Origin of the sequence: Rhodopseudomonas palustris (assembly GCF_003226555.1) — a bacterium.
GTDB classification, from domain to species: domain Bacteria; phylum Pseudomonadota; class Alphaproteobacteria; order Rhizobiales; family Xanthobacteraceae; genus Rhodopseudomonas; species Rhodopseudomonas palustris_I.
In genome coordinates this window covers 109,018-206,610 of the sequence record NZ_QKQS01000001.1, presented here as the reverse complement: position 1 = coordinate 206,610, position 97,593 = coordinate 109,018, and the positions used below count along the sequence as shown (strand labels likewise).

The 97,593-nt window shown below is 65.5% G+C and carries 101 protein-coding genes, 1 tRNA gene and 1 other RNA gene (1 of these 103 only partly in view); 77 read left to right on the top strand and 26 right to left on the bottom strand.

All coding sequences use genetic code 11. The features are described from left to right. Positions 1-871, bottom strand: an 871-nt coding sequence (locus DNX69_RS01090; protein WP_165825155.1) for an ATP-dependent helicase, incomplete at its 3' end; no start/stop codon positions are given. A gap of 314 nt (positions 872-1,185) precedes the next feature. Here DNX69_RS01090 and DNX69_RS01085 point away from each other — a divergent pair. Next, a complete protein-coding gene (locus DNX69_RS01085) occupies positions 1,186-1,359 on the top strand; it encodes a DUF1328 domain-containing protein (protein ID WP_110784110.1) in 174 nt (57 codons plus the stop codon). On the opposite strand, the gene DNX69_RS01080 is transcribed toward DNX69_RS01085, so the two are convergent. Next, a complete protein-coding gene (locus tag DNX69_RS01080; RefSeq protein WP_110784109.1) occupies positions 1,356-1,883 on the bottom strand; it encodes a thioesterase family protein in 528 nt (175 codons plus the stop codon). The genes DNX69_RS01085 and DNX69_RS01080 overlap by 4 nt on opposite strands. Before the next feature lie 66 nt (positions 1,884-1,949). Between DNX69_RS01080 and DNX69_RS01075 the strand changes: the two genes are divergently transcribed. Beyond that, complete coding sequence (locus DNX69_RS01075; RefSeq protein ID WP_110784107.1) at positions 1,950-3,377, top strand: FAD-binding oxidoreductase; 1,428 nt, start codon at positions 1,950-1,952, stop codon at positions 3,375-3,377. 135 nt (positions 3,378-3,512) lie between these two features. Then, positions 3,513-7,346: an AsmA-like C-terminal region-containing protein gene (locus tag DNX69_RS01070; protein ID WP_110784106.1), complete on the top strand. Its 3,834-nt coding sequence runs from the start codon at positions 3,513-3,515 to the stop codon at positions 7,344-7,346. A 20-nt stretch (positions 7,347-7,366) separates the two neighbouring features. Here the strand turns inward: DNX69_RS01070 and DNX69_RS01065 are convergent, their stop codons facing one another. The 5 genes from DNX69_RS01065 to ssrA all read right to left on the bottom strand — a co-directional run bounded on the left by DNX69_RS01065 (position 7,367) and on the right by ssrA (position 10,769). After that, the gene (locus DNX69_RS01065) at positions 7,367-7,645 is read right to left on the bottom strand and encodes a ribbon-helix-helix domain-containing protein (RefSeq protein ID WP_110784104.1); all 279 of its coding nucleotides are present in this window, start codon (positions 7,643-7,645) and stop codon (positions 7,367-7,369) included. Continuing rightward, positions 7,642-7,830: a DUF4169 family protein gene (locus DNX69_RS01060; protein WP_110784147.1), complete on the bottom strand. Its 189-nt coding sequence runs from the start codon at positions 7,828-7,830 to the stop codon at positions 7,642-7,644. The genes DNX69_RS01065 and DNX69_RS01060 overlap by 4 nt, the downstream gene beginning before the upstream one ends. 264 nt (positions 7,831-8,094) lie before the next feature. Beyond that, positions 8,095-9,522 (bottom strand): class II fumarate hydratase, encoded by a 1,428-nt coding sequence (fumC, locus tag DNX69_RS01055; RefSeq protein ID WP_110784145.1) that lies wholly within the window; start codon positions 9,520-9,522, stop codon positions 8,095-8,097. A 112-nt stretch (positions 9,523-9,634) separates the two neighbouring features. Next, positions 9,635-10,171 (bottom strand): SspB family protein, encoded by a 537-nt coding sequence (locus tag DNX69_RS01050; RefSeq protein ID WP_110784103.1) that lies wholly within the window; start codon positions 10,169-10,171, stop codon positions 9,635-9,637. A 230-nt stretch (positions 10,172-10,401) separates the two neighbouring features. Beyond that, positions 10,402-10,769: a transfer-messenger RNA gene (gene ssrA / locus DNX69_RS01045) on the bottom strand. A gap of 141 nt (positions 10,770-10,910) precedes the next feature. Between ssrA and DNX69_RS01040 the strand changes: the two genes are divergently transcribed. The 19 genes from DNX69_RS01040 to DNX69_RS00950 all read left to right on the top strand — a co-directional run bounded on the left by DNX69_RS01040 (position 10,911) and on the right by DNX69_RS00950 (position 28,750). Then, the gene (locus tag DNX69_RS01040; protein ID WP_110784101.1) at positions 10,911-11,504 is read left to right on the top strand and encodes a chromate transporter; all 594 of its coding nucleotides are present in this window, start codon (positions 10,911-10,913) and stop codon (positions 11,502-11,504) included. After that, positions 11,501-12,031, top strand: a complete 531-nt coding sequence (locus DNX69_RS01035; protein WP_110784100.1) for a chromate transporter — start codon at positions 11,501-11,503, stop codon at positions 12,029-12,031. Before DNX69_RS01040 ends, DNX69_RS01035 begins: the two co-directional genes overlap by 4 nt. A 74-nt stretch (positions 12,032-12,105) precedes the next feature. Then, the gene (locus DNX69_RS01030) at positions 12,106-12,606 is read left to right on the top strand and encodes a tripartite tricarboxylate transporter TctB family protein (protein WP_110784098.1); all 501 of its coding nucleotides are present in this window, start codon (positions 12,106-12,108) and stop codon (positions 12,604-12,606) included. Positions 12,607-12,616: 10 nt separating this feature from the next. Then, the gene (locus tag DNX69_RS01025) at positions 12,617-14,131 is read left to right on the top strand and encodes a tripartite tricarboxylate transporter permease (RefSeq protein WP_165825154.1); all 1,515 of its coding nucleotides are present in this window, start codon (positions 12,617-12,619) and stop codon (positions 14,129-14,131) included. 106 nt (positions 14,132-14,237) lie between these two features. Further along, a complete protein-coding gene (locus DNX69_RS01020; protein WP_110784095.1) occupies positions 14,238-15,245 on the top strand; it encodes a tripartite tricarboxylate transporter substrate-binding protein in 1,008 nt (335 codons plus the stop codon). 172 nt (positions 15,246-15,417) lie between these two features. Then, positions 15,418-16,212, top strand: a complete 795-nt coding sequence (locus DNX69_RS01015; protein WP_110784094.1) for a thymidylate synthase — start codon at positions 15,418-15,420, stop codon at positions 16,210-16,212. Positions 16,213-16,215: 3 nt separating this feature from the next. Continuing rightward, a complete protein-coding gene (locus tag DNX69_RS01010; RefSeq protein WP_110784092.1) occupies positions 16,216-16,632 on the top strand; it encodes a HEPN domain-containing protein in 417 nt (138 codons plus the stop codon). Continuing rightward, positions 16,611-17,018 (top strand): hypothetical protein, encoded by a 408-nt coding sequence (locus DNX69_RS01005; RefSeq protein ID WP_133255956.1) that lies wholly within the window; start codon positions 16,611-16,613, stop codon positions 17,016-17,018. Before DNX69_RS01010 ends, DNX69_RS01005 begins: the two co-directional genes overlap by 22 nt. Before the next feature lie 11 nt (positions 17,019-17,029). Further along, positions 17,030-17,575 (top strand): dihydrofolate reductase, encoded by a 546-nt coding sequence (locus tag DNX69_RS01000; protein ID WP_207803097.1) that lies wholly within the window; start codon positions 17,030-17,032, stop codon positions 17,573-17,575. Positions 17,576-17,691: 116 nt separating this feature from the next. Next, a complete protein-coding gene (hflK, locus tag DNX69_RS00995; RefSeq protein WP_110784087.1) occupies positions 17,692-18,849 on the top strand; it encodes an FtsH protease activity modulator HflK in 1,158 nt (385 codons plus the stop codon). Then, complete coding sequence (hflC, locus tag DNX69_RS00990; RefSeq protein WP_110784085.1) at positions 18,846-19,790, top strand: protease modulator HflC; 945 nt, start codon at positions 18,846-18,848, stop codon at positions 19,788-19,790. The genes hflK and hflC overlap by 4 nt, the downstream gene beginning before the upstream one ends. A 227-nt stretch (positions 19,791-20,017) precedes the next feature. Beyond that, entirely contained in the window at positions 20,018-20,218 is a 201-nt protein-coding gene (locus DNX69_RS00985; protein WP_110784084.1) for a DUF2065 domain-containing protein, read from the top strand. Positions 20,219-20,431: 213 nt separating this feature from the next. Further along, positions 20,432-21,940: a Do family serine endopeptidase gene (locus DNX69_RS00980; protein WP_110784082.1), complete on the top strand. Its 1,509-nt coding sequence runs from the start codon at positions 20,432-20,434 to the stop codon at positions 21,938-21,940. Positions 21,941-21,946: 6 nt separating this feature from the next. Further along, positions 21,947-22,582: a class I SAM-dependent methyltransferase gene (locus DNX69_RS00975; RefSeq protein WP_110784081.1), complete on the top strand. Its 636-nt coding sequence runs from the start codon at positions 21,947-21,949 to the stop codon at positions 22,580-22,582. Positions 22,583-22,931: 349 nt separating this feature from the next. Then, positions 22,932-23,972 (top strand): TRAP transporter substrate-binding protein DctP, encoded by a 1,041-nt coding sequence (gene dctP / locus DNX69_RS00970; RefSeq protein ID WP_110784079.1) that lies wholly within the window; start codon positions 22,932-22,934, stop codon positions 23,970-23,972. Between the two features lie 114 nt (positions 23,973-24,086). Then, positions 24,087-24,629 carry a TRAP transporter small permease subunit gene (locus DNX69_RS00965; protein ID WP_110784077.1) on the top strand — a complete coding sequence of 181 codons (543 nt, stop codon included), beginning with the start codon at positions 24,087-24,089 and terminating at the stop codon, positions 24,627-24,629. Positions 24,630-24,643: 14 nt separating this feature from the next. Beyond that, positions 24,644-25,966 carry a TRAP transporter large permease gene (locus DNX69_RS00960; protein ID WP_110784144.1) on the top strand — a complete coding sequence of 441 codons (1,323 nt, stop codon included), beginning with the start codon at positions 24,644-24,646 and terminating at the stop codon, positions 25,964-25,966. A 272-nt stretch (positions 25,967-26,238) separates the two neighbouring features. Further along, the gene (locus tag DNX69_RS00955) at positions 26,239-27,450 is read left to right on the top strand and encodes an ABC transporter substrate-binding protein (protein WP_110784076.1); all 1,212 of its coding nucleotides are present in this window, start codon (positions 26,239-26,241) and stop codon (positions 27,448-27,450) included. 106 nt (positions 27,451-27,556) lie between these two features. Then, the gene (locus DNX69_RS00950; protein WP_110784142.1) at positions 27,557-28,750 is read left to right on the top strand and encodes a CaiB/BaiF CoA transferase family protein; all 1,194 of its coding nucleotides are present in this window, start codon (positions 27,557-27,559) and stop codon (positions 28,748-28,750) included. A gap of 70 nt (positions 28,751-28,820) precedes the next feature. Here DNX69_RS00950 and DNX69_RS00945 read toward each other — a convergent pair whose 3' ends face one another. From DNX69_RS00945 to DNX69_RS00935, 3 genes are all read right to left on the bottom strand, one after another. Then, on the bottom strand, positions 28,821-29,165 hold the full coding sequence (locus DNX69_RS00945; RefSeq protein WP_234826805.1) for a hypothetical protein: 345 nt from the start codon (positions 29,163-29,165) through the stop codon (positions 28,821-28,823). Continuing rightward, a complete protein-coding gene (locus tag DNX69_RS00940; RefSeq protein ID WP_110784074.1) occupies positions 29,159-29,836 on the bottom strand; it encodes a nucleotidyltransferase domain-containing protein in 678 nt (225 codons plus the stop codon). Before DNX69_RS00940 ends, DNX69_RS00945 begins: the two co-directional genes overlap by 7 nt. A 110-nt stretch (positions 29,837-29,946) precedes the next feature. Next, positions 29,947-30,020, bottom strand: a tRNA-Gln gene (locus tag DNX69_RS00935). Positions 30,021-30,297: 277 nt separating this feature from the next. Between DNX69_RS00935 and DNX69_RS00930 the strand changes: the two genes are divergently transcribed. Beyond that, positions 30,298-30,528 (top strand): AbrB/MazE/SpoVT family DNA-binding domain-containing protein, encoded by a 231-nt coding sequence (locus tag DNX69_RS00930; protein ID WP_110784139.1) that lies wholly within the window; start codon positions 30,298-30,300, stop codon positions 30,526-30,528. Beyond that, the gene (locus tag DNX69_RS00925; RefSeq protein ID WP_110784073.1) at positions 30,525-30,929 is read left to right on the top strand and encodes a PIN domain-containing protein; all 405 of its coding nucleotides are present in this window, start codon (positions 30,525-30,527) and stop codon (positions 30,927-30,929) included. Before DNX69_RS00930 ends, DNX69_RS00925 begins: the two co-directional genes overlap by 4 nt. A gap of 43 nt (positions 30,930-30,972) precedes the next feature. Here DNX69_RS00925 and DNX69_RS00920 read toward each other — a convergent pair whose 3' ends face one another. Both DNX69_RS00920 and DNX69_RS00915 read right to left on the bottom strand, forming a co-directional pair. Beyond that, entirely contained in the window at positions 30,973-34,107 is a 3,135-nt protein-coding gene (locus DNX69_RS00920; protein ID WP_110784071.1) for a multidrug efflux RND transporter permease subunit, read from the bottom strand. Positions 34,108-34,109: 2 nt separating this feature from the next. Continuing rightward, a complete protein-coding gene (locus DNX69_RS00915; protein ID WP_110784070.1) occupies positions 34,110-35,330 on the bottom strand; it encodes an efflux RND transporter periplasmic adaptor subunit in 1,221 nt (406 codons plus the stop codon). A gap of 330 nt (positions 35,331-35,660) precedes the next feature. Between DNX69_RS00915 and DNX69_RS00910 the strand changes: the two genes are divergently transcribed. From DNX69_RS00910 to DNX69_RS26750, 7 genes are all read left to right on the top strand, one after another. After that, positions 35,661-35,906: a hypothetical protein gene (locus DNX69_RS00910; protein ID WP_110784068.1), complete on the top strand. Its 246-nt coding sequence runs from the start codon at positions 35,661-35,663 to the stop codon at positions 35,904-35,906. A 269-nt stretch (positions 35,907-36,175) separates the two neighbouring features. Beyond that, on the top strand, positions 36,176-38,560 hold the full coding sequence (locus DNX69_RS00905) for a TonB-dependent receptor (protein ID WP_110784066.1): 2,385 nt from the start codon (positions 36,176-36,178) through the stop codon (positions 38,558-38,560). Between the two features lie 25 nt (positions 38,561-38,585). Then, on the top strand, positions 38,586-39,275 hold the full coding sequence (locus DNX69_RS00900) for a Fe2+-dependent dioxygenase (protein WP_110784065.1): 690 nt from the start codon (positions 38,586-38,588) through the stop codon (positions 39,273-39,275). Continuing rightward, positions 39,272-40,243 carry a tonB-system energizer ExbB gene (exbB, locus tag DNX69_RS00895; RefSeq protein ID WP_110784063.1) on the top strand — a complete coding sequence of 324 codons (972 nt, stop codon included), beginning with the start codon at positions 39,272-39,274 and terminating at the stop codon, positions 40,241-40,243. The genes DNX69_RS00900 and exbB overlap by 4 nt, the downstream gene beginning before the upstream one ends. Before the next feature lie 3 nt (positions 40,244-40,246). After that, positions 40,247-40,696: a TonB system transport protein ExbD gene (gene exbD / locus DNX69_RS00890; RefSeq protein WP_110784062.1), complete on the top strand. Its 450-nt coding sequence runs from the start codon at positions 40,247-40,249 to the stop codon at positions 40,694-40,696. Positions 40,697-40,798: 102 nt separating this feature from the next. Continuing rightward, positions 40,799-41,593 carry a TonB family protein gene (locus tag DNX69_RS00885; protein WP_110784060.1) on the top strand — a complete coding sequence of 265 codons (795 nt, stop codon included), beginning with the start codon at positions 40,799-40,801 and terminating at the stop codon, positions 41,591-41,593. Positions 41,594-41,736: 143 nt separating this feature from the next. Further along, a complete protein-coding gene (locus tag DNX69_RS26750) occupies positions 41,737-41,871 on the top strand; it encodes a hypothetical protein (RefSeq protein WP_283809314.1) in 135 nt (44 codons plus the stop codon). 222 nt (positions 41,872-42,093) lie between these two features. Here the strand turns inward: DNX69_RS26750 and DNX69_RS00880 are convergent, their stop codons facing one another. From DNX69_RS00880 to DNX69_RS00870, 3 genes are all read right to left on the bottom strand, one after another. Further along, complete coding sequence (locus DNX69_RS00880; RefSeq protein ID WP_110784059.1) at positions 42,094-42,843, bottom strand: SDR family NAD(P)-dependent oxidoreductase; 750 nt, start codon at positions 42,841-42,843, stop codon at positions 42,094-42,096. Positions 42,844-43,004: 161 nt separating this feature from the next. After that, positions 43,005-43,739, bottom strand: a complete 735-nt coding sequence (locus tag DNX69_RS00875) for an SDR family oxidoreductase (protein ID WP_110784057.1) — start codon at positions 43,737-43,739, stop codon at positions 43,005-43,007. Positions 43,740-43,908: 169 nt separating this feature from the next. Continuing rightward, positions 43,909-45,717, bottom strand: a complete 1,809-nt coding sequence (locus DNX69_RS00870; RefSeq protein ID WP_110784056.1) for an IlvD/Edd family dehydratase — start codon at positions 45,715-45,717, stop codon at positions 43,909-43,911. A 236-nt stretch (positions 45,718-45,953) separates the two neighbouring features. On the opposite strand from DNX69_RS00870, the gene DNX69_RS00865 reads away from it, so the two are divergent. The 7 genes from DNX69_RS00865 (at position 45,954) to DNX69_RS00835 (ending at position 54,526) form a co-directional block, all read left to right on the top strand. Next, positions 45,954-47,018 carry an ABC transporter ATP-binding protein gene (locus DNX69_RS00865; protein ID WP_110784054.1) on the top strand — a complete coding sequence of 355 codons (1,065 nt, stop codon included), beginning with the start codon at positions 45,954-45,956 and terminating at the stop codon, positions 47,016-47,018. A 76-nt stretch (positions 47,019-47,094) separates the two neighbouring features. After that, positions 47,095-48,420, top strand: coding sequence for an ABC transporter substrate-binding protein (locus DNX69_RS00860; protein WP_110784053.1), 1,326 nt, complete (start codon positions 47,095-47,097; stop codon positions 48,418-48,420). A gap of 231 nt (positions 48,421-48,651) precedes the next feature. After that, positions 48,652-49,599 (top strand): carbohydrate ABC transporter permease, encoded by a 948-nt coding sequence (locus DNX69_RS00855; protein ID WP_110784051.1) that lies wholly within the window; start codon positions 48,652-48,654, stop codon positions 49,597-49,599. Beyond that, positions 49,592-50,518 (top strand): carbohydrate ABC transporter permease, encoded by a 927-nt coding sequence (locus DNX69_RS00850; RefSeq protein WP_110784050.1) that lies wholly within the window; start codon positions 49,592-49,594, stop codon positions 50,516-50,518. The genes DNX69_RS00855 and DNX69_RS00850 overlap by 8 nt, the downstream gene beginning before the upstream one ends. Positions 50,519-50,691: 173 nt before the next feature. Next, positions 50,692-51,678, top strand: a complete 987-nt coding sequence (gene denD, locus DNX69_RS00845; protein WP_110784048.1) for a D-erythronate dehydrogenase — start codon at positions 50,692-50,694, stop codon at positions 51,676-51,678. A 132-nt stretch (positions 51,679-51,810) separates the two neighbouring features. Beyond that, positions 51,811-52,980, top strand: coding sequence for an acetyl-CoA acetyltransferase (locus DNX69_RS00840; RefSeq protein ID WP_110784047.1), 1,170 nt, complete (start codon positions 51,811-51,813; stop codon positions 52,978-52,980). A gap of 19 nt (positions 52,981-52,999) precedes the next feature. Further along, the gene (locus DNX69_RS00835) at positions 53,000-54,526 is read left to right on the top strand and encodes a class I adenylate-forming enzyme family protein (RefSeq protein ID WP_110784045.1); all 1,527 of its coding nucleotides are present in this window, start codon (positions 53,000-53,002) and stop codon (positions 54,524-54,526) included. A 193-nt stretch (positions 54,527-54,719) separates the two neighbouring features. Here the strand turns inward: DNX69_RS00835 and DNX69_RS00830 are convergent, their stop codons facing one another. Beyond that, entirely contained in the window at positions 54,720-55,604 is an 885-nt protein-coding gene (locus tag DNX69_RS00830; protein WP_110784044.1) for a MaoC family dehydratase, read from the bottom strand. Positions 55,605-55,810: 206 nt separating this feature from the next. Here DNX69_RS00830 and DNX69_RS00825 point away from each other — a divergent pair, with 206 nt between their 5' ends. The 3 genes from DNX69_RS00825 (at position 55,811) to DNX69_RS00815 (ending at position 58,883) form a co-directional block, all read left to right on the top strand. Beyond that, positions 55,811-57,013, top strand: a complete 1,203-nt coding sequence (locus tag DNX69_RS00825) for a CaiB/BaiF CoA transferase family protein (protein ID WP_110784042.1) — start codon at positions 55,811-55,813, stop codon at positions 57,011-57,013. 371 nt (positions 57,014-57,384) lie between these two features. Next, complete coding sequence (locus tag DNX69_RS00820) at positions 57,385-58,521, top strand: thiolase family protein (RefSeq protein ID WP_110784040.1); 1,137 nt, start codon at positions 57,385-57,387, stop codon at positions 58,519-58,521. After that, the gene (locus tag DNX69_RS00815; protein WP_110784039.1) at positions 58,518-58,883 is read left to right on the top strand and encodes a Zn-ribbon domain-containing OB-fold protein; all 366 of its coding nucleotides are present in this window, start codon (positions 58,518-58,520) and stop codon (positions 58,881-58,883) included. The genes DNX69_RS00820 and DNX69_RS00815 overlap by 4 nt, the downstream gene beginning before the upstream one ends. A gap of 49 nt (positions 58,884-58,932) precedes the next feature. Here the strand turns inward: DNX69_RS00815 and DNX69_RS00810 are convergent, their stop codons facing one another. From DNX69_RS00810 to DNX69_RS00795, 4 genes are all read right to left on the bottom strand, one after another. Then, complete coding sequence (locus tag DNX69_RS00810; protein ID WP_110784037.1) at positions 58,933-59,487, bottom strand: hypothetical protein; 555 nt, start codon at positions 59,485-59,487, stop codon at positions 58,933-58,935. 106 nt (positions 59,488-59,593) lie between these two features. Beyond that, the gene (locus DNX69_RS00805) at positions 59,594-61,660 is read right to left on the bottom strand and encodes a TRAP transporter permease (RefSeq protein WP_110784035.1); all 2,067 of its coding nucleotides are present in this window, start codon (positions 61,658-61,660) and stop codon (positions 59,594-59,596) included. A 26-nt stretch (positions 61,661-61,686) separates the two neighbouring features. After that, a complete protein-coding gene (locus tag DNX69_RS00800; RefSeq protein WP_110784033.1) occupies positions 61,687-62,847 on the bottom strand; it encodes a TAXI family TRAP transporter solute-binding subunit in 1,161 nt (386 codons plus the stop codon). 188 nt (positions 62,848-63,035) lie between these two features. Then, positions 63,036-63,257 (bottom strand): acetyl-CoA carboxylase biotin carboxyl carrier protein subunit, encoded by a 222-nt coding sequence (locus DNX69_RS00795; RefSeq protein WP_110784031.1) that lies wholly within the window; start codon positions 63,255-63,257, stop codon positions 63,036-63,038. Positions 63,258-63,525: 268 nt separating this feature from the next. Between DNX69_RS00795 and DNX69_RS00790 the strand changes: the two genes are divergently transcribed. Next, a complete protein-coding gene (locus tag DNX69_RS00790) occupies positions 63,526-64,488 on the top strand; it encodes an IclR family transcriptional regulator (protein ID WP_110784029.1) in 963 nt (320 codons plus the stop codon). Continuing rightward, a complete protein-coding gene (locus DNX69_RS00785; RefSeq protein ID WP_110784028.1) occupies positions 64,397-65,956 on the top strand; it encodes an acyl-CoA carboxylase subunit beta in 1,560 nt (519 codons plus the stop codon). Before DNX69_RS00790 ends, DNX69_RS00785 begins: the two co-directional genes overlap by 92 nt. Positions 65,957-66,025: 69 nt before the next feature. On the opposite strand, the gene DNX69_RS00780 is transcribed toward DNX69_RS00785, so the two are convergent. Continuing rightward, positions 66,026-66,493: a hypothetical protein gene (locus DNX69_RS00780; protein WP_133255955.1), complete on the bottom strand. Its 468-nt coding sequence runs from the start codon at positions 66,491-66,493 to the stop codon at positions 66,026-66,028. A gap of 95 nt (positions 66,494-66,588) precedes the next feature. Between DNX69_RS00780 and DNX69_RS00775 the strand changes: the two genes are divergently transcribed. Further along, on the top strand, positions 66,589-67,245 hold the full coding sequence (locus tag DNX69_RS00775; RefSeq protein ID WP_207803096.1) for an HAD family hydrolase: 657 nt from the start codon (positions 66,589-66,591) through the stop codon (positions 67,243-67,245). Positions 67,246-67,275: 30 nt separating this feature from the next. On the opposite strand, the gene DNX69_RS00770 is transcribed toward DNX69_RS00775, so the two are convergent. Together DNX69_RS00770 and DNX69_RS00765 are read right to left on the bottom strand one after the other, a co-directional pair. After that, positions 67,276-68,562: an MFS transporter gene (locus DNX69_RS00770; protein WP_110784023.1), complete on the bottom strand. Its 1,287-nt coding sequence runs from the start codon at positions 68,560-68,562 to the stop codon at positions 67,276-67,278. A 125-nt stretch (positions 68,563-68,687) separates the two neighbouring features. Next, complete coding sequence (locus DNX69_RS00765; protein ID WP_110784022.1) at positions 68,688-69,458, bottom strand: enoyl-CoA hydratase; 771 nt, start codon at positions 69,456-69,458, stop codon at positions 68,688-68,690. 142 nt (positions 69,459-69,600) lie between these two features. Here DNX69_RS00765 and DNX69_RS00760 point away from each other — a divergent pair, with 142 nt between their 5' ends. The 9 genes from DNX69_RS00760 (at position 69,601) to DNX69_RS00720 (ending at position 78,306) form a co-directional block, all read left to right on the top strand. Then, complete coding sequence (locus DNX69_RS00760; RefSeq protein WP_110784021.1) at positions 69,601-70,176, top strand: PaaI family thioesterase; 576 nt, start codon at positions 69,601-69,603, stop codon at positions 70,174-70,176. 73 nt (positions 70,177-70,249) lie between these two features. After that, positions 70,250-70,915: a TetR/AcrR family transcriptional regulator gene (locus tag DNX69_RS00755; RefSeq protein ID WP_110784019.1), complete on the top strand. Its 666-nt coding sequence runs from the start codon at positions 70,250-70,252 to the stop codon at positions 70,913-70,915. A gap of 160 nt (positions 70,916-71,075) precedes the next feature. Further along, positions 71,076-72,572, top strand: coding sequence for a CoA-acylating methylmalonate-semialdehyde dehydrogenase (locus DNX69_RS00750; protein WP_110784017.1), 1,497 nt, complete (start codon positions 71,076-71,078; stop codon positions 72,570-72,572). A gap of 60 nt (positions 72,573-72,632) precedes the next feature. Continuing rightward, the gene (locus DNX69_RS00745; RefSeq protein ID WP_110784015.1) at positions 72,633-72,860 is read left to right on the top strand and encodes a hypothetical protein; all 228 of its coding nucleotides are present in this window, start codon (positions 72,633-72,635) and stop codon (positions 72,858-72,860) included. Continuing rightward, complete coding sequence (locus tag DNX69_RS00740) at positions 72,857-73,285, top strand: type II toxin-antitoxin system VapC family toxin (protein ID WP_110784013.1); 429 nt, start codon at positions 72,857-72,859, stop codon at positions 73,283-73,285. The genes DNX69_RS00745 and DNX69_RS00740 overlap by 4 nt, the downstream gene beginning before the upstream one ends. Next, on the top strand, positions 73,285-74,430 hold the full coding sequence (locus tag DNX69_RS00735; protein ID WP_110784137.1) for an isobutyryl-CoA dehydrogenase: 1,146 nt from the start codon (positions 73,285-73,287) through the stop codon (positions 74,428-74,430). Before DNX69_RS00740 ends, DNX69_RS00735 begins: the two co-directional genes overlap by 1 nt. Continuing rightward, on the top strand, positions 74,427-75,500 hold the full coding sequence (locus tag DNX69_RS00730; RefSeq protein ID WP_110784012.1) for an enoyl-CoA hydratase/isomerase family protein: 1,074 nt from the start codon (positions 74,427-74,429) through the stop codon (positions 75,498-75,500). Before DNX69_RS00735 ends, DNX69_RS00730 begins: the two co-directional genes overlap by 4 nt. A 36-nt stretch (positions 75,501-75,536) precedes the next feature. Then, on the top strand, positions 75,537-76,424 hold the full coding sequence (mmsB, locus tag DNX69_RS00725) for a 3-hydroxyisobutyrate dehydrogenase (RefSeq protein ID WP_110784010.1): 888 nt from the start codon (positions 75,537-75,539) through the stop codon (positions 76,422-76,424). Positions 76,425-76,584: 160 nt separating this feature from the next. Next, on the top strand, positions 76,585-78,306 hold the full coding sequence (locus tag DNX69_RS00720; protein ID WP_110784009.1) for an AMP-binding protein: 1,722 nt from the start codon (positions 76,585-76,587) through the stop codon (positions 78,304-78,306). Between the two features lie 286 nt (positions 78,307-78,592). Here DNX69_RS00720 and DNX69_RS00715 read toward each other — a convergent pair whose 3' ends face one another. The 3 genes from DNX69_RS00715 to DNX69_RS00705 all read right to left on the bottom strand — a co-directional run bounded on the left by DNX69_RS00715 (position 78,593) and on the right by DNX69_RS00705 (position 82,277). After that, positions 78,593-79,483: a crotonase/enoyl-CoA hydratase family protein gene (locus DNX69_RS00715; protein WP_110784007.1), complete on the bottom strand. Its 891-nt coding sequence runs from the start codon at positions 79,481-79,483 to the stop codon at positions 78,593-78,595. Between the two features lie 201 nt (positions 79,484-79,684). Continuing rightward, complete coding sequence (locus DNX69_RS00710) at positions 79,685-81,100, bottom strand: amidase (RefSeq protein ID WP_110784006.1); 1,416 nt, start codon at positions 81,098-81,100, stop codon at positions 79,685-79,687. Then, positions 81,093-82,277 carry a M20 aminoacylase family protein gene (locus DNX69_RS00705; protein ID WP_110784005.1) on the bottom strand — a complete coding sequence of 395 codons (1,185 nt, stop codon included), beginning with the start codon at positions 82,275-82,277 and terminating at the stop codon, positions 81,093-81,095. The genes DNX69_RS00710 and DNX69_RS00705 overlap by 8 nt, the downstream gene beginning before the upstream one ends. 560 nt (positions 82,278-82,837) lie before the next feature. Here DNX69_RS00705 and DNX69_RS00700 point away from each other — a divergent pair. From DNX69_RS00700 to DNX69_RS00595, 24 genes are all read left to right on the top strand, one after another. Then, complete coding sequence (locus tag DNX69_RS00700; protein ID WP_133255954.1) at positions 82,838-83,203, top strand: hypothetical protein; 366 nt, start codon at positions 82,838-82,840, stop codon at positions 83,201-83,203. Further along, positions 83,203-83,907, top strand: a complete 705-nt coding sequence (locus DNX69_RS00695; protein ID WP_110784002.1) for a hypothetical protein — start codon at positions 83,203-83,205, stop codon at positions 83,905-83,907. The genes DNX69_RS00700 and DNX69_RS00695 overlap by 1 nt, the downstream gene beginning before the upstream one ends. Next, on the top strand, positions 83,904-86,351 hold the full coding sequence (locus DNX69_RS00690; protein ID WP_165825153.1) for a DNA-directed RNA polymerase: 2,448 nt from the start codon (positions 83,904-83,906) through the stop codon (positions 86,349-86,351). Before DNX69_RS00695 ends, DNX69_RS00690 begins: the two co-directional genes overlap by 4 nt. Before the next feature lie 72 nt (positions 86,352-86,423). Then, positions 86,424-86,597 (top strand): hypothetical protein, encoded by a 174-nt coding sequence (locus tag DNX69_RS26200; RefSeq protein ID WP_165825152.1) that lies wholly within the window; start codon positions 86,424-86,426, stop codon positions 86,595-86,597. Beyond that, positions 86,594-86,782 (top strand): hypothetical protein, encoded by a 189-nt coding sequence (locus tag DNX69_RS00685; RefSeq protein WP_110783999.1) that lies wholly within the window; start codon positions 86,594-86,596, stop codon positions 86,780-86,782. Before DNX69_RS26200 ends, DNX69_RS00685 begins: the two co-directional genes overlap by 4 nt. Beyond that, positions 86,779-86,910, top strand: coding sequence for a hypothetical protein (locus DNX69_RS26745; RefSeq protein ID WP_264052833.1), 132 nt, complete (start codon positions 86,779-86,781; stop codon positions 86,908-86,910). Before DNX69_RS00685 ends, DNX69_RS26745 begins: the two co-directional genes overlap by 4 nt. After that, the gene (locus DNX69_RS00680) at positions 86,904-87,167 is read left to right on the top strand and encodes a hypothetical protein (RefSeq protein ID WP_110783997.1); all 264 of its coding nucleotides are present in this window, start codon (positions 86,904-86,906) and stop codon (positions 87,165-87,167) included. Before DNX69_RS26745 ends, DNX69_RS00680 begins: the two co-directional genes overlap by 7 nt. Before the next feature lie 234 nt (positions 87,168-87,401). Beyond that, positions 87,402-88,160, top strand: coding sequence for a DUF2815 domain-containing protein (locus DNX69_RS00675; protein WP_110783996.1), 759 nt, complete (start codon positions 87,402-87,404; stop codon positions 88,158-88,160). Between the two features lie 10 nt (positions 88,161-88,170). Then, a complete protein-coding gene (locus DNX69_RS00670; RefSeq protein ID WP_207803095.1) occupies positions 88,171-88,593 on the top strand; it encodes an endodeoxyribonuclease in 423 nt (140 codons plus the stop codon). Between the two features lie 70 nt (positions 88,594-88,663). Beyond that, on the top strand, positions 88,664-89,089 hold the full coding sequence (locus DNX69_RS00665) for a hypothetical protein (protein WP_110783993.1): 426 nt from the start codon (positions 88,664-88,666) through the stop codon (positions 89,087-89,089). Between the two features lie 47 nt (positions 89,090-89,136). Continuing rightward, positions 89,137-89,400 carry a helix-turn-helix domain-containing protein gene (locus DNX69_RS00660; RefSeq protein ID WP_110783991.1) on the top strand — a complete coding sequence of 88 codons (264 nt, stop codon included), beginning with the start codon at positions 89,137-89,139 and terminating at the stop codon, positions 89,398-89,400. Between the two features lie 279 nt (positions 89,401-89,679). Then, positions 89,680-89,898, top strand: a complete 219-nt coding sequence (locus DNX69_RS00650; protein WP_133255952.1) for a hypothetical protein — start codon at positions 89,680-89,682, stop codon at positions 89,896-89,898. Next, complete coding sequence (locus DNX69_RS00645) at positions 89,891-91,555, top strand: DnaB-like helicase C-terminal domain-containing protein (RefSeq protein ID WP_207803094.1); 1,665 nt, start codon at positions 89,891-89,893, stop codon at positions 91,553-91,555. Before DNX69_RS00650 ends, DNX69_RS00645 begins: the two co-directional genes overlap by 8 nt. A gap of 165 nt (positions 91,556-91,720) precedes the next feature. Further along, positions 91,721-91,933 (top strand): hypothetical protein, encoded by a 213-nt coding sequence (locus DNX69_RS00640; RefSeq protein ID WP_110783986.1) that lies wholly within the window; start codon positions 91,721-91,723, stop codon positions 91,931-91,933. 74 nt (positions 91,934-92,007) lie between these two features. Then, on the top strand, positions 92,008-93,900 hold the full coding sequence (locus tag DNX69_RS00635) for a DNA polymerase (protein ID WP_133255951.1): 1,893 nt from the start codon (positions 92,008-92,010) through the stop codon (positions 93,898-93,900). 13 nt (positions 93,901-93,913) lie between these two features. Beyond that, positions 93,914-94,231 carry a GIY-YIG nuclease family protein gene (locus tag DNX69_RS00630; protein ID WP_165825151.1) on the top strand — a complete coding sequence of 106 codons (318 nt, stop codon included), beginning with the start codon at positions 93,914-93,916 and terminating at the stop codon, positions 94,229-94,231. A gap of 128 nt (positions 94,232-94,359) precedes the next feature. Further along, positions 94,360-95,160 (top strand): phage exonuclease, encoded by an 801-nt coding sequence (locus DNX69_RS00625; RefSeq protein ID WP_165825150.1) that lies wholly within the window; start codon positions 94,360-94,362, stop codon positions 95,158-95,160. A gap of 163 nt (positions 95,161-95,323) precedes the next feature. After that, the gene (locus DNX69_RS00620) at positions 95,324-95,848 is read left to right on the top strand and encodes an AAA family ATPase (protein WP_110783980.1); all 525 of its coding nucleotides are present in this window, start codon (positions 95,324-95,326) and stop codon (positions 95,846-95,848) included. Continuing rightward, complete coding sequence (locus DNX69_RS00615; protein ID WP_110783978.1) at positions 95,845-96,087, top strand: hypothetical protein; 243 nt, start codon at positions 95,845-95,847, stop codon at positions 96,085-96,087. Before DNX69_RS00620 ends, DNX69_RS00615 begins: the two co-directional genes overlap by 4 nt. Beyond that, complete coding sequence (locus DNX69_RS00610; RefSeq protein WP_110783977.1) at positions 96,084-96,665, top strand: hypothetical protein; 582 nt, start codon at positions 96,084-96,086, stop codon at positions 96,663-96,665. The genes DNX69_RS00615 and DNX69_RS00610 overlap by 4 nt, the downstream gene beginning before the upstream one ends. Before the next feature lie 99 nt (positions 96,666-96,764). Beyond that, a complete protein-coding gene (locus DNX69_RS00605) occupies positions 96,765-96,989 on the top strand; it encodes a hypothetical protein (protein ID WP_110783975.1) in 225 nt (74 codons plus the stop codon). A 34-nt stretch (positions 96,990-97,023) separates the two neighbouring features. Continuing rightward, a complete protein-coding gene (locus DNX69_RS26740; RefSeq protein ID WP_264052822.1) occupies positions 97,024-97,146 on the top strand; it encodes a hypothetical protein in 123 nt (40 codons plus the stop codon). A gap of 9 nt (positions 97,147-97,155) precedes the next feature. Further along, on the top strand, positions 97,156-97,401 hold the full coding sequence (locus tag DNX69_RS00600) for a hypothetical protein (RefSeq protein WP_110783973.1): 246 nt from the start codon (positions 97,156-97,158) through the stop codon (positions 97,399-97,401). Beyond that, positions 97,398-97,593, top strand: partial view of a portal protein gene (locus tag DNX69_RS00595; protein ID WP_110783972.1) — the beginning only. Its footprint extends 1,406 nt past the window's final position; the window shows 196 of its 1,602 coding nt (coding positions 1-196); the start codon lies at positions 97,398-97,400; its stop codon lies off the right edge, out of view. The genes DNX69_RS00600 and DNX69_RS00595 overlap by 4 nt, the downstream gene beginning before the upstream one ends.

Here is a 97,593-nt window from a genome sequence, read left to right as displayed (position 1 = left end):
CCTCACCCGGATCGCTGCGCGATCCGACCTCTCCCCGCGCGCGGGGAGAGGTTTGGCCCGGCGTCTGCGACAGCAGCCGCAGCCATAGATATTGCGCGACGTTCGTGTCCTGATACTCGTCGACCAGGATGAACTTGAAGCGGTTCTGATACTGCCGGAGCACGTCGGGGTGTTCGCGGAACAGGCGGATGTTTTCCAAAAGCAGGTCGCCGAAATCGGCGGCGTTGAGGATCTTCAGCCGCTCCTGATACTGCGCGTAGAGCTTGCCGCCGCGGCCGTTGCCGAACATTGCGGCTTCGCCGGCCGGCACCTGCGACGGCGTCAGGCCGCGGTTCTTCCAGCCGTCGATCAGTCCGGCCAGCATCCGTGCCGGCCAGCGCTTGTCGTCGATATTGTCGGCGGCGAGCAACTGCTTCAGCAGCCGGATCTGGTCGTCGGTGTCGAGCACCGTGAAGTTCGAAGTGAGCTGCACCAGCTCGGCGTGATAGCGCAGAATGCGACCGCCGATCGAATGGAAGGTGCCGAGCCACGGCATGCCTTCGACCGCCTGGCCGAGCATCTGACCGAGCCGCAGCTTCATCTCGCGCGCGGCCTTGTTGGTGAAGGTCACCGACAGGATCTCGGCGGGGCGGGCGCGGCCGGTGGAGAGGATGTGGGCGATCCGCGTGGTCAGCACCCGGGTCTTGCCGGTGCCGGCGCCGGCCAGCACCAGCACCGGGCCGTCCAGCGTCTCGACCGCGTCGCGCTGCTCCGGATTGAGCCCGGACAAATAGGCCGGGCCGGCCGCGGCGCGGGCGCGCGCGGCGATGCCGCCGGCGGCGGGCTGATAGCTGGAGACGTCGAGGGACGGGCGCTGAATCGGATCGGTCATGCGAATCGTTTTATCACCCGCAGCCGTGCTGCGGGGCTCGATGAAGAGCTTTCATAGCAGGATTACCCGCCGATATAGGCGCGCTCCGCCGCGATCGACAGGCCGAGCTGCGCAACTCGCCCAGCTGCGGCGCCACTGAAGGCGATTTCGTTCCCGTTTTTCGGGCAAAAATGGCCTCTCGGCCGAACGAAACCGGCCGGAACTTTCGTTCCCAGGTGGGATTGTTTCGACAAGCGGCGCGGCCGAAACCGGCAGCGCCTTCACTGAAAAGGGCAGCCCCTAACGGGTGCCTGAAGCGAAACGGAGGTCATCACATGTTGGGTTGGGTTGTGACGTTTCTCGTGGTTGCGCTGATCGCGGGTCTGCTCGGATTCGGCGGCATCGCCGGCGCGTCGATCGAAATCGCCAAGATCATCTTTTTCATCGCGATCGTCCTGTTCCTGGTCTCCGCGGTGATCAGCATCTTCCGCGGCCGTTCGCGGGTCTAGCCCGCCGGACGCTTCGAGGGCATCGCGATCCGTCGTCCGATGCCCTCGGGCTGCGGCAGCGTGCGATGAGCCTCAGCCATCCGTGCGATATTGGCGCGGATGTCGTCCGGAAACGGCGCCACTTTGCGGCTCGCCATGTCGACATGCATTGACATGTTTTCCGACGTCGCCGACAGCCAGCCTTCCTCGGCGTGGCGCAGTTCCTCGAACGTATGGATGCGCTTTTCGTCCGCCGCGACGATGTAGACCGCGACCCGCACCGGATCGCCGAGATGAATCTCGCGCAAGTAGCGGACGTGGGCCTCGGCCGTGAAAGTCGAACCGCCGCGTGTGTTCAGGTAATCGACCCCGATCCCAAGCTCGCTCCAAATCTGATCGATCGCACGGTCGAACAGCACGTTGTAATAGGCCATGTTGAGGTGGCCGTTATAGTCGATCCAGCCAGGCTCGATCTGCATCACCGACGACAGGAACGGTGCGGCCCCAGTGCCGGTTTCGGCGCTGCGATCTACTTCCAAAGTCAATCGTACCTCCCTTGACCCCTCCGGTATCCTTTGCCACGGTCGCCCCGTTCCGAAGGAGTTTTTGTCGTGGGCCTGACCATCACCAACACGCCGAAGCGCGCCGAGCCGCAGGCCGTGGCGAATGCCATTGAAGCGCTCGCAGCCCGGTTCGGCAACCGCCTCGTCACCTCGCTGGCGGTGCGGGAACAGCATGGCCACACCACGACCTGGCTGCCGAACCAGCCGCCGGACGGGGTGGTGATGGCGCAGGAGACCGCGGACATTCAAGATGTGGTGCGGATCTGTGCGCAGCACCGCGTGCCGGTGATCGCGTTCGGCACCGGGACCTCGCTGGAAGGCCACGTCAACGCCCCGGCCGGCGGCATCTGCATCGACCTGCGCGACATGAACAAGATTCTCACCGTGCATGCAGAGGATCTCGACTGCGTGATTCAGCCGGGCGTGACCCGCAAGGCGCTGAACGAGAATCTGCGCGACCAGGGGCTGTTCTTCCCGATCGATCCCGGCGCCGACGCTTCGATCGGCGGCATGGCGGCGACCCGCGCCTCCGGCACCAATGCGGTGCGCTACGGCACGATGCGTGACAACGTGCTGGCGCTGAAGGTGGTGCGCGGCGACGGCGAGATCATCACCACCGGCACCCGCGCCAAGAAATCCTCGGCCGGTTACGACCTGACGCATCTGTTCGTCGGCTCCGAAGGCACGCTCGGCATCATTTCCGAGCTGACGATCAAGCTGCGCGGCATTCCGGAGACGATCGCGGCGGCATCCTGCTCGTTCCCGTCGGTCAGCGACGCCTGTCAGGCGGTGATCCTGGCGATCCAGACCGGCATTCCGCTGGCCCGGATCGAGCTGATGAGCGAATCCCAGGTCAAGGCGGTGAATGCCTATTCCAAGCTGACGCTGCCGGAGACCCCGCTGCTGCTGCTCGAATTCCACGGCAGCGAGGTCGAGGTCGGCGAGCAGTCGAAGAATTTCGGCGCGATCGCCAAGGATTGCGGTGGCGGCGACTTCACCTGGACGACTCGCCCCGAGGACCGCAACAGACTGTGGCAGGCCCGGCACGACGCCTATTGGTCGGTGCGGGCGCTGCGCCAGGGGGACGGCGTCGGCGTCGTGGCCACCGACGTCTGCGTGCCGATCTCGCGGCTGGCCGATTGCGTCGGCGAAACCGAGGCCGATCTCAACCGGCTCGGACTGCTGGCGCCGATCGTCGGTCATGTCGGCGACGGCAACTTCCATTGCTCGCTGCTGTGCGACGTCAACGACGCCGAGGAACTGGCGCGGGCCGACGAGTTCATGCACCGGCTGGTCGAGCGGGCGCAGGCGATGGACGGCACCTGCACCGGCGAGCACGGCATCGGCCAGGGCAAGCAGAAATATCTGCAGGCCGAGCTTGGCCTCGAAGCGCTGCAGGCGATGGCCGCGATCAAGCAGGCGCTTGATCCGCAGAACATCTTCAATCCCGGCAAGATCCTGCCGCAAGGGATTTGAACCACAGGATTTTCCGGCGGCGTGAATCCGCCGCTTGAAGTGGTTGTGAGTTCGCCACAGTCTGGCGCTAGGCGTTGAAAACACAAGGGAACGACGCCGGCGAGGGGCGTCGCAACGCCCCCGAGGGGAAACCGCGTGCAGACGACGCTGCTCGGCCTGGCCATTGCGCTGATCCTGGCGCTGCTCGCCGCATTGGTCGGGCCGTACCTGATCGACTGGAATCAATTTCGCACGCCGTTTGAGGCGGAGGCGACGCGGCTGCTCGGCACCCAGGTGCGTGTCGCCGGGCCGCTCGATGCGCGGCTGCTGCCGACCCCGTCGCTGCGGCTGCAGAGCGTCAGCGTCGGCGGCGCCAATGACGCCGGCCGGGTCGGCGTCGCCAAGCTCGATGTCGAATTCAGCCTGGGTTCGCTGATGCGCGGCGAGCTGCGCGCCGACGAACTGTCGATCAACGGGCTGTCGCTCGATCTCGGGCTCGATCCGCAGGGCCGGCTCGATTGGCCGGCTGCCGGGCTGTCGAATCTGGCCGCGCTCACCGTCGATCGGCTCAACCTCACCGGCCGGATCGCGCTGCACGAGGCGGCGAGCCGCAGCAATCTCGAACTCAGCGACATCGCGTTTTCCGGTGAGCTGCGCGCCCAAGCGGCGGCGCTGCGCGGCGACGGCAATTTCCTGCTGAATGGCCGGCGCTATCCGTTCCGGCTGTCGACCGGACGCGCGGCGGACGGCGACGCGATCCGGCTGAAAGTCGGGATCAATCAGGGGGCGGGCGGGATCGTGGCCGATCTCGACGGCTTGCTCAGGCTCGACCGGCGCCGGCCGCGGTTCGACGGCAGCGCCGCGCTGGCGGCCGCGACGGGAGAGTCGCAGCGTGCGCCGTGGCGGCTCGCCGCCAAGCTCGAAGCCGATCCGGCCCTCGCCAGGTTCGATCAGGTCGAAATGTCCTGGGGGCCGGACGACCGCGCGCTGAAGCTCACCGGCAGCGGCGAAGCCAAGTTCGGCGCCACGCCGCGGCTCGATGCCAAGCTGTCGGCGCGGCAGCTGGATGCCGACCGGCTGCTGGCGAGGCCCGGCGATGCGCCGCCGCCACAGCCATGGGCAGGACGGCTGCGCGATCTGGCGGCGTCGTTGCCGCTGCCGCCATTGCCGACGCAGATTTCTCTCGAAGCCGATCAGATCATGATCGGCAATCGTCCGGTGACCGATCTCGCCGCCGAGCTGCGCGGCGATCATCAGGCTTGGCAGATCGAACGGCTGGAGCTGCGCGCCCCCGGCGGCACTCGGCTGGCGCTGCGCGGCGGCGCCGGCACTGTGGACGCAGGCATCACCGGGACGCTCGATCTGTCGGCCTCGGACCCCGATCTGCTTGCCGCCTGGCTGCAGGGCCGCACGCCGACCGCTGGCGGTCTCAGCAAGGCGCTGCGGATCACCGGCGGCGTCCGTGCCGGTTCCGATGCGCTGGTGCTCGATCCGCTCACGGTGGACAGCGGCGGCGACACGCTGCGCGGCCGCTTCGCCTACCGGGCGCGGCGTGACGATCAGGGACCGCAGGTCGACGCCGAGCTGAAGGGCGACAGCGCCGATCTCGACGCCGCGCTGCAATGGGCCCGCACGCTTGCCGGTCCGGACGGCGGCTGGCCGGAGCAGGCCAGTCTCACGCTCGACCTCGGCAAGGTCAGCGTCGGCGATCAGGTCTGGCAGCCTGCGACGGTCCGGCTGGCTTACGATCCGCACCGGATCGCAATCGACAGACTGAAGCTCGGCACTGCGGGCGGGCTGCTGCTCGAAGGCGATGGCACGCTCGATCGTGACAATGCCACCGGAAAGCTCGCCGTCTCGGTTCGGGCGCCGTCGCTCGATCCGGTCGCAACCGTGATCGATCCGTTCGCACCGGCGGTCGCGGACCGGCTGAAGGCGCTGCCGGTCGAGTCCGGCCAAGTGAGTGCCAAGCTTGTGCTGGGAGTGGCGAAGGCGAGCACGCCGCGCGATCACGTCGAGGCCACCGGCACGATCGAACTGACGGCGCCGCAGATCAGCGGTCGATTGATGGCGAAGGCGAGTCCGTCCGTTGCCGATCTGCGCAAGCTCGATGCCGACGCGCTCGCCCGGAGCGAGCTCAAGCTCGACGGTGAGCTGTCGGCGCCGCGCGGCGAGGCGTTGCTCGCGGTGCTCGGGCTCGACCGGGTGATCGCCGCGGGAGATGCGGCGGCAACGCTGCAGGCCTCGGGCTCCGGCAAGTGGCGCGGCGTCCTGCGCGGCAAAGCCAAGCTGGCGGCGGCGCGACTCGACGCCGAGGCGAGCGGCGAGATCGAGCCGTTCGCGGCCGAGCCCAAGGCGGCGCTGTCGCTGAACGCGCGCAAGCTCGATCTGGCGCCGCTGTTCGATCTGCCGGCTCCCGGCGCGAACGCAGCGCCGCTGTCGCTGTCGACGCAGCTGTCGGTCGCGGGCAGCAAATGGACCTTCAAGGATATCGACGCCGGCATCGCCGGTTCGCGGCTGCGCGGCCGGCTGAAGCTGGCGCGCGGCGAGACGCCCGAGCTCGACGGTGAAGCGGGCATCGATACGCTGCCGCTGGGACCTTCGCTGCAGCTCGCGCTCGGCGCGGCGGGACGGCCGGCCGACGAGCCGCTCGGGCAGGGCTGGCTGCGCGGCTGGCGCGGCAAAATCGCATTTCAGGCGGTGCGAGCCGAGCTGCCGGGCGGCAGCGAGCTGCAGCCGCTGCGCGGGGTGGTGCGCAGCGACGGGCGATCGCTGACGCTCGACGGCAACGGCAAGCTCGGCGGCGGCGACGTCAAAGCGGTGCTGACGGCCAAGCCGACCGATGCCGGCGTCACGCTCGACGCCCAGCTCAGCGTCAAGGACGCCGACGCCGCAGCGCTTCGCGACGGCCCGTTGGCGATGCCTCCCGGGAAGCTGTCGCTGCAGGGCACGCTGGCCAGCAGCGGCCGCAGCGCCTCCGCGCTGGCCGGTGCGCTGTCCGGCGGCGGCACGGTGACGCTGTCGCACGCGACGATTGCAGGGCTGGACCCGAGCGCGTTTGCGGTGGCGATCCGCGCCGCCGATCAAGGCCAGCCGATCGACACCGATCATCTCGCCAAGATGGTCGAGCCGGCTCTGACGGCGGCGCCGCTGAAGGTCGAGAGCGCGCAGTTTCCGGTCAGCCTCAGTGACGGCCGTCTGAAGCTGTCGCCGACCACGCTGCAAGCCAAGGACGCTCGCGCCGTGATCTCGGGGGGGTACGACATCGCCGCCGGCCAGGCCGATCTGCGCGTCACGCTGACGCCGACCGAGCCGGCGCAGGAGCTGCCGCCGGAGATTCGGATGTTCGCGGCCGGGCCACCGGATCGCATGGAGTGGAGCCGCGATTTGTCGGGGCTGTCGTCGTGGTTGTCGATCCGCCGCATCGATCGCGAGACCCGCAAGCTGCAGATGCTCGAACAGGGCGGCAAACCGCCGGTCGCCGCCGTCTTGCCGGGCGCGACTCCGGCTCCGGGCCAACACAGCCAGTCCCCTGAGCAGACATCGAGCCTGCCGCGGCCAACCGCGTCGTCCAAACCGGAATCAGCACCGCCCGCGGCGGCGCGAGCGCCATCGGGCGATCCCCAAGCTGCACCGCAGGGCACCCCAGAGTCTGTCACCCCCGAGTCGGCCGCACCAGCGGCCGGCCAGGGAGCCGCGCTCAGCCCGGCACTGCCGCAGACGCCGCCGTTGCCGGACGCCGATCCGCGTCGCGCGACGCCGAAGCCGCGCGCCCAGTCGCAACGGCCGTCGTCGCCTCAGCCGCGAATGCCAGCTCAGCCGCAAGCGTCTCAGCCGCAAACGTCGACCGCCACGCCCTCGACATCGCGCGAGAAGCTCGCGCCACTGCCGCCGCCATTGGAGATCAAACCCGCACCCGGAGACGTGCGCCCGTCACGGCCACGTCCGCCTTTGGCGTTGTCGCCCTCAAAGGCGAGGGCGACCGACTGAGCAGCGCACTGATCTGACGATCAGTGCGCCGTCAGTGAGCTTTCCGTTTTGGCATCAGCCACTGCCTGCTGCTGCGCCTGCAAGGCGCGGCTGCGGAAGTAGTCCAGCACGAACAGCCGGATCGCCGAAGACAGGTTGCCCTGCTGACGATTGCTGTCGATCTCTCCGACGAGCTCGGACAAAGTCATGTCCCGCACGCCGGAGATTTCCTTCATGCCGTTCCAGAACGCTTCTTCGAGGCTGACACTGGTCTTGTGGCCCGCGACCACGATCGACCGTTTCACTACCGGCGATTTCATGACGCGTCCTCGCCACCGATTTTGTGTTGATCGAGCAGTTGATTGGCGCGGCTAGCGTGATGCTGGTCGAACTCACGCTGCGATTTGGTCCTGCCAAATCGTGCGCGATTGACGTCTGCGAGTTTCGCGGCTGCTTCCCGCTCCGCTCGCTTCTTGAAGCGTTTCAAATTGACCACGTCGGCCATTTCGTCACCCATTATCGATTAAATCGGCAACGGGCGTCGCCTACCAGGCGGGCACGAATGCACGAAGCCATAAGAGGCTCGATCACCATCAAGAACAAAACCATATCACTGCTTGGATGCGATCCGACATTCATTCCGTAAATCGAATAAGGCTGTCGAACCACAACGCCGCAAGTGCGAGTTGACCAATCTGTGCACGCAAGGGATATGATTTACATCAATTTCCGAAAGGGCTTTTGAGAACTCTTGGAACGCCCTGTGCGGTCAGCCGGGATGCGTCATTTTGTCCGGGCGTACCTGCCGGTCGAAGTCGGCGGCGCTGATCAGCCCGGAGCGCACCGCTTCCTCCTTCAAAGTCGTACCACGTTGATGCGCCGCTTTGGCGATCTTGGCAGCGTTGTCGTAGCCGATGCTCGGCGTCAGCGCGGTGACCAGCATCAGCGAGCGCTGCATCAGCTCGCCGATCCGCTGCTCGTCGGCCTGGATGCCGTCGACGCAGTTGGTGGTGAACGACCGCGCGGCGTCGGCGAGCAGGCCGATCGACTGCAGCATCGCCTGAGCCATTACCGGCTTGTAGACGTTGAGTTCGAAATGACCCTGGCTGCCGGCGACGGTGAGGGTGGTGTGATTGCCGAACACCTGGCAGCACACCATGGTCATCGCCTCGCACTGGGTCGGGTTGACCTTGCCGGGCATGATCGACGAGCCCGGCTCGTTCTCGGGCAGGATCAGCTCGCCGAGGCCGGAGCGCGGGCCGGAGCCGAGCAGGCGGATATCGTTGGCGATCTTGAACAGCGCGGTGGCGGCGGCGTTGAGCGCGCCATGCACGAAGACGTAGGCGTCGTTGCCGGCGAGTGCTTCGAATTTGTTCGGCGCGGTGACGAACGGCAGTTTGGTGAGCGCGGCGGCGCGCTTGGCGAAGGCGCGCGCGAATTTCGGATGCGTGTTCAGCCCGGTGCCGACCGCGGTGCCGCCCTGCGCCAGCGGATACAGCTCCTTCAGCGCCGACTTGATCCGGGCGATGCCGCTGGCGAGTTGCGAAGCATAGCCGGAGAACTCCTGTCCGAGCGTCAGCGGGGTGGCGTCCTGCGTATGCGTGCGGCCGATCTTGACGATCTTGGCGAACGCTTTCTCCTTCTTGCGTAGCGCGTCGTGCAGCAGGGTCAGCGCCGGGATCAGGTCGGAAGTAATCGCCTGAGCCGCCGCGATATGCATCGCGGTCGGGAACGAGTCGTTCGACGACTGGCTCATGTTGACGTGATCGTTGGGGTGCACCGGCTTCTTCGACCCGCGCTCGCCGCCGAGGAGCTCGTTGGCGCGATTGGCGATCACTTCGTTGAGGTTCATGTTGGTCTGGGTGCCGGAGCCGGTCTGCCACACCACCAGCGGGAAGTGATCGTCGTGGGTGCCGTCGATCACTTCGCGCGCGGCGCGGACGATCGCGCCGGCGCGGCGGCTGTCGAGCAGGCCGAGTTCCTTGTTGGTCTCGGCGGCGGCCAGCTTGACGGTCGCCAGCGCCCGGATGATGCCGATCGGCATCCGCTCGGTGCCGATGCGGAAGTTCTGCCGCGAGCGCTCGGTCTGCGCGCCCCAATAGCGGTCAGCGGCCACATCGATCGGACCGAAACTATCGGTCTCGCTTCGCGTGGCGGCAGAACGTGCGGGGCGGGGAGAGCGGGGCGTGCGGGCCATGATCATCGTCCTGAAGGCTGGGGATCGGAAGAGGGCAAGGCGGCGCCAACCGGCAACGCCGCACGCACCTGAGCGATCCAGCGTGCAGGCGATCGGATGATCGGCGGGGCCGTTACTTCTTGCGGAAGCGGTCGAGCCGCACCACCTCGGCGCCTTCGCCGGAGCGAGGCGGCAGGTCGTCGGGTGGCGCGCTGTCCTCGGTCGCGGCGGCCGACGTCGGCAGCGCCACAGGCGTTGGAGCCGTGGTCGCCAGTTCGGTGGCATCCTCGGATTCGTCGTTGTCCTCGGCCTCATCGGCCGCTTCGAACTGCAGACCGAATTTCACCGACGGATCGAAGAAGCTCTTGATCGCCGCGAACGGCACCACCAGGCGCTCCGGGATGCCGCCGAACGACAGCCCGACCTCGAAACGATCTTCGGTGACCACGAGATCCCAGAACTGATGTTGCAGCACCACGGTCATTTCTTCGGGGTACTGCGCCAGCAGCCGCGGCGACAGCTTCACGCCGTCGGCCTTGGACTGGAAGGTGATGAAGAAGTGATGCTCTCCGGGCAGGCCGTGCTGAGCGACGTCGGTGAGGACATGCCGCAGCACGCCACGCAAGGCGTCGCGGGCCAGCACGTCGTATCGAATGTGGTCGGTGGCCATATGGTCGTCCCGTCTGGTCGTCCCGTCGCTCGGTTACCCGAAGGCTGCTGCCCTGAGGCTGGTTCGGCACTGGGGTGTGGCCCGACTCGTGCCGAACATCATGCTACCCCGGCCGCTGACCATGGTCAGCATCTATCGCGGCTGAATTGTGCGGCTCGGTGCCGGAGAAATCGGCAGTAAGCCGCCCTCCAGTCAGCAAAATTCTGAACGAACAAGGCGTGATTAGAATGAGTGGAGGCTTCTGTTGCCAGGTGCCTCCGAACCCCGCCTAACGGAGCTTAACCCGTTAGGGCTTTAAAGTGGTCTTTCAAACTGCGTTACGCAGCCTGAGCAACCGGAGCATAGTTGTCGTTGGCAACTATTGCAGTAGCCCGATAACGGCGGAACAATACCGGGAAAAAGCGAGCCCTTTACGCCCTCGTCGATCCTATTTCGCCCCCGCCGAAACCCACCTTCCGAAACGAAGATGGTGGGCTTGGGTGGAGGCGCCGGGTACCGCCCCCGGGTCCGAATGGTTTATTGCGGCGGCCATTTATTTCCATAGTCGGGTTGCCCCGACCCTCCCAATATAGGGGGCAATGCCCGCCGGCGAAAGGGCCTCCCTGCCAAGCACTTGTGGGCGGGCGGCCGGGGTCTTCCGAAAGCCCGGTCCAGCATCCGGGCAGCTTCGCTGTGTGCGAACAGGGGGACGGCGGAAAAGCCGGTAGTTGCGCTCCACGCGGCAGTCTAAAGCTTGCGAATGGCTCTTATCGATGCACCCGATCGCGAGGCAGGGAGCGCCGCGGCTGCTCCGGCGCCCGGCCTCGGCGAGCTGTTCGTCGCCTTCGCCAAAATGTCGCTGGCCGGTTTCGGTGGCGTGCTGGTGTGGGCGCGGCGGGCGATCGTCGAGCAAAAGCGCTGGATGACGGCCGAAGAGTTCAACGAGACCTTCGCGCTGTGCCATTTTCTGCCGGGGCCGAACATCGTGAACCTGTCGGTGGTGTTCGGATCGCGGTTCCGCGGCATACCCGGGGCGATTGCAGCTTTCGCGGGGCTGCTCGGCCCGCCCCTGCTGATCGTGACGTTGCTCGCGGTGCTCTACGCCCATTACGGCGAGCTCGAGACGCTGCGCCGTGTCCTCGCCGGGGTGTCCTACGCGGCGATCGGGCTGTTGTTCGCGGTGGCGTTCAAGATGCTGCTGCCGCTGCTGCAGGCGCGCGACCCGGTCGCGATCGGGCTGCTGACGGCGGTGTTCGTCGCTGTCGGTGTGCTGCGGCTGCCGATGCCTTGGGTGTTGGCGATCGCGGTTCCGTGCAGCATCGGGGTCACCTATCTGCGGAGACGCGCCGCATGACCGGGGCGCCCTCGCTCGGCGGGCTGGCCGTGACTTTCAGCACGATGTCGCTGTTTGCGATCGGCGGCGCCAATGCGGCGCTGCCGGAGATCCACCGCGTCGCCGTCACGCTCAATCATTGGCTGTCGGAGCAGCAATTCGCCGATGCGTTCGCGATAGCCCAGCTCTCGCCCGGCCCCAACGTGATGATCGTGACGCTGATCGGCTATCAGGCGGCCGGCCTTGCGGGGGCGGTGGTGGCGACGCTTGGGATGTGCGGGCCGAGCGCGGCGCTGGCCTATCTGGTCAGCCGAGTGCTGCGCCGCGCGACGACCTCGCGATGGCCGGCGATCATCCAGGCGGCGCTGGTGCCGTTGTCGATCGGCCTGATGTCCGCGAGCGGCCTGATTCTGGCGCTGGCGTCGGACCGTTCCGCAGCGTCACTGATAATGACGGCGATTGTCGCGGTGCTCGCAGCCGCGACCCGGATCAATCCGCTGTGGCTGCTGCTCGGGGGTGGTTTGCTGGGATTCGCCGGCGTTGTTTGAACCAGGCCGATAGGCCAAAGACAGAACATGCCGCTCCTCAAGTCGGGCGGTGGGCAAGCTTGGGGGAACGACCGATGGACGAGGCGCCGAACGGGTTGCGGGAGCGATCCGTGTTTCCGAGCTGGATTCGCGGGCCGCAGGACTTCGTCGGCGGGCTGGCGCTGATCGCGGTCGCGGTATTCGCGCTGTGGGCGGCCAGCGATCTCGGCGGGATGAAGGGCTTTCGTTTCGGGCCGGGGACGGTGCCGCGGCTGCTCGCGCTGTTGCTACTGGGATTGGGCGCGGTGATCGCCGCCACCGGGATTTTCACCGAGGGCGAGCGGCTGGCCAAATTCCATTGGCGCGGGCCGTTGTTCGTCGGCCTCGCCATCCTGTCGTTCGCGGTGACGATCCGGCCGCTCGGCCTGGTGATCGCGGCCTTCTCCAGCTTCCTGATCGCGGCGCTCGGCACGCCGGAGACGCGCTGGGGCGAGACCCTCGTGGTTGGAATCTTGCTCACCGCCGCGTGCTGCGGGCTGTTCGTGTACGGGCTGGCGCTGCCGTTCGCGCTGTGGCCCGTCGCCCTGACGCAGTGAGGCCGCGCTGATGGATCTGTTCTCCAATCTCGCGCTCGGCTTTCAGGTCGCCGCGTCGCCGACCAATCTGCTGCTGTGCCTGACCGGTGCGCTGGTCGGTACCTTGATCGGCGTGCTGCCGGGGATCGGCACGATTGCGACGGTGGCGATGCTGCTACCGATCACCTTTGGGCTGCCGCCGGTCGGTGCCCTGATCATGCTCGCCGGGATCTACTACGGCGCCCAGTATGGTGGCTCGACCACCTCGATTCTGGTCAATATTCCGGGCGAGGCGACCTCGGTGGTGACCACGCTCGACGGCTTTCAGATGGCCAAGCAGGGCCGGGCCGGGCCGGCGCTGGCGATCGCGGCGATCGGCTCGTTCGCCGCCGGCTGCTTCGCCACAGTGCTGATCGCGCTGGTCGGCCAGCCACTGACCAGGATCGCCTTGGAATTCGGCCCGGCCGAATACTTCTCCCTCATGGTGCTGGGTCTGGTGTTCGCCGTGGTCTTGGCGCGTGGCTCGGTGCTGAAGGCGGTGGCGATGATCGTGCTCGGGCTGCTGCTGTCGACGGTCGGCTCCGACATCGAAACCGGTGCGGCGCGGATGACCTTCGACCTCCCGGAACTGGCCGACGGGCTCGGTTTCGCCACGGTGGCGATGGGGGTGTTCGGCTTTGCCGAGATCATCCGCAATCTCGATTTCGGTGCGTCGGCCGATCGCGAATTGGTGCAGCAGAAGATCACCGGACTGATGCCGACCCGCAAGGATTTGCGCGACGCCGCCCCTGCGATCGCACGCGGCACGGTGCTGGGATCGATCCTTGGCATCCTGCCCGGCGGCGGTGCGGTGATCGCCTCGTTCGCCGCCTATACGCTGGAGAAGAAGATCGCGCGCGATCCGAAGCGGTTCGGTCGCGGCGCGATCGAGGGCGTCGCGGCGCCGGAAAGCGCCAACAATGCCGCCGCCCAGACCTCGTTCATCCCGCTGCTGACGCTTGGGATTCCACCGAACGCGGTGATGGCGCTGATGGTCGGCGCGATGACAATTCATAACATCGTACCTGGACCGCAGGTGATGCAGAACCAGCCCGAGCTGGTGTGGGGCATGATCGCCTCGATGTGGATCGGTAATCTGATGCTGCTGATCATCAACCTGCCGCTGGTCGGCGTCTGGGTGCGGTTACTGCGTGTTCCGTACCGTCTGTTGTTTCCGGCGATCGTGATTTTCTGCTGTATCGGGATCTACTCGGTGAACAACGCCCCGGTCGACGTCGTCCTGGCCGGCGCCTTCGGGCTGATCGGCTACTGGCTGGTGAAGCACGAGTTCGAGCCGGCGCCGCTGCTGCTCGGCATGGTGCTGGGTCCGCTGATGGAGGACAATCTGCGCCGCGCGCTGCTGATTTCCCGGGGCGACGCCACGGTGTTTCTGACCCGGCCGCTGTCGGCCGCGCTGCTCGCGGTGGCCACAGGGCTGCTGTTCCTTGCGGTATTACCGATGCTGCGGCGGAAGCGAGACGAGGTCTTCGTCGAATCCGAGAGCTGACGAAGCCTCGCGCCTGCATTCCCGCAACGCGGCAACGCTGTTTTCGCCGGTTGATCTGATAGCGAGTAATTCGCTATCACCACAGCCGTTCCGGCGGAGACGTGCTATGAAGCGGTTTGGCGGCGTGAGCGCAGCGGGAGGCATCGCGATCGCCATCGTGGCGCTGTGGCTGGCGCCTGCCCGTGCCACCGACCAGGACCGTCTCGACCAGATCGATTTCCCGGTGCGGACCGTGACCGTTGTGGTGCCGTTCGCCAGAGGCGGGCCGACCGATACAGTGGCGCGGCTGATCGCTGTCGAAATGGCCAAGACGCTGGGCCAGCCGATCGAAATCGAAAACATACTCGGTGCCGGCGGCACTCTGGCAGCGACTCGCGTGGCCCACGCGACGCCGGATGGCCATACCTTGATCGTCGGACACATGGGCACCCACGGCTCGGCCGCTGCACTGTCGCCCAAGCTCGGTTATCGGCCGGACAAGGATTTCGAGCCGGTCGCGCTGCTCGCCGAGATGCCGGTTTTGCTGCTGGCGCGCAGGGACTTTCCGCCCAAGGACATGACCGAGTTCAAGACGTTCGTGAAGTCGCACACCGACAACATCAACGTCGCTCATGCCGGGTTCGGGTCGGTGTCCTATGCGTCTTGCCTGCTGCTGGACCGCCTGCTGGGCGTCGATCCGACCGCGGTTCCGTTCAGTGGCACCGGGCCGGCGATGCAGGCACTGATCGACGGACAGGTCGACTATATGTGTGACCAGATCGTCAACGCCGTGCCGGCCCTGCGCGAGGACAAGATCAAGGCGTATGTGATCGCTTCGGCCGAGCGCGATTCGGCGGTGCCGCAGGTGCCAACGGCCGCCGAAGCCGGGGTGCCCGGATTCCGGATCGCGGCCTGGACCGGGCTGTTCGCGCCCCGCGGCACGCCCGAGCCGATCGTCGCCAAATTGAACGCCGCGGTGTCGCGGGCCCTGGATCAATCCGAAGTGCGCACCAGACTCACCGATCTCGGCGGCATCGTTCCGGGCCCGGAGCAGCGCTCGCCGGTGGTGCTGGCCCAGCTGGTTCACGACGAAATCACCCGCTGGGGCAGCGTCGCGAAGGGTTCCACCCCTTAGCCACCGGCAGCGGCCACCCGCCCGCGTTGCAGCAGCCTTGTGTGGATCGGCGGCGCAGCGGCCTTGCCGTGGCCGCCGCATCGGGCCATTTTCGCACCCGTCCGGACTCTTTCCCAAGCCTCCCGCGCCGCCCGACGGCCGCGCCGGCGCTGCATTGCCGAGCCACCTCGCCATGATCCAATACCAGGACCTGCTCGAACGTATTTTGAGCGACGGGGCCGAGAAGCACGACCGAACCGGCACCGGCACCCTGTCGGTGTTCGGGCATCAGATGCGGTTCGATCTGGCCGCCGGCTTTCCGATGCTGACCACCAAGCGGCTGCCGCTGAAGGCGATCGTGCACGAGCTGCTGTGGTTCCTGCAGGGCGACACCAACATCAAATATCTGCACGACCACGGTGTCACCATCTGGGACGAGTGGGCCGACGAGAACGGCGATCTCGGTCCAGTGTACGGCGCGCAATGGCGTTCCTGGCCGACCGCGGACGGTAGCTCGATCGACCAGATCGCGAACGTGGTCGAGATGATCAAGCGCAATCCGGATTCGCGCCGGCTGATGGTCACCGCCTGGAATCCCGCCGATGTCGAGAAGATGGCGCTGCCGCCGTGCCACTGCCTGTTCCAGTTCTACGTCGCGAACGGCAAACTGTCGTGTCAGCTGTACCAGCGCTCGGCGGACGTGTTTCTCGGCGTGCCGTTCAACATCGCGTCCTACGCGCTGTTGACCATGATGGTGGCGCAGGTCACCGGACTGAAACCCGGCGAGTTCGTCCACACGCTCGGCGACGCGCACCTGTATTCCAATCACCTGGAGCAGGCGCGGCTGCAACTCACCCGCGCGCCGCGCGCGCTGCCGACGATGTCGATCAACCCAGCGGTGAAAGACATCTTCGGCTTCCGCTACGAAGACTTCACGCTGCAGGGCTACGATCCCCACCCGCACATCAAGGCCGAGGTGGCGGTGTGAGTCATGGCGCAGGATCGCGCAGCGCTCCAACATCTTGCTCGGGAGCGACTGGCTGAGGCTAGACTGCTGCTTGCCAACGGTCATCCGTCGGGCGCTTACTACCTTGCCGGCTACGTGCTGGAATGCGCCTTGAAGGCCGCTATCGCGCGGCAATTCCGCGCTGATGAAATTCCGGATCTGAAACGGGTCAGCAAGATCTATTCGCACGATCTCAGCCAGTTGATGGATATCGCAGGCCTGAAGTCGGTGCTCGAAGCAGAGATTGCCGTGCGTCCCGATCTCAAGAAGCGATGGGCCATCGCCGCCGAATGGTCCGAGCGGGCACGTTATGAGCTTTGGACCGACGATCGGGCTTCCGCTATATTGGATGCGATCGGCGGCGAAGAAGGGCTGTTCGAATGGCTATTGAAGCGCTCGTAGATTCGAGGCTGGATGCTTCCAGACAGTTGGTCGAGGCTCTGCTGAAGCGCCGTGCGCCGCTACTCGCTGCCTACTGGGAGTATCGCGAGGAAGTCGATCGTTGGACGCTCAATTTGGTCCCGGATTGTCCGGAGCACGAACGTGTCCTGCTGAATGAAGCCGTCGAGCTGATGGTGCAGGCCCCTTATCGAACCGCGTTCTCTCTGTCGGATCCGTCGGTCGATGGCCGCCAAATTCCTCGCGCGAAGGCACTTGGCGCGTACATTCGCCTCGAACCGTATGTCGGACGTCGCATCGACACCACCTTTACCGGAGGTGAGTATTTCGACAGCGTCGTGCCGGTGTATTTCAGGGCGGATTTGATGACGCATCTGTCGGTCGCGTGATGGACCTCAGGATGTCGATCGACCTCGTCCTCATCGTCGCAGTGGCTGACAATGGCGTGATCGGGCAGGGCAATACGATTCCCTGGCGGCTCAAGTCGGACCTGCAGCGGTTCAAGCAGCTCACGCTGAACAAGCCGGTGATCATGGGGCGCAAGACCTATCAGTCGATCGGCCGGCCGTTACCGGGGCGGACCAACATCGTGGTGACGCGCGATTCCGCTTTTGCGGCGGTGGGCGTCGTCGTCGCGCCGTCATTCGAAGCGGCCGAACAGGTCGCGCGGGGCGATGCGCTGCGGCGTTTTGCCACCGAAATCGCGGTGATCGGCGGCTCCGAGATTTACGCGCATTGGTTACCGCGCGCGGTACGGCTCGAACTGACCGAGGTGCACGCCAGCCCCGAGGGTGATACCTGCTTCCCAGCGATAGATCCGGAGCAATGGCAGGAAGTCGCGCGCGAACGCCGCGTCGCCGGGCCGCAGGACAGCGCCGATTTCTCCTATGTGACCTATCGACGCTGCGCCGCGACCGGAGTGGGGCGCGGCGCCGTTGGCAATTGACAAACCTTCGTCAAGGCTTAGCTCGCAACGCGGAATGACGCGCGTTGTGCCCAAGGGGACCGTCCCCTATAAAGCCGGGCAGACTGCGGCCGTTCGGCCGCGAAGGAGATGTTTGAATGCCGTGGAAGAATCAAGGCGGAGGCCCGTGGGGTTCTGGCCCCAAGGGTCCGTGGGGAACGGGGCCACAATCGTCGGGGCCGCGGCCGCCTGATCTGGAAGATCTGCTGCGTCGCGGCCAGGACCGGCTCCAGCAGATCCTTCCCGGCGGCCATTTCAGCGGGCTCGGCATCATCGTGGTGGTGCTCGGCGCGCTGGCGATCTGGGGCCTGTCGGGCTTCTTCCGGGTGCAGTCCGAAGAGCTCGGCGTGGTGCTGCGGTTCGGCAAGCACGTCCGCACCGTGCAGCCCGGTCTGAACTATCATCTGCCGTATCCGATCGAAACGGTGCTGCTGCCGAAGGCGCTGCGCGTCAACACGATCAGCATCGGCATGACGCTGATCAACGATCCGGCGCGCCGCGGCGCGACGATGCACGACGTGCCCGAAGAGAGCCTGATGCTGACCGGCGACGAGAACATCGTCGACGTCGACTTCACCGTGCTGTGGCGGATCAAGCCCGACGGCGTCGGCAATTACTTGTTCAACATTCAGAACCCGCAGGGCACCGTGAAGGCGGTGGCCGAAAGCGCGATGCGCGAAGTGATCGGTCGCTCCGACATCCAGCCGATCCTGACCGGCGCCCGCACCACGATCGAGAACGCCGTGCAGGAGCTGATGCAGAAGACGCTCGACAGCTACGGCGCCGGCGTCCTCGTGCAGCAGGTGCAGATGCAGAAGGTCGATCCGCCGCAGCAGGTGATCGACGCTTTCCGCGACGTGCAGGCCGCACGCGCCGACCTCGAGCGGCTGCAGAACGAAGCGCAGACCTATGCCAACCGGGTCATTCCCGACGCCAAGGGTCGCGCGGCGCAGATCATCCAGAACGCCGAAGGCTACAAGGGGCAGGCGGTCGCCGAGGCCAAGGGCCAGAGTGCGCGCTTCCTCGACGTGTATGAGGAATACAAGAAGGCGCCGGCGGTGACCCGCGAGCGTATCTATCTCGAAACCATGGAGCGCGTGCTCGGCTCCGCCGACAAGCTGGTGTACGACCCCGGCACCGGTAACGGACAGGGCATCGTGCCTTATCTGCCGCTGAACGAGCTGTCCAAGAAGCGCGCGGCGCCGACGAGCTCCGTGCCGCAGAACCAGCAGCAAACGGGCGGAGGCAACCGATGAAGGCCGGAGTCGCAGGAATCGTTGCGCTGATCGTGGCGCTGGTCGCGGTCATCGTCGGCTGGTCGTCGCTGTTCACCGTCAGTCAGACCGAGCAGGTGCTGCTGGTTCGCCTCGGCGAGCCGGTCCGGGTCGTCACCGAACCGGGTCTGCATTTCAAGGCGCCGTTCATCGACACGGTGATCAGCATCGACAAGCGGATTCTCGATCTGGAGAATCCCTCGCAGGAAGTCATCGCCGCCGACCAGAAGCGGCTCGTGGTCGACGCGTTCGCGCGCTACCGGATCAAGAACGCGCTGCGCTTCTATCAGAGCGTGGGCTCGATCCCGGCCGCCAATGTCCAGCTGACCACGCTGCTGAACGCATCGCTGCGCCGCGTGCTCGGCGAAGTCACCTTCATCCAGGTGGTGCGCGACGAGCGCGAGGCGCTGATGGCCCGGATCCGCACCCAGCTCGACAAGGAAGCCGAGGGCTACGGCATCTCGGTGGTCGATGTCCGGATCCGCCGCGCCGATCTGCCCGACCAGAACAGCCAGGCGGTGTATCAGCGGATGCAGACCGAGCGTCAGCGCGAAGCCGCCGAGTTCCGCGCGCAGGGCGGTCAGAAGGCCCAGGAGATCCGATCCAAGGCCGACCGTGAAGCCACCGTGATCATCGCCGAGGCCAATTCCGAGGCCGAGCAGATCCGCGGTTCCGGCGACGCCGAACGTAACCGTCTGTTCGCCACCGCTTATTCCAAGGACCCGGAGTTCTTCGCGTTCTATCGCTCGATGACCGCCTACGAGCAGTCGCTGAAGAGCAACGACACCCGGTTCCTGCTGCGGCCGGACTCGGAATTCTTCCGCTTCTTCGGCAGCGCCGACGGCCGGACGCCCGCGAACGGCGCTGCGCCGTCCGCAGCAGCGGTTCCGTCGACGCCTGCGGCTCCTGCCGCACCGCGTTGAGGCATCCACGACACTGCAACGGGCCGCTCACCAGCGGCCCGTTTTGCTTTTGGCGCGCTTTGGCCGGTTAAGGCTCTGGCAAGAAGGCGCGACAAAACAATCGTCTAGAGCCGCAGTTGGATTTCAATCGGACGCGGAATTGCTCTAGAACAAGCCGATCAACAGCGGCGCGCTGAGCGGCGCCGGGACAACGAGGGCCGCGCTCCGGCCGGGGAGGATGCTGTCGCATGAGGTCTTTCGCGTTCGCCGACCTCCTCATCGGCGTCGGATTGCTGTTTGTTCTGGAAGGTTTGATCTTTGCCGCCAGCCCGAACTGGATGCGGCGGGCGATGAAGAGTGCGCTCGAAACTCCGGACAACGTGCTGCGCGCAGTCGGCATCGGCTCGGCGGTCGCCGGCCTGCTGCTGATCTGGGTGGTCAGGCACTAGCTCGTCGCCGCCGGCCGTCGCGGCCGGTGACGGTGCCGGGGTGCTGTCACGACGTTTTCAACCACGACATTGGGTTCTGAGCCGGTTTTCGCCGCAATCGGTACGGCGGATAGGGTAGCGTCGTGCACCGCCGATGCTTGCGCCGGTCACAGGACCGGACGCAGTGTTCACGCGACTGCGCGGTATTCGCGCACGCCAGGAGATGATTCCACCATGCCCGCTGCGATCGCCCTTAGTTCCCGGATCAGGCCCTTGCGGATCAGGCCGCTGCTTGCCGCGCTGTGCCTCGGCGTCGCGGTGCTCGCCGGCCCCGCGCCGGCTTCCGCTCGCGGCCCCGAAGGGATCGCCGACGTCGCCGAGAAGGTGATCGATGCGGTGGTCAACATCTCCACCACCCAGACCGTCGAGGCCAAGGCCTCAGGCTCGGGCGAGGGCAAGGGCGCGATGCCGCAATTGCCGCCGGGCTCGCCGTTCGAGGAATTCTTCGAGGACTTCTTCAAGAACCGCCGCGGCGAGAAGGGCGGGGCGCCGCGCAAGACCAATTCGCTCGGCTCCGGCTTCATCATCGATCCGTCCGGCGTGGTCGTCACCAACAATCACGTCATCGCCGATTCCGACGAGATCAACGTGATCCTCAACGACGGCACCAAGATCAAGGCGGAGCTGGTCGGCGTCGACAAGAAGACCGACCTCGCGGTGCTGAAGTTCAAGCCGCCGGCCGGCAAGACGCTGACCGCGGTGAAATTCGGCGACAGCGACAAGTTGCGGCTCGGCGAATGGGTGATCGCGATCGGCAACCCGTTCTCGCTCGGCGGCACGGTGACGGCCGGCATCGTCTCGGCGCGCAACCGCGACATCAATTCCGGTCCCTACGACAGCTACATTCAGACCGATGCGGCGATCAATCGCGGCAATTCCGGCGGGCCGCTGTTCAACCTCAACGGCGAAGTGGTCGGCGTCAACACGCTGATCATCTCGCCGTCGGGCGGTTCGATCGGCATCGGCTTCGCGGTGCCGTCGAAGACCGTGGTGCCGGTGGTCGATCAGCTCCGTCAGTTCGGCGAGCTGCGCCGCGGCTGGCTCGGCGTCCGCATCCAGCAAGTCACCGACGAAATCGCCGACAGCCTGAACATCAAGCCGGCGCGCGGTGCGCTGGTTGCCGGCGTCGACGACAAGGGGCCGGCCAAGCCGGCCGGGATCGAGCCCGGCGACGTCGTGATCAAGTTTGACGGCAAGGACATCAAGGAGCCGAAGGATCTGTCGCGGATGGTCGCCGACACCGCGGTCGGCAAGACCGTCGACGTCGTGGTGATCCGCAAGGGCAAGGAAGAGACCAAGCAGGTCACGCTCGGCCGGCTCGCCGACGATGCCAAACCGCAGCCGGCGTCGGCCAAGTCGCAGCCCGAGACCGAGAAGCTGGTGACGCAGAAGGTGCTCGGCCTCGATCTCGCCGCGCTGTCGAAGGACCTGCGCGGCCGCTACAAAATCAAGGACAGCGTCAAGGGCGTGCTGGTGACCGGCGTCGACGACGGCTCCGACGCCGCCGAGAAGCGGCTGTCGGCCGGCGACGTCATCGTCGAGGTGGCGCAGGAGTCGGTCGGCAGTGCCGCCGACATCAAGAAGCGGGTCGAGCAGCTCAAGAAGGACGGCAAGAAGTCGGTGCTGCTGCTGGTCGCCAACGCCTCCGGCGAGCTGCGCTTCGTCGCGCTCAGTCTGCAATAAGGCGCGATGGCCGAAACGGACCGGACCGCGCCTGCCGTCGATTTCGTCGGCGGCGCGGTCGGCTATCGGTTTCGCTCACAGGCCGGGCGCAGCCATGCGCTCCTCAAGGCCACCGGCGTTTCCCCGACGCGCTCCCTGCATGTGATCGACGCCACCGCTGGTCTTGGCCGGGATGCTTTCCTGCTCGCCTCGATGGGGGCGACGGTGACGCTGATCGAGCGGGTGCCGGAGGTGCACGCGCTGCTCTCTGATGCGCTCGAAGCGGCGCGCAATGAGAGCGACGAATTCGCCGCCATCATCGGCCGGATGACGCTGCTGCACGGCGACGCACGTGCGCTGCTGCCGACGATGCAAGCCGACGTCATCACCATCGACCCCATGCATCCGCCGCGGACCAAGACGGCGCTGGTCAAGCAGGAGATGCGGCTGCTGCGCGACCTGGTCGGCACCGATCCGGATGTCGGCGATCTCTTGGCAGCGGCGCTGTCCGCCGACTGCGGCCGCGTCGTCCTGAAATGGCCGCTGCGTGCCGCATCGCCCCAGGCCTCGCGAAAGCCTTCGCACCAGATCGCCGGCAAGACCGTGCGCTACGACGTGTTCAGACGGCCGCAACGTCCCACGGAATCGTCGCCCCGCGCCTGAGCGTCATTGTGCGATACAGTACCGCCGGCGTCGCTGACGCACGGCTTCCGCGGAACAATCCCGGACCTCTTCGCATCGCGCGCTGCTACGTATTGTCGCGATCCACAGCGCATGCGAGATCGCTGCTCCTGATCACGCGACGACCGAAAGGCCGTGATTACTGAGGATCACGAATGGTCGGCTGATCGGTATCCCACGATGCGAGATATTTCAGTGGCGCCGAATGGTTGCCGCACTGCACACGCGTAAAGTAGGCGCCGCAGCGATGATTGACGGCTGAATACAGCCCGTGATCTGATCGCAAGAAACACAACAAAAGAACACCACGAACCCAAGGGAGGGACGACGCATGTCGGGATCAACTAACAAGTTGAATCGGCGGTCCATGCTCAAGGCGTCGGTGGCTGTCGCCGCGGCGCCGGCACTGATCGGAAGCGCGCAGGCGCAGCAGACCGTGACCTGGAAAGTGCAGGCGCATTGGCCGAAAGCATCCGGCTCGTTCAACGACAGCCTCGGTGTGCTGGCGAAGGAACTCGAGGAACGCACCGGCGGCCGTTTCAAGCTGGAAACCTACGGCGCTGGCGAGATCGCCAAGGATCGTGAGATCTACAACGTCGTGCGGCGCGGCGTCGTGCCGATGGGGACGATCTCGCCGGCCTACATTCTCGGCGAAGCGCAGGCGATGGGGCTGTTCTACGGCGTGCCGGGCACGCTGCGTGAATCCTGGGAGATGATGCATCTGACCAAGAATCTCGGCATCGAGAAGATGGTCAACGAGGAGCTGCGCCCCAAGGGCGTGATGATGATGGCCGAGAAGGCCTATCCGACCGAAGTCGTGCTCAAGAAGAAGGTGACGTCGGCGGCCGATCTCGGGTCGCTCAAGGTCCGCTCCGCCGGGTCGATGCTCGAATATCTGGCCGCTGCGGGCGCTTCGCCGCAGCAGATCGCCGGGCCGGAGATCTATCAGGCGATCTCGACCGGCGTCGTCGACGGCGCACACTGGGGCGCTGCGATCGGTGCGCTGTCGATGAAGTTCTGGGAGGTGGCGAAGTTCCACATGAAGCCGGCGCTGGGCTTCGCCAACGACGCCTACATCGTCAATATCGCGGCGCTCGACAAGCTTCCGCCCGATCTGAAGCTGCAGTTCGTATCGTTGGTCGAAGAGCGCTACTTCCGCCGCTCGGTGGAGTATCTCAATCAGGAAGCGGTGGCGCTGACCACCGGCAAGACCAAGATGGACGTCGAGGTGGTGCGCTTCCCGGACGACGTGTTGAAGAAATTCGCCGATGCGTCCAATCAGATCCTGAAGAAGGAAGCCGCCAAGGGCGACGTCGCTCAGAAGGGCACCCAGGCGCTGACCAAGCTGATGACCGATCTCGGCTACGTCTGAGGCCCACGCTCCGCCCGGAGACGCCGGGCGGAGCAAGCCGCGGCAATGGCTGTCTTCGCATTGAACGTCGGCGACGTCCGTCGCCGCGTCCTTCCCCAACCAACGGCGTACCGGATGCTGGCTCTCGCACGCGCAATTACGCGACTGAACCATTGGGTTGCGATGATCGCCGCATGGCTGATCGCGCCGATCTTCATGCTGCTGATGGCCGACGTGATCATGCGCTACGTCGTCGGCAGCGCCGCGATCTGGACCGCCGAACTCGCCCAGCTGGTATTCGGTGTCTATGCGGTGATCGCCGGCGGCTACCTGCTGGCCGAGCGCGCGCACGTCAACGTCGACATCATCTACGGCCGGTTCGGCCCCGTGCAGAAGGCCAAAATCGATCTCGCCACCTCGTTTCTGTTCTTCATCTTCATGGCGGTGCTGATCTGGCAGGGCGCCGACATGGCGTGGGAATCCGCGGCGAAGTTCGAGACCTCGTCCAGCATCTGGAATCCGCCGGTCTGGCCGGTGAAGCTGGCAATTCCGATCGCCGGCGTGCTGCTGCTGTTGCAGGGGCTGGTGCGGATCGTCTCGGACGTCCGCACCGTGATGGGCCTTTCGAACGACCCCGACACGTTCGGCAAGCAGGCTGCCGACGGCCCCTCTCATTGATCGGACCCGCCATCGTGTCAGTGGAAGTTCTCACGCTCCTGTTCTTCGGTTCGCTGCTGGTGTTCTTGTTCATCGGCACGCCGCTGGTGTTCACGCTCGGCGGCATCTCGGTGGTCTTCCTCTATTTCACCATGGGGCCGGTCGGCTTCTATCTGGTGGCGTCCAAGTTCTGGGATTCGATGATGAGCTTCACACTCATCGCGATCCCGATGTACGTCTACATGGCGATGCTGCTGGAGAAATCCGGCGTCGCGCAGGACCTGTACCGGATGATGCACGTCTGGTTCGGCGCGCTGCGCGGCGGGCTGGCGATCGGCACGGTGGCGATCTGCGCAATCTTCGCGGCGATGAGCGGGATCAGCGGCGCGGCGGTGGTAACGATGGGCACCATCGCGCTGCCGCGGATGCTGGAGCGCGGCTACGACAAGCGCCTCGCGGTCGGCGCGATCAATTGCGGCGGCGGTTGGGGCATCCTGATCCCGCCGTCGATCCTGATGGTGCTGTATGCGCTGCTGACGGAGGTCTCGGTCGGCCGGCTGTTCGCCTCCGGCATCGGCCCGGGCATCCTGCTGTTCGTGCTGGTGTCGATCTACATCTTCGTGCGCGCCTGGCTGAATCCCGCGATGGCGCCGGCGCTGCCGGTCGAGGAGCGCGGCGATTGGGGGCTGAAGCTGCGCTCGCTGCGCGCGGTGTTCCTGCCGCTGTTCATCGTGTTTCTGGTGCTCGGCGCGATCTTCGGTGGCTTCGCGACGCCGACCGAAGCCGCCGCGCTCGGCGTGTTCGGCGCGCTGATCGCCTCGGCGGTGCATCGCAAATTGTCGTTCGCCGTGCTGCACGACGCGGCAGTGCAGACGCTGCGTCTTACCGCGCTGGTGATGTGGATTCTGTTCGCCGCGCACGCGTTCTCGACCGCCTATACGACGCTCGGCGCCAACGAACTGATGAACCACATGATGTCGCTGATCCCCGGCGGCAAATGGGGCGCGCTGGCGTTCATGCTGGCGGTGCTGCTACTGCTCGGCATGGTGCTCGACCCGGTCGGCATCATGCTGATCACGCTACCGGTGTTCCTGCCGGTGGTGCAGTCCTATGGCTGGGACCCGATCTGGTTCGGGGTGATCTTCATTATCATGATGGAGATCGGCTACATGACGCCGCCGTTCGGCTTCAATCTGTTCTACCTGAAGGCGGTGGCGCCGCCCGACGTCACCATGAGCGACATCTACTGGTCGGTGATCCCTTACGTGCTGGTGACGATGCTCGGCGTGTTGATCATCATCGCATTCCCGGACGTCGCGCTGTATTTCCCGAACCTGTTCTTTGGCAAGCCGGGCTGATCGCGACAGCTGAGCCGCCACACGCCTGACGGACGCGACGGACGGCACGCCGGTCGAGCCTGCGAAATTCGCATGCGGATGGGTGCGCGATCGCACGTCTCGGCGCGAGCGAAGCATGTATGTTTTCCGCCAAGCGGTGAGTGGTGGCGCTCAGCCAGAGCAAGCGCCTGTGACGTGGAGCCGCGCGAACGCGGTTGCAATGGCCGCGAGGGAGTGAAGACCGGACAGCATCGCCAAAGACGATGCGGCCGGATCAAGGAGGAAGACCCCACATGACGTTCTTTCGGCACACACCGTGCGTCGCCGCGGTCGCGCTCGTCGCAGCGCTCAGCGCCAGCGCAGCGCACGCCGCCGGCAGCTATGACCCCGGCGCCAGCGATAGCCTGATCAAGCTCGGCCAGACCATGCCGTATTCCGGACCGGCGTCGGCCTATTCGACGATCGGGCGGGCCGAGGCGGCCTACTTCAAGATGCTGAACGACAAGGGCGGGATCAACGGCCGCAAGGTGGAGTTGCTGAGCCTCGACGATGCCTACTCGCCGTCAAAGACGGTGGAGCAGGTCCGCCGGCTGGTCGAAAGCGACGAGGTGCTGGCGATGTTCTCGATCCTGGGTACCGGGCCGAATATCGCGGTGCAGAAGTATCTCAACATCAAGAAGGTCCCGCAACTTCTGCCGTTCAGCGGCGCCACCCGCTGGAACGACGCCAAGCACTTCCCGTGGACCACCGGATCGCAGCCGACCTACAAGACCGAGGGGCGGATCTACGCGAAGTGGATTCTCGCCAACAAGCCGAACGCCAAGATCGCGGTGATCACGCCGGCCGAAGAGGCCGGTCGCGATTATCTCGCCGGATTCAAGGAAGGGCTCGGCGCGCATGTGAATCAGATCGTGTCCGAGGCGGTGTACGAGACCACCGACCCGACCGTCGACTCCCAGATCGTCAAGTTCAAGGCCGCCGGCGCCGACGTGCTGTTCAACGAATGCACGCCGAAATTCGCCGCGCAGGTGATCAAGAAAGCCGCCGAACTCGGCTGGAAGCCGCAGATCATCCTGCCGGCAGTGTCCAATTCTGTCGGCTCGGTGCTGAAGCCGGCGGGACTGGAGAATGCGGTCGGCATCGTCACCGGCGCTTATCTGAAGGATCCAGGCGATCCGCGCTGGGCCAATGATCCCAGCATGCAGCAATGGCGCGCCTGGATGCACACCTACAATCCGAGCGCCGATCCGGCCGATATCTTCAACGTCTCCGGCTACACCCTTGCGCAGATGATGGAGCTGGTGCTGCGCCGCGCCGGCGACGATCTCACCCGGGCCAACCTGATGAAGCAGGCGGAGTCGCTGAACGGCGTCGAGATGCCGATGCTGCTGCCCGGCATCAAGCTGCAGATGTCGCCCGACCAACGGACGCCGATCCGGCAGCTACAGATGGCGCGCTTCAACGGCACCTCGTGGGAGCTGTTCGGCGACGTGCTGAGCGAGTAGGCGCCAGCCGCGCTCGGATGGGAGAGGGTGGGTCTCTCCCATCCTGTTGAATTGCGTCGCGCTGTTCGACGCTGCGTCCTCATCCTTCAACGACATCGTGACCCCCATGACCGAACCTACCGGGCCGCTCGCCGGCATTCGCATTCTCGATCTCACCAGTGTGCTGTTCGGCCCCTATGCGGCGCAGATCCTCGGCGACTGGGGCGCCGACGTCATCAAGATCGAAACCCTCGACGGCGACATGTGGCGCTACACCGGGCTGTTCCGGAACCGCGGCATGAGCGGCCAGTTCATGGCGGTGAACCGCAACAAACGCAGCCTCGCGCTGGACCTGAAGCATCCCGACGGCAAGGCGGTGCTGCAGCGGCTGATCCCGACCGCCGACGTGCTACTCACCAACGTCCGCCCCGCCGCGATGGCGCGGCTCGGTTTCGGCTACGACGCGTGCGCGGCGCTTAATTCGCGGCTGATCTATGCGGCGGCGACCGGGTTCGGCCAGGACGGCCCGTGGGCGGCGCGGCCGGCGTTCGACGAGATCATCCAGGCCGCTTCGGGGCTGGCGTCGTCGATCGGCTCGGACGACGAGCCGCAATTCGTGCCGAGCCTGGTCGGCGACAAGATCTGCGGCCAGGCGCTCGCCGGCGCGGTGTCGGCGGCGCTGTTCAGCCGCGAGCGCTCGGGCAGGGGCCAGCTCGTCGAGGTGCCGATGCTGGAAACCATCGCCGGCTTCAACAGCATCGAGATGCTCGGCGGCTATGCGTTCGATCCGCCGATCGGCCCTTCGGGCTACAAGCGGATGAAGGAGCGCAAGCCGGTGCGCACCAAGGACGGCTGGATGACCATGCTGCCGTATTCCGGCGACAATTGGTGTGCGTTCTTCGAAGCGGTCGGCCGCTCCGAACTGATCGACGAACTGCAGGTGCGCGATCCGGTGGCGCGTGCGGAAAACATCGACCGGATCTACGCGGCGATGGCCGAGATCGCGCCGGCCCGCACCACCGCGGAATGGGAGGAATTACTGCTGCGCCTCGACGTACCGCACACCGCGTTCGCCAAGATCAGCGAGATCGGCGAGCAGGAGCATCTCAAGGCAGTCGGCCTGTTCGCCGCGATCGATCATCCGAGCGAAGGCAGCATCCGCCAGGCCCGCCCGGCGACGCGCTTCTCCGAAGCCCCGCCGAACCTGCACCGTCCGACCCCGCGCCTCGGCGAACACTCCCGCGAGGTGCTGAGCGAGGCCGGCTACCGCGCCGACGAGATCGACGCGCTGGTGCAGGCCAAGGCGGTGGGCGAAGGGTGAGGCTGAAGTGGCACGAGTGATTGCGGACGTCGCCCCGAGTTTGGACGACAGTTCTGCATTCCGTTTCAGCTCAGTCGTTGGGCAGGTCCAGTTTTGCGACTTGCTCTTGCAAAATTTTGGTACAGCGGATGAGATCCGACAGAAGTTCGCCGTCGATCTCCATCCGTCCTTCATACTCGGCGAGATTTCGCGCGTTGTGGGCTTTCAGGAAGGTCTGGATCTCGGCCCGCTCGGCGCCGAGCGTGTGGGCGAGGGTCTGAAACACTGTGATCCGATTCTCTGAACGATACCCGTGAGCGCGCAGCGCGGCGAGGGCAAGGCGATGCGCTGCGCCGTAGGCGAGATCGAATTGGCTGTCTGGATCGAGGGATTCGTTCTGTGCATCGGCAAGGCGCACGCGCGCCGATTTCAGCATTCCGTCAAATTCGGCGCGGGAAGCCGGTTCGGCTTTGAGGTTGCCGATGCGGACGAGGTTATCGAGTTCTGCTTTGTCCATGCATGCAGGTTCTTCTCTGAACCTCGGACGAAAATCTTCGGCTGAATAGCCACCTTGCTGACAAACGATGTCGCGTCGGACGCTTTGCGGCCCCAATCCCGCGGCGTGAGGAAGATCGGGTTCACCTTGCGCCCGAGCGCATGTTCCATCGTCTGCGCCGCACTGTACAGCTCCGAGTAGTCGAGATCGTCCCCGATCACCATCAGGTCCACGTCGCTGTTTGCGGTCTCCGTTCCCTTGGCGACCGAGCCGAAAATGAAGGCGGTCGCAACCGCATCCGAGAACGGCTCCAGCGCATCTCGCACCGGGTCAGCGATGCCGACCGTTTTCTTCACGAGGCTGCATAGTTCGTTGAAGATCGGGGAGTCGGGATCCGCCTGATAATGCTTCTGATTGCCGATGTGCTGGACGGAGACCAGCCCGCTCCGACGAAGGCGGGACAGCTCGCGTTCGACGGCCCCCGTCCCGGAGCGGACACGACGAACGATCTCGGACGTATAGAAGCTGCGGCTCGGCTGACCGAACAGCAACCCGAGCACGCGCTGCTGCACGGCGGAGAACAGGGCTTCGGAAGGGCTGAGCTCGTTCATGCGTTATCCCACCCAATATGGGGAGGATAGCACCCGAATTGGGAAGGAAAAAGCCGGGGCGCGATTGCTGAGCGCGAGATCAGGTTATGAAGACCGGAGTGCTTTTAGGCTGGCTGGGGAACCTGGATTCGAACCAAGACAAACAGAGTCAGAGTCTGTTGTGCTACCGTTACACCATTCCCCACCGAGAATGCGCTGACGGATCAGGCATTAGAGTGCTGCACGGGGCACACTCGACACGGCGCCGGGCGCGGCGGGAGTGGTTCGCGACGCGCCTCGGGTGTGGGGGTCTTCTAGCTGTGTCGGCTCCGCGCTGCAAGAGGGTTGCTGGCGACAGATGGGGAGATCGGCGCCGAACTCGCGGCGGCGCCGATCGGCTGAGCGTGGGAAATGCACGCTCCGGTTGAAGTTTTGGATATCCTGCATATGATATACATTCGGACAGGCGCATGGAGGGTGCAATGAAGGTCTCCAGATGGGGCAATAGCCTCGCCGTCAGGCTGCCCACTGCGCTGGTGGACAAGCTCGATCTGAAAGAGGGCGATGAGCTCAACGTGGTCGACGTCGTCGAGCGGACGGTGGTGGTCGAGAAGGAGGACAGGAGGAAAGCCGCGCTGGAGCGCATGGCCGAGCGCAAGTGGAAGTTGCCTGAGGGCTATCGCTTCGATCGTGACGAGGCCAACGAGCGGTGACGGCTTTCTTCGATACTAACATTCTAGTCTATGCTCAGGAAACGGGCGCGAAAGCGGACCGTGCACGGGCCGTCTTGGGCGGCGGTGGCAGGCTTAGCGTTCAAGTGTTGAACGAGTTCACCGTCGTGGTGCAGCGCAAGTTCGGCCGGGGGTGGAGGGAGATCGCCGAGGCTATCGACGACGCTCTGGCTGTGTCCGGGCCGCCACTGCCTCTGACGCACGATCTGCACGTTGCCGCTCGCGTGCTCGCTGAGACGTGCAAGCTGTCGTTCTACGACGCGCTGATCGTCGCTGCCGCACAGGAGGCCGGCTGCGATGTGCTGTACAGCGAGGATTTGCAGCACGGCCGTAGCTTCGGCACGTTGCGCGTCGAAAATCCCTTCCTGGAAAGCCCGCGATAACGCGCGCTTGCGCGACAACCCACCTCGCTCACCGCGCTCCGCTTCACTCCGCGGCCTGTTTGACTCCGCCGTCTTCATCCTCGTCGACCGGGATGTGGGCGCGGCCCCAGTTGGTCAGCGCGTTGGAGAGGCGGTCGAGATAGAGGTACACCACCGGGGTGGTGAACAGCGTCAGCGCCTGGCTGACCAAAAGGCCGCCGACCATGGCGTAGCCGAGCGGCTGGCGGATCTCCGAGCCGGTGCCGGTGCCGAGCATCAGCGGCACACCGCCGAGCATCGCCGCCATCGTGGTCATCATGATCGGACGGAAGCGCAGCAGCGCGGCCTTGCGGATCGCCTGCTCGGGATCGAGATGCTCGTCACGCTCGGCGGTGATGGCGAAGTCGACCATCATGATGCCGTTCTTCTTGACGATGCCGATCAGCAGGATGATGCCGATCAGCGCGATCAGGCTGAAGTCGAAGCCGAACAGCATCAGCATCGCCAGCGCGCCGACGCCCGCCGAGGGCAGGGTCGACAGAATCGTCAGCGGGTGGATGTAGCTCTCGTACAGGATGCCGAGGATCAGATAGACCACCACCAGCGCCGCGATGATCAGCAGCGGCACGGTCGACAGCGATTGCTGGAACGCCTGCGCGGTGCCCTGGAAGCTGCCGGTCAGTGTCGGCGGCGCGCCGATCTCCGCCATCGCCGCTTGCACCGCCGCGGTGGCTTCGCCGAGCGCTGTGCCTTGCGCCAGATTGAAGCTGATCGTGGTGGCGGGGAATTGGCCCTGGTGGCTGATCGACAGCGGCCGCACCGGCACCGTGGTCCATTTCGCAAAGGTCGACAGCGGCACCTGATCGCCGGTGGTCGGCGATTTGATGTAGATCTGGTTCAGCGTGTCGAGGCGGCCCTGCAGCTCCGGCAGCACTTCCAGGATGATCCGGTAGGTGTTCACCTGGGTGAAGTACTGCGTCACCTGGCGCTGGCCGAAGGCGTCGTACAGCGTGTCGTCGATCAGTTGCGGCTTGATGCCGAAGCGCGAAGCGGTGTCGCGGTCGATCGTCAGCGTCAGCGTGGTGCCTTCGGTCTGCTGGTCGGTGGCGACGTCGCGGAGCTGCGGCAGGCTCTGCATCTTGGTCAGAACCTTCGGCGCCCACTCGTTGAGCTCGGCGAGATTGGCGTCCTGCAGGGTGTATTCGAACTGGGTGCGGGTCGGCCGGCCGCCGAGCCGGACGTCCTGCGCCGCCTGCATGAACAGCCGAGCGCCTTCGACCTTGTTCAGCTTCGGCCGCAGCCGCGCGATGATCTCCTGTGCGCTGGCCGAACGCTCGTCGCGCGGCTTCAGCGTGATGTACATCCGCCCGGTGTTGAGCGCGCTGCCGCTGCCGCCGATGAACATCGCGATGCTGGCCACGTCCGGATCGGCCAATACGATCTCGCCGAGTTCTTCCTGGCGCTGCTTCATCGCGCTGAACGAGATGTCCTGTGCGGCCTCCGAGGCGGCGGTGATCAGGCCGACGTCCTGCTGCGGAAAGAACCCTTTCGGGATCGCGACGAACAGATACACCGACAGCCCGACAGTGGCGAAGAACACCATCAGCGTGGTGAACCGCCAGCGCAGCACCAGGTCGAGCCCGCGCTCGTAGGCGCGCAGCAACGCCTCGAAGGCGCCTTCGATCGATTGGTAGAGCCGGCCGTGGCGGACCTCCGTGGCCGGCCGCATGAAGCGAGACGCCATCATCGGGGTCAGCGTCAGCGACACCAGCATCGACACCCCGATGGTCATCGCCAGCGTCACCGCGAATTCGCGGAACAGCCGGCCGATGATGCCGCCCATGAACAACAGCGGAATCAGCACAGCCACCAGCGAGATCGAGATCGATACGATGGTGAAGCCGATCTCGCGGGCGCCCTTCAGCGCCGCGGCGTACGGCTTCTCGCCCTCTTCGATGTGACGGGCGATGTTCTCCAGCATCACGATGGCGTCGTCGACCACGAAGCCGACCGAGATCGTCAGCGCCATCAGCGACAGGTTGTCGAGCGTGTAGCCGGCCGCCCACATCAGCGCGCAGGCGCCGAGCAGCGCCAGCGGCACCGTGACGCTGGGGATGATGGTGGCCCAGAAGCTGCGCAGGAACAGGAAGATCACCATCACCACCAGCGCGATGGTGAGCAGCAGGGTGAACTGCACGTCCTCCACCGCGGCGCGGATCGTGGTGGTGCGGTCGCTCATCACGTCGATTTTGATCGCCGGCGGAATGCCCGCGACCAGCCGGGGCAGCTCCGCCTTGATCCGATCGACGGTGTCGATGACGTTGGCGCCGGGCTGCTTGAACACCACCAGGAACACGCCGCGCTTGCCGTTGGCCCAGGCGGCGGTCTTGGCATCCTCCGGCCCGGTCACCGCGCGGCCGATATCGCGGATCCGCAGCGGCCCGCCGTTGCGATAGGCCAGGATGACGTCGTTCCAGTCCTTGGACTCGGTGAGCTGGTCGTTGGCGTAGATGGTGTAGCTCTTGGTCGGCGCGTCGAGCGTGCCCTTCGGGCTGTCGACCGTGGTGATCGCGATCTGGCTGCGCACGTCCTCCAGCGACAGCCCCTTGGCCATCAGCTTGGCGGGATCGACCTGAATCCGGATCGCCGGCTTCTGCTGGCCGCCGATGAACACCTGGGCGACGCCGGACAGCTGGCTGATCTGCTGGGCGATCTTGGCGTCGGCGTTGTCGCTGACCGTGGTCAGCGGCAGGGTGTCGGAGGTCGCCGACAGGATCAGGATCGGCGCGTCGGCCGGATTGACCTTGCGATAGGTCGGCGGGTTCGGGAGGTTCTTGGGGAGTTGCCCGCCTGCGGCGTTGATCGCCGCCTGGACGTCGTTGGCGGCGGCGTCGATGTTGCGGTTGAGGTCGAACTGGATGGTGACCGCGCTCGAGCCGAGCGAACTCGTCGAGGTCATCTGCGATACGCCGGGGATCTGGGCGAGCTGACGCTCGAGCGGCGTCGCCACCGAGGAGGCCATCGTCTCCGGGCTGGCGCCGGGCAGGCTGGCGGAAATCTGGATGGTGGGAAAATCGACCTGCGGCAGCGGGGCCACCGGCAGGGCCGGGTAGGCGATCAGGCCGACGAACAGGATCCCCGCCATCAACAGCGAGGTCGCGATCGGGTAACGGATGAACGGCGTCGAGATCCCGTTCATGGCTATTTCCTGGTAGGCGCAGCGGACGGGGCGGGCTCGTTGTCGGCGACCTTGAACGCCAGCAGCGATCCCGGCTTCACCTTGTACTGACCGCCGACCACGACCCGGTCGCCGGGTTCGAGACCGCGCTCGATCACGGTGCTGTGGTCGTTGGCGGCGCCGACGACGATCTTGCGCAACTCAGCTTTATTGTCGGCGTCGACCGCGTAGGCGTACAGCCCGTCGGTGCCGTGCTGGATGGCGTCGTTGGGAACCACGACGACGTCTTTCAGCGTCTTCACCAGCAACCGGGTCTGCACTGCGAGGCCAGGCCACAGCGCGTGGTTTTTGTTGGTGAACACCGCCTTCAGCCGTACCGTACCACTGTTGCTGTCGACCTGGTTGTTGACCACCGCGAGGTTGCCGTCCTCGGCGAAGGTGGTCTTGCCGTCGGTCGACAGCGCGATCACCTGCAAGGGGTGGGCGGCCTGGGCGCGGTTGATGTCGAACACCCGCTCTTCCGGCGCGGTGAAGATCACTGCGATAGGCTCGATCTGCGCGATGGTGACGATGCCGGTCTGGGTGGCGGCGTTGACAATGTTGCCCTTGTCGACCTGGCGCAGGCCGGTGACGCCGGAGATCGGCGCGCGGATCGTCGCATAGTCGAGCTGGGTCTGGGCGTTGGCGATCGCGGCTTCGTCGGCCTCGATCTGCGCGGTGAGCTGCTGCACGGTCGAGCGCTGGGTGTCGGTCTGCTGCTTGGTGGCGAATTCGCCGAGCCGCACCGAGCGGCTGAGGTCCAGCTTGGCGTTGGCCAGATTGGCCTCGTCCTGGGCCTTCTTGGCCTTGGCCTGGTCCAGCGTCGCCTGGAACGGCCGCGGGTCGATCTGCGCCAGCAAATCGCCGGCCTGCACCATCTGGCCTTCCTTGAAGGCGATCTGGTCGATCTGGCCGTCGACCCGGCTGCGCACCACCACGGTGTTGAAGCCCTGCACGGTGCCGAGTCCGCTCAGATACACCGGGAAGTCGGCTTTCTCCGCGGTTGCCACCGTCACGGGAATGGGCGCGCTGCTGCCGCCGCTGGCCGACTGAGCGGCGCCGCCACTGGAGGGCGCTTGAGCTGCCGCGTGCTGCCCGGCAGAGCGCTCGCCGGACATGCGCTGCCAGCCCCAATACGAAGCTCCCGCTGCAAGCAGCAGGCATCCAACGACGACAGCCCTGCGAGAGGCGCCGGGTTTGCTCATGCCCGATCCGATCATTCGGCCGGCGGGGCTCCGGTCACGGCGACCGGTTCAGCCTGCGCGGCAGTGCGTTCTGTTTGGTCGCAACTATACCGGCAAAGCTCGCCAGCACATCACAAACCGCATGACATTGCTAAACTTTCATGGATTTGGCGACGCGGCCCCGCGCCGCGCCGGCGAGTTGCGCATAGCTGCCAATCGCAAGAGGAGAGGCCGGGGCGCCGCCGCTCAGACCGTGGGACTAGAATAGTTCCAATTGTCAGTCGCAGCCTGCTCGGCCATATCACCGCGCGCGAAACGGCGGTGTGATGGACTGCCGTGCGGGAGGGCAGCATGGAAGAGCTCAACGGCCGGATGATCGCCTGCCAGATCCTGATCACCGGGCTGATCGCGCGCGTGGCCAACGAGCAGCGCGACCCGTTGCAGTTTCTCAGTGAGTTTCGCGACGAGATCCGTGCCGTGGTCCGCGGCATCCGGATCGACGGGATGCTGGACACCGAGCGCGTCCGACTCGCCGCGCAGCAGACCGTCGACGAGATGTTCTCGCTGATGAAGCCGCCGAGCCGCGACGACGCGTGAGCCGGTGAGCTGAGCACGATCTCGCGCTGTTTCAGTTTAGAACCGTTTCAAATTGCTGAGCGACTGATCATTTGCTCGGTTCACGAGCGTTGCGCTGAATGGTTGTGCGGCTGCGGCCGATCGAAGTTCGGAACGAGTCTTAGAATGGTTATTATCTTGAACGATTCCAGCGCGCGGTAATTCGACGTGCGTTGACCCTGTACCTCGCGGCCGATAGCTCTCAACGACTGCTTGTAATTAGCAACAGCATTCCTTGGGGGCGGATTAACATGAACGGGGCGAAGGCGCCGCGATCGTTGCGTGCTGAAGCAGCGATGCGCAGGGGCGATCAGGAGTTCGATGGCACGTATGGCCGCAAAGTGTCGGCGGTCGCCGGCATCATTGCGGTGGCGTCGATCGGCGGCGCCGAGGCTCAGCAGCCGAGCCTGCCGGCGGTAACGGTCGATGCGCCGGTGGCGCGGCCGAAGCCCGCAGCGGCGCGGCCGACTCCCGATCAGATGCGCGCCCGGACTGCACTGCGCCGCGCCGCGCGCCGGTCCCAGCCGACCCAGGTGCAACCGGTGCCGTTTCCCAATGCCGGTGCGCTGTCGGCGGATCGTAACCCCTACGCAGATGCCGCTGCGCCCTACAAGGTCGACCGACTGTCGGGCACCAAATTCACCGAGCCGCTGCTGAATACGCCGCGGACCGTGACGGTGCTCACCAAGGAACTGCTCGAGGACAAGAACGCCACCTCGCTGCGCGAAGTGGCGCGCTCCACCGCCGGCGTCACGCTCGGCACCGGGGAGGGCGGCAACGCGTTCGGCGACCGCTTCTTCATCCGCGGCTTCGACGCCCGCAACGACGTGTTCATCGACGGCATCCGTGATCCGGCGATCTCGATCCGCGAGAACTTCTTCACCGAGCAGGTCGAAATCCTGCGCGGCCCGGCCTCGACCATGGCGGGCCGCGGCACTGCCGGTGGCGCCATCAACATCGTCACCAAGCAAGCCACCACCGCAGGCAACTTTACCAAGGCGGAGACCACGTTCGGCTCCGACGCCACCAAGCGCGTCACCGTCGACGTCAACCAGGTGCTGAGCCCGACGCTGGCGGTGCGAGTCGACGGCTTGTACCAGGACGCCAAGGTTGCCGGCCGCAACTTCGTCACCGACGATCGCTGGGGCACGCTCGCCGCGGTGAAGTGGACGCCGACCGACGCCATCAAGGTCACGGCGAACTACGTGCACACCGACCTCGACGGCCTGCCGGATTTCGGCGTGCCGTACAACACTGCGCTGCGCCGGCCCTCGACCGACGTCAATGTGCCGCGCGAAACCTACTACGGCTTCGTCAATCGCGACTTCCAGAAGGCCAAGCAGGACTTCGGCACGGTCACCGGCGAATTCGCGATCACGCCGGACCTCACACTGACCAATCGGTCGCGCGCCGCGCACTCCGTGCTCGACTACATCGGCACGCTGCCGAGCAACCCGACCGCCACCACGGTCTCGCTCGCGTCGCAGAGCCGCTATCAGACCACCGACGTGCTCGCCAACCAGACCGACCTGACCTACAAATTCGACGTCGGCGGGGTGAAGCACACCTTGGTGGGCGGTGCCGAGATCTCGCGCGAAAGCGTGATGCGCGACACCTATGCGGGACTCACTGCCGAGCTCGCCGGCTTCCAGACCGGCAACCGCGTGATCGTGCCGCTGCTCAACCCGCCGAATACGCTCGACTTCGCGACCCAGCCGCAGCGCTCCTACAACCCGACCTACATCACCGTCGACACCAAATCGACCTATCTGATCGAGACGGCAAATTGGAACGACGTCGTCATCCTCAATGGCGGCGTGCGCTACGACGATTACGACATCAAGGGCGAAAACCGATCTGCCTCGACCGGCGTGCAGTCGGGGATGTGGAACTACAATCTCGGCGCGGTGGTGAAGCCGCTGCCTTACGCCAGCCTGTACGCCGCCTATGCGACGTCGACCAATCCGGTCGGCGCCGAACTCGACGCCTCGGGCACCGCCTATGGCGGCCTCGTCGTCAACAACACCACCTTCCAGGCGCTGCCGCCGGAAATGAACAAGGCGGCGGAAGTCGGCACTAAATGGGAGCTGTTCAACCGCCGGCTGCTCTTGACCGCGTCGCTGTTCGAAACCCAGAAGTCGAACGCCCGCGAGACCGTCGGCAGCAACATCCTGTCGACCGGCGTGTACCGCGTCCGCGGCATCGATCTCGAAGCCGCCGGCAAGATCACCGACCGCTGGAGCGTGTTCGGCGGCCTGGTGCTGATGGAAAGCAAGGTGCTGCAGTCGATCGATCCGAATTCGGTCGGCGCGCAGCTCGCCAATATCGCGCATCAGTCGTTCAACCTGCTGACCAAATACAGGTTCGACGATCACTGGGAAGTCGGCGGGCAGGCGGTGTACGCCTCCAAGATCTACGGCGGCACCTTCGCGGCGATCAACGGCAACGTGCTGCCCGAGCACTGGCGGTTCGACAGTTTTGTCGAATTCAAAGTCGACAAACACATGACCGCCAAGTTGTCGGTCAACAACATCTTCAACACCACGTATTACGACGCGTTCTATCGTTCGAACTCGCCGTTCGTGTTCATTGCGCCGGGCCGGTCGGTCTGGCTGACGCTACGCGGCGCGCTGTAAGCGCGTCGCGGGAATTGGAGCGGCCATGCTGGTCTGCATACCCGAGGTTCTGCCGAAGTCCGAGGTGGCGGAGTTCCGTCGCCTGATGGACGGAGCGGAATGGGAGGACGGCCGCTCCACCGCCGGCGCGCAGTCGGCGATGGTCAAGCGTAACGAGCAATTGCCGCCGGACAGCGAACTGGCGCGTGCGCTCGGGCGCAGGATCGTGTCGGCACTGACCGCGAACCCGAAATTCGTAGCGGCTGCGGTGCCGCTGCAGATCTTCCCGCCGCTGTTCAATCGCTACGTGGCGTCGGGCGGACATCATTTCGGCATTCATGTCGACAATGCGGTGCGCGGCGATCATCTCACCGGGCTACGCATCCGTACCGATCTGTCGATCACTTTATTTCTCGCCGAACCCGATGAATATGACGGTGGCGAACTGGTGATCGAAGACACATACGGCTCGCACGAGGTCAAACTGTCCGCGGGCGATGCCGTGTTGTACCCGTCCACCAGCCTGCATATGGTGACGCCGGTCACGCGCGGTGCGCGGGTGGCGTCTTTCTTCTGGCTGCAGAGCATGATACGTGACGCGCAGGCGCGCAGCATGATCTACGATCTCGACACCGCCATTCAGGCACTGGTCGAGCGGCTGGGACGCGATGACCCTGAAACGGTCAAATTGACCGGTATTTATCACAACCTCATCCGCTACTGGGCCGAAGTATGACGATGTTGAACTTCCGATCGATCGGCGTTGCCGTAATCGCACTGGCGCTGCTGGCGCCTCCGACCTCTGTGCTGGCGCAGCAGCCGCCTGCTGCGGTGACGCCGAACGCCACCGCTCCGTCGCAGCCGGCGCCCGCAGCCACTGCGCCTGCGCCCGCCCCGACGGAGGCGCCTGCGCCTGCGGCGACCGCTGCGCCGGCCGCCACGGCGCCCGCACCGGTGGCGACGCAGGCCCTGTCAGAGGCGGGGCACCCGTCGGGCAGCGTCGTGCCTGGCCTGTCCGAGCTGTCGCCGTGGACGATGTTCCTGAACGCGGACATCATCGTCAAAATCGTGATGATCGGTCTGGCGGTCTCGTCGGTGATCACCTGGACGATCTTCATCGCCAAGAAGATCGAGCTCGGCCGCGCCCGTTTCCGGCTGCGCCGCGCGCTGAAGCAGATCGGCGAGTCGCGGTCGATGGCCGAGGCGCAGATGGCGCTCGGCGACAAACACAGCGTGCTGTCGCAGTTGCTCGGGGCCGCGCTGCGCGAAGCGAAGCTGTCGGCGGGGCTGGCGAGCGACGAGGGCATCAAGGAGCGTGCGGCGTCGTCGTTCAGCGAATATGTTCGCGCCGAGGGCCGTCACATGCGCCGCGGCATGGGCTTCCTCGCCACCATCGGCGCCACCGCACCGTTCATCGGCCTGTTCGGCACGGTGTGGGGCATCATGAACAGCTTCATCGGCATCTCGAAATCGCAGACCACCAATCTCGCGGTGGTCGCGCCCGGCATCGCCGAAGCGCTGCTCGCCACCGCGATCGGTCTGGTCGCCGCGATCCCGGCGGTGATCATCTACAATCACTTCTCGCGCGAGATCAAAGTCTACCTCGAACTGGTCGCGCGTGCCTCCGGCGCCGCCGGCCGGTTGCTGTCGCGTGATCTCGATCGCAGCCACGGCAGCGCCCATCGCGCCCGCGCGGCGGAGTGAGCCATGGCTGTCTCACTCGGCAATTCCGACGATCTCGACGACGATTTCGACGAGACCCACGAGATCAACGTCACGCCGTTCATCGACGTGATGCTGGTGCTGCTGATCATCTTCATGGTGGCGGCGCCGCTGTCGACGGTCGACCTGCCGGTCAGCCTGCCGACCTCCAGCGCCACGCCGCAGAAGAAGCCGGACAAGCCGACCTATGTCAGCATCAAGTCAGACCTCGCGGTGGCGATCGGCGAGAACCAGGTCAAGCGCGTCGATCTGGTCAAGACGCTGGACTCGATGCCGGACATGACCAAGGACCGTTTCATTTTCCTGCGCGCCGATCGCGCCGTGCCTTACGGCGAGCTGATGGAGGTGCTGGAGATGCTGCGCTCGGGTGGCTACGCCAAGATCAAGCTGGTGGCACTGGAAGCGGTGCCGGGCGCCAAGCCGGACGGCAATTAGCCGTCCTCGCGAGCGACGAGGCGGGGCCCTTGAAGGGCTTCGCCGGGCTGGATGGTTCCGCCGCTCGCCAACACAGTTGCATTTTGTTAGAAGCGCAATCGCATGACCGATCCTGACCTCAACCGCAATGGCTCTTACCGGCTTTGGCTGATGGCCGCCGTCGGCGCCGTGGCGTTGCATGTCGGCGGTGCGGCGCTGGCGCTGGTGAGCATGCCGGACGAGGCCGACGACGATGCGCTCGGTGCGCCGGCGATCGAGGTCGGCGTCGAGATGATGTCACCGAAGATCGAGGCGTCCGATCTGCCGCCGGGCCCGGACACGGAGGCGTCAATGGCCTCGCCGGCGCTCAACGAGCAGAAGGCCGAGGTGCACGAGAGCGACCTGCCGAAGGATACGCCGCAGGAGACCGAAGAGCCGGACCGCGTCGTCACCACCGAGACGCCCAAGAAGGTTGACGAGGAACAGAAGGAAAAGGCCAAGCAACAGCAGCAGGCCTCGACCGAGTCGGTGGCCGCCGAAGCCACCGCAATGCCGAGCAACGAGGCCGCCAAGGAGGGCCCGCGCTCGGTGGCGCCGGCGCAGGGCGTCGGCAAGGCCGCCGCTCGCATCCGCGCCACCTGGCAGAAGGAACTGGTGGCGTTTCTCGACAAGCACAAGCGCTATCCGAAGGATGCCTCGCAGAAGAACGTGCGGATCGTGGTCGGCTTCGAGCTCGACCGGCTCGGCCATGTGCTGTCGATGAAGATCGTCGAAGGCTCCGGCGACCCCGCTTTCGATCAGGCCGCGCTCGACATGATCAAGCGCTCCGACCCGGTCCCAGCCCCGCCGCCGTTGGTCGCCGACGAAGGCTTGACCTTCAGCCTGCCGGTGATCTTCCGGACCAAGGGCAAGGGATAGGGGACCCGTTCCCCGCGCCTCATTCCGGGGCGCGAGCGAAAGCTCGCGAACCCGCAATCTGACGCGGGCAATGACCAACGACCGTCATCAACAACAACCGTCATCGCCCGCGCAGGCGGGCGAACCAGTATTGCAGAGCCTTCGTGGTGATCATCGAAGCCCTGGAATACTGGATCCCCGCCTGCGCGGGGATGACATGGGGAGAAGTTTTCGCGCACGAAGCAAGGCTTGCGCGCGCCGTCGCCTGCGGCGATGCCCGGAACGACGAATACCACTGACAAAAGCCGTCATCGCCCGCGCAGGCGGGCGAACCAGTATTGCAGGGCCTTCGTGGTTATCATGGACGCCACTGAATACTGGATCCCCGCCTGCGCGGGGATGACTTGGGGGGACTCGTTCGCGCACGAAGCAAGGCTTTCGCGCGCGCAGAACATCGCTGGATTCCGGGTTCGCTTGCTGCGCAAGCGCCCCGGAATGAGGTGGTGGGGCGAGTCCGTCGCTCAATACGTCGCGCGTCCGCCGGAGATGTCGAACACCGCGCCGGTCGAGAACGCGCAGTCTTCCGACGCCAGCCACGCCACCAGCGCGGCGACTTCTTCGACCAGGACGAAGCGGCCTTTCGGGATCTTCGACAGCATGAAGTCGATGTGAGTCTGCGTCATCTGGTCGAAGATCGCGGTGCGCGCGGCGGCCGGCGTCACTGCGTTGACGGCGATGTCGTAGGCGGCGAGCTCCTTGCCGAGCGATTTGGTCAGCGCGATCACACCGGCTTTCGAAGCCGAGTAGTGCGCGGCGTTGGGGTTGCCTTCCTTGCCGGCGATCGATGCGATGTTGACGATGCGGCCGTATTTGTGCGCGATCATCGACGGCACCACCGATCTGCAGCACAGAAACGGCCCGTCGAGATTGAGCTTCAGCACCCGCTGCCACTCGGCGTAGTCGGTGTCCCACACCGTCTTGTTGACGCCGGCGATGCCGGCATTGTTGACCAGGATGTCGATCTTGCCGAATGCCTTCAAGGTGGCGTCGCGCGCGGCATCGACCGCTGCCGGATCGGTGACGTCGACCGCCACGGCGATGGTCACGTCGTCGCCGATCTCCTTGGCGGTGCGCTCGGCCAGCGCGACGTCGTGGTCCCACAGCGCAACCTTGGCGCCCGATGCAACGAACCGCTCGGCAATCGCCCGTCCGATGCCCTGCGCGCCGCCGGTGACCACAGCGCAGCGGTGGTTGAGGTCGATGGTGTTCATGGCAGTATCATCCTTGCTACTCGATCCGGATCCTCATGGTGAGGAGGCGCGAAGCGCCGTCTCGAACCATGAGGTGGCACGGCCTTGCCCCTTGGCTCATCCTTCGAGACGGCTGCTGCACAGCCTCCTCAGGATGAGGCCGCGTAGTCGGCGTGGCGTATTCACAACGTCCAGCCGCCGTCGATGATGTGGGCGACGCCGGTGGTGAAGGCGCTTTCGTCGCTCGCCAAGTACACCGCCAGCGCGGCGATCTCTTCGGCGTTGCCGAGCCGGCCCATCGGCTGGCGCGACACGAACATCTCGCGGCCCTGCGGCCCGAGCGCGGCGGCGCGGCCGAGCATTGACGGGGTTTCGATGGTGCCGGGGCAGATCGCGTTGCAGCGGATGCCGCGGGTGATGAAATCGACCGCGACCGCGCGGGTCAGCGCAGCGACGGCCGCCTTGGTGGCGCCGTAGACGTAGCGGTTCGGCGCCGCCTTGAACACGCCGGCGGCCGACGAGATGTTGACGATCGAGCCGCGGCCGGCTTCCAGCATCGCTGGAAGAAACGCCCGGATGGTGCGGTGCATCGACTTGACGTTGAGGTCGAACGAGAAGTCCCAATTCGTATCCGAGCAGTCGAGCACCGTGCCGTGATGCACGAAGCCGGCGGCGTTGAGCAGGATGTCGACAGTGCCGGCCTCTCGGGCGATCGCTTCGACCGCGGCGGTGTCGCGGACGTCGAGCTTCGCCGTGCGCGCGATGCCGTGCTCGGTGAGCGAGGCCAGCCCGGCCTCGTCGATATCGGTGGCGAACACCTCGGCCCCCTCGCGCGCAAATGCGATCGCCGACGCCCGCCCGATCCCGGCCGCCGCCGCGGTGATGAAGGCGTGCTTGCCTTTCAGGCGATCGGTCATGTTTTCTCCTCGTTAGTTCGCGTAGCTCTCTTGGCTGTCATTCCGGGATGCGCCCGCAGGGCGCAGACCCGGAATCCAGAAGTTCAGAGCACATCGAGATTCCGGGTTCGCGCGCTTTGCGCGCGCCCCGGAATGACGTTGCCAAATGATTTGTCGCGCGCCGCGCCCATCAATGATTATGCCGCGACACGCCGACGGTGCCGGCGATGTTCTGATAGCGGGTGGCGAACTCCATGCAGGCGCCGGTGGCGTGCTGGCCGACCGTGGTGCGATACAGCTCCTGCCACGGCGTCTGGTGCTTCGGATAGGCGAAGCCGCCTTGCGCAGCGAGGTCGGCGCGGCGCTGCGTCAGTTCCTCGTCCGAGATCAGGATGTCGGCGCTGCCCGTGTTGAGGTCGATGCGGACGCGGTCGCCGGTCTTGAGCAGGGCGAGGCCGCCATTGGCGGCGGCTTCGGGCGTCGCGTTCAAAATCGACGGTGAGCCCGAGGTGCCGGATTGGCGGCCGTCGCCGATGCACGGCAGCGAGTGGATGCCGCGTTTGAGCAGCGCCGCCGGCGGCTGCATGTTGATCACCTCGGCGCCGCCCGGATAGCCGATCGGCCCGGTGCCGCGCACGAACAGGATGCAGTGCTCGTCGATATCGAGCGCCGGATCCTCGATGCGGTGATGATAGTCCTCCGGCCCTTCGAACACGATCGCGCGACCTTCGAATGCGTTCGGGTCCTTCGGATTGGACAGATAGCGCTCGCGGAATTCGAGGCTGATCACGCTGGTCTTCATGATCGCGGAGTCGAACAGATTGCCGCGCAGCACCAGGAAGCCGGCGTCGTGCACCAGCGGCGTCTCGTAGCGATGGATCACGTCGCCGTCGGGGGCGGGCGCAGACGCGCAGTTCTCGCCCATGGTCTTGCCGTTCACCGTCAGCGCATCCTGATGGATCTTGCCATGACGCATCAATTCGCCGACCACCGTCGGCACGCCGCCGGCGCGGTGATACTCCTCGCCGAGATAGAGGCCGGCCGGCTGCAGATTGACCAGCAGCGGAACGGCGTGGCCGACGCTCTGCCAGTCGTCGATCGACAATTCGACACCGACATGACGCGCCAGCGCGTTGAGATGGATCGGTGCGTTGGTCGAGCCGCCGATCGCCGAATTGACCACGATCGCGTTCTCGAACGCCTTGCGTGTCAGGATATCGGACGGCTTCAGATCCTCCCACACCATCTCGACCGCGCGGACCCCGGTCTCGTAGGCGATCTGGCCGCGCTCGCGATACGGCGCGGGGATCGCGGCGCAGCCGGGCAGCGACATGCCGAGCGCTTCGGCCAGCGAGTTCATCGTCGAGGCGGTGCCCATGGTGTTGCAGTGCCCAACCGACGGCGCCGAGGAGGCGACGATCTCCATGAACTGCTCGTAGTCGATCTCGCCGGCGGCGAGCCGCTCGCGCGACTTCCACACCACCGTGCCGGAGCCGGTGCGTTCGCCATTGTGCCAGCCGTTGAGCATCGGCCCGCCCGACAGCACGATCGCCGGAATGTTGACCGTCGCCGCCGCCATCAGGCACGCGGGGGTCGTCTTATCGCAGCCGGTGGTCAGCACCACGCCGTCTAGCGGATAGCCGAACAGCACTTCGACCAGGCCGAGATAAGCGAGATTGCGATCGAGCGCCGCGGTCGGCCGCTTGCCGGTCTCCTGGATCGGATGCACCGGGAATTCCATCGCGAGGCCGCCGGCGGCGCGGATGCCTTCGCGCACCCGTTGCGCCAGCTCGAGGTGATGGCGGTTGCACGGCGACAGGTCGTTGCCGGTCTGGGCGATGCCGATGATCGGCTTGCCGGATTGCAGTTCCGCGCGGGTCAGCCCGTAGTTCAAGTAGCGCTCGAGATACAGCGCGGTCATTCCGGGATTATGCGGATCGTTGAACCATTCGCTGGAGCGGAGTTTGCGCCGGGGGGCGCCGGCATCGTGCTTCGTCATCGTCTCTCCCGCACTGCACACATCCTTGAAGCGGATGTTTTGAGCGCCTTTGCTGAGTATGGAACGGCGTGCATGCTGGCATGTCGCACTGCGCTACGCAATCGGCGTAGTGCGATCACATGGGACTAATTTGCGAGCGCGACAGGCGCGAAATATTCTGCTAAGAGTTGCGTCAACATAAGTCTCGCGCTGGCGGCAACGACCGCATCAAACGGCGGGACATCGGGAGGTGCTGGATGGCGTCGGTGCAGATTCACGACGTGCGTAAATCTTTCGGCGGCTTCGAAGTGTTGCACGGCGTGACTGTTCCCATCGAGGACGGTGAGTTCGTCGTTCTGGTCGGCCCGTCCGGCTGCGGCAAATCCACTTTGCTGCGGATGCTCGCAGGGCTGGAGAAAATCACCGCAGGAACGATCTCGATCGGCGAGCGTGTCGTCAACGACGTGCAGCCGAAGGAGCGGGACATCGCCATGGTGTTCCAGAACTACGCGCTGTATCCGCACATGACCGTGGCCCAGAACATGGGCTTCTCGCTGAAGCTGCGCGGCGCTGATCAGAAGACCATCGACAGTAAAGTGCAGCGCGCCGCCGACATCCTCGATCTCGGCAAGCTGCTCGACCGGTTTCCGCGCCAACTCTCCGGCGGTCAGCGCCAGCGCGTGGCGATGGGGCGGGCGATCGTTCGCGACCCGCAGGTGTTTTTGTTCGACGAGCCGCTGTCCAACCTCGACGCCAAGCTGCGGGTGGCGATGCGCACCGAGATCAAGGAACTGCATCAACGGCTGAAGACCACCACCGTCTACGTCACCCACGACCAGATCGAAGCGATGACGATGGCCGACAAGATCGTGGTGATGCAGGACGGCATCGTCGAGCAGATCGGCGCGCCGCTCGACCTGTACGACCGGCCCGACAACAAATTCGTCGCCGGCTTCATCGGCTCGCCGGCGATGAACTTCCTCGACGGCACGCTGAAGGTGAACGGCGGCCAGCCTTATGTCGAGACCGCCAGCGGCGCCAAGCTGCCGATCGCAGCGGCGCCGGGCAATGGGAACGGCCGCCCGGTGTCTTACGGCATCCGCCCCGAACATCTCGTCTTTGCCGATAGCGGCATTGCGGCCGAAGTCGCGGTGGTCGAGCCGACCGGTTCGGAAACCCAGATCGTGGCGCGGGTCGGTGATCAGGAAGTGATCGCGGTGTTCCGCGAACGGCATCCGGTCGCGCCCGGCGATTTGATCCATCTGCAGCCGCGCGCCGACGTCGCGCATCTGTTCGACAAGGAGAGCGGCCGGCGAATTTAGACTTTCCCAGCACGGGACCAGAATTGGTCGATCAACGAACCAATGCGCAAAGCGGAACTTAGGGAGTGAACGACAGATGACTGACTTTACCCTCGATCGCCGCACGCTGCTGAAGGGCGGCGCGATGACTCTGGCCACCGCGGCGACGATGTCCGCCGACCAATTGCTGGGCTACGCCAAGGCGTGGGCCGAGACCTCGCCGTGGAAGCCGGAAGCCGGCGCCAAGATCAACCTGCTGCGCTGGAAGCGGTTCGTCGAGGCCGAAGACGTCGCCTTCATGAAGATCGTCGACGCGTTCCAGAAGGCCAACAACGTCACCATCAACGTCTCCAACGAGTCCTACGACGACATCCAGCCGAAGGCGTCGGTCGCGGCCAATACCGGGCAGGGGCTCGACATGGTGTGGGGCCTGTATTCGCTGCCGTTCCTGTTCCCCAACAAATGCACCGACGTCACCGACGTCGCCGATTATCTCGCCAAGAAATGCGGCGGCTGGAGCGATTCCGGCAAGGCCTACGGCATGTACAACGGCAAGTGGATCGGCTTGCCGGTGGCCGCCACCGGCGGGCTCGTCAACTACCGAATAAGTGCGGCGGAGAAGGCCGGCCACAAGACCTTCCCGAACGATCTCGCCGGCTTCTCCGATCTGGTGAAGGGCCTTAACAAGAACGGCACGCCGGCCGGCATGGCGCTCGGTCACGCCTCGGGCGATGCCAATGGCTGGGTGCACTGGGCGCTGTGGGCGCACGGCGGCAATCTGATCGACAAGGACAACAAGGTCGTCATCAACTCGCCGGAGACCGCCAAGGCGCTGGACTACGTCAAGGGGCTGTACGAGAACTTCATCCCCGGCACCGCGTCGTGGAACGATGCCTCCAACAACAAGGCGTTCCTGGCCGGCCAGCTCTACCTCACCGTCAACGGCATCTCGATCTACGTCGCGGCGAAGAAGGACAACAAGGAGATGGCCGAGGACATCAACCACGCCCATCTGCCCGCCGGGCTCAACGGCAAGACCCGTGAGCTGCATCTCGGCTTCCCGATCCTGATCTACAACTTCACCAAGTTCCCGAACACCTGCAAGGCGTTCTCCGCGTTCATGATGGAGCCGGCGCAGTTCAACCCGTGGGTCGAGGCGGCGCAGGGCTATCTGTCGCCGTTCCTGCTCGACTACGAGAACAACCCGATCTGGACCGCCGACCCGAAGAACACGCCGTATCGCGACGTCGCCCGCACCGCCAACACCCCGGCCGGCAACGGCCAGATGGGCGAGAACGCCGCCGCTGCGATCGCCGACTTCGTCGTGGTCGACATGTTCGCCAACTACTGCACCGGCCGCGAAGACGTGAAGACCGCGATGAGCAGCGCCGAACGCGCTGCGAAGCGGATCTTCAGGGCGTAACGGGAATGAGAAGGGGCGGTGACACGCGCCGCCCCTTCTCAGCCGATAAAGGCGCCACACCAATGAAAACCTTTCGTTCGTCATTCCGGGGCGCGCCACTTGGCGCGAACCCGGAATCCATACTCCCGGCGGTGGTTATGGATTCCGGGCTCGCGCTTCGCGCGCCCCGGAATGACGAACGCGAGGAGAGTGAGACCTTCACTCGGCCTGCAACGGCCGGACGGAGTTAGCATGACCACACTTCAGATGCGCGAGCAGGTTCACTCCGGCCCCTCCGCCTGGCAGCGCCTTCGCACCAGCCGTAACTTCATCGCGCTGTGGTTCATGCTGCCGGCGGCGGCGTTTCTGATCCTGTTTCTGGCCTACCCGCTGTTTCTCGGCGTCTGGATGAGTTTCACCGACGCACGGATCGGGCGCAGCGGGGTGTTCGTCGGCGTCGAGAACTACGAGTGGCTGTGGGACGACAGCATCTTCTGGCTGTCGGTGTTCAACACCATTCTCTACACGGTGGTCGCCAGCGCGATCAAATTCGCGGTCGGCCTGTATCTGGCGTTGCTGCTGAACCGCCACATGCCGTTCAAGGCGATCATTCGCGCCGCGGTGCTGGTGCCGTTCATCGTGCCGACGGTGCTGTCGGCGATCGCGTTCTGGTGGATCTACGACGCGCAGTTCTCGATCATCTCCTGGTCGCTGATCAAGCTCGGCCTGATCGATCAGAACATCAACTTCCTCGGCGACACCAATTGGGCGCGCGCCTCGGTGATCTTCGCCAACATCTGGCGCGGCGTGCCGTTCGTGGCGATCACGCTGCTGGCCGGGCTGCAGACGGTGTCGCCGTCGCTGTACGAAGCCGCGACGCTGGACGGTGCCACCTCGTGGCAGCGCTTCCGCTACATCACCTATCCGCTGCTCACCCCGATTATCGCCGTGGTGATGACGTTCTCGGTGCTGTTCACCTTCACCGACTTCCAACTGATCTGGGCGCTGACCCGCGGCGGCCCGGTCAATGCCACGCATCTGATGGCGACGCTGAGCTATCAGCGCGGCATCCTGTCCGGCCGGCTCGGCGAGGGCGCGGCGATCGCCACCGCGATGATCCCGTTTTTGCTGGCTGCGATCGCGATCTCGTGGTTCGGCATGCAGCGGCGCAAATGGCAGCAGGGGACCGACAATGACTGAGACCACCGCTTCCGATCCCCGGCTCGCCGTCAAAGCCGCCGCCACCGTGGCGCAGAGCGACGACAGCGAGGGCATGAGCTATCTCGAGTCACTGCCGCGCCGGCTGGTGACGCTGTATCTGCCGCTGCTCATCATCCTGGTGGTGCTGCTGTTCCCGTTCTACTGGATGGCGCTGACGTCGATCAAACCCGACGAACAGCTGATCGACATGGACACCTACAACCCGTTCTGGGTGGTGCATCCGACCTTCAAGCACATCGAGAAGCTGCTGTTCGAAACCCAGTATCCGCGCTGGCTGTGGAACACGATGTATGTCGCCGCGGCCTCGACGGTGCTGTCGATCGCCGCATCCGTGCTCGCCGCCTATGCGATCGTGCGGCTGCGCTTCCGCGGCGCCGACACCGTCGGCGGCGCGATCTTCCTCGCCTATCTGGTGCCGCCGTCGATCCTGTTCATCCCGCTCGCCTCGGTGATCCAGGCCTACGGCCTGTTCGACTCGCCGCTGTCGCTGATCCTGGTGTATCCGACCCTGCTGATCCCGTTCTCGACCTGGCTCTTGATGGGCTATTTCAAGACCATCCCGTTCGAGCTCGAGGAATGCGCGCTGATCGACGGCGCCTCGCGCTGGCAGATCCTGATCAAGATCATCATTCCGCTGGCGGTCCCGGGGCTGATCTCGGCCTTCATCTTCTGTTTCACGCTGTGCTGGAACGAATTCATCTACGCGCTCACCTTCCTGCAATCGACGCCGAACAAGACCGTGCCGGTGGCGATCGTCAACGAGTTCGTCGACGGCGACATCTACAAATGGGGCTCGTTGATGGCCGGCGCCCTGGTCGGCTCGCTGCCGCTCGTCATCCTGTACGCGTTCTTCGTCGAACATTACGTGTCGGCGATGACCGGGGCGGTGAAGGAGTAGACGGCGGGCTTCGCGGCTTGACTTTCAACCACATCAGAGTTCGTCATTCCGGGCGCGCGCAGCGCGAGCCCGGAATCCATAACCCCTGCAGGGAGTATGGATTCCGGGCCTGGCCGCCAGCCGGCTGCGCCGCCTCACGGCCATCCCGGAATGACAAAAGATAGGGGATCACCTTGCACATTCTGATACTCGGCGCCGCCGGCATGGTCGGCCGCAAGCTCACGGGCCGGCTGCTGGCGGACGGGCGGCTCGGCAGCCGCGACATCACCCGGATGACGCTGCAGGACGTGGTGGCGCCGGCGCGGCCGCCGCATGCGTCGATCGCGATGTCCACGGTGACCTCCGATCTCGCCGAGCCGGGGCAGGCGGCGGCGCTGGTGGCGCACCGGCCGGAGGTGATTTTTCATCTCGCGGCCATCGTGTCCGGCGAGGCCGAGGCCGACTTCGACAAGGGCTACCGGATCAATCTCGATGGCACCCGGCATCTGATCGACGCGATCCGGGCCGAGGGCGACGACTATCATCCGCGGCTGGTGTTCACCTCGTCGATCGCGGTGTTCGGCGCGCCGTTCCCGGATCGAATCGGCGACGAATTCCTGTCGGCACCGCTGACCAGCTACGGGACGCAGAAGGCGATCTGCGAACTCCTGATCGCCGACTACACCCGCAAGGGCTTCTTTGACGGCATTGGCATCCGGCTGCCGACGATCTGCGTCCGTCCTGGCAAGCCCAACAAGGCGGCGTCCGGCTTCTTCTCGAATATCATCCGCGAGCCTCTCGCCGGGCAGGAGGCGGTGCTGCCGGTCGGCGAGGACGTCATGCATTGGCACGCTTCGCCGCGCTCCGCAGTCGGCTTCCTGATCCACGCCGCGACCATGGACACCGCCGCGATGGGGCCGCGCCGCAGCCTGTCGATGCCGGGGCTCGCCGCCACCGTCGGCGAGCAGATCGCCGCGCTGGAGCGCGTCGCCGGCAAGGCGGTGGTGAAAAGGATCAAGCGCGAGCCCGATCCGACCATCATCGGCATCGTCGGCGGCTGGCCGCGCAACTTTTCGACCGACCGGGCGCTGCAACTCGGCTTCACCACCGCGGAAAAGACCTTTGACGACATCATCCGGATCCATATCGAGGACGAATTGGGCGACAAATTCGTCGGATGAGACCGGGCGGTTGGTTCGCCAGCCGTTCCGGATGCGTCCAGCCACGATGCCGTGAGTGGGGATGTCTTTATCTGATGGTCATCCTATAATAAATCAGGTTCGAGTTCCATCGACCTTCGAGGAGAAAACGCCATGACTGCCAGCATCGTTGGATGGGCCCATATGCCGTTCGGCAAGTTCGACGCCGAAACCGTGGAAAGCATGATCGTCCGCGTCGCGGGTGAGGCGATCGCCGATGCCGGGATTGCGGCCTCGGACGTCGACGAGATCGTGCTCGGACATTTCAATGCCGGCTTCTCGCCGCAGGACTTCACCGCCTCGTTGGTGCTGCAGGCCGATCCGGCGCTGCGCTTCAAGCCGGCGACCCGGGTCGAGAACGCCTGCGCCACCGGGTCGGCCGCGGTGCATCAGGGCATCCGCGCGATCGAGGCCGGCGCAGCCAAGGTGGTGCTGGTGGTCGGCGTCGAGCAGATGACCCGCACGCCCGGACCCGAGATCGGCAAGAACCTGCTCCGCGCGTCGTACTTGCCGGAAGACGGCGACACCCCGGCCGGGTTCGCCGGCGTGTTCGGCATCATCGCGCAGAAGTACTTCCAGAAATACGGCGACCAGTCCGACGCGCTGGCGATGATCGCCGCCAAGAACCATCACAACGGTGTCGCCAATCCCTATGCGCAGATGCGCAAGGATTTCGGCTTCGAGTTCTGCCGCGCCGAGGGCGAGAAGAACCCGTTCGTCGCCGGTCCCCTGAAGCGCACCGACTGCTCGCTGGTGTCGGACGGCGCCGCGGCGCTGGTGCTGACCTCGGCCGAGAACGCCAAAGCGATGGGCAAGGCGGTCAACATCCGTGCCCGCGCCCATGCTCAGGATTTCCTGCCGATGTCCAAGCGCGACATCCTGCAGTTCGAAGGCTGCACCGTGGCCTGGCAGCGCGCGCTGGAGCAGGCGGGCGTCACGCTGAACGATCTGTCGTTCGTCGAGACCCACGACTGCTTCACCATCGCCGAGCTGATCGAATACGAAGCGATGGGCCTGACGCCGAAGGGGCAGGGGGCGCGGGCCATCAAGGAAGGCTGGACCCAGAAGGACGGCAAGCTGCCGATCAATCCGTCGGGCGGCCTCAAGGCCAAGGGCCATCCGATCGGCGCCACCGGTGTGTCGATGCATGTGCTGAGCGCGATGCAGCTGCTCGGTCAGGCGCCGGAAGGCATGCAGATCAAGGACGCCAAGCTCGCCGGCATCTTCAATATGGGCGGCGCGGCGGTCGCCAATTACGTGTCGGTGCTCGAACCGGCGAAGTAACCAGCGGCGGGGGCGGGGGATGAATCTGGCGGAATGGCTCGCCGCGAGTGCCCGGCTGCGGCCGGGCGCTCCGGCGCTGCTGACCGGCACTTCGGTGGATGCCGACTACGCGACGTTCGCGTCGCGTGCGGCATCGTTCGGTGCGGCGCTGGCGCGCGATTACGGCATCGCGCCCGGCGACCGCGTCGCCTTGTTCGCGCACAACTGCACGCGCTATCTCGAAGCGCTGTACGGCATCTGGTGGGCGGGCGCGGTGGCGATCCCGATCAACGCCAAGCTGCACGGCAAGGAGGTCGCCTGGATCTGCAGCAATGCGGAGGCGAGACTGGCGCTGATCTGCGCCGACACCGCCGACAGCTTCGAGGAAGCGTCAGCCGATCTGCCGCCGGGTCTGGCGGTGATGGCGATCGACGGCGACGGCTTCGACCGTGCGCGCAGCGGCGAGGGCTCCGAGCGGCCGGTTGCCCGCGATGATCACGATCTGGCCTGGCTGTTCTACACCTCCGGCACCACCGGCCGGCCCAAGGGTGTGATGCTCAGCCACGGCAATCTCGTTGCGATGTCGCTGAGCTATCTCGCCGATGTCGACGCGGTGACGCCCGAGGACGCCGCGCTGTATGCCGCGCCGATCTCGCACGGCGCCGGGCTCTACAACATGATCCACGTCCGGTTCGGCGCGCGCCACGTCGTTCCGGAGTCCGGCGGGTTCGATCCGGACGAGGTGCTCGGCCTCGGCAAGCGGCTCGGCAACGTTGCGATGTTCGCGGCGCCGACCATGATCAAGCGGCTGGTCGAGGCCGCCAAGCGAAGCGGCGAAACCGGCGAGGGGCTGCGCACCATCGTCTATGGCGGCGGGCCGATGTATCTCGCCGACATCCGCGAGGCGATCGCCGTGATGGGCCAGCGCTTCGTGCAGATCTACGGCCAGGGTGAATCGCCGATGACGATCACCTCGCTGAAGCGCGCGCTGCACGCCGACGTCGATCATCCGCGCTATCTCGAGCGGCTCGCCTCGGTCGGCACCGCGCAGAGCGTGGTGTCGGTGCGGATCACCGGTGCGAACGGCGAGGTGCTGCCGCCGGGCGAGACCGGCGAGATCGAGGTCAAGGGCTCAACCGTGATGCTCGGCTATTGGAATAATCCGCAGGCCAATGCCGAGACGCTGAAGGACGGCTGGCTGCGCACCGGCGATGTCGGGCGGTTGGATGAAGACGGCTTCCTGACGCTGTCCGACCGCTCCAAGGACGTGATCATCTCCGGCGGCACCAACATCTATCCGCGCGAGGTCGAGGAGGCGCTGCTGACGCATCCTTTAGTGCGCGAAGTCTCGGCGATCGGCGTCGCCGATCCGGAATGGGGCGAGAACGTCGTCGCCTGCGTCGTGCTGGCCAATGGCGCCACAGCCGACGACGCCACGCTCGACGCCCACTGCCTCGCCACCATCGCCCGCTTCAAGCGCCCCAAGCGCTATGTCTATCTCGACGCGCTGCCGAAGAACAATTACGGCAAGGTGCTGAAGACCGAACTGCGGAAGATGGTGAAGTAATCCACTCCGCCGTCATTGGACCGGCGGCCCAGCCAATTCACCAGCGTCATCCTGAGGTGGCTGCCACGCCGCGTCGCGGCGCGGCAGGCCTCGAAGGATAAGCCGCAGTCCCTGTCGCCGCATCCTTCGAGGCTCGCTGCGCTCGCGCCTCAGGATGACGGCTGCGTAGGGGATTCACTCTGGAGTAACGGAGTCAGCTCATCCGCCCCACCATCGCCGGCCGATCGTCGCCGTCGATCCAGAGTCCGAAGGTGGTGCCGTCTTCGTTCGCCACCTCGCGCAGCGATGCGGTGCGGCCGAAATACACCGGGCCTTTCAGCCACAAATCGAGCTGTGTCGGCGCGGCGGCGGGCGCCGTGAGGTGGCCGAGGCATTGCACGGCGATGCGTTGCGGGTGGGCCGAGGCGGCGGCGAAGCCGGTGGCGCGGGCGTAGATGTCGACAAGGTGCAGCGGGTTGTAGTCACCGGTCAGCGCCGCCCAGCGCAGTCGCTCGCCGCCGGCGACGGTCCATTGCGTCAACGGCGGCAGCGACGGATCGACCGAAGGCGAGGCGATCGGCGCGCCGTCGTCGGCGCCGTGGCGCGCCGGCCCGTCGAAGCGACCGCGATAATAGAACGTGGTGATGCTCTGCCACGGGCAATCCTCACCCTGCATCAGTTGCGCCAGGACATCCAGTTCGATGCCCCTGTCGTGCACCCGCCAGCCGGTCGCCCGCACGATCAGGTCGGACGGCGTGTCGAGTTTGATCGCGCCGCTGCGGATCAGCCGGTTGCGCAGTTGCAGCGCGCGCCAGATCGGCAGCGGCCAGTCGCGGCACATCAGCAGCGCCATGGTCAGTCGGAAGCCGGTGACGTGTGGTGCCAGCAGCATCAGCCGGTCCAGGGTCGCCGCATCGTCGCGGCCTGCGGCGCGCTGCAGCGTCGCCAGCGCCGCGGCGCTGATCTGATAGCCGCGCCAGATGAAGCTGAAATCCGGAAAGCCGTCTTTCGGATTCCAGCCGCGCGACGGCGCCAATGCGTTCAGCATCAACGCCGGAGCGAACGGCGCCGCGGTGTAGGTCTCATGATGGGTGGTCATCGCCGCCCGTCTCCGCCCAGTGAAGGGCGAAGTCAATGGCGCGCTGGCGCTTCGGTCAATGAGGGTGGTCAAAACCTTCCGCATCGTGGAGTTTGCCCCGCATGGCGCCATGCCGGCTGCCGGCTTGATCTCGGCGAGCCGGTCCCGTTACATCGCGATGACGGCGCCGATCAAAGCGCCGCGAACCAGGGAGGCGAAGCGCCGCGATGGGGCCACTGGCGGGCACGACAATCGTCGACATGACGTCGGTGCTGATGGGGCCTTACGCCACCCAGCTGCTCGGCGATTACGGCGCCGACGTCATCAAGATCGAATCCCCGGACGGCGACGTCACAAGGCAGATCGGCCCGGCGCGGCATCCCGGCATGGGGCCGGTGTTTCTCAATGCCAACCGCAACAAGCGCGGCATCTGCCTCGACCTCAAGCACGACGCCGGCCGCGCCGCCGCGCTGCGGCTGATCGCGCGCGCCGACGTGCTGGTCTACAACGTCCGCCCACAGGCGATGGCGCGGTTGCGGCTCGGCTATGACGACGTCGCGCCGCTCAATCCGCGGCTGATCTATGCCGGCCTGTTCGGCTTCGGCCAGGACGGGCCCTATGCGGCCAAGCCCGCTTACGACGATCTGATCCAGGGCGCGACCGCGCTGCCGGCGCTGAATGCGCGCGTCGGTGACGGCACGCCGCGCTACGTGCCGAATGCGCTGGTCGACCGCATCGTCGGGCTCACCGCGGTCGGCGCGATCTGCGCCTCGCTGGTGCACCGGGATCGCACCGGCAAGGGCCAGCGGCTCGACATTCCGATGTTCGAGACGATGGCCAGCTTCGTGATGGGCGATCACATGGGCGGCCTCACCTATGAGCCGCCGCTCGACCGCGGCGGCTACGCCCGGCATCTGTCGCCGGACCGCCGGCCCTATCAGACCGCCGACGGCTACATCTGTGCGATGGTCTACAACGACAAGCAGTGGATCAGCTTTCTCACCGCGGTCGGCCGCGACGATCTCTTGGCTGACGACCGCTACACCAGCTTCGCGCGGCGGGCGGTGAATATCGACGTGGTCTATGCCGAGCTGGCGCGGATCTTCCTGACCAGGAATACGGAGGAGTGGGTGATGCTGCTCGACGCCGCCGATGTGCCGGCGATGCAGATGCACGATCTCGAAAGCATCCTGCACGACCCGCATCTGGTCGCGACCGATTTCTTCCCCGTCGTCGCGCACCCGAGCGAAGGCCCGATCCGCGACATGAAGGTGTCGGCGACCTGGTCGGCCACCAAGGTCGAACGCCAACGCTTCGCGCCGCGACTCGGCGAACACGGCACCGAGGTGCTGCGCGAGGCGGGCTATGGCGACGCCGAGATCGCGGCGCTGGCGGAATGCGGGGCGCTGAAGTTGATGCAGGAGAGCTGAGCCGTTGAGGCAGGCAGGAGCATTGCTCAATCGCGTTGCTGGGTTGCCGGCACAGCGTCTGTTCTCCCTCTCCCGCTTGCGGGAAAGGGCTGGGGTGAGGGCTCTCGCCACCGGCTCAGTGCCCGCGGCCCCCCACCCCCGACCCCTCCCCGCAAGGGGGAGGGGAGCGCGCTGTAGTCGGCGCGATGCTGATCGTCTCCGTCGATATCACCGCTCTCTCGTTCGTCATTCCGGGGCGCCGCGAAGCGGCGAGCCCGGAATCCATAACCCCCTTCGGCAAGTATGGATTCCGGGCCCGCGCCAAGAGGCGCGTCCCGGAATGACGTTGATAGGTTTTGCTCTCTCGCATGCGTCGAAGTGGAAGTGATCCGATGAGCTACATCACCGGCGTCGGCCTCACGCGGTTCGGCAAGATCGAGGGTTCGACCACGCTGTCTTTGATGCGCGAGGCGGCGGAGGCGGCGATGGCGGATGCTGGGCTGAAGCGCGGCGATATCGACGGGCTGCTGTGCGGCTATTCGACTACGATGCCGCACATCATGCTGGCGACGGTGTTCGCCGAGCATTTCGGCATCCGACCGAGCTATTGCCACGCGGTGCAGGTCGGCGGTGCCACCGGCATGGCGATGGCGATGCTGGCGCATCAGCTGGTCGAGAGCGGGGCTGCCAGGAACATCCTCGTCATTGGTGGCGAGAACCGGCTGACCGGACAGAGCCGCGATGCCTCGGTGCAGGCGCTGGCCCAGGTCGGCCATCCGCTCTACGAGGTGCCGCTCGGGCCGACCATCCCGGCCTATTACGGCCTGGTGGCGTCGCGCTACATGCACGACCACGGTGTCGGCGAGGAAGACCTCGCCGAACTCGCGGTGCTGATGCGCAGCCATGCGCTCACCCATCCGGGCGCGCAGTTTCACGAGCCGATCAGTGTCGCCGAGGTGATGGCGTCGAAGCCGATCGCTTCGCCGCTGAAGCTGCTCGATTGCTGCCCGGTGTCCGACGGCGGCGCCGCGCTGGTAATCAGCGCTGAGCCGACCACCGAACATCGCATCCAGGTGCGCGGTTGCGGCCAGGCCCACACCCATCAGCACGTCACCGCGATGCCGGCCGAAGGGCCGTCCGGCGCCGAGCAGTCGATCGCGCGCGCCTGGGCGGCGAGCGGCGCCGCGGTGTCCGACGTCAAGTACGCCGCGGTGTACGACAGCTTCACCATCACGCTGTTGATGCTGCTCGAAGACCTCGGGCTCGCCGCGCGCGGCGAGGCGGCGGTGCGGGCGCGTGACGGATATTTCTCGCGCGACGGCGCGATGCCGTTGAACACCCATGGCGGCCTGCTGTCTTACGGCCATTGCGGCGTCGGCGGCGCGATGGCGCATCTGGTCGAGACCCATCTGCAGATGACGGGCCGGGCCGGCGACCGTCAGGTGCGCGATGCGTCGCTGGCGCTGCTGCACGGCGACGGCGGCGTGCTGTCGTCGCATGTCAGCATGATCCTGGAGCGGGTGCGATGAGCGAGATGGCGATGCCCGATTGGATCTGCGGTGAACCGAAGATTGCGTATCAGCGCTGCGGCGGTTGCGGCGCGGTGCAGTATTTCCGCCGCGAGTTCTGCGCGGCCTGCGGCAGCGAGGACCTGACCACGCTGGTTGCGAGCGGCGACGGCGTGGTCTGCGCCGCGACTCTGGTGCACCGCGCGGCGACGGCCGAGGCGCGGGCACACGTGCCGTTCAAGATCGTGCTGGTCGATTGCGCGGAAGGGTTTCGGATGATGGCCCATGGCGCGGCCGATCTGGCGATCGGAGATCGCGTGCACGCCGGCTTTACGCAATTCACCGGTCAATTGGTGCCGTTCTTCGAGAAGGCTGATCGCTGAGCCGGCACGGCAAGCGGGCACCAGGGTGCCCGCCGCCGTATCGCGAAGCTCAGCCGCACCACACCCGGACGACACGCTCGGTCCTGGGATCGAGCTCGATATTGCCGCGGTCGGTTTGATAGCCTGTGTCGAGCACGTCGCCGGTGTGATAGACGCGGAGCACCTTGCCGGTCAGATCGCAGTCGGACGCCGTCGCCGTGACGATCAGCCACGGAATCGGATCGTCGTCGCCGCGAAATAGCGAGATCGCCTGGGCGAGATCCTCGGCTAAATTGAAGCTCGCTTCCTTGGTGTTGCTGCGGGCATGGATGCGGACGCCGCGAAGCGCCTTGCCCGGCCCCCAATAATCCTCGGGATCGCGCGGAATGGTGGCTTCGGCGACGACCGTGGTGATGATCGGCAGCACGATTCCGGTCGGGGCATCGGCGACAAAGTCGAAGTCCTGAATGCCGTCGTCCGGCGGCCGGATGTAGAACCACGGCGACAGCCGCGGATGCTTCCATCCGGAGGTCGGCACGGTGCCGTGGCTGACGATGTGGATCTGCGGTGGCTTGGTCTTGACCAGGCTGAGATCAACCGAAGTGACTTCCAATACACGCTGCATTGCAAAGCTCCTTGGTGTTGAAACGCCAGGATGCTCAATCAGTGCGTGTAGCAAGTCCAGTGAAATTTGAACGACGGCGGGCAGGGGCCCGCCGTCGCAATCGTCCTCACAACACCGGCCGTGCCGCCTGCCTGGGGGCGTCGCCGCGGCGGACCAGCAGCAGGGCGATCGCCAGGGTCGGGACCAGCAGGCAGAGACCGAGCGACGTGATCTGCATCTGCGACAGCGGATTGATGCCGCCGCCCGGCGTCGCCAGCACGAAGCCGCCGATCACCAATGCCACGCGCAGCGGCCATTCCAGCGCGCCGGCGCGGCGCAGATCGCCGATGCCGACCTGATAGCCCTGGATGCCGCCGCAGATGCACACCGTGCCGAGCGCCGCGATCCCGAGCAGGCCGATGGCCGCCAGATACGGACTCGGGCCCTGCAGCACCAGCGCCGGGTTCATCACGAAGAAGAACGGGATGAAGTAGATGATGCTGCCGACCCACATCGATTCCCAGCCCGTCTTCATCGCCGGCGAACCGGCGATGCCGGCGGCGGCGAACGAGGCGATCGCGACCGGCGGCGTGATCGACGACAGCATGCCCCAATAGAAGATGAACATGTGTACCGCCATCCGGTTCAGCCCGAGCTTCTCCAGCGCCGGCGCCACCAGGATCGCCAGGAAGATGTAGCAGGCGGTGGTGGTGAGGCCGAGGCCGAGGATCAGGCTGGTGATCGCGCACATCCCCAGCAGCAGGAAGGCGTTGTCGCCGGCGAGCCGCAGCAGGTCGGCGGCGAGGCTCGAGATCACCCCGGTCATCGAGAACGCGCCGATCAACAGGCCGCAGCCGGCCAGGATGCCGATCAGCTCGACGAAGGTGCGGCCGTTGACTTCGAGGAAGCGGACGATGCTGCCCGCGGTCCAGCGGGTGTCCTTGGAGAAGATCTGGTTGAGCACCAGCAGCAGCGCGGTGGCGTAGAACGGCGCGTGGCTCTCGCGCTTGAAATACAGCAGCATCACCACCAGCAGCGCGATCACGAAGGCGTAGTACCAGCCCTCCTTCAGCGTCTGCCACAGGCTGGGCAGTTCCGAGCGCGGGATGCCCTCGAGTCCGTGCCGCGCCGCGTAGGCATCGACCTGCATGAATAGGCCGATGTAGTACAGCGCCGCCGGCCCGATCGCCGCCAGCGCGACCTCGGCGTAGGACACGTTGAGGAACTGCGCGATCACGAAGGCGGTGGCGCCCATCACCGGCGGCGCCAGCACGGCGCCGGTCGAGGCGCAGGCCTCGATCGCCCCCGCGTAGGACGCCCGGAAGCCGCTCTTCTTCATCACCGGGATGGTCATGGTGCCGGCGGTCAGCACGTTGGAGATGATCGAGCCCGACATCATGCCGAGCAGCGCCGAGGCGAAGATGCAGACCTTGGCGGCGCCGCCGCGGAACGTGCCGCAGATCGCGAACGCCAGATTGATGAAGAACTTCCCGGCGCCGGTCAGCATCAGCGCGGTGCCGAACACCAGAAAGCCGATAACGGTGTCGGCGAAGGCCTGGATCGGAATCCCGAGCAGGCTCTCGCCGGACAGCACGTGATAGGCGGTGGCCTGCTCCAGCGTCGACTGCGAGCCGCCGAGCGGGCCGAGCCAGCGGGCGCCGGCGAACAGCGGATACACCGTGAACGGGAAGATGCAGAGCAGCAGGCTCCAGCCGCCGGTGCGCCGCAGCGCCTCCATCAGCAGCGCCCACATCACGAGGCCTGCGACGAAGACGTGGGTCGGCGCGCCGCCAAATTCCCATCCGGCCTCCGCCGCTTTGCGGATGGTGCTCATCAGCACCAGCGCCGCGCCGATCGTGAGCAGAAACAGCGCGACGTCGTACAGCGGAACGCGATCGAGCCGCGCCGTCGGCGACGCCGGGAAGATCAGGAAGGTGAACGGCAGCATCAGCGCGATCAGGAGATAGAAATACTCCGTGTTGAGCTGGGTGTAGCCGACGAAGAAGCGCAGCGAGAACTGCTGGTTGATGCACAGCAGGATGGTGGCCGCCGCGGCGACCACCAGAGCCCAACGCCAGAAGCCATGCAGGCTGCGCACCCGCGTGACTTCGGCTTCCTGCATGTTGTCGACCGAATGCGGATCGTCGAGCACGATCCGCCTGGTCGGGCGGGCGGCGGATTCAGCAGCACGCATGGCGATGTCCCCGGTGCGGCGACGCGTTACTGTTCGAAGCCGTTCGGCAGGCCGGCGCGTTTCAACGCCGCCGCACGCGCCGTCATCCAGCCGTCGCGGAATTCCTGATCGCCGGACGGAGCCGCGGCCGCATATTGCTTCCACGCTGCGGCGAGCACCTCCTGGCGCTTGATCAGTCCGTCGTTATGCGTCTGATCTTCGGCGCTCCATTGTCCGGCTTCCTTGAGGGCCTTCACGGCGCCGGGATGGAACGGCACCACCCATTTCATCGTCTGGGTCTTCACCGCAAGGCCGGTGGCGCCGGGGGCATTGTCCTTGTAGGCGTCGTAATCGACGATCATCGCCTTGGTGATCGAATACACCTGATCGGGTGATTGCGTCGCGTAGACAGTGGCGATCGGGTAGGGGTAGTTCGACAGTTCGATCGGTTTGCCCGGCTGATGCGCGGCGCCGCAGCTCGACATCGCCGGATTGAAGAACGGCGCGACCTTCTTGACTCGCTCCCACGCCGCCTTGTCGGCGTGCGGCATCGGCGGCCAGATCAGGCCGCGCGGCGAGTTCTCGGCCTCCCGCGCCGGGCCGGTGATGGTGGTGCCGAAGGCGGCGTCGACGTCGTTGTTGACCAGCCCCTTCCACATCGCGCCGTAGCTGGCGAATTCGACGATCTTGACGTCGTCCTTGGTCAGGCCGCCATAGGCCAAGATGCCGAGTGCGTTCTGGTTGAGCGCCGGCGAGCCGACCACGAAGCCGACGCGCTTGCCGCGCAGATCCTTGATCTCCTTGACGCCGGTGTCGGCGGCGACGCCGAGCGACGAGCCGTTGCAGTCGATCACGCTCAGCGTGATCTGCAACGCCTGCGGACCCCATTCCTTGGCGCCGAACTCGAACACGCCTTCCTGCGCGAAGTAAGTGCCAGATCCCATCCAGGCGAGCTGGGCGCGACCGGCCCGGAGCGGCGCCAGCCGCGCGACGTCGTTACCGGCCGGCAGCACCCGCACGTCGGTGCCGTGCTTGTCCTTCATCATCTTGCCGACCGCGACCGCGATGTTGAAACCGGCGGTGCCGGTGTCGTAAGCGGTGAACGCCATCGTGGCTGGTAGTTTGATGTCGTTGGCGCGCGCAATGGTTGTGCCGATCAGCGCGCAGCCCACGGCGAATGCCGCGAGCGGAACGGAACGTCCCGTCATGTCTCTCTCCCCGAACGCATCCGCTTTGCGGATTGCTTTGTTATCAGGGGAGCATGTCATCGCCGCGAGGTGATGGCAACGGCGATGCCGCGATTGTCTGCACACGACATCGCCGTTACCCGATGCGACATTACGTCCCGACATCGCGCATGACGTGCACGATGGTCCGGGATGCTCGCAAAGTGATTTCAGCTTTCGATCACCGCCACCAGCTGGCCCTCGGCGACGACATCGTCGAGCGCGACGTGTAGCGCCTTCAAGGTTCCGTCGGCGGGCGAGGCGACCGGAATCTCCATTTTCATCGCCTCCACAAAGGCGATGTCGTCACCTTCTCCGACGCCGTCGCCGATCGACAGCGGCAGGGCACAGACGCGGCCGGCGACTTCGGTGACGATCTTGATCTCGGCCATCGGTGTTCCTCCATTGTGTTGTTTTTGCCGGGCGCCCGGTTCCGCTGCTGCGGCTGATGCCAAAAATCTTGCGCCGAGTGGTCATGCGTGGGGCGTTGCGCGAGGCCCGTCGATGTTGTCGAGACAATTTGCCTGATGTAGCTTTGTCTTCAAGCGGAATTATATTCCGCGGAGCGAAACAAAAACCAAGAAACCTAAGGTGCTCCGGGTAGGAATAAGTGAGTGCTCTCGGAGCATCGAGCATCATAACCACGCAGGACAAAAAGACATGGGACGACGCTCGGAACGACTTTGCAGGCAAGGGGATGTGGCCGGTGACGGTGACGTGATTCAGGTGGTGTCGCGCGCCTTCGACGTGCTGCGCTGCTTCGAGGGGCACGACGTTCGGCTCGGCAACTTAGAGATTTCCAACCGCTGCGGCTTGCCGCGCTCGACGGTGTCGCGGCTCACCCACACGCTGACCCGGATGGGCCAGCTCGTGTATCTGCCGCGCGATCAGAAGTACCGGATCGGGCCCAGCGCCGTCGCGATGAGCACGTCGATGACGCGCGGCCTGCAACTGCGCAATCTGATCCGGTCGCGGCTGCAGGAAGTCTCCGAGCAGATTCCCGGCACCGTCGGCTTCCTGATTCCGGACCGCTTCCATCTGGTCTATCTCGAAGTCGCCCGCGCGGCGCACGCGCTCGGTCTGCATTCGACCACGGGCAGCCGCATCGCGATCAGCCGCTCCGCCGCCGGCCGCGCCTACCTCGCGTCGCTCGAAGAGAACGTCGCGGCGGCGCTGCTGTCGGAGATTCAGCGCGATGCGCCGGCCGATGCGGCGCTGCTGAGCGAGCGGATCGAATCCGATCGCGCGATGCTGCGCGAGCGCGGCTATGTGGTGTCCTGCGGTCTGTTCAGCCCGCATATCAACGGCATCGCGGTGCCGATCTGGTCGCCGCAATATCAGACCTATGTGATGGCCACGATCGGCGTGCTGGGCGCGATGTACGACGAACAGCGCGTGCACGACGAGATTGCGCCGGTGCTGCTCAAGCTCGCCGGCTCGATCGAGCCGCTGGTGCAGAATGCGGACGGTGGATTGGTCGCGGTGCGCCCGTCGGGAAACAACAAGAAGACGATCAGACCGGAGGGAATGAATGAGTTGGAAGCCGGAGCTCGACGAGCTGGCCCGGCGCGAGAACTTCGCGCGGCAGATGGGCGGCATCGACAAGGTCAAGCGCCAGCATGACCAGGGCCGGCTCACTGTCCGTGAGCGCATCGATCGGCTGACCGACGCCGGCAGCTTCCATGAGATCGGCGCCGTCGCCGGTCTCGGGGAGTATGACGCAGGTGGTGAACTGAGCAATCTGACCCCGGCGAACTGCGTGTTCGGCCGGGCGAAGATCGACGGCCGCACCGTGGTGGTGGTCGGCGACGACTTCACCGTGCGCGGCGGCTCGGCCGATGCGTCGATCCAAGCCAAGCCGCAGATGGCGGAGGAGATGGCGCACGACTATCGCCTGCCGATCATCCGGGTGATCGAAGGATCGGGCGGCGGCGGGTCGGTGAAGACCATTGAGAGCAAAGGCGCTGCCAATCTGCCCGGCGGCGTCAACGGCACCCGTTGGTACTGGTACACGACGGCGAATCTCGCCCAGGTGCCGGTGGTCGGGCTCGGACTCGGCTCCGTCGCCGGCCTCGGCGCGGCGCGCCTCGCCGCCAGCCACTATTCGATCATGACGCGTAGTTCGGCGATGTTCGTCGCCGGACCGCCGGTGGTGGCGCGGCTCGGCCAGGATCTGACCAAGCAGGAGCTCGGCGGTGCCGACATCCAGACCCGTGCCGGCGCGATCGATCACGCCGTCGACACCGAGGAAGAAGCGTTCGCCTGCGCCCGGCGGTTCCTGTCCTATCTGCCGTCATCGGTCCACGAACTGCCGCCGACGGTGCCTTGCGACGACGATCCGGATCGCTCCGACGAGAAGCTGCTGAAGGCGGTGCCGCGCAATCGCCGGCAGGTCTACAAGATGCGGCCGATTATCGAATCGGTGGTCGATCAAGGATCGTTCTTCGAGATCGGCTCCGCGTTCGGCCGTTCGATCATCACCGGCCTGGCGCGGCTCGAGGGGCGGGCGGTGGCGGTGCTCGCCGGCGATCCGTATCACTATGGCGGGTCGTGGACGGCGGACACCTGTCAGAAGGTCATTCGCTTCGTCGATCTCGCCGAGACCTTCCATCTGCCGGTGGTGTATCTGATGGATTGCCCCGGCTTCATGATCGGGCTGGAGGCCGAGAAGTCGGCGACGATCCGCCACGGCGTCCGCGCGATGACCGCGGTCAATCAGTCCACCGTGCCGTGGTGCACGATCATCGTCCGCAACGCCTTCGGCGTCGCCGGCGTGGTGCACCAGCCGGCAAACCGATTCTCGATGCGCTACGCCTGGCCGTCGGCGTATTGGGGCTCGCTGCCGCTCGAGGGCGGCATCGAAGCGGCCTACCGCGCCGACCTCGACGCCGCCGACGACCGCGACGCCAAGATGCGCGAGATCGAGGATCGGCTGAACAAGCTGCGCTCGCCGTTCCGCTCGGCCGAAAAGTTCTGGGTCGAGGAGATCATCGATCCGCGCAAGACCCGGTCGCTGCTCTGCGAATTCGCCCGCCTCGCCGAACCGCTGCGCAAGCCCGGCGTCGCGACCGGCATGCGGATGCGGCCGTAAGTGGACGGGCTACAGAATCTGCAGGAGGCGCCGATCCGTCGGGCAGCACGCCGAGTCGGACGGGCTGTCTTAGAATGGCGCCATCCGTTCAACCAGCACCACCAATCCCATGTTAAAAAACAACGCCCACAGTACTAGAAGTATCAGGGAAATCGTCTGTGGTGCCCGACGACCCAGGGCGGAGTGGGACGTTTCCGCGAAGGGACGGGGATAAGAGAACTGATCGGGTTGGGGATAGAGTTCGGTCCAAATCTTTCTCAAATGCGCGCGCTGTTCTTGCGAGGCCAGGATTGAGTTTCGCGTTTCAAGCGCGGCGAAAAAACCCGCTAGGCTCAGGGACGCACGAAGCACAGTGAGCTGAATGACATTGGCGATCTGATTGGATTGCGTGAACGTCAGAATGAAGCCGGTCAACAGGAAGCCTTGAAGCGTCAAATTCCAGATCATTCGAGAGTTCGTCAGTTGCTGCTCGCGCCAGATTTGTTCCGCGATTTCCTTCGCCACGGCGAACCGACGCTCATAGTCGTCTTGACCCATCATTCACCACCTTTCGTTGCAGAAGTTGATATTTTAAATGGCAGTTTACGCATTGTGCACGTTCGGAAAGATTCTGTGGGCAAGATCCTAAAATGATGGTCGAGCTTCTGATTTTCGATTTCGACGGGGTCATTGCCGATAGCGAGGGGCTGGCCTGCGATGTGCTCGCTGATTACGCCACCGAACTCGGCGCGCCAATGACGCGGCAGCAGGCGCTCGACCGTTTCACCGGAAAACGCATCAACGATGTATGGTCGGCGGTACAGCAAATCGCCCAGCGCCCCTTGCTGGGTTTTCCCGAGGAGTTGCAACGCAGGACGCTTGCCGTCTTCAATTCGCAGCTTCGCGAAGTGACGGGAGTCACTAAATTTCTCGAGGATCATTCGCATTTTCGCCGCTGCATCGCTTCGTCAAGTGCACCCGAGCGCATTCGTTTTAGTCTCTCGCTGCTCAAGCTGGACGGCTATTTTGGCGATAATGTCTTCAGTGCCAATGAGGTCGCACGAGGCAAACCATTTCCGGATGTTTTCCTCTATGCGGCTCAGAAGATGCGTGTCGATCCGTCTCGGATCGTGGTGATCGAGGATAGTCCCGGTGGTGTACAGGCCGCGTCTGCCGCTGGCATGATGGTTATCGGACTGCTGGCGGCGGACCACATCGGCCCGGACCATGGCACGAAGCTGCGCGCGGCTGGCGCGACCTGGATCGCATCGAGCTACGATGAGATCGCCACAATCCTTGCGGGCATGTAGGCCTTAATCCAGCGATGATTCACAGGCGATCTACGCCACCGCCGGCTTGGCCGCCTTGCCGATCGTCAGCGCGGCCGCCGCGGCGATCACGCACAGGGCGCCGGCGATGAAGAAGGCCGGCAGGTAGCTCGCCAGCAGGTCGCGCGACAGGCCGGCGCCGAAGGCGGCGGTGGCGGCGCCGAGCTGATGGCCGGCGAAGATCCAGCCGAACACCAGATTGGCGCGCTCGGGGCCGAACTTCTGCGCCGTCAGCCGTACCGTCGGCGGCACGGTGGCGACCCAATCGAGCCCGTAGAACACCGCGAACAGCGACAGGCCGTAGAACGAGAAGTCGGTGAACGGCAGCGCCAGCAGGCTGAGGCCGCGCAGGCCGTAGTACCAGAACAGCAGCCAGCGATTGTCGTAGCGGTCCGCCAGCCAGCCCGACAGGATGGTGCCGATGAAATCGAACACGCCCATCGCCGCGAGCAGCCCCGCGGCCTGCACCTGCGGGATGTTGAAGTCGGCGCACAGCGGAATCAGGTGAACCTGCACCAGGCCGTTGGTCGAGGCGCCGCAGATGAAGAAGGTGCCGAACAGCACCCAGAACACCCGCGTCTTGGCCGCGTCGCGCAGCGCGCCGAGCGCGGCGGCGGCGATCGAGCCGGGCGCGGCCTGGGCCGATAACGGCACCTGCTCGGTGCTGGTGTCGCCATAGGGCCGCAGGCCGACGTCGCTCGGCCGGTTGCGCATCGCGATCAGCACCGCGACCGCGGCGACGCCGAGCAGCGCGCAGACGTAAGCCATCGCGATCCGCCAGCCGTAGCGCTCGGTCAGCGCGGCGAGGATCGGCAGGAACACGAGCTGACCGGTGGCGACGCTCGCGGTCATCAGGCCGATCACCAGGCCGCGGCGGGCGACGAACCAGCGCGTCGCCACCGTGGCGCCGAGCACCAGCGCGGTGAGGCCGGTGCCGACGCCGACCACCACGCCCCACAGCAGCATCAACTGCCACAGCGATGTCATCGCCAGCGACGCGATCAGTCCGATTGCGACCACCAGGAGCGCGGTCAGCGTCACCTGCCGCAGGCCGAAGCGGTTCATCAGCGCTGCGGCGAACGGCGCCATCAGGCCGAACAGCACGAAGCGGATCGACAGCGCGGATGAAATATCCGCGGTGCTCCAGCCGAATTCCTGCTGCAGCGGCACGATGAACACGCCGGGTGCGCCGACGGCGCCGGCGTTGACCAAGGCGGTGAGGAAGGTGACGCCGACCATCACCCAGCCGTAGTGGATGTTGCGGCGGGCCAGCGCGGCGGCGAGAGCGTCGGAGATCATGCGGCGATCCTGTCGGCGAACGCGCCGGCGCTAGGATGCGGACCGGCTGTTGAAAATGATAACCATCATATAACTTGGCGGCTGCGACGCAACATGAGGATTTCCCAAGGTCGCGTGAACAGACCTCAGCGTTTGCGGTTGATGAAATCCGCCATCAGCGCCTGCGGCTCGCCGGTGAGATACGCCTCGCCGAACACCTTGACCGAATGCGCTACCGCCTCGGGCAGCGGCATGTCTTCCCAGGCCGCGAGCAAAGCCTTCTGCGCCCGCATCGCCTGCGGCGCGCCGGCGAGCAGCGCGCCGACCAGGTGTTCGACCGCCGCATCGAGTTCGCCCGGCAGTGCGATCTTGTCGATCAGCCCCCAGGCCAGAGCTGTGTTGGCGTCGATGTTTTCGGCGGCCATCACCAGAAAGCGGGTGCGGGACCAGCCGATCAGCCGCGGCAGAAGGGCGGCGTGGATCACCGACGGAATCCCGACGCGCACCTCGGGCATGCCGAATTTGGCGTCGGGCGCCGCGACCCGGAAATCGCAGGCGGCGGCGAACTCCAGGCCGCCACCGAGGCACCAGCCGGGAATTCGCGCGATCACCGGATAGGGCACGGCGCGTGCCGCCTCGCACAGCTCAGCGAGGCCGGTTATGAAGCGTTCGGCGGACCCCTGATCCAGCGTCGCCATCTCGTTGATATCGGCGCCGCCGATCATGCTGCGCTCGCTCTGCCCGGTGACGATCAGCACGCGCACGGTCTCATCGGCGGCAAGCTGTTGCAGTCCTTCGCGGACGCCGGTGATCACCGCGGTGTTCAGGATGTTGAGCTTGCCGGCATTGCAGATGGTGAGCCGGGCGACGCCGCGGGAATCGCGGTCGACGCCGCAATGGGTGTTGAGCATCTGCATGTTGGATCTCGTCAGCAAGGCAGGACAGGAGCGGCATCATGTCCGGCGACGCTGGGGGGCTGTCAAGCTGCATCGGGCTGCTCCGCTTGCCGCGATCGCGATTTAATTATATTATGGCTGTAATTCCAAGAGGAGCTCGCCGATGACGATGATTGATGCTGCCGCACCGTCTGATCTTGCCGGCTTGTTCGCGCCGGCTCAGCGCCGCAGCCGCACCGTCGACTGGCAGGAGCCGGGACCGGTCGCCCGCGCCGCGATGGCGATGTCCGGTCTGGAGACGATGGAGGCGATCCGCGACGGCCGGTTGCCGCCGCCGCCGCTGGCGCGGTTGATCGGCTTCAAGATGGCGGAGGTGCATCCCGGCCGCATCGTCATGCAGCTCGATCCGGATCAGAGCCTGGAGAACACCGCCAGCCTGCTGCACGGCGCGGTGGCGGCGGCGCTGCTCGACACCGCGATGGGGTGCGCGATCTCGACGCGCCAGCCGGCCGGGCAGGGCTCGGTGACGATGGACTTGAAGCTCAGCTATCTGCGGCCGCTGTCGGTGCGGTCCGGCACGATCGTGGCCGAAGGGCGGGTGGTGAAGCTCGGTCGGCAGTCGAGCTATACCGAGGGCTTCGTCTACGACGGCGCCGGCAAGCTCGCGGTGCACGCCACCGCAACCTTTGCGATGCTCGGCGGCGCGCCTGCTACGGCGCCACATCCGCACGATTCCTGAGGTGAAGCGAAACTTGAAGCAAACGCCTGCGTTCGGTGTCATAATATGATCCTGAACATGGCATGGATCGCCGATGCGCTATTCCAAGGAACATAAGCAGGAGACCCACGACCGCATCGTCCGGCGGGCGTCGGTCAAGCTGCGCGAGAAGGGCGCCCACGGCATCGGCGTCGCCGACCTGATGAAGGATGCCGGGCTCACTCACGGCGGGTTCTACGCGCATTTCGCCTCGCGCGAGGCGCTGGTGATCGAGGCCTTCAGCTACGCGATGGACCGCTCCACCGAGCGCTGGCGCAAGCTGGCGGCGGAGCTGCCGCCGGAGCAGCGGCTGGCCGCGCTGGTCGACGGCTATCTCAGCGCCGGCCATCGCGACGATCCCGGCCGCGGCTGTGCGGTGCCGGCGCTCGCCGCCGAGATCGCCCGCGAGAGCCCGAAGACCCGCAAGGCGTTCGCCGCCAAGCTCGACGACATGATCGCGATGATTGCCGGCGAATATGTCGACGCTCCGCCGAAGACGGCGCGCAAGCGGGCGATGGCCACGCTGGCGACGATGATGGGAACCCTGGTGCTGGCGCGGATCGCCGGCAGTGGCGCATTGTCCGACGAGATTCTCGCTGCCGGCCGCACCGCGGTGCTGGCGGAAGCTGGGGCGGCCGGACCGAACCGTCCCGCTGGGGCGACCGCGGCGAAGCCGAAAAGAGCCGCCGCCAAGGCGGCGAGGCCTGCCGCGCAGGACTGAACCCTGGCTTGCAATTCGCCGTGCCACCGTGAGCGGTGGCCGCATGCCGCCACGCGACGGCGTCGGCATTTCGGCACAGGTGTCGCGCGCGCGAGGCCTTCCCAAACCTGAAAAAATTCTGTTCAAGGGGACTAGAACACAGCCTTTCAGGAGGAAGTCCATGCGCACGGTCGGGCATTTCATCGGCGGCAAAGAGGTCGAGGGCAAGTCGGGGCGTTTTGCCGACGTGTTTGAGCCGATGACCGGCGAGGTGAAGGCCAAGGTCGCCCTCGCCACCAAGGCCGAGCTTCGGGCCGCGGTCGAAAACGCCAAGGCGGCGCAGCCGGAATGGGGCGCCACCAACCCGCAGCGCCGCGCTCGCGTGCTGATGAAATTCCTCGAACTGGTGCAGCGCGATTACGACAAGCTCGCCGAGCTGCTCGCGCGCGAGCACGGCAAGACCATTCCGGACGCCAAGGGCGACATCCAGCGCGGCCTCGAAGTCGCCGAGTTCGCCTGCGGCATCCCGCATCTGATGAAGGGCGAATACACCGAGGGTGCCGGCCCCGGCATCGACATCTATTCGATGCGCCAGCCGCTCGGCGTCGTCGCCGGCATCACCCCGTTCAACTTCCCGGCGATGATCCCGATGTGGAAGTTCGCCCCGGCGATCGCCTGCGGTAACGCTTTCATCCTGAAGCCGTCCGAGCGTGACCCTGGCGTGCCGATGGCGCTCGCCGCGCTGATGCTTGAGGCCGGCCTGCCGCCGGGCATCCTCAACGTCGTCAACGGCGACAAGGAAGCGGTCGACGCGATCCTCGACGATCCGGACATCAAGGCGGTGGGCTTCGTCGGCTCCTCGCCGATCGCGCAGTACATCTACGAGCGCGCCGCGCAGACCGGCAAGCGCGCGCAGTGCTTCGGCGGCGCCAAGAACCACGCCATCATCATGCCGGACGCCGACATCGACCAGACCGTCGACGCGCTGATCGGCGCAGGCTACGGCTCGGCCGGCGAGCGCTGCATGGCGATCTCGGTTGCGGTGCCGGTCGGCAAGGCCACTGCGGATGCGCTGATGGATAAGCTGATCCCGCGCGTCGAGGCGCTGAAGATCGGCCCTTCGACCGATCCGACCGCCGATTACGGCCCGCTGGTGACCAAGGAAGCACTGGAGCGCGTCAAGAACTACGTCGACATCGGCGTCAAGGAAGGCGCGACGCTCGCGGTCGACGGCCGCGGTTTCAAGATGCAGGGCTACGAGAACGGCTTCTACATGGGTGGCTGTCTGTTCGACAACGTCACCAAGGATATGCGGATCTACAAGGAAGAGATCTTCGGCCCGGTGCTGAGCGTCGTCCGCGCCCACGACTATGCCGAGGCGCTGTCGCTGCCGTCCGACCACGACTACGGCAACGGCGTCGCGATCTTCACCCGCGACGGCGACGCCGCGCGGGACTTCGCCGCCAAGGTCAATGTCGGCATGGTCGGCATCAACGTGCCGATCCCGGTGCCGATCGCCTACTACACCTTCGGCGGCTGGAAGAAGTCCGGCTTCGGCGATCTCAACCAGCACGGCCCGGACTCGGTGCGGTTCTACACCAAGACCAAGACCGTCACCTCGCGCTGGCCGTCGGGCGTCAAGGAAGGCGCGGAGTTTTCGATCCCGCTGATGAAGTGATAGGATAGGTCGCCCCGACTGGTCCTGATCCGGGCCGGTCGGGTTTCGAGGAGACGGGCGATGGCCGAAGCACAGCTACGTAGCAGGGTGGAGGAAGCGTTAGCGTCGTTCGAGCGACGTGCCCGTGCGAATGGGCATACCTTCGATCAGGAAGTCGAGCTTCTCCTGCAGAGCGCGGACAAGTTCACTCCCGAAGAGCGCGTCGCGGTATCGACCTATTTCCACTCCCGGTGCAAAGGCGTTCAGCCCTCCCTGACGCTGGAGGAGATCAGGGAAGGCCTGATGTGACGACGTTGGTTGTCGATGCAAGCGTTGCCGTCAAATGGCTCGTGCTTGAGGAGATGTCCGACGCCGCAAAAGATCTGTCGCTCGCGACGAAGACCCTCGTCGCTCCACGGCTGATCATGACGGAAGTCGCAAATGTTCTCGCCCGTAAAACGATCCATGGTCTGATGGAGCGTGAGGAAGCTGCATCTCAATTCCGATCGCTTCCACATTACTTCGTCGAGCTCATCGAGATCGACGAACTGATCGAGCCGGCCTTGCTCGATGCCTGCACGCTCCGCCATCCGGTCTACGATCTGATTTATCTCGAAACGGCGCGACGACTTGATGCGCAAGTTGTGACCGCGGACCGCCGGTTCGCCGCCAAGCTCGCCGGCACCGAGTATGCCCGTTACGTCACGCTTCTTTCCGACTGGCAACCTGAATGATGCAGTTCGACCTCAACGAAGACCAGATCGCCATCCGCGACATGGCGCGCGACTTCGCCGCCGAGAAGATCGCGCCGCACGCGCTGAAATGGGATGAAGACAAGCACCTGCCGCTGGACGTGATCCGGGAGGCGGCGGCGCTCGGCATCGGCGGCATCTACATCCGCGACGACGTCGGCGGCAGCGCGATGACGCGGTTCGACGCGGCGCTGATCTTCGAAGCGCTGGCGACCGGCTGTCCGTCGGTATCTTCCTTCATCTCCATCCACAACATGGCGGCGTGGATGATCGACAGCTACGGCTCCGATGCGCAGCGCCAGCGCTGGCTGCCGAAACTGTGCACCATGGAACAGGTCGCGAGCTACTGCCTGACCGAGCCGGGCTCCGGCTCGGACGCCGCGGCGCTGCGCACCCGCGCGGTGTGCGACGGCGACACTTACGTCCTCAACGGCCAGAAGCAGTTCATCTCCGGCGCCGGCGCCAACGATCTCTACGTCGTGATGGTCCGCACCGGCGGCGACGGCCCCGGCGGCATCTCGACGCTGGTGGTCGAGAAGGACACGCCGGGCCTGTCGTTCGGCGCCAACGAGCGCAAGATGGGCTGGAACGCGCAGCCGACCCGCACCGTGATTTTCGAGAACGCGCGGGTGCCGGTCGCCAATCGTCTCGGCGACGAAGGCATCGGCTTCAAGATCGCGATGGCCGGGCTCGACGGCGGCCGGCTCAACATCGGCGCCTGCTCGCTCGGCGGCGCCCAGTCCGCGCTCGACAAGACGCTGGGCTACATGAAGGAGCGCAAGGCGTTCGGCAAACGGCTCGACGAATTCCAGGCGCTGCAGTTCCGGCTCGCCGACATGGCGACCGAACTGGAGGCCGCGCGCACGCTGCTGTGGCGCGCCGCTGCCGCACTCGATCGTAAGGATGCCGACGCCACCAAGCTGTGCGCGATGGCCAAGCGCTTCGCCACCGACGCCGGCTTTGCGGTCGCCAACGAGGCGCTGCAGCTGCATGGCGGCTACGGTTATCTTGCCGAATACGGCATCGAGAAACTGGTGCGGGACCTGCGCGTCCACCAGATCCTCGAAGGCACCAACGAAATCATGCGGCTGATCGTGTCGCGCAAGCTGCTCGAGGCCAATCGATGAACGGTGCCGTGACTGAACCTGACCTGATCGTCCGTCGCGAAGGCGCGGCCGGCGTGATCCGTCTCAACCGGCCGAAGGCGATCAACGCGCTGACGCTGGAGATGGCCCGCGAATTCGACCGCGCGATCGACGCGTTCGCCACCGATCCGAACGTTGCACTGATCCTGGTCGAAGGCGCCGGTGAGCGTGGCCTTTGCGCCGGCGGTGACATCGTCGGCCTCTACAACAGCGCGCGCGAGGGCGGCGATCTCGGCAAGGTGTTCTGGCGCGAGGAGTACATCACCAACGCCAAGATCGCGCAGTATCCGAAACCCTATGTGGCGTTCATGGACGGGCTGGTGATGGGCGGCGGCGTCGGCATCGCGGCGCACGGCAGCCACCGCATCGTCACCGACAAGACCAAGATCGCGATGCCGGAAGTCGGCATCGGCTTCTTCCCCGATGTCGGCGGCACCTGGTTGCTGACCCGCTCGCCAGGCGAGATCGGCACCTATTTCGGCCTGACCGGCGAGATCATGAACGGCGCCGATGCCATCCACGCGCAATTCGCCGACGCCTATGTGCCGACCGCGAATTGGGCGGCGCTGCGCCAGGCGCTCACCGAGGCGCCGAGCGGCGCGTCGGCCGGGCAGGTCAGCGGCATCATCGCGCGCTTTGCACAGCAGCCGGCGCAAGGTCCCGCCGAGCTGCATCAGGCCGAGATCGACCGCTGGTTCGGGCACGAGACGATCGAACAGATCGTCGCCGCGCTGGAGAGCGATGTGTCTGAGTTCGCGCAAGCCGCGCTGAAGACGCTGCGGATCAAATCGCCGACCAGCCTGAAGGTGACGCTGAAGCTGCTGCGCGCCGCGCGGCACAGGGCGTCGCTGGAAGAATGTCTGGTGCATGAATATCGCGCCGCGCTGCAGGTGTTCGTCAGCGACGATTTCGTCGAAGGGGTCCGCGCCGCGGTGATCGACAAGGACCGCCAGCCGAAATGGCGGCCTGCGACGATCGCAGAGGTGACGCCGGAGATCGTGGCGCGCTACTTTGAGGATCGCGGCGACAACGAGCTGAAATTTCCGGGCTGAAGCACCGGAGCCAGACAACAAAGGGAGGAAGGGGACATGACGGATATCGCGTTCATCGGTCTCGGCAATATGGGCGGGCCGATGGCCGGCAATCTGGTGAAGGCCGGCCGCAAGGTCGCCGGCTTCGATCTGGTGGCGGCATCGTGCGACGCGGCCAAGGCCGAGGGCGTCAGCATCGCGCCGACCGCGATCGATGCGGTGAAGGGCGCCGGCGTCATCGTCACCATGCTGCCGGCCGGCAAGCATGTGCTGGCGGTGTGGAACGAGATCCTGCCGCATGCCGCCAAGGGCGCGCTGATCATCGATTGCTCGACCATCGACGTCGAAAGCGCCGTGCAGGCGCATGCGCTCGCCGCCAAGCACGACATCGCTTCGGTCGACGCGCCGGTCTCCGGTGGCACCGGCGGCGCCAAGGGCGCGACGCTGACCTTCATGGCCGGCGGCAGCGAAGCCGCGTTCGCGGCGGCCAAGCCGGTGCTCGAACAGATGGGCAAGAAGATCGTGCATTGCGGCGGCGCCGGCGCGGGCCAGGCGGCGAAGATCTGCAACAACATGATCCTCGGCATTTCGATGATCGGGGTGTCGGAAGCGTTCACGCTGGCCGAGAAGCTCGGGCTCTCGCATCAGGCGCTGTTCGACGTCGCCTCGACCTCGTCGGGCCAGTGCTGGTCGCTCACCAGCTATTGCCCGGTGCCAGGCCCGGTGCCGGCGTCGCCCGCCAACAACAGCTACAAGCCGGGCTTCGCCGCGGCGCTGATGCTGAAGGATCTCAAGCTGTCGCAGGAAGCCGCCAAGGCGGCCGGCGCCTCGACGCCGCTCGGCCAGCACGCCGCCGAGATCTACACAGCATTCGAACAGGCCGGCCACGGCGGCACGGACTTTTCCGGAATCATCAACTACCTGCGCGAGCAGGGGCGGAAGTAAGCGTTTGATGTTTTGCACGGCGACACCTCCGTAATCGCCGTCATGCGCGGGCTTGACCCGCGCATCCATCGCTCTTCGCAATCCGATGGATTGCCGGGTCAAGCCCGGCAATGACGGGTGAACTGGCGGTGGCCGCTGTGCCTCGTAAGCGAGGTGCTTCATGACCACGTTCCAGCAAGCCCGTTCGTTCCTGCTTCAACACCGCACCGACTACGCCGCCGCGGTCGCCGGTTTCCGTTGGCCCGATCCGGTGCCGTTCAACTGGGCGCTCGACTGGTTCGACGCCGAACTCGCCAGCAATGCCGACAGCCGCAACCGTCCCGCGCTGTGGATCGTCGACGGCACCACCGGCCGGGAGGAGAAGCCGACCTTCGCGCATCTGTCGAAGCGCTCCAACCAGGTCGCGAACTTTCTGCGCGCTAAGGGGCTGAAGCGCGGCGATCATTTGCTGCTGCTGCTCGGCAATGTCGTGCCGCTGTGGGAAGTGATGCTGGCGGCGATCAAGCTCGGCCTCGTCACCATTCCGGCGACCACGCTGCTGACGCCGGAAGAGCTGCGCGACCGGCTCGACCGCGGCCGCGCCAAGGCGGTGGTGGCGGCGCCGGACCAGGTCGCCAAATTCGCCGGTCTCGGCGGCGACGATTTGGTCCGCATCGTCGTCGACGACGCGCAGGACGGTTGGCTCAATTACGACGGGACCGCGCTGCAGCCTGACGTCTTCACCCCGGACGGGCCGACGCAAGCGGACGATCCGATGTTGCTGTATTTCACCTCCGGCACCACCGCGAAGCCGAAGCTGGTGCGGCACAGCCAGCGCTCCTATCCGGTCGGCGCGCTGTCGACGATGTTCTGGCTCGGGCTGCAGCCCGGCGACGTGCATCTCAATATTTCCTCGCCGGGCTGGGCCAAGCACGCCTGGAGCTGCTTGTTTGCGCCGTGGAATGCCGGCGCCACCGTGTTCGTGGTCAACCAGCCGCGGTTCGACGCCAAGAGCCTGCTGACGACGATCGGCCGCTGCGGCGTCACCACGCTGTGTGCGCCGCCGACGGTGTGGCGGATGTTCATCCAGGAGAAGCTGTCGGACTACCAGGTCGCGTTGCGCGAAGTCTGCGGCGCCGGCGAGCCGCTCAATCCGGAAGTGATCGATCAGGTCAAGGCCGCCTGGGGCGTCACCATCCGCGACGGCTACGGCCAGACCGAGACCACCGCGATGGTCGGCAACTCGCCGGGCCAGACCGTGAAGATCGGCTCGATGGGCCGGCCGCTGCCGGGCTATGTGGTCAAGATCACCGATGCGGACGGTCAGCCGGCCAAGGAAGGCGAGATCACGCTCGCGCTCGGCGCCGCGCGCCCCGCCGGGCTGATGCAGGGCTATCAGGGCGAGGGCGGCAAGCTCGCGGGCGCCGACGGCGAGGTGTATCGCTCCGGCGACGTCGCCTTCGCGGATGAGGACGGTTACCTGACCTTCGTCGGCCGCACCGACGACGTGTTCAAATCCTCCGACTACCGGATCTCGCCGTTCGAACTGGAAAGCGTATTGCTCGAGCACGATCTGGTGGCGGAAGCCGCGGTGGTGCCGAGCCCGGATCCGATCAAGCTGGCGATCCCGAAAGCCTATGTGCTGCTCACCGGCGGCGCCGAGCGCTCGCGCGACACCGCGCTGTCGATCTTCAAGCACATGCAAGGCCGGCTGGCGCCGTTCAAGCGCATCCGCAAGCTGGAGATCGTCAGCGAACTGCCGAAGACCATCTCCGGCAAAATCCGCCGCGTGCATCTGCGCCGCATCGAGCACGAACACGACCAGACCGATAGCTTGCGCGGACTCGAATTTTCCGAAGAGGATTTTCCGGAGCTGAAGGCCGCGCCGGCGAAGGACGGTTAGTCCGTAGGATGGGTAGTCCGTAGGATGGGTTGAGCGCAGCGAAACCCATCGGCGGCGGCGGCGGCGCGTGCGGCGATGGGTTTCGCCTCCGGCTCAACCCATCCTACGAGCTGCACCGGCGCCGCGCGCACCGTCCTCTCGTTTGTCATTCCGGGGCGCGCGAAGCGCGAACCCGGAATCTCTCTTTGCAAACAATTTCGGGATTCCGGGTTCGCGAGCAAATGCTCGCGCCCCGGAATGACGTGCGTGGGGCTGGACGGCGTGAGGCCGTGCAGTCGAGCGCTTCTTACTTGTACTCGCGCTCGTCCCACCACGGGAAGTAGGGCGGCATGTCGGCGGTGATCTTGTTCTTAAACTGCGCCGGGCGCTTTTCCAGGAACGAGGAGACGCCTTCCTTGACGTCGTCGGAGCGGCCGCGCTCGTAGATGCCGCGGCTGTCGATCTTGTGGGCTTCCATCGGATCGTCGGCGCCCATCATCCGCCACATCATCTGCCGGATCAGTGCCACCGACACCGGCGCGGTCTTGGCGGCGATTTCCTTGGCGAGGGTGCGCGCGGTGTCGAGCAGCTGATCGGCGGGCACCACGCGGCTCACCAGCTTGCCAGCGAACGCTTCCTGCGCCGGGAACACGCGCCCCGTGTAGCACCACTCCAGAGCCTGGGCGATGCCGACGATGCGCGGCAGGAACCAGCTCGACGCTGCTTCCGGCACGATGCCGCGCTGCGAGAACACGAAGCCGAACCGTGCGGCCTCGGACGCGATGCGGATGTCCATGGCGAGCTGCATGGTGACGCCGATGCCGACCGCTGGGCCGTTCACGGCGGCGATCACCGGCTTTAGGCACTTGAAGATCCGCAGCGTCACCTGGCCGCCGCCGTCGCGGACCTGCGGGTCGGAGTAGTCGGTCGAGCCGTCGGCGTTGCGCCGCACCGGGCCGCGGCGGGCGTCGCGATCGAAGGTGTCGGCGCCCGAGGAGAGGTCGGCGCCGGCGCAGAACGCGCGGCCTTCGCCGGTGACGATGATGGCGCGCACGTTGTCGTCGGCATCGGCCTTGTCGAACGCCTCGATCAGCTCGCGCTGCATCGTCGGCGTGAACGAGTTCAGCTTCTCCGGCCGGTTCAGCGTGATGGTGAGGATTTGCTCGGCGACCTCGTATTTGATGGTCTCGAACGGCATCTGGTTTCCTCCAGCGTGTTTTTGATTATGAGTCGTCATGGCCGGGCTTGACCCGGCCATCCATCCTTATGAAGGAGATGGATGCGCGGGTCGAGCCCGCGCATGACACCTTGTAGGATGGGTTGAGCGCAGCGAACCCCATCGCGAGGTCGGACGTGTGGCTGATGGGTTTCGCTGCGCTCAACCCATCCTACGCGTTCGTCACCGCGGCGGCACCGGCCACGGCTTCTGTTCGCCGCGCAGGCCTTCGAACGCCTTCGCCATGCGCAGCACGCCGAGATCGTCGAAACGCTTGCCGACGATCTGCACGCCGATCGGAAAGCCCTTGGCGCTATAGCCGCCGTTGATCGAAGCGGCCGGATTCTCCGCCATATTCCAGGGCACGGTATAGAGGATGTGATCGAACGGCCGGTCCGGATCATTCCAGGGCGAGGCGACATCGGCGGCGAAGCTCACTACCGGTGCCACCGGCGAGATCAGATAGTCGATATCGGCAAACAGCTTGGCGCCGAGCGCGCGCACCGCCATGGTCTGGTTGAAGCCGCGCACCACGTCGACGCCGCTCAGCCGCGCGCCGGGCTCGGCCCAGCGCACGATGTAGGGCAGCACCCGGGCGAGCTGATCGTCGGAGAACAGCGCCAGATCGCTCCACATCCGCGCCGGCCAGAAATTGTCGAGCCCGTCCATCATCTCGCGGGTGAAGCCGAGCTCGACCGGCTTGATGATCGCGCCCTGCGCCTCGAACGTGCGCGCCGCCCGCGTGACGATGTCGCGTACCTCGTCTTCCAGTGCCATGCCGAAGCCGAGATCGAACAGCAGGCCGATGCGCTTGCCGCGCACATCGACGTCGAGTTCGCTCCAGTCGAAATCGTGCGGCGGCAGGCTCATGCCATCGCGGCCGTCGGGCTGCGACAGCACGCTCATCATCAGCGCGGCGTCGTCGACGGTGCGGGTCATCGGCCCGGCGCAGCGGCCGACATAAGGCGGATCGATCGGCACGCGGCCGAGGCTCGGCTTCAGCGCGAAGATGCCGCACCACGCGGCCGGCAGCCGCACCGAGCCGCCGATATCGGTGCCGAGATGCAGCGGCCCGTAGCCGGCCGCGCCAGCAGCGCCGGCGCCGGCGGAAGAGCCGCCGGTGTTCTGCGACACGTCCCACGGATTGCGGGTGACGCCGTGGAAGCTCGACAGGCCCGACGACAGCATGCCGAAATCCGGCATCGTCGTCTTGCTCCACAGAATGCCGCCGGCTTCGCGCAGCCGCGCGGCGGGCGGCGCATCGGCCGTGGCCGGCGTCAGCGGCGTGATCGGCACGCCGAGCGGCACCGGCACGCCTGCGGTGGCGACGTTCTCCTTGATCGTCACCGGCACGCCGTCGAGCAGGCCGAGCGGCTCGCCCTTGGCCCAGCGCTCCGTCGAGGCCTGCGCCGCCTTGCGTGCGGCGTCGGGATCGAATCCGTACAGCGCATTCAGATGCGGCTCCCAGCGCGTCGCCTGGGCGATCACCGCCTCCATCACCTCGCTCGGCGAGAACTGCTTGCCGTAGTAACCGGCGAGCAGTTCGGTGGCGGAGTAATCGTGCAGCGCGGTGGCCTTGGTGCTGATGCCGTCAGACATTGGCGGTCACCTCGCCGCCGACCGGCAGGCGGGTCTCGACGATCCGCGCGAACATGCTGGCGCCGATCGGCAGGATCTTGTCGTCGAGCACGTAGCCGGGATTGTGCACCGGCACGTCGCCGTCGTGGCCGACCCAGAAATATGCGCCGGGGATCGCCTGCAGCATATCGGCGAAATCCTCGCTGCCCATCTTCGGCTGCTCGCGCAGCTTGACGCCGGCGTCGCCGACCACGCCGCGCGCGACCTCGACGACGACGTCGCTCTGCTCCTGCTGATTGACCAGCACGCTGAAGATGTCGCGGATCTCGACCTGGATTTCGACGTCGAACGCCGCGGCGATGCCGGCGGCGAGCGCCCGCATTCGCGTCCGCACCAGCTTGCGGATGTCATCGGAGAAACAGCGCACCGTGCCGGCGAGGCGCGCTTCGCCGGGGATCACGTTGTAGGCCGAGCCGGAATGGATCTGGGTGATCGACAGCACCGCCGAGTGCAGCGGATCGACGTTGCGGCTGACGATGGTCTGCAGCGCCTGGCCGAGCGTCATCGCGATCACCACCGGGTCCTTGGAGCGCTCCGGCATCGCGCCGTGGGCGCCGTAGCCGGAGATGGTGATGTCGAAGAAGTCGGCGCCGGCCATCGCCGGTCCCGGCAGCACCGCGATCTCGCCATGGGCGAGGTCGGGGGCGTTGTGCAGGCCGTAGAGCTCGTCGCACGGGAATTTCTGGAACAGCCCGTCCTTCAGCATCGCGCGCGCGCCGCCGAGGCCTTCTTCGGCCGGCTGGAAGATGAAGTGCACGGTGCCGTCGAAATTGCGGGTCTCGGCGAGATAGCGCGCGGTGCCGAGCAACATCGTGGTGTGGCCGTCATGGCCGCAGCCGTGGAAGCGGCCGGGGATCGTGGAGCGCCACGCCAGATTGGTGTGCTCTTCCATCGGCAGCGCGTCCATGTCGGCGCGCAACCCGATGCGGCGGCCGCCTTCGCCTTTGCCCTTGAGCACGCCGACCACGCCGGTGCCGCCGATGCCGCGATGCACCTCGATGCCCCATTGCCCGAGCTTCTCGGCGACGATGTTCGAGGTCCGCACCTCTTCGAAGCCGATCTCGGGATGGGCGTGGAGATCGCGGCGGATCGCGGTCATTTCGTCGGCGAAGGCGTCGATACGGTCGATGGTCGGCATGCGCGGGTCACCTCGGCTGTGGTCGATTCACTGGGACGTCTCGGGCGGCCTGCAAGCAAGGAACGGGCAACAGCGGGCAGGGCAGAGGGTGGGAGCGGAATCGGCATCGGCTGGAAACATCGCCGCGCCCGACGCCGCAGGCGCCGTGCACATTCCAGCCGACAATGCGGGGCGATGTCAAAGCGCGCGGACGGCGAAGCCGCCGCATCACTGCAACCCCGCTTTGCGTTGCGCCGCCGGGTCGATTATGAATGCGGCGCACTGGCGCGGAACTCGGCACCATTACCGACACCGAGCCGGGATAGCCACCACCGCAGCCGCCATCCTTCGGCGGCCTCGCGGTCCGGGATGCGGGCGTGGCGAAATTGGTAGACGCAAGGGACTTAAAATCCCGTAGACGTCACACTACGATCAGCAACAATCGACTAACGTATTGAGGGGAGCGATTAATTCGCTTCCCTCTTTGCATTTTCGGTCACTCTACGATCAGCAGGTAGATGTTGGTGACAACGCCGCTGGGGACACTCAGCGGTGACAATCCGCATGCCAATGGAGAACACATGAAGAACCCAACGCCCATCGTGCAGATGGCCGCGTTCGTGATGCCCATCCACGACTACGCATTCGACGAGAAGAACGAGCGCTTCCGTTACATCCCGACCGAGGCTGGCAATTCCGACAACATGGGCTTCGACGTGTTCGGGTGGGAGCTGCAGACCGAAACGTGGACCCACCTCGGCAGCTTCGAGACACCAGACGAGGCGGACCGCGAGGCCCGCGAGTGGCACGAGGCGGTGATGAAGCTGGTCGGGGCCAAGCCCTACTGTCCCGAGGCCAACTGGTCCCCCGAGGACTTCCAGCAGGCCGTCGCAGACTGTGAGGCGACCGCCCGTGCGCTGGACGCCGAGGAAGGGGAGGCCGCCTGATGTCGGCCACCTACATCAAGCCCCGCCCGTGGAACGGTCGCGACCTGACCGGCGAATGGGAGGTCACCATCAAGGTCGACGGTTGGCGTGCCCTCTGGAACGGAAGCGAGTGGCGTAGCCGGGCCGACAAGCCAATCCCTAACCTGCCGCCGTGGAAGCCGGGGATGGCGACCGACTGCGAGGTCTACCTCGGGAGCCTGTCGCGCACCTCCCGCGCCCTTAAGACGAAGCACCTCAAACCGGACACGCCGCGCGTCGGGTACGAGCACCTGTTCGCCCTGGCACCGCTGGACGCGCGGTTGCGCCGAGGCACCATCGTCGACCCGACCGCCGACGAGATCATCACCCTGATGCACAGCGTCATCGACGCCGGGTTCGAGGGGCTGGTCCTGCGGCAGGGCGAGCGCTGGATCAAGGTGAAGCCCGAAGAGACCATCGACGTGCTGGTCACCGGCTGGGGCGAAGGAGAGGGCAAGCACGTCGGCCGGCTGGGCTACCTCAAAACCACGCACGGTGATGTCGGCACCGGCATGACGGACGACGAGCGCGAGGAGCTGTGGGCCGAGGCGCTGGCCGGGACGCTGATCGGCCAGACGGTCGAGGTGTCCTGCATGCAGTTCACCCCGGACGGCAAATTCCGGCACCCGCGCTTCGTCCGCATGCGCCCCGACAAGATCGCAACCAACGAGAAGGAGGCAGCTTGACCGCAGCCGTAGCGCTCCGCGAGGAGCAGCACGAACAACAGGCCCGCGAGGCGGGCGCGAAGAAAGTACGCGACAGGGTGATCAAGGCCCAGCAGAAGGGCCTCGGCGCCGAGACACCGGGTGGTGTCGGCCTCGTCAAGCGAGCCATCGGGCCGCTGTCGCAGGCAATCAAGGCCGCACTCGACGACGCCAAGAGCGGCCGGGCAGGGCGTCGGCACGTTGCCATGCGGACGCTGGACCTGCTGGCCCCCGAGGTGTCGGCCTATCTCGCGACGCGGGTCGCGGTCAGCTCGGCGATCCTGCGCCGCAGCCTGACCAACACGGCGGTGCAGATCGGCTCCGCAATCGAGGAGGAGCTTCGGCTGGCCGCGTTCGAGGAACAGCAGGGCGGCCTCTACAACACGATCATGCGCCGCATGAAGGAGCGAGGCGCGTCTGCCGGCCACGCCCGGCGGGTGTTCGTGTTCGCCGCCAACAAGGCGAGCGTCGAGCTGCCGAAGCTGACGCAGACCGAGAAGCTGCACCTCGGCACCCGACTGGTCGAGATGCTGGTCGAGGTGACCGGCTTCATCGACATCGTCACCGTCCGCAGCGGCACCAAGACGAAGCTGATCGTGCGTCCGACCGACGTGGCCGAGCAGTGGATCAAGGATCGCGACGCACGGGCCGAGCTGCTGTCGCCCATCGCTGCCCCGATGGTGGCCCCTCCGAAGGATTGGGAGAGCACGAGAGGCGGGGGCTACTACTCCTACCCGGTGACGCAGATGCCGCTGGTCAAGGCGTGCAACCACAGCCGACACAAGGAGTTACTTGAAAGCGCCGACCTGTCCATCGTGCTGCGCGGCCTCAACGCCATCCAACGCACGGCGTGGCGGATCAACACCAAGGTGCTCGACGTGATGACCGAGGTGTGGGACCGCGACTTGCAGATCGCGATGCCGAACAAGCACGATCTGGAGCTGCCGTCCAAGCCGGTCGGGTTCGACCCGGCGGCGAAGGGGAAGGCGGCATGGGCCAACGTGCCCGACGAGAAGCGGCAGGCGTACCGCGTCGAGGCGCGACGCATCCACGAAGAGAACGCCGCGACCCGTGGCAAGCGGGTGCAGATCGCCCAGGCACTACAGGTCGCCACCGAGCTGCGAGACGAGCCGGCGATCTACTTCCCACACCAGCTCGACTTCCGGGGCCGGGGCTACGCCGTGCCGGCCTCGCTCAATCCGCAGAGCAGCGACCAAGCGAAGGCGCTGCTGACGTTCGCTGCCGAGAAGGGTAAGCCCATCGAGACGCCCCGTGCCGCCGGCTGGCTCGCCATCCACGGTGCGAACATGTTCGGCTACGACAAGGCCAACTTCGCCGACCGCATTGCGTGGGTGCAGGAGCGCGAGGAGCAGATCAAGTACACGGCAAGCGAACCTCTCGGCGACCTGTGGTGGACCGATGCGGACAAGCCGTGGTGCTTCCTCGCGTGGTGCTTTGAGTACGCGGCGTTCCTCGAACACGGCTACGGCTACGTGTCGTCGCTGCCGCTCGCGGTCGACGGGAGCTGCAACGGACTGCAGCACTTCTCGGCAATGCTGCGCGACCCCATCGGTGGCGCTGCGGTGAACCTGACGCCCAACGCATTGCCGGCCGACATCTACCAGAAGGTCGCCGACCGCGTGATCTGGAAGTTGGAGCAGGCCAAGGAGGAGTGGCAGAACCGGAGCTGGCTGGACTTCGGGATCAACCGCAAGATCACCAAGCGGCCGGTCATGGTGCTGCCCTATGGTGGGACGTTCCGATCCTGCATGCAGTACGTCGCAGAGGCCGTTCACGAGAAGATCGCGAGCGGAGCGGAGAACCCGTTCGGTGACGAGCTGCGCCCGAACATCAACCTGCTTGCGCGGATGGTGTGGGACAGTATCGGCGACGTGGTCGTGGCCGCGCGTCAGGCGATGGACTGGCTCCAGAAGGTGGCCCGCATCTGCACCAAGCACGGGCACCCACTGATCTGGACGACGCCGTCCGGCTTCCCGGTCTACCAGTCCTACATGGACCTGACCCATCGCCGGGTGAAGACGCGGCTGCAGGGGTCCATCGTGTTCCTCAGCACGCAGGAAGAGGCCGACACCATCGACGGCAGCAAGCAGGCGCTCGCCGTGTCGCCCAACTTCGTCCACTCGCTGGACGCGGCGGCGATGATGCTGACGATCGACCTCGCGCTCGATAACGGGGTGGAGCAGTTCGCCATGATCCACGACAGCTACGGCACCGTGGCTGCCGACATGGACATGCTGTCGGCCTGCCTGCGCCACGCGTTCGTCGACATGTACACCGACCACCATGTGCTGGCCGAGTTGTTGGCCGGCTTACCCGAGGAGGTGAGGGCGGAGTGCCCGCCGCCACCGCCGCTCGGGACCCTCGACATCAAGGAGGTGTTGGAGTCCGAGTTCTTTTTTGCCTAATCACCTTCCAAACATAGACGATCTATCCAAGGTATGGATTAGGTTGCACCTAAGCCGAAAGGAACATTCCAGATGAAACCCAAGCATTCCCTGATCATCCGCATGGGCGCTGCAGCGTGGGACGCCACCCTCGCCGATGGCACCCGCTTCGACTTCCGGTCGATGACCACCACCCAGCGCAAGCAGTGGTACGGCGCGTTCATGGCGTCGGTCCGCAAGGTCTACCGCAAGGGAGGCGCGAAGTGACGACCGCCTTCACTCACGTCGTGGCCGGCGCGTTCATCGTGATCGTCTCGTTCTCCCTGTCACTGGTGGCGTTCATGCCGGACGGCGTCTGCATGGCGATCGTGTTCGGGCTCGTCGCGCTCAACCTGATCGGCCGCTACGGCGTCATCGTCGCGGTGATCGAAGTCCTCCGGGGCCGCGCGTGACCATCACCTACGCCACCGCCTTCTGCTTCTTCGGCGGGGTGCTGCTCGGCATCGGCATCAAAGCCCTGCACGACTTCATCAACGCCGAACTGAAAGAACTGAAAGAGATGAACGATCTGACATGGTGAACCGCGATCTGATGAACAACGCTGATGCTGAGCACGTTGCTCGTGCCGGCGTCGCCATCCTCGACCGGATGCAGAACTACCCGCAGCACATCCAACCGTTGGCCCTGTGCGCCGCCTTCATCACCCTGTCCGAACACCTGCGATTGCCTGCTCAGGACTTGTTTACGGTCACGAAGAACATGCTGACCGAAGAAGAGAACATCGCGGAGTTCAAGGCACTACGCGATTACGTCAAGTACGAGATCAAGCGCACATGATGTGGCTCGCCAACTGGCGCGGTGTGTGGCCGGTCGCGGTCGTAGCCGTCGCTGTCTTCATCGACCTCGCCTGCGCCGTGCATCGGTGGGTCGCCAATGGATAGGCGCCTCCGCCTTGCACACCTGATGTGGGCTGCAGGCCGCCCACTTCCGCTCACCCTCGTAACCGAATTGTTCAACCTGGGCTACGACGTAGAAGCCCTCGAAGCGCGTTACCGCGCCTAAGGAAACTGAATGGCAAAAGACGCCAAGAAGACGAAGATCACTGGTATCAGTCCGAAGCTGCGCTTCAAGTTCCCGAAGCTGAATGAGCCGGACTACGGCACGAAGGAGTTCCCGAAGCCGGACGGCGAGTTCTCGACCAAGGGTGTTGGTCGCCTCGACGACCCGCAGGTGCAGGCGTTCATCGCGAAGTGGCAGCCGCTGCACGACGACGCGATCAAGCGTGCCGAGGCTGAGTTCGCCAAGCTGCCGGTCGCGACTCGCAAGAAGCTCGGCAAGGTCACCGTCAACCCGCTCTACACCGAGCTGTACGACGAGGAGACCGAGGAGCCGACCGGCGAGGTCGAGTTCAAGTTCGCGATGCAGGCGAGCGGCACCTACAAGTCCGGCCCGAAGCAGGGCAAGAAGTGGCGCCGCAAGCCGGACATCTTCGATGCCAAGGGCAACAAGATGGACCCGGCGCCGTCGATCTGGGGTGGCACCATCGGCCGCGTCGCGTTCGAGGTGGGCACCGACAAGGAAGGCCAGCCGGGCTACTTCATCCCTGGCACCGGCGCCGCCGGCCTGACCCTGCGCCTCGCCGCCGCCCGCATCATCGAGCTGGTCAGCGAAGGTTCGAAGGACGCCTCGGCCTACGGCTTCGACGAAGAGGAAGAGGGGTACGAGTACGACCCGTCCTCGGTGCAGTCGAACGACGACGCCTCCGGCTCTGATGCCGCTGGTGACGACGCGGCCGGTGACGAAGCGGGAAGTGACAACCCGGACTTCTAAGCAGCGCGGATTGATCGAGGGCTACCGCAGCGGCCTTGAAGAAAAGGTCGCTGCGCAGCTCGAAGCGCTGGAAGTCCCCGCTCACTACGAGCAGTACAAGCTCAACTACGAAGTGCCGGCCCGCGTAGCAACGTACACGCCGGACTTCGTGCTGCCCAATGGGATCATCATCGAGACCAAGGGCCGCTTCGTCACCGAGGACCGGAAGAAGCACAAGCTGATCAAGCAGTGCCATCCGAACCTCGACATCCGGTTCGTCTTCTCCAACCCGAACACCAAGATCGGGAAGAAGTCCAAGACCACCTACGCAATGTGGTGCGATCAGCTCGGCTTCCACTTCGCCAAGCTGTTCATCCCCCACGAGTGGGTGAACGAGCCGCCGTGCCCGAAGCGCATCGCGGCCAACAAGGCTGTCCTCCATCCCAAGAAGTAACAGCCCGAGGGCGGGCAATCCGCTCGCCCTCACTCTGCTCCTAAGCATCCAACATCTGGAAAGATCACACATGACCAATACCAAGTTCATCGTCGGTGACGTCGTCGAAGTCGCGAACACGGAGATCAATCGCAAGTCGATCACCTTCAAGGCACGCATCTATCACCACCTGACCGTCGAGAAGGTCACTGCGTTGGGCTCCGTCCGCTTCCGCGAACTGCGCGGCACTTGGGGCGCCGAGCGCTTCAATCTGGTGCGCCGTGCGTCCGAGCCGGCGAACACGGACGAGGTGAAGATCGGCCGCTACATCATCGCACTCTGCCGCAACGGCAAGCTGCTGCCGGCCACCGAGCCGCGCGAATACAGCAGCGACGTGCAGGCCCACCGGGTCGCCGAGCAGATGGCGAAGAAGCACGGCGGCACCTTCGTGGTCCTCAAGGGCATCGGCGAGTACGTCATGCCGGAAGAGGTTAAGCCGACCTACCGCGCCCTCTGATCCCAACCAGTCGCATCAAGTAGCAACCTCTTAAGGAACGATCACACATGACCAAGAGCACCCGCAAAGACTTCCGCATGGTTGGCCCGAAGCCGCAGACCCATCTGCTGCTCGACCACTTCTCCGACAAATCGTCGATCACTGCCGTCGAGGCGGCGGCGCTGTACCGCATCCGCTCGCTCAGCCGTCGCATCGTGGACCTGAAGAAGGAAGGGCACCGGTTCAGCAAGCAGCACAGCGTGGACCCGACCGGTCAGCGCTACGTGCGCTACCACTACCTCGGCCTGTCGCAGTCGGGGAGCGCCGTCTGATGGAGCTGGTGTTGCTGATCGCCATCATCTTGGTGCTGTTCTCGTGAAGCGTATCGCAATCGCATTGGTTGCCGCCGCAGCGGCTCTGGCTCTGGCGGCATGCGACCCGCCGGCTGTCGAGGGCGGGGAGCGGGTTGCTGTGCAGCCGGAGCCCCACACCGAACAACACAGTGGCGGCGGGCTCTGCATGCCGTGCGTTGGCCCCCACCTGTCACTGACCGGGGGTGGGATCAAGTTCTTCAGCATGGGACCGGGGCTCAGCTTCTGATGGAGGACCCCGTGCAGCTCAGCCCGAACGAGCGGATCATCGTCGAAGCCCTCGCCACGCACGGCTCTATCGGCGCCACCGTAGCGGACCTCTGCCACGACCACTCCATGCTGGTTCAGACGGTCAGCACAACGATGACTCGCCTACACCGGTGGGGCCTCGTGAAGACCACTGGCAAGCGCCGCAGCCGGGCAACCGGCACCGCAGGCAAAGTCTGGCAGGTTGTCTGACGAAAGCTACGCCATCGCGAAGGAGCCGTGCCCAGCGTGCGGCTCCCGCGACAACCTCGTTCGCTACTCGGATGGTCACGCCTACTGCTTCGGCATGGGCTGCAGCTACTACGAACCGGCCACCGACAGCGAGACTGACGAACCCATCGTAACACCCCATCGGAGACAAGTGCTCGACCTGATTGAGCCCGGCCAATTCATCGCGCTGACGAAGCGCGGACTAACTGAGGAGACCTGTCGCCGCGCGGGTTACTCAGTCTCCAGTTACCACGGACAGGCTGTCCAAGTCGCGGCGATCAAGGACCCGCAGACCGGCGAGACGCTGGGTCAAAAGGTCCGCTTCCCCAACAAAGACTTCAAGTACCTCGGCGAGACGAAGGACGACCCGTTCTTCATGCAGCACCTCTGGAAGGACGGAGGCAAACGTGTCGTCATCACCGAGGGTGAGATCGATGCGCTGACCGTGTTCCAGGTGCAGCAGTACAAGTGGCCCGTCGTATCGATCACCAAGGGCATCAAGGCCGCCAAGCGGCAAATCCAGCAGAACCTCCTGTGGCTCGACAAGTTCGACGAGGTGGTCCTGATGTTCGACATGGACGAGCCGGGTAGGGCCGGGGCGATTGAAAGCGCCGCCGTGTTCAAGCCGGGTCGGTGCAAGATCGCGCACCTGTCCATGAAGGACGCCAACGAGCTGCACCAAGCCGGCAAGGACGACGAGATCGTCACCGCGATCTGGAACGCCAAGTCGTACCGGCCGGACGGGATCGTGACGTTGGCCGAGCTGCGAGAACGCATCCTCGCGGAGCCTGAGAACGGCTTCCCGTGGTGGGATGATCGCCTGACCAATCTGACGTTCGGTCGCCGTCTCGGCGAGACCTACGCGTTCGGCGCCGGCACAGGCGTCGGCAAGACGGACTGGTTCACCGAGCAGATGCAGTTCGACATGACGCATCTGAACCAGCCCATCGCGGTGTTCGCGCTGGAGCAGCAGCCCGACGAGACGGGCAAGCGGCTGGCCGGCAAGTATGCAGGCAAGCGCTTCCACATCCCGAAGGAAGCCGGAGGCTGGACGCAGGACGAGCTGGTATCAGCCCTCGACACGCTGGAAGCCAGCGGCAAGGTCTTCTTCTACGACAACTTCGGCGCAACCGATTGGGACGTGATCCAGACCACCATCCGCTTCCTCGCGCACAGCGAGGGTGTGAAGCTGTTCTACCTCGACCACCTGACGGCGCTGGCCGCCGCAGAGGACGACGAGCTGGGGGCGCTCAAGCGGATCATGTCGGAGATGGCGGAGCTTGCTAAGGAGTTGAAGATCATCATCCACTTCATCTCACACCTCAGCCGGCCGAAGGAAGGCAAGCCCCACGAAGAGGGTGGCCGCGTGATGATCAAGCACTTCTATGGCTCCTCGTCGATCGGCTTCTGGTCGCACTTCATGTTCGGCCTCGAACGCGATCAGCAGAACGAGAACGAGGCCCTGCGAGGGATCACCACGTTCCGCGTGTTGAAGGACCGCTACACCGGCAACGCAACAGGCAAGTGCATCCACTACGGATACGACGCCGAGATCGGACGGCTGTTCGCAACGGACAAGCCTGACGAAGACGCCGAGCACCCGTTCAGCAAACCAGAAGGGAGCAACACCGATTTCTAACCAGTGCCATCCGCTCCCGCTCGGGAGTGGCCGCTACGAGGTGCAGCATGACATTCTCCGGCAGTGCGCGACCGTCGTGCTGTTCCGGGGCAAGCAGCTCGCTGCCAGCTTTGACATTCCCTACACGGCGCTTCCCGACTTCATCCAGCAGTTGCGGGGTGGGCCGTGCCGGACCTGATCGCGTTCGACCCCAGCGACGAAGTCGAGGCCCACCTGACGGAGGTCGACGGCGTGCTTTGCGCTGTCTTCGGGGTGGCGGGGGATCGCGGCGTCGTCATGCCTCTGGTGCTCCTGCTGCACGTCATGACCCTGATCGAGGGCGTCAGCGCCCAACTCAACATCGCAATCAACGAGGCCGATACGGCAACTAAGCATTGAAGTTCGACTTTGACTGCGAGACGGACGGGCTCCTCCCGGACCTGACCGTCATCCACTCGCTGGTGCTCCGAGACATGGACAAGGGCACCCTCCATTCCTTCGCCGACCAACCGAACTACCCGAAGGTTGACGAGGGCGTGCGAGAGCTGATGGACGCTGACCTGGGCTGCGGCCACAACGTCATCAAGTTCGACATCCCCGCGCTGCAGAAGGTCTACCCGTGGTTCAAACCCCGGTGCGAGATTGTCGACACGTTGGTCCTATCGCGTCTGATCAAGGCCGACATCAAGGAAGATGACTACGCGTTCCACAAGAAGATGCAGCGGCGCGGGACACCGCAGCTCTTCCCCGCTTCGCAGATCGGGAAGCACTCACTCGAAAGCTGGGGCTACCGGCTGGGTGAATGGAAGGGCGACTACTCGGACGTGAAGAAGGCAGAGGCCAAGGCCCTTGGTATCAAGGACAAGGCCGCCATCATGAAGTTCGTGTGGGGCACTTGGAACAAGGAGATGCAGGACTACTGCGAGCAGGACGTGATTGTCACGGCCAAGCTGCGGGAGTTCCTGTACAGCAAGCTGGCCGACGGCTGGGGGCAAGACTGCGTCGAGCTGGAGCACGAGGTGGCCTGGGCCATCGCGCGGCAAGAGCGGTACGGAGTCGGCTTCAACGAGGAGCTGGCTGCGAAATTCTACGCCACGCTGGTCGGGCACCAGCAGCGCCTCTACGACGAGCTGCAGAAGTCCTTCCCGCCGAAGACCGTCGAGACGGTGTTCGTCCCCAAGGCGAACAACAAGAAGCTCGGCTACGTGAAGGGCCAGCCGTTCGTGAAGCGGCAGGTTGTCCCGTTCAATCCCGGCTCCCGGCAGCAAGTCGCCGAGCGCTTGGAGGGGCTGGGCTGGCGGCCCGAAGCCTACGGTAAGGACGGCATCCCGACCGTCGATGACGAGGTGCTGAGCACCCTGAAGTATCCCGAGGCGGCGACGCTCAAGGAATACTACGTCATCGAGAAGCGCCTCGGCGCCCTCGCCAACGGCAAGCAGGCGTGGCTCAAGAACTGCGCCAACGGTCGCATCCATCCGGAGGTGATCACCAACGGCGCGGTCACCGGCCGCATGACCCACCGGGTCGTGGTGAACGTCCCCGGCGAGGTCGACAAAAAGACTGGTGAGAAGCAGCTCTACGGCGGTGAATGCCGCGAGCTGTTCTGCCCCGTGGTCCGTGGGAACACCCAAGTTGGCTGCGACGCCGACAGCCTCGAAGGCCGCGTGATGGCCCACTACATGGGCTTCTACGACGGCGGCGCCTACGCCACCTCGCTGCTCTACGGCAACAAGGCCGAGGGTACCGACAACCACAGCCGCACCGCCAAGGCCCTGGCGAAGTGGCACTGCCACCGCGAGACGGCGAAGACGTTCTTCTACGCTCTGGTCTACGGCGCGTTCGACGCCAAGCTGGGTGAAATCCTCGGCGCGACCGGCAGCAAGAAGGCGAAGGAGGCGGTCGGCAAGCAGGCCCGTGAAGCGGTCATGAAGGGCATCCCCGGTCTCGACAAGCTGGTGAATGCGCTCACTGACAAGGCGAAGCGGCAGGGGTTCATCACCGGGATCGACGGGCGCAAGCTGCGCATCCGCTCGACCCACGCCATCCTCAACACGCTGTTCCAGTCGGCTGGTGCAATCGTGATGAAGCGGGCGTTGGTGATCCTCGACACCGAACTGTCCGGTGTGAAGCCCAGCGTGATCGGACGCCTCGGCCCCGAAGCGGCGACGAAGCTGCGCCCCGGCACGGACTACGAGTTCATGCTGAACTACCACGACGAGTGGCAGCTCGATGTTCCCGACCGCAACGTGGAGACCGTGAAGGTCGCCGCCACCGAAGCGATCAGGCTCGCCGGCGAATACTACAAGTTCCGATGCCCGCTGAAGGGTAACGCGGACGTTGGCAAGAACTGGCGCGACACGCACTGACCCGGAGGGGTTTGTGTACATCCTCACCAACCCGGCTTGGCCCAGCCACTGCAAGATCGGCAAGGCGCTCGACATGAAAGACCGCATCAAGGTCTATCAGACGGGCTCGCCTTACCGCGACTACAGGGTGATCTGCCACGCGTTCTTCAGGGATCGCAAGGCGGCCGAGGCCGAGTTGCACGAGCGACTGCGAGGACACCGCGTCGGCAACACCGAATGGTTCTTCGTACACCCACACGACGCTGCCGCAGAGCTGCGTCGCATCTCACGACGATGGAGAAGCAATGAGCGAACAAGAAAGAGACGAGTGGTCAAAGCGGCTGCGCGATAAGTACGGCATCTCGGCCCCATTCGCTGATCCCGATCCGCGAGGTGAGTTCTTCGCCGAGCATCGGGACGCGTGGTATTCGGTTATCCACGAGTTCCCCGACCTCTATCCGATGGTTGCTACGGAACACCTTGCAGCATAAGTCACTAACCGTCCTGATCGACGGTGACATTCTCGCCTACAAGGCTGCCTGTATCAACCAGAAGGACTTCGACCTCGGTGACGATGTGACCGGGGTCGATACTGATCCCGACAAGGCTCGCTCCGATGTCGAGGACATGATCGACGGGGTGGCCGATCGGCTCGGCGCATCCGAGATCATCGTAGCGCTCACAGGACCCCTCGGGGAGGTGAGTGGGGCCAACTTCCGGAAGGAGTTGTACCCGGACTACAAGGGGAAGCGCGGCAAGAAGCCGGTGCTACTCGCCCATGTCAAGGAGCACATCCGCTCCACCTACAGCACGAAGATCAAGGAAGGCATCGAGGCGGACGACACGTTGGGCATCCTCGCGACCCACCCGACGTTGATCGCCGGCAAGAAGGTCGTCGTGTCAATCGACAAAGACCTTCTTCAAATCCCTGGCCGCCACTTCAACCCTGACACCGGGGAGAAGCGGATGATCAGCGAAGCGCTGGGCGACTGGTACTTCCTGATGCAGACCCTGACGGGGGACCAGACCGACAACTACCCAGGCTGCCCGAGGGTCGGACCGGTCAAGGCCAAGGCCATTCTGGAACAGAGGCCGGACGGCCCTATCGATCCGGAGATCACCCACATGGAGTGGCGCTGGTCCTTGATCGTCGAGGCGTATGCGAAGCGCGGCCTTACCGAGGACGATGCGCTCGTCCAGGCCCGGCTCGCCCGCATCCTCCGACACACCGACTACGACTTCAAACGTAAGGAACCAATTCTCTGGACACCATCAAGGTAGCGCTGGGCTACGCCGTCATGTTGAACGGCGCCCCGCTGCGCACTGCATCTACCTCTCCGTTCTCCAAGAGCGCGAAGCTGTATCAGAAGCTGGGCACTGCGAAGGCCGTCGCCCGATCCTACGGCGGCACTGTCGTTGAGGCATTCGCCGAGGTGACGCCTGAATGAAGGTGATCAACCTGTGGGCCGGGCCGGGCGCGGGTAAGTCGACCACCGCCGCTGGGTTGTTCTTCAAGATGAAGTGCGCCGGCTACAAGGTCGAGCTTGTCACCGAGTACGCGAAGGATCTGACGTACGAGCGCCAGTGGGCACTGCGTAGGTGCCAGATGCACGTGTCGCGCGAACAGGCCCGACGCCAAGCCCGGCTAATCGGTCAGGTAGACTTCTGCATCACGGACAGCCCGTTGCTACTCGGACTGCACTACGCGCGGCCCCGCGACCTCCCGAGCGTCCAGCGCTTCGTGGAGCGGCAGTGGGGCCTCTACGAGAACGTCAACTTCTACCTCAACCGCGTGAAGCCGTACCAATCGTACGGCCGCAGCGGCAACGAGGATGGCGCACGGACCATCGACCGCTCGCTCCGCATCCTGCTCGACGAGCGCGGCATGTCCTACTGCCGGCTCGACGGCGACGAGCACGCGCCCGAACGCATCCTCCATTTCCTCAAGCTAACAGGACACCTCGATTGAACGAACCGACTTGCCCGCGCTGCCACGGCACCAAGGAAGTCCTCTGCTACTCGGAGCTGGCCGACGACTTCGAAGTCCGCACCTGCAACACCTGCCGCCCCAAGGCACCGAAGATGATCGCAGTCGACCGCGCCATCGAGATCATCGCATCGTGCCGCTCGACCACGCCCACCGGGCTCCCCGAGGGTCTGTGCGTGAAGGCCGACGTGATCCGCCACATCCGCGAGGCCGCGCGTTGAAGCAGCCGCTCGTCGGCCTGTACTCACCCCGCGCCCAATCCGGGAAGAGCACCACGGCCCGACACCTCGCTGCCCAGCGCGGCGGCGTCACGATGTCTTTCGCGGACCCGATGCGAGCGGCGATCATGCCCATCGTCGCCCCGTTCATGCCCGGCGGTGAGGCCGAGGTGTGGGAGTGGTTGAGCGACCACCGCAAGGACACGGCGATGGTGCCGGTCCTCGGCGTGACGCTGCGCCACCTCCTGCAGACCCTCGGAACGTCGTGGGGGAGGGAGATGATCCATCCGGACATCTGGATCGAGATCGCCAAGACGACCTCTCGGCGCCATCGCCGGCAGCGCCTGACCATCATCGACGACGTGCGGTTCGAGAACGAATACGCACTGGTGCGGAAGGAGGGCGGCCTGCTGGTGAAGATCGTGCGCCCCGACGCGCCGGTCTCGGGCAACTTCTGGCACACGTCGGAAGCCCGGCTGGAGGGCCTGCAGTTCGACGCCGTGATCACCAACACGGGCGACGTGACCGAGCTGCTCGCCGGCATCGACGCGGTCGCTAACGAGTATTGGGGTGAGGTCTGATACATGGCGCGGATCAATCGAAGTACCATAGCGGAGGAGGGGCAGTCGAATAGGTTGCCCCTTAGCCAATCCGAACAATCTCCCGAGGTGATCCCAGAGGTGACCGAGGGGCTCATCAACTACCTGAACAGGACGTTCCCGAACGTGCTGCCGCCAACCGGCTCGCCTTACACTGAGGTCGAGCGATCGTGGGGCCGGCGCGAAGTGATCGACCACCTGATCGGGCTCAAGGAACAGATCGAACAAGAGAACCATGTGCTTCGGCGGCGGATCAACTCCACCCCCAGCGGAAGCGCCGGCCCCGCCGCCGCCGCCTCCGGCTGATACTCCCAGCGCTCCCGTGTACAACGAAAGCAACGTGGACGCGAAGGACGCCAAGACCTACGTCGAGAACAGCCGACGTGGTCGCAGCTCTCTCCTGATCAAGCGCAACAGCGCCACCAGCTCAGGCAGCGAAAGCGGCCTGAACATTCCCACGTAAGGAGCCCTGATGTGCAGCAGCGGCGGATCATCCGCCCCGCAGACCACTCCGCTCCCCAAGCAGGAGACCGGTAACCCGGCCAACGGCGTCACGGCGATCAACAACGCGCCGGCAGCGCCGACCAACACCACCGTCGACCAGACAACGACCGACACCCAGACCGATCGCGGCACCTCTTCGCTGCGCATCCGACGTAGCCGAGGGTCGGCCTCGACGAGTGGTGGCACTGGAACCGGACTCAACATCCCGACGTGACGACTGATCCCGACAAGGGAACGGCGAAGTCGCGATACACCCAGCTCGAAGCGAACCGACTGCCATTCTTGCAGCGGGCGCGAGACTGCGCGACTTTGACCGTCCCGTACCTGATGCCCCCGGAAGGCATGACGGCAGGCAAGACCCTGCCGACTCCCTACCAGTCCCTCGGGGCTCGCGGCATCAGGACCC

Excerpts from the sequence above, each read along its gene's own strand:
- DNX69_RS01085 (WP_110784110.1), top strand. The coding sequence starts at position 1,186 with ATGTTGGGTTGGGTTGTGACGTTTCTCGTGGTTGCGCTGATCGCGGGT.
- DNX69_RS01065 (WP_110784104.1), bottom strand. The coding sequence starts at position 7,645 with ATGAAATCGCCGGTAGTGAAACGGTCGATCGTGGTCGCGGGCCACAAG.
- DNX69_RS01060 (WP_110784147.1), bottom strand. The coding sequence starts at position 7,830 with ATGGCCGACGTGGTCAATTTGAAACGCTTCAAGAAGCGAGCGGAGCGG.
- fumC (WP_110784145.1), bottom strand. The coding sequence starts at position 9,522 with ATGGCCCGCACGCCCCGCTCTCCCCGCCCCGCACGTTCTGCCGCCACG.
- DNX69_RS01050 (WP_110784103.1), bottom strand. The coding sequence starts at position 10,171 with ATGGCCACCGACCACATTCGATACGACGTGCTGGCCCGCGACGCCTTG.
- DNX69_RS01040 (WP_110784101.1), top strand. The coding sequence starts at position 10,911 with ATGGCTCTTATCGATGCACCCGATCGCGAGGCAGGGAGCGCCGCGGCT.
- DNX69_RS01035 (WP_110784100.1), top strand. The coding sequence starts at position 11,501 with ATGACCGGGGCGCCCTCGCTCGGCGGGCTGGCCGTGACTTTCAGCACG.
- DNX69_RS01030 (WP_110784098.1), top strand. The coding sequence starts at position 12,106 with ATGGACGAGGCGCCGAACGGGTTGCGGGAGCGATCCGTGTTTCCGAGC.
- DNX69_RS01025 (WP_165825154.1), top strand. The coding sequence starts at position 12,617 with ATGGATCTGTTCTCCAATCTCGCGCTCGGCTTTCAGGTCGCCGCGTCG.
- DNX69_RS01020 (WP_110784095.1), top strand. The coding sequence starts at position 14,238 with ATGAAGCGGTTTGGCGGCGTGAGCGCAGCGGGAGGCATCGCGATCGCC.
- DNX69_RS01015 (WP_110784094.1), top strand. The coding sequence starts at position 15,418 with ATGATCCAATACCAGGACCTGCTCGAACGTATTTTGAGCGACGGGGCC.
- DNX69_RS01010 (WP_110784092.1), top strand. The coding sequence starts at position 16,216 with ATGGCGCAGGATCGCGCAGCGCTCCAACATCTTGCTCGGGAGCGACTG.
- DNX69_RS01005 (WP_133255956.1), top strand. The coding sequence starts at position 16,611 with ATGGCTATTGAAGCGCTCGTAGATTCGAGGCTGGATGCTTCCAGACAG.
- DNX69_RS01000 (WP_207803097.1), top strand. The coding sequence starts at position 17,030 with ATGTCGATCGACCTCGTCCTCATCGTCGCAGTGGCTGACAATGGCGTG.
- hflK (WP_110784087.1), top strand. The coding sequence starts at position 17,692 with ATGCCGTGGAAGAATCAAGGCGGAGGCCCGTGGGGTTCTGGCCCCAAG.
- hflC (WP_110784085.1), top strand. The coding sequence starts at position 18,846 with ATGAAGGCCGGAGTCGCAGGAATCGTTGCGCTGATCGTGGCGCTGGTC.
- DNX69_RS00985 (WP_110784084.1), top strand. The coding sequence starts at position 20,018 with ATGAGGTCTTTCGCGTTCGCCGACCTCCTCATCGGCGTCGGATTGCTG.
- DNX69_RS00980 (WP_110784082.1), top strand. The coding sequence starts at position 20,432 with ATGCCCGCTGCGATCGCCCTTAGTTCCCGGATCAGGCCCTTGCGGATC.
- DNX69_RS00975 (WP_110784081.1), top strand. The coding sequence starts at position 21,947 with ATGGCCGAAACGGACCGGACCGCGCCTGCCGTCGATTTCGTCGGCGGC.
- dctP (WP_110784079.1), top strand. The coding sequence starts at position 22,932 with ATGTCGGGATCAACTAACAAGTTGAATCGGCGGTCCATGCTCAAGGCG.
- DNX69_RS00965 (WP_110784077.1), top strand. The coding sequence starts at position 24,087 with ATGCTGGCTCTCGCACGCGCAATTACGCGACTGAACCATTGGGTTGCG.
- DNX69_RS00955 (WP_110784076.1), top strand. The coding sequence starts at position 26,239 with ATGACGTTCTTTCGGCACACACCGTGCGTCGCCGCGGTCGCGCTCGTC.
- DNX69_RS00950 (WP_110784142.1), top strand. The coding sequence starts at position 27,557 with ATGACCGAACCTACCGGGCCGCTCGCCGGCATTCGCATTCTCGATCTC.
- DNX69_RS00945 (WP_234826805.1), bottom strand. The coding sequence starts at position 29,165 with ATGCTGAAATCGGCGCGCGTGCGCCTTGCCGATGCACAGAACGAATCC.
- DNX69_RS00940 (WP_110784074.1), bottom strand. The coding sequence starts at position 29,836 with ATGAACGAGCTCAGCCCTTCCGAAGCCCTGTTCTCCGCCGTGCAGCAG.
- DNX69_RS00930 (WP_110784139.1), top strand. The coding sequence starts at position 30,298 with ATGAAGGTCTCCAGATGGGGCAATAGCCTCGCCGTCAGGCTGCCCACT.
- DNX69_RS00920 (WP_110784071.1), bottom strand. The coding sequence starts at position 34,107 with ATGAACGGGATCTCGACGCCGTTCATCCGTTACCCGATCGCGACCTCG.
- DNX69_RS00915 (WP_110784070.1), bottom strand. The coding sequence starts at position 35,330 with ATGAGCAAACCCGGCGCCTCTCGCAGGGCTGTCGTCGTTGGATGCCTG.
- DNX69_RS00910 (WP_110784068.1), top strand. The coding sequence starts at position 35,661 with ATGGAAGAGCTCAACGGCCGGATGATCGCCTGCCAGATCCTGATCACC.
- DNX69_RS00905 (WP_110784066.1), top strand. The coding sequence starts at position 36,176 with ATGAACGGGGCGAAGGCGCCGCGATCGTTGCGTGCTGAAGCAGCGATG.
- DNX69_RS00900 (WP_110784065.1), top strand. The coding sequence starts at position 38,586 with ATGCTGGTCTGCATACCCGAGGTTCTGCCGAAGTCCGAGGTGGCGGAG.
- exbB (WP_110784063.1), top strand. The coding sequence starts at position 39,272 with ATGACGATGTTGAACTTCCGATCGATCGGCGTTGCCGTAATCGCACTG.
- exbD (WP_110784062.1), top strand. The coding sequence starts at position 40,247 with ATGGCTGTCTCACTCGGCAATTCCGACGATCTCGACGACGATTTCGAC.
- DNX69_RS00885 (WP_110784060.1), top strand. The coding sequence starts at position 40,799 with ATGACCGATCCTGACCTCAACCGCAATGGCTCTTACCGGCTTTGGCTG.
- DNX69_RS00880 (WP_110784059.1), bottom strand. The coding sequence starts at position 42,843 with ATGAACACCATCGACCTCAACCACCGCTGCGCTGTGGTCACCGGCGGC.
- DNX69_RS00875 (WP_110784057.1), bottom strand. The coding sequence starts at position 43,739 with ATGACCGATCGCCTGAAAGGCAAGCACGCCTTCATCACCGCGGCGGCG.
- DNX69_RS00870 (WP_110784056.1), bottom strand. The coding sequence starts at position 45,717 with ATGACGAAGCACGATGCCGGCGCCCCCCGGCGCAAACTCCGCTCCAGC.
- DNX69_RS00865 (WP_110784054.1), top strand. The coding sequence starts at position 45,954 with ATGGCGTCGGTGCAGATTCACGACGTGCGTAAATCTTTCGGCGGCTTC.
- DNX69_RS00860 (WP_110784053.1), top strand. The coding sequence starts at position 47,095 with ATGACTGACTTTACCCTCGATCGCCGCACGCTGCTGAAGGGCGGCGCG.
- DNX69_RS00855 (WP_110784051.1), top strand. The coding sequence starts at position 48,652 with ATGACCACACTTCAGATGCGCGAGCAGGTTCACTCCGGCCCCTCCGCC.
- DNX69_RS00850 (WP_110784050.1), top strand. The coding sequence starts at position 49,592 with ATGACTGAGACCACCGCTTCCGATCCCCGGCTCGCCGTCAAAGCCGCC.
- DNX69_RS00840 (WP_110784047.1), top strand. The coding sequence starts at position 51,811 with ATGACTGCCAGCATCGTTGGATGGGCCCATATGCCGTTCGGCAAGTTC.
- DNX69_RS00835 (WP_110784045.1), top strand. The coding sequence starts at position 53,000 with ATGAATCTGGCGGAATGGCTCGCCGCGAGTGCCCGGCTGCGGCCGGGC.
- DNX69_RS00830 (WP_110784044.1), bottom strand. The coding sequence starts at position 55,604 with ATGACCACCCATCATGAGACCTACACCGCGGCGCCGTTCGCTCCGGCG.
- DNX69_RS00825 (WP_110784042.1), top strand. The coding sequence starts at position 55,811 with ATGGGGCCACTGGCGGGCACGACAATCGTCGACATGACGTCGGTGCTG.
- DNX69_RS00820 (WP_110784040.1), top strand. The coding sequence starts at position 57,385 with ATGAGCTACATCACCGGCGTCGGCCTCACGCGGTTCGGCAAGATCGAG.
- DNX69_RS00815 (WP_110784039.1), top strand. The coding sequence starts at position 58,518 with ATGAGCGAGATGGCGATGCCCGATTGGATCTGCGGTGAACCGAAGATT.
- DNX69_RS00810 (WP_110784037.1), bottom strand. The coding sequence starts at position 59,487 with ATGCAGCGTGTATTGGAAGTCACTTCGGTTGATCTCAGCCTGGTCAAG.
- DNX69_RS00805 (WP_110784035.1), bottom strand. The coding sequence starts at position 61,660 with ATGCGTGCTGCTGAATCCGCCGCCCGCCCGACCAGGCGGATCGTGCTC.
- DNX69_RS00800 (WP_110784033.1), bottom strand. The coding sequence starts at position 62,847 with ATGACGGGACGTTCCGTTCCGCTCGCGGCATTCGCCGTGGGCTGCGCG.
- DNX69_RS00795 (WP_110784031.1), bottom strand. The coding sequence starts at position 63,257 with ATGGCCGAGATCAAGATCGTCACCGAAGTCGCCGGCCGCGTCTGTGCC.
- DNX69_RS00790 (WP_110784029.1), top strand. The coding sequence starts at position 63,526 with ATGGGACGACGCTCGGAACGACTTTGCAGGCAAGGGGATGTGGCCGGT.
- DNX69_RS00785 (WP_110784028.1), top strand. The coding sequence starts at position 64,397 with ATGAGTTGGAAGCCGGAGCTCGACGAGCTGGCCCGGCGCGAGAACTTC.
- DNX69_RS00780 (WP_133255955.1), bottom strand. The coding sequence starts at position 66,493 with ATGGGTCAAGACGACTATGAGCGTCGGTTCGCCGTGGCGAAGGAAATC.
- DNX69_RS00775 (WP_207803096.1), top strand. The coding sequence starts at position 66,589 with ATGGTCGAGCTTCTGATTTTCGATTTCGACGGGGTCATTGCCGATAGC.
- DNX69_RS00770 (WP_110784023.1), bottom strand. The coding sequence starts at position 68,562 with ATGATCTCCGACGCTCTCGCCGCCGCGCTGGCCCGCCGCAACATCCAC.
- DNX69_RS00765 (WP_110784022.1), bottom strand. The coding sequence starts at position 69,458 with ATGCAGATGCTCAACACCCATTGCGGCGTCGACCGCGATTCCCGCGGC.
- DNX69_RS00760 (WP_110784021.1), top strand. The coding sequence starts at position 69,601 with ATGACGATGATTGATGCTGCCGCACCGTCTGATCTTGCCGGCTTGTTC.
- DNX69_RS00755 (WP_110784019.1), top strand. The coding sequence starts at position 70,250 with ATGCGCTATTCCAAGGAACATAAGCAGGAGACCCACGACCGCATCGTC.
- DNX69_RS00750 (WP_110784017.1), top strand. The coding sequence starts at position 71,076 with ATGCGCACGGTCGGGCATTTCATCGGCGGCAAAGAGGTCGAGGGCAAG.
- DNX69_RS00745 (WP_110784015.1), top strand. The coding sequence starts at position 72,633 with ATGGCCGAAGCACAGCTACGTAGCAGGGTGGAGGAAGCGTTAGCGTCG.
- DNX69_RS00735 (WP_110784137.1), top strand. The coding sequence starts at position 73,285 with ATGCAGTTCGACCTCAACGAAGACCAGATCGCCATCCGCGACATGGCG.
- DNX69_RS00730 (WP_110784012.1), top strand. The coding sequence starts at position 74,427 with ATGAACGGTGCCGTGACTGAACCTGACCTGATCGTCCGTCGCGAAGGC.
- mmsB (WP_110784010.1), top strand. The coding sequence starts at position 75,537 with ATGACGGATATCGCGTTCATCGGTCTCGGCAATATGGGCGGGCCGATG.
- DNX69_RS00720 (WP_110784009.1), top strand. The coding sequence starts at position 76,585 with ATGACCACGTTCCAGCAAGCCCGTTCGTTCCTGCTTCAACACCGCACC.
- DNX69_RS00715 (WP_110784007.1), bottom strand. The coding sequence starts at position 79,483 with ATGCCGTTCGAGACCATCAAATACGAGGTCGCCGAGCAAATCCTCACC.
- DNX69_RS00710 (WP_110784006.1), bottom strand. The coding sequence starts at position 81,100 with ATGTCTGACGGCATCAGCACCAAGGCCACCGCGCTGCACGATTACTCC.
- DNX69_RS00705 (WP_110784005.1), bottom strand. The coding sequence starts at position 82,277 with ATGCCGACCATCGACCGTATCGACGCCTTCGCCGACGAAATGACCGCG.
- DNX69_RS00700 (WP_133255954.1), top strand. The coding sequence starts at position 82,838 with ATGAAGAACCCAACGCCCATCGTGCAGATGGCCGCGTTCGTGATGCCC.
- DNX69_RS00695 (WP_110784002.1), top strand. The coding sequence starts at position 83,203 with ATGTCGGCCACCTACATCAAGCCCCGCCCGTGGAACGGTCGCGACCTG.
- DNX69_RS26200 (WP_165825152.1), top strand. The coding sequence starts at position 86,424 with ATGAAACCCAAGCATTCCCTGATCATCCGCATGGGCGCTGCAGCGTGG.
- DNX69_RS00680 (WP_110783997.1), top strand. The coding sequence starts at position 86,904 with ATGGTGAACCGCGATCTGATGAACAACGCTGATGCTGAGCACGTTGCT.
- DNX69_RS00675 (WP_110783996.1), top strand. The coding sequence starts at position 87,402 with ATGGCAAAAGACGCCAAGAAGACGAAGATCACTGGTATCAGTCCGAAG.
- DNX69_RS00665 (WP_110783993.1), top strand. The coding sequence starts at position 88,664 with ATGACCAATACCAAGTTCATCGTCGGTGACGTCGTCGAAGTCGCGAAC.
- DNX69_RS00660 (WP_110783991.1), top strand. The coding sequence starts at position 89,137 with ATGACCAAGAGCACCCGCAAAGACTTCCGCATGGTTGGCCCGAAGCCG.
- DNX69_RS00635 (WP_133255951.1), top strand. The coding sequence starts at position 92,008 with ATGGACAAGGGCACCCTCCATTCCTTCGCCGACCAACCGAACTACCCG.
- DNX69_RS00620 (WP_110783980.1), top strand. The coding sequence starts at position 95,324 with ATGAAGGTGATCAACCTGTGGGCCGGGCCGGGCGCGGGTAAGTCGACC.
- DNX69_RS00600 (WP_110783973.1), top strand. The coding sequence starts at position 97,156 with ATGTGCAGCAGCGGCGGATCATCCGCCCCGCAGACCACTCCGCTCCCC.